This is a genomic window from Pseudoalteromonas sp. BMB, from assembly GCF_001709235.1.
Lineage (GTDB): Bacteria > Pseudomonadota > Gammaproteobacteria > Enterobacterales > Alteromonadaceae > Pseudoalteromonas > Pseudoalteromonas maricaloris.
Genome location: NZ_MBQA01000057.1, coordinates 1 through 115343 on the forward strand (window position 1 = coordinate 1; position 115343 = coordinate 115343).

Consider the following 115343-nt stretch of genomic DNA (forward strand, 5'->3'; position numbering starts at 1 on the left):
AAACAGCAAAGGTCAACAGGCCCAAATTAGCTCTAGCACTACAGATAACTCATTTTTTGCATATCAACTTGAAGTATAAGTGCTGTTGATAATGTCGCCATTTTTCGTGATGAAAATTCAAAAAAGCAAAATGTGCGACTTGTGTCGCACTTTTTTGTTTGTTAATGTGTGACATATGTCGCAGTTGTGAGAAAAACAATGAAACCTAACTCAACCGAACTAATCGTTTTAAAAATCCTTTGGCGTGAACAGCCAAGAACGGGTAAAGAAATTCACACAGAAATAGGATCAAAGCTCAGTTGGAGCTACTCATCAACTCGAAAAACTCTAGAGAGAATGTGTGAAAAGGGTTATCTCGCCGAGCAAATGCAAGGCAATAAAAAAATATACTCAGCTGTCCTTGCGAAGGTACCGACTCTCGCACTTTATGCCCAGGAGTTTGCAAAGCAAATCATGGAGTTGGATGAGCCTCTTCCGATTACTATGTTTTCAGATAGTAAGTTAATTGCAGCGGATGAATTAGATGAATTAGAAGCCATGTTAGATGAGTTAGCTAAAACGCAAGGTGATAAAGAGTAAGGTATGGAACTAATATTACTTTCGATCTTGCTGTGGGTGGTGCTTAGTGGTTTAACGTATGCACTTGGTGTGAAATTTTCTACTCGATATGTACAAAACAAAGGACTTTGGTGGAGTGTATTGGCAGTGACTTTTGTGCCTTGGCTCCCACTTGAACATATGGATCAACAGAACGCCATTCCAGCCATACTGTTTAATGCCAATTTACAACAATTTGCAGAGCCGCTACTGGCAATGACGAAGCGCACTCAAGTTGGGTCTGACTGGCTAAACCTGACGCTCATGGCTTTATTTATAGTCTATTGCGTTGGGCTTATTGCTCATTTTTTGGTACTTGGGCGACAGTATTGGCGAGTAAAACGCCTCTGTAGTACCGCCTCAAAAATAAAGCTGGGCGCACGGAGTTGCTATCAATTGCCAATTACTTGCTCTCCTTTTGTGTTCGGACTGTGGCAACCTAAAGTGTATTTGCCGGTGGAATTTGACACGCTACCAGAGGCAGAGCAGCAAGCACTTATTCTGCATGAGTTAACCCACATAGATAAGGGCGACCATATTGCCGTTGTAATTTGGCGAATACTCGCGACGCTTGCTTGGTTTAATCCGTTTATTGCAAAAATGGAACAGGGCTTTATTCGAGCGATGGAATATCGCTGTGATGAGGTGACGATAGCGAAGCACAGCCTTCAGCCTTTGACTTATAGCAAAGCATTAATGAACTCTTTAAAACGAGCTGCTGCGCAGCCAAAAACGATGAATATGACAGCAAGTTTCGCGTCTAATTCATTGACTTTAGATGATTATAAAAAGCGTTTTAGCGTTATTCTTAAATCTAAAAAGAAGCCAAGTAACCTTGTGTTGATAGGGTTTTTTGTGTTGCTTAGTTCAGGTTTAGCCTATGGCAATATTCAATGGACAATGGGAACGGCGATGGTCAGTAAAACATGGACATACCCAGTCTTCACACCTGAAATAACATCAAGGTTTGGGCATATATCGAACTTTCGTCACAATAAAGCACATCAAGGACTGGATTTAGCTGGCGGCGTTGGTGAACCTGCGATGGCGGTTGCCAGCGGTACGGTCACGATTGCTGATGATAAAACCTTGCCTGAGAATTACGGTAAAGTGGTGTTGATCCATCATGACAATGGTTATCAAAGTCTCTATGCACACCTTGATAGCATTGATGTTGAAGTAGGTGATCAAGTATCACAAGGAGAAGTGATCGGTACCATAGGTGAAACCGGTCGAGTCACTGGTCCACATCTACATCTAGAAGCTCTGCATAACAACACGCGCATTGATCCGCTGACCTTATTGGAAAATTAACATGATTAAAAAGCTTTCTATCGCCATTGCAATGATGGCAACTTTTGGCTGCTCGAAACAACCCGAGCAGACTCATTCGGATAATAAAACGCAAGCGAATACCTTGGTGTCGGTGCAACCAGAACAAGACCAAGCTGTTGTACATATTGAACCCGTTGAAGACTCAATCGAGGCCCAAATCCAAATCAGGCAGGAGCTAAAGCCAGTTCAAGATATTCGTTTACTTGAACTTAAATCGGGTGAGAGTTTAGCTAATCTCTTAAGTGGGTTTGCGTTCAGTGACCGCGATAGTTGGCTGGTGGAACAAGCCGTGAGTACGTGGACATCACTGACTAAGCTCAAGGCTGGACAGTTAATAGAAGCAGAGCTTGTAGACGGACAAGTACAGCAAATCCGCTTTGAATATGCATTTGCACAGGTTATTGAGATTAAAAGGGGAGATGAACACTGGCATGCATCGCTAAGTGAACTTGAAACCGTCACGCAAACAAAGCGTTTATCGACAAGTATAGATTCTAGTTTTTTTGTGGACGCCAGTAAAATCGGGGTACCCAATGATATTATTAATCAAAGTATTGTGGCCTTATCTCACCTTGTCGATTTTCAAAGAGAAGTATATGCCGGCGATCAAATTGATTTTGTCTTTCAAGAACAGCAGCTTGTGGCAGCCAAAGAGTTACTCAAGCAAATCTCCAAACCTTTAGAATTACAACATGTTGCGCTACTTTCAGGAAAAGAAAAATACCGCTTATACCGGTTTACTGATAATGGCGGAACGACCGCTTTTTACCACTCAGATGGTACTCTCGCGCAAAGTTTTTTAATGAAAACTCCGCTTAACGGTGCTCGATTATCTTCAAGCTTCGGTAAACGTCATCACCCAGTATTGGGCTATACCCGAATGCACAAAGGGATCGATTTTGGTGCACCTGTTGGTACGCCTATTATGGCTGCAGGCTCGGGAAAAGTACTCAAAGCTGGGTGGGGCGGCAGCTTTGGTAATCGCGTAGTGTTAGATCACGGTAAAGGGTATCAAACACTGTATGCTCACTTAAATGGCTTTGCGAACGGCCTTAAGGCTGGGACGCGAGTAAAGCAAGGAGACGTGATTGGTTATCTTGGTAATACCGGCCTGTCGCAGGCGCGTCACTTACATTATGAAGTGCATAAAGACGGAAAAGCCATTAATCCACTCACCCTAAAACAACCTAAAAACACTAAGCTAAGTGACACGCAATTTGATGAATTTAGCGCGCAGGTAGCACAAATTACTACACTGCTCGATAGCGAAAATACAAAGCTAGCTCACCATGATGGACAGTCGGGCCGCATGGGTAACTCAGATGACTAGTGCTGAAAAAAATCGTATTAATAGCCTCGACTTTATTCGTGGGATAGCAATTCTATGTATTTTACTTATTAACATCGAAAGCTTTGCTTATCCCAATCCATGGGGCAGTTACCAATATGGCTTTATGACGGATATAGACAGTGAGGTAAGGTACTGGGTTTATGTATTTGCTCAGGGCAAGTTTTACGGACTGTTGGCGATGTTATTTGGCGCAGGTCTCACCATTATTCTTCAAAAACAGCCATTTGAATTTGCGATTAAATTAAGTGCGGCAAGGCTAGTGGCTTTATTTATACTCGGCCTTGTTCATGCTTATTGTATTTGGAGTGGCGACATTCTCTATCACTATGCCGTGATAGGAATGATTGCCACCACAGTCATATTACTTGGCACCCGGGCCATCAAAGTCAGCATAGTAATTTGTTTGGCATTTATGTTAGTTGCAGGTTTTGGCAGAGCAGAGCGCACCAACGCCCAATACGATGCCTACCAAGCAGCACTCAATGTGGACGAAGCGTCTCGCACACGAGACCAGCAAAAAGCGATTAATCGGTGGCACAATAAAACCGAACCACGGACACCCACCCATCGTACTTTGGAAGAAACGCCAAGCTTAACTGAGTATTGGCAGGAAAACTTCGACAGTCCGCAAGTCCACAAAGGTAAGCTGTTTTACTCAAGTATTTTTTGGTCCACGCTAATGATGATGCTGATAGGCTCACAGCTGTTTCAATGGGGATTGTTCTCAAAGACTAAACTTAGCCCATTTGCGGTTGTGGCATTACTTTGCTTGATTGCAGTGTCGTGTTATGCCACTCAAGCTCGCTATTTTCATTGGCTGCAAAGTTCACATATTCCAGTGCTGTCTTACGCTAAACAAATGGTCATTATACTTAACCGGGAGCTGCAAGCGATTATTTACTTGGTTTTGTTATCTTTGCTATATAACCGTTGGTTGCATCGCTTCAAACCCCTGGAGGCGATAAATCAAGTAGGTAGATTTGCGCTGAGCAATTACATTGGACAGTCACTGTTATTGGTGGTGATATTTTATGGCTTTGGATTACATAATACGCTAAGTCGCAGTGAGCTCTTGCTCTTATGGCTTGTTATTATGGCAGGGCAGCTGATATTAAATGTGATTTACGGGCGATTCTATAAGGTGGGACCCGTTGAACGAGTGTGGCGCAAACTAACAATTAAGTTACATGCATAATCGACTCGAACTTTTTACAAATTCGAACTTCATACCTAAGCTAATTTTGACCTAATATTGAAGCCGACAAGTTCGCTTGAGGTAAAGTATGGAAATAGAAATAACACAAGGATGGGACATTGAGCATGCGCAAGCGGCTGCTGAGCTTTATGTTGACGCGTTTGGTAGCAAATTCATAGCCGCAGTGCCGGATCGCAATAAGCTGATCACTATTATCGCGAAGAGCTTCATCTCAGAATACTCCTTTGCTGCCTTTGCAGACGGCAAGTTAGTGGGGGTTGCGGGCTTTCAATATGGCAAAAGCGGTTTTACATCGAATATGGGCTTTACTGGACTCATTGACGAATTAGGCTTGCTAGGCGGAGTTAAAGCCGCAGCGGTGTTTACCCTATTTGAGCGAAAGCCTGCGCCCAATGAAGTGGTGATGGACGGCATTGCTGTTGCAGAATCGGTTAGAGGACAAGGTGTTGGTACTGCGCTTTTAGTGGCACTGCAGCGCTATACCAAACAAAGCGGGTTTCACGCTTTACGACTTGATGTCATTGACTCTAACCCTCAAGCAAAAAAGCTTTATATGAGAATGGGCTTTGTTGCCTCCCATCACGAAGATTTTTCTTATCTCAATTGGTTAATCGGTTTTAGCGGGGCAACAACGATGTTGTGGCGTCCATAGGACCGGTTTTCTGTGCTGCAAAAAATAAACGTGAAAGATAAGCAGACCTTAGGCATTTGCTTTTGCTATGAAGTAACAAGTAAAATGCCGAACTTTACGCATAACCAGACACCGACATGACAGCAATAAAACCTGTATCGACTCTACTTAATCATCTGCAAACCCAAGCCGTACCAAACGAGCTAAGGCGTCTATTTCATGGACGTGGTCGTTGCTATGAAGGGCTTGAACAAATCACAGTAGATTGGTTACAAGGTCAGCTCTTAGTCTCTTTATTCAAGGAGCACGACGTTGACTTGATAGCGTCGTTAAAGCAGGCATTATTATCACTTGTGGAGACCGAAGCATTTAACGGAAAACTCTCTGCTATTTTGCTGCAACATCGTTATTTGCCTGACTCAGATCTCGAGGTTTTGTATGGTGAATTAACCGCTATGCCTATCGTTGAAGAAAATGGACTTAAATATGGCTTAAAGCTTGGCGTAAAGCAGAACATGGGACTGTTTTTAGATATGCGTTTGGGTCGTGAGTTTGTTAAAGCTCAGTCAGCGGGGGCTCGGGTACTTAATCTGTTTTCTTATACTTGTGGGCTTTCCGTCGCGGCGATTGCGGGCGGTGCTGCCCATGTTGTGAATCTAGATATGGCAAAAGCGGCGCTCAAGCAAGGCCGAGTCAACCACCAACTCAATGAACACGACCTCAGTAAGGTGTCTTTTTTAGGCCATGATTTATTTAAATCTTGGGGAAAAGTACGTAAATATGGGCCGTACGACCTAATCGTAATTGATCCGCCAAGCTTTCAAAAAGGCAGCTTTGCACTCACCAAAGACTATCAACGAATTTTAAGAAAGCTTCCTGAGTTACTTACGCCAAATGCCCAAGTGTTGGCGTGTGTGAATTCTCCTGATGTTTCAAGCCAATTTTTGATTGATGAAATGACCAGAGAGGCACCAACACTTACGTTTGTTGAACGTTTACAAAACCCACCTGAATTTAAAGACATTGATGAGCAAAGCAGCCTCAAGTGTTTGAGGTTTAAAGCGGATTAATGTAGCGCAGATTTGATTTAATATTGGTTCAATTTGAAAGATTAAATCTGATGCTAGCGACATTAAAAATGTTTTATGTAGAACAACTAATAAAATTTCTGCTTTGTTTAAATTGATGTAGGCACCTTGGTGATGGTTGAATACGTAAGCGGAGCATTGATCTTGGGGTGCAGCAAGTAAACTATTGGCAGTATGTTTAGGTAAAATGAACAAAGCGCCGGGGGAATAGCATTGTAATAAAACGTGATTGCGAGCAACCGAAAAGACTGACCCATCAGTTTATGCTCGCACTCCCGCATCTTTTTTCAAAATTGATAGCTTTTACTGCCCAATTTTTTTCCTTTTCTAGAGTAAAACTCAACCTTTACCTTGTCTGTTGAAATGCAAAGACGAGTAAAGGCATCTTCAGGGTAGACCTCACTAGCATTTTCTACTTTGTATTCATTGGTCGTAGTGGTATCTAACACACCACTGAGCTTGAAGCCTTTTCGATTTGGATGAGGGTATGGCCAGAAAAATGCGGAGGAAACGATTGAGGTAACTTTGATGTCATTATTGATTTTTACTTGAGATGCCATGCAGGCATGGACATCTCCCGAAAGAAACAGCACCTTAGGTATCTGCTGGCTGTTTATACACTCAAAAATTTCATCTCTTTGATTGATAAATCCATGCCACTTATCCTCTGATTCAGACTCATAGGGAGGTACACTAGTTACAATGACTTTTACCTGACCATTACCATTGTTCAACCAGCTGAGTAGCTCGGTCATTTGTCTAGGACCTATAATTTCTTTGTTGGTATGTGAAATATCTCTTTCTGTACGAGTGTCGCAGATAAAAAAGTCACAGCAACCATCTTGGTAGCTGTACCAAAGGTGAGTTGGCGTTCCCGTGATCCTATTATTTTTTAAAGAAAAAAGCGGGCTGTGGCTAGCTTGATAAGTTGTATATGCGTGTATTGCAGAAGGAAACTTTGTGACCCAATCCTTTTTGTTGGCTGATGATGGCCAATTATCTTCTATTTCATGATCATCAAGTATCATATAGGTCGGAGTGCAGGACATCAGTTTACGTATATGTGGTGTGTTTAATGCTACGCGATACCTGCTGTTAAATTCATCGACACAAGTGTCAGCACCAACAAAGTTGAGGTCATCGGCATAAATTTGGTCGCCACACATGATAACTTGATCGACTTCCTTGCCTTCGTCTATTTGCGTTAATATAGAGCGGAATGTTCTGTCGCCTCTGTCGTCCCACCACATGCCTCCAAACAGGCGTAAAGCATACCGACAAGAGCCAAAAACAATATTTCTTTTAGCTGTAGTGTCTGTTGAGGCAGTTTTAAATTGGTGAGATTCTATATTTTGCCAATTAAGGATTTTCTTAACATTAATTTCGGTTGTATCTAAGTCGGAAAAAAACCACCCAACTTGATATTCGTATTTGGTATTAGAATCAAGGTTGGGTATTACTATTACACCTGTGAGGTCAAAGTTAGGATTCATCTTAAAATATATTGGGGAGGAATATTTCGCATTAGAGCGCTTTTTATACCTAATGACACCATGTGCTTTTCTTGGTCTGTGGTCAGCGATTGATAATGCGGCTCGACCAAAAATGCGAACCTGATCCCCTGAAGTGTAACCGACGATTGGACCAACCGTCAGGCGCTGAACGTCCATATATATCTCCTTGCCTAAAATAAGTAGTTTGTTTTTGTTCAGTTTGCATTAATAATAGTGTAAAAATCATCAAGCGCAATTATTGAGCAATCATTTAAGGAGAAGTTCAATTTTGGTACCATTTTTATAATGGTGTTTTGGGTTGGTTTGAAAAGGAAACTGTATATCTATTAAATGATTATGTTCTATTTTTATTATTGTTCGCACATTCGATAAGCTTTCTATACTTTGCGGGAGTGATCTTTAATATCGTGCCAAACTCTCTGATAAAGTGTGACTGATCTGAGTATCCACATTCTTGTGCTATGTGAGAAAGTGCGAGTCTCGGATTTGCTTGTAGTCTTTCTTTTGCCTGTCTGGCACGATAAATTCGCTCAAGCTGTTTTGGGGTGATGCCACAGAGTTGTTTCATATTTCTTTCCAGTTGCCTAGCACTTAACGGAGCTTGATCATAAGCCTCATTGAGTGGCACATACGCAGTGAGTAGTTTAACGAGCTTTTGCGTGTAGTATGTCGAGCTATGAAGCGGTACAAGTGTATTTAAACTGGGTGCGAGTAACGATTTGAATGTAAGAAAATCGGATCTGTCCTGCAGTTTTTCTGCAAGTGTAGTTAGCACTTCGGGCAATGCAAGTGGATGTTGAACATGTTGTAATTGTGCGAATCCTCCTGGGTGAAAGCGCACGCCGCAAAACTGTGCCTTTGCGGAGTAGCTAATTTTTCTAGATTGTGTGGCGGTAGGCTGCATATAAACGGAATGTGTTAATACCTCTCCATCAATGGCTATAATTCCTGTTAAGGGGAAAATAAATCCAGTTGCCCCGTCGCTTGGAAGCCAAGTTCCTCCGCGCTTGTGTGATTGTGCAAACCAGATAGCTTGCACATAGGTAGCGATTTCACCTGTTGGGTTTATTAATTCAAGCGTTAATTCTGTGCTCATTGAACTCTACATTCGGTTTAAACATTTTCACGATACGATTCCAGCTGTTGATGGCATTAATAGCGATAGTTAAGGTAGCCAAAGCTTTATCATCAAATTCTACATTGAGTGTTTGATAGAAAGCGTCGTCAATCATTTGTGCGTTTGTCAGCTTTTCACAAAGCGCTAATGCCAGTTTTTCTTTATTGGTGTATAACGGCATGTCTTGCCATGCACTTAATCCAATAATTCGATTAGTGGTTTCACCATACTCTAGTGCCTGTTTAGTGTGCATTGCAATACAAAAAGCGCATTGATTGATTTGTGATGCTCTAAGTTTAACGAGCTCCCAGATTGTGACTCCAAAAGTTGCATGGGCCTGCTGTTTTAATAATTCCTCTTGTTCCAATAAGTGCTGAATAAGCTCAGGTGCTTGATTGAAGTAGTCTGCTCTTTTCATTTCTGAATCCTCATGTTTAGCGATACGTATAGTGTAATGAGGTGTAAGCCGTAAAAATTGAAAAAAAACGTCTTTGTAATAAAATTTTAAGGAGGGAACACACAACTCTACTTTAAAGGATGGTTGTTAAATAATGTGCGATGTAAATCTTGCTCTAGCGCTTTATCATTTATCCATACTCAAAAAAATCTGGCTTCAAGCCAACAACACTTTCACAAATAGACAGCAGCAAGGAGAGTCTATCGAGTTCGAATTATATAAAACGACTTTCGATATACTAGGTCTTAGCCTATCTCAAGCACATCAGTTACAGTTTCAATATGCTCATGATTACGATAGCTTTATTGATGCAATTGTAACAATTGCTCATCCGAGTAGTGAAAAAATAGCATTGCTAAAACATGTCACCTGCCACTTACCTTGCCCCGACAGTTATCAAGAAAAAATAGCTGCTGTTCAGAATATGCCGGATGTACTCACTGAGGACGACCTGAAATGCTGGCAGGACAACGGCTATGTCGTCGTTAAAAATGCAGTGAGTGCTGAAGGCTGTGCCAATGCGAGAAACGCCATTCAAGACTATTTGGAGATTGAATTAGCAGAACCAAAGACTTGGTATAAGGTTAACCACGAAAAATTGAGTCGCAGTATGGTGCATTTGGTACAACATAAAGCACTGGAAGACAATCGGAATTCAATGAGAATTCATAAGGCCTTTAGCCAGTTATGGCAAAGCGAACAACTGATAGTTTCAGCCGATCAGTGTGGGTTCAACCCGCCTGAAACTGCGCAATCTAGTTTTCAAGGTCCTGATCTACATTGGGATTTAGATTTCTCTAAGCAACTCAAGTTTGGCACGCAAGGGATTTTGTATCTATCAGACACTGAAGAAAAACAAGGTGCAACAACGGTTGTGCCAGGATTTCATACAAAGCTAGAGTCATGGCTTGCAACGGCTCCATGGGATCCCTGTATTCCAAACACAGAATACTTACATCAACTGGGTTCCAAAGCACTTGCAGCCAATGCCGGAGATATGGTGATTTGGCACCAGTTTTTACCTCATGGTGGTAGCGCGAATACAGCAAACGCACCTCGTATAGTGCAATACATCAATATGCATCCATTCCCCGAAATGTAGAAGGTGAAAAAATCTCTATTTGGTTAAATTTTGTCTTAACTTGGCGGCGAGTAAACAGTAGTATGATTGTGAAGTTTGGGAGAATGTAGCAACTCACCACAAGGAAAAGCCGTCGATGCAATTAGCACAACTCAATATAGCCACTGCTAAATGCCAAATGGATGCGCCAGAAATTCAATACTTTGTAGAAAGTTTAGACCGCATTAATTTACTCGCAGAGCAAAGCCCTGGCTTTATTTGGCGCTTAAAAGATGAAACCGGTAATGCAACAGAGATTAAGGCGTTTGATGATCCAAATATTATCGTGAACATGTCTGTATGGCAGTCGGAGCAAGCGCTCAGAGATTTTATGTTTAAAACCGCGCATAAGGAGTTTTTGGCTCGCAAAAAGGAATGGTTTCACCGCGCTGAACAGGAAACCTACGTGTTGTGGTGGGTTGAAGAGGGTCATATCCCGACGCTAGGTGAGGCCAAAGAAAGACTTGATTACCTGCGTCGTTTTGGAGATTCGGCTTATGCCTTTACGTTTAGAAATAGTTTCACCGAACTAGACGTAAGGGAGAGGGAGGCTTGTGAAGAAGATTAATCTTGTGCACCGATGAAATGATAATCAACCGTAAAGGTGTAGAGCCGCGTGGAGTGGTGAATACTGATGATGTTGGTGGTACACTTATCGCAGATCATGATGTATGGATTTAACGAAAAATGCGCTCAGCACTAAGAAGCAAGATAATAGAAGTATGTGATAAAAAAATCGCACAAAAAGGAGATAACGTTGGCGTATCATTTTACGCTTTTTTTGCCAATAAAAACACGGACCCAGCATTACTTATGGAAGCGGCAACTTGGTGGATACAAACTCACGAACTAGACCACTTCGAAAAGGCGTTAAAGATAAAAGCAATGGTTGAAAGTGGAAAATAGGCCTAAAGGACATGATCATGGGCCATCAATCGAGATGACCCACCTGACAGTTACAGCGTGTAAAACGACACAAAAAATACTGCAACAGATGCAAGTGCAAACATAGTGTACTCAGTGATGGTTTGTTTGCGTTTCTCATCATCAGTTTTAGGGGCTGTCGCTATCATTAGCAGGCTAGTGACAAACATTGCTAATGAATATAAACATAAAATTGATAAGGTAGCATCTGTAAACATATAAGCCTCGACTTGGTTCTACTCATTTTAACTACGTGCATCATGGTCACACAGATCAACCTCAATACACGTTTATTTAAGTTGTATTCGCTTCTAATTACAGTAAATTATACTGTGTTTTTAGGTGTTTCTGAAAGGAGTAAAAGATGCAAGTTGAGTATTTTGTGGTTGACGCATTTACGCGTAAACGTTTCGGTGGTAACAACGCTGCAATCATTGAGGTTGAAAATTGGCTTAGCGACGCCCTAATGCAGCAGATAGCCATCGAAAATAACCTTTCCGAAACCGCCTTTTTGAAGCCAATTGATAACAATCATTATGAGATCCGGTGGTTTTCTCCAATTACTGAAATTGACTTTTGTGGTCATGCCACGCTTGGTGCTGCGTATGTGCTTTTTAATCACAAGGGGAAATCAGGTGAGATAAAATTTCAAACCCAAAAAGTCGGGACACTCACTGTTAAACAAGTGGCTGATGGTCGCATTGTGATGGAATTTCCGAACTTAGCCCCTGAGTTAACGAAAGCCCCCGACGCACTGCTGGAAGGGCTGAATGTAACACCGACGCAGGTACTTAAAAATCGCCAAGCGTACTTTGTGATTGTTGAGACTGAGCAGCAAGTACGCAGCTGTGAATACGACAGCGATAAATTGAAAACCCTTGCGCCTTTTGATGTTGTGATAACAGCAAAAGGCAGTGACGTTGATTTTGTGTCGCGTTACTTTTGGCCTGCAAATGGGGGCGATGAAGATCCGGTTACCGGTTCAATTCATGCCGGGTTAGCGCCATATTGGGCAAAGGCGCTAAACAAACAAAAACTTCATGCACATCAGGCTTCAAAACGTGGCGGTGAGCTATTTTGTGAAGTGACGGATACGAATGTCATCGTATCTGGGTTTGGTGTACTTTACGCAAAAGGAATATTCGAAATTGAGGACGAATAAGATTCACTTCATACCGGCAAAAGAAAGTGACTTTGATTACCTAGTGGCACTGCGTAAAGCGACCATGGTGCCGCACTTAGAAAGTGCCGGACTGTTTTTGACTGAAGCTGAGCATAAAGCCCGAGTATTATACGAATACCCAAGCTCATATTTGATATACGTGAACGAAAAGTGTGTTGGCTTGGCTAAGTTTAAACAACGTGAACATGACTATTACCTCTTTCAGCTGCAAATAGAGCCCCAGCAACAAGGAAAGGGGCTTGGTGCACAAGTCATTAAAAGCTTGATAGAAACTCACTCAACATTGCCTTGGGTATTGACGGTGCTTAAAGCGAATCCGGCGAAGCGTTTATACGAAAAGTTGGGATTTGTGCAGTTTGATGACGATGAACACGAGTTTCATTTTAGGCGTGAACCTAACCCCTAAATTTAGTATTCTCTAGCCAATTTAAATTTAAAAGAGTTGTTATGGCAAAACAAATATGGGTAGATGCCGATGCCTGTCCCGTGGTGATAAAAGAAATGCTGTTTCGCGCTGCAGTGCGTACTTCTACCACGGTTACATTGGTTGCAAATCAATATCTAAAAACGCCTCCGTCTCCTTTTATTCAAAAGCTTCAAGTCCCAAAGGGGTTTGATATTGCGGATAATGAAATCGTGAAGCGCGTTAATGAAGGTGATTTGGTTATTACCGGCGACATTCCACTTGCAGATGAAGTCATTGAGAAAAAGTGCACCGCACTCAACACGCGCGGTGAATTGCTGACGAAAGAAAACATAAAATCTCGCTTAAATATTCGTGACTTTATGGACACGATGCGTGCCAGCGGCGTACAAACCCAAGGGCCACCACCTTTGTCTCAAGCAGATAAGCAAAATTTCGCCAATCAATTGGATACTTGGATCACCAGAAACACAAAGGGGTAGGTATGGCTTACAAGGCGAGTTGTTTGTGTAAAGCGGTTCAAATTGAGATCCGTGGACCAATCAGTGATATCATTCACTGTCATTGCTCTTTATGTCGTAAGTCTACAGGCACGGCTTATGCGACCAATGGCTTTGTGCTGTGGAGTGATTTTGTGATTCTCAGTGGCGAAGAGGCACTAAACATCTTCGAGTTTAAACCTGGAAGAAAGCGCCATTTTTGCAAACATTGTGCAAGTCCAATTTTTAGTTCGAACGAAAACGATCCAAAACGGGTGAGGTTAAGACTTGGCATTTTGGACTCGGATATCAAAGAGCGGCCAATATCACATAATTTTGTCTCTTCAAAAGCCAATTGGGACGACTTAGACGCGTCGCTTCCTCGTTATGATGCATTTGAACCTAGCCGTGATTTATCAACAACATCGGGAGGTAACTTGTGACGGGTATTAGCGATTTATCTCAATTATTAAAAGACATTTCCCCGACGCTTGATGAAACACCTTTTGTATTTTGTACAGTGCAAAAAAGCCTCGCTGAGTGTGTAATTTTCAATCCAATTGCGACCTTTATGGAGCGCGAGGGGTTAACGCTGGTAGTCACCAAGCAAATGGCAGACGAGCATGGATTGGATTACAGCTGTGTGATGAATAAAATTACCTTGCAAGTGCATTCGAGCCTAGAGGCTGTGGGATTAACGGCTGCATTTTCCAATGCACTGAAAAATGTTGATATTAGCGCGAATGTAATTGCGGGCTTCTATCATGATCATATTTTCGTACCCGTAAATGATGCTAAGCGGGCGGTACACGCGATACAAACGTTGACAAAATGACATTGATAAATCTCGAAGGTTGTTAGGTAGCATGAAAGTTTACTTTAAAAGAATGGCCTCCAAAGGTGTGTGTCCTCCGAGAAAACCGCTTAAGAAAATCCTTTGGTCATGGGTTGGTGCAATGGTGGGGATCTTGTTGATTACGGTGATTTCTAACCTCGCTTTACCATATGGTGTTGGCAGCGCATTGCTCATTGGCTCTTTTGGTGCAACTGCTGTTTTACTCTATGGCGCTCCTATGGCAGAGTTCTCTCAACCGAGGAATTTACTGGGCGGGCATTTCTTTTCAGCTTTACTCGGCGTCAGCATTTTTATTTTGCTTGGAGAAGAGAGTCTGTTTGCAGCACCGCTTGCGGTATCGCTCTCAATTGTTGTAATGCACTTTACTCGAACCTTGCATCCACCCGGTGGAGCGACCGCGCTAATCGCCATTATTGGTGGTGAGTCGGTTCATAACTTGGGATATATGTATGCATTTTATCCCGTGTTGATGGGGGCTCTGCTGATGTTATTGGTCGCGCTGTCTGTGAACAATATGTCGCGCAACCCCAAGCGGCATTACCCAGTTTATTGGTTCTAACTATTTTATATAAAAATTTAAAAGGACAGGCATGTCAAAAATTGAATTCGTCCCTTACCAATTAGTCCCAGCTAGCTTTAATCCATGGCGTGAAATATTTGTTGAAGTGGCAGAAGAAGTGATGATGGCATTAGCACACCCTGAACTTGAATTTCTACACTTTGGTTCAAGCTCTTTTAAGGTTGCCGGCAAAGGGATCATCGATATCTCTGTGTTATACAAACCCGGGCAATTAACGCAAACTGTTGAACATCTTAAAAATGTAGGCTTTAAAGATCAGCACAGCGATAATCCATTTCCTGATACTCGTCCTAGAAAAGACATCGCGGTGATGTATCAAGGTGAGTTGTTTCAAGTGCATGCTCATGCTATTGAAAAAGGGAGTGAAGAACATATCAAGCAAGAAAAGTTTAAAGCTTATATGCTCAGTAATCCTGACGCGCGTGCGGAGTATGAAACTCAGAAGCAATTAGTAATAGCGCAAGGTATAGCCTCCCAAGATGAGTATGGAAAAGCTAAAGCGCCATTTGTAAAGCGCACTTTAAAGGACATCCACTTTAATTAACTAAAGCCTGATTAATCATATCTTTATAGCTGTTAGTGTTAGGACAACGACTAAGACCTAACGCTAACAGCTTGCCATTTACTTTATTTAGATACCGTAGTCATTGCAGGATGCGAAATTGGTGTTTATCTAGTTATAAGTTTTAAGGGACAGGGACTTAAGCTTAACCTATGTCGTTTTAGATAATTGCATAATCTTTCGTCTTTTGATTCTAGATGTCTGTTTTTATATACAGTGTTATTTTGTTTTGCTTGTACACCAACATTAAACCGTAAAATAAAGGAATAGCAGATATGATCCCAACGATTGAAACGAATCGATTAAGATTGGTCGCACCCAATAAAGACGCTTTTGAAACCTATAAAAAATTTTATACAGACGGATCTGCTTCGAAAATGTATGGTGGTCCAATAGGAATAGAGCAAACTTGGGCTAGGCTTAAAGCTGATGTAGGCTCTTGGTATTTACTTGGTTTTGGTGTGTGGGTAATTCAACTAAAGTCGAATGATAGCTATGTTGGTACATGTGGTTTTTGGCAAGGCAAAGAATGGCCAAAAGAATTAACATGGTGGGTGCTACCCGAGGCGAGAGGCCAAGGAGTTGCAACGGAAGCTTCACTCGCTGTATTAAAACACGCTTACAATGTATTTAATTGGGAAACTGTCGAGACTTACATGAATGATGATAATGGAGTTGCTCGAGCTTTGGTTGAAAAGCTAGGTGGCGTTAAGGTAAGACGGCAACAATTTAACGATGGCCTGAGCCGAGATATTTATTTTCTTCCAAAACCTTAGCGGTAAATCGTGGTGTTGAGCACAGCTCTGAAAGTTGCAGATTCACCCCATTTTTCGGAATAAAAAGTAACGAATAACTATGGACAGGTACATTTATGTTGATGTTTACAAATTGAAGGTATGTGCCTAAGCTTTAATTTCTTCAATTAGCATTTGCATGTTCAAGGAGTGAACAATGGGATTAGCAAGGAAGTATCAAATCAACTTGTCAAATACACATTATTATCATTGTGTGTCACGTTGCGTCCGCCGAGCCTTTTTGTGCGGTGAAGACATGCTGACTGGCAAATCTTATGAGCATCGACGAGCCTGGGTTGAAATGCGATTGCTCTTTCTATCCAAAATATTTTGCTTGGATGTTTGTGCTTATGCGGTAATGCCTAATCACACCCATGTGGTGTTGTATATCGATGATAAAAAAGCACAAAGGCTCAATGATAAAGCCATTTTACTGCGCTGGAGCAAGCTTTATAAGGTATCTTCACACGCTCAGCAATTTTTACAAGGTGAATGCTTAAACGAAGGGCAAAAAGGTGTGTTGAGCAAAGAAATAAATGAATACAGAAGCCGCTTAGCGAGTATTAGCTGGTTTATGAGAGGGCTTAATGAGCACATCGCTCGACGTGCTAATCAAGAGGATGAATGTACCGGACACTTTTGGGAAGGGAGGTTTAAATCTCAGGCCTTGCTTGATGTTTCAGCTTTGTTAGCATGCATGGCTTACGTAGACTTAAATCCAATTCGTGCAGAGTTAGCTAGTAACCCCGAAGATTCAGAACATACCAGCATAAAACTTAGGTGTGAGCTTGCAAAAAAATGCAAACAGCCAAAGTATCTAGCGCGGTTTTTAGGAAACACCAAAAGACATATGCACAAAGGTATACCCTTTGAATTACGGTCATATCTAGACTTAGTTGATTCTACAGGAAGATGCATTCGTGCTGATAAACCCGGGGTTATCGATCCGCGTAAAGAACCTATTTTGGAGCAATTAGGTCTAGAAGCACGTAATTGGCTGAAACTTACTACCCAGCTTGAGCAAACTTTTCACGGTGCGATTGGTAGCGCAGATTCGATAGAGGCTTATTGTGAGCATCGCAATTTACGGCGGCGAAGTAATATTTCGCAAAGCCAGCGACTTTTTACGTAATATGAACATACGTAGACGGCCAATTTAATCCGGTTGTAAATGTCTAACTGCCCGCTCAGGTTGAGGGAGCAGCTAGTCGTGTGTACTGTATGAAAAGTGCACAATCTTATTTGCACAAAACCGTCGTTTCTACTTTATTTGGCTTTGCAGATTTTCAACTAATTGTTTCTACAAATTGATTATTTTAACCAGCCTAATTGGTTCACCATCAACGTCAAATTCGCCTGTAATCTCAAGTAATCCATTTTTTAATCCTTGTAACTTATCTACGTTAAAAGTTTTACTTTCATAAGGTGCGAAGGTAACGGGTAGTTGCCAAAGTGGCTCATCATTTTTAAATGATTGAAATGGGGTAAAACTGACGCGTAATATGCCACTCGATGCACCTGAATAGGGACCGGTTAGCGTAATGGTTATATTGTCTCGAATAGTTACTTCCATTTTTACCCCATCAAAAGGTTTCTCTGGCGTTTGAAGAGGCTTTTGTTGTGTTAATCCGTTCCAACTAATCACTAAGTTCTGAAAGGTATGTTTTGGCAATAGAACACGGTGTTCACCTGAAGCTAGAATTTTTTTGTAGTTACCGTAAGTTAGCGCAATATCATGGATACTGGGATTGTTGACGTAAAGATAGTGCAATCCATCAGAAAAGTAGTTCTGGATGTTGATACCACTTAGCGTAAAGAGCGCATCGTCGCCAAGGGTTGATTGCCATTGCTGCATCAAGCGCTTGAGGGTTTTATTCTCAGTTTCAGTGACTGTCCTTGATTTCTGTTTGCTAAATATTTCGCGAAGTGGGGTCATACAGTCACTTAACTGAGCGCTATATTCCACACAGGTATTAAAGGCTCTGCGCAGTAGCGATGCATCTTTAAAGTGCCAGGGATTAGTGGTTTGTTCATTCGTGATCAAGTAATCATGGGCGGCAAAGTAGGGCGCTATTTTATGATTATTATTTCGGCCAAGAAGACTGATTTTTTGCAAGCTAAGCGCTGAAATGTCGATTTGGCTCAATTGTAACCTAGCCAGTTGCTCATGATGTTGTGTTTTCATTTTAATAACTAGCGCATTGTCCTGCTTTGAAAACGTGAGCGCAAGTTGATGATATTGCTTGATATCCATGCGTAATTGCGGCAGCAGTGCGATAGACTTTGCGGGAAACAATGCTTGATTGCTTGAGACCGTTAACTTTACTCCTTCTTGAAGGGTAAATTGCAGTAAGTTGTCTTTACTAAAATCAACTTCTTCAACTTCAGAGCGTCCAAGACGCGCATCTAAGCTTTGGTTTGTTAAATCAGCGATTAACGCAAAGCCAATTTCCCCACGTCTAATCTGCTCCGGCTCGAAGTCGATTAGTGCTGCAACACTATTCTCATCAAGTGAGTTGATTAGAGGTGTTTTATCTGGTGTAGGAAAATCCATCACGGCATGTGTAGAAGAGAAGTTTGGATGAATGTCGAGACGATTAAGTGTTTTGCTTTCGGTATTTCTGAGCCAATATGTGGCACCGTTTTGCTCCCAAGGCCCATCGACAATATAAAAACTTGGCGTGGCAGAGCGCACAAACGCTGCAAACTGCTGTTCAAGCTGGGGCCAATTGGGGAAGGTCCGTTTTAAGAGAGCATTTGCAGTTGGCAAGGTGTTTTCAGAGTGCGGGTTTGCGTCCATTAATTTGCCGATAAAGCGTTTAAAATATTGATATCGCTCCGGGTCGCTCAATAAAAAATGTACGATAAAAAAGTTGAGCCCGCGTTTGAGTGATGGATCATCATTGATTGCTTCGAAAGATGGCTGTCCATTTTGGTGATACTGCTGTAAACCTAAGTGCAGATAATTCATTGGAGCACGGTCGAAAACCATCACAGTTAACTGCTTTTTATTTGGATCATATACGTGGCTTGCAATGGCATCTGCCATCCCCTCAGTGATCCAATTGGGTGCCCAAGTTGAGTGACCGTTCAGAGCCATATGAAACGCATGCATGGTTTCATGGATCACGATGTAGCGCTGGTGATGCTGGCGATGACTCGGAAAGTTGTACCCTGCGCGGTTATAAAACATGGTTTCGCCACCAGCCGTTTTATGTACGCCTCGCAAAAAACCGTCGTCCAGCATGGCTTCTTTTGTACGTTGGCGTGAACTGCCATAAACGACAGCAATTCTCTTTTTATCAATCGCTGCAGGCGCCATACCAAACAATTCAACATAGTGAGGGTAAGACATTTCTAGTAATTCTAAATAGAGTTTTACTTTGTCCTCAGGAAAGTCACTTTTTAGCGCAAAATGCTTACTCACCCACCAGTCATAGCCCCGCGAATTAGCTATTTTTCCATCGCTATAAGTCAGCGGAATTTGTTTACCAACATGTTGGATATCAATGTGTCTCAACGTGCTGACTCGACCATTAACGCTTATTTCAGAGCGCATATCAGCGGGGCTTGGAATAGCGGCAATATCGCTTCTCGTAGTTTTACATCCGCTGAGTAAAGCAAGTATTGCAATTAGAGGAGCAAATACTAGCCGAGGCTTTTGCATAGAGGGTATTCGCCAATAAAAGGTATGGAATAGATAAAATAAAGACATGATACTTTTCTCTCGTTATTATTTGTGTATATTGTATGCAATATAAAATAACAAAGATAACAGGTATTGTCATTATGCAAAATCAGCAGCAGTGGTGTGAACCAGATCTCAATGAGGCAAATCGGTCAACGTCGCCGTCTGGGTTTGGTCGAACTTTTTACATTGCGAATATCATGGAAATATTTGAGCGGCTCGCTTGGTATGGCTTCTTCGCCGTGTCATCAATTTATATGACAACACCGAAGTCGCAAGGTGGTATTGGCTTTACTGATATAGAGCGTGGCGCGGTACAGGGTATTATTCCCTTCTTTTTATATCTTTTGCCTGTTGTAACTGGTGCGCTAGGAGATCGCGTTGGGTATAAAAAGATGTTCTTTTTTGCATTTTTGATCATGACGCCAAGCTATTATTTATTGGGACAGGCACAGAGTTTTTGGCCGTTCTTTACCGCGCTGAGCTTTGTTGCCCTAGGTGCCGCCTGCTTTAAACCTGTGGTCGTTGGCACCGTAAGCCACAGCACAAACGATGGTAATCGTGGTCTTGGGTTTGGGATCTTTTATACCATGGTGAATATTGGTGGATTTTTAGGTCCATTGGTTGCGGGATATATGCGAGCCATTAGCTGGGATGCGGTATTTATGATGTCGGCGATTTGGATTGCCATAAACTTTATTCCCTTGATGTTATTTTACAAAGATCCGCAAACATTACCTAAAACCAAGCAATCTTTTACTCAAGTATTAAAAACCGCGCAGTCGGTGCTGGGTAATACGCGTTTAGCACTTACGCTGTTTGTCGCACTGGCGCTATTGATGTCAGCAGGAGTTGGATTTTCTAACTACAGTCAAGCGTTTACTTGGATTGCAATATGGTTAGTAGCTAACTGGGCGTGGGACAGAGTGCTCATAAATCGAGCACCGACTAAAGCTTGGTGGCAACAACCGATGAAGGTGAGTAACCTGCCGTTTGCGTTATATTTGCTGATCCTTGCAGGCTTTTGGACTGTTTATAATCAGCTTTTTTATACTTTACCTGTGTATATCCGTGATTATGCAGATACCCGAGATATATTGGCGTGGTTTGGCGATTCTGGCGTCGCGTTTTTAGCACATGTTGATATTGATAAGTTAACTGCTGCCATTTTTGCGCTGTTCAACGAGCTTAAGGAAAGCGGCGCAGTATCCATTGAAACCATTAGGCTTGAATGGGTTCATCTCAAAGTGAATGTCCCGCATGAGCAAATACAGTTGATACTACAAACGCTAAATGCGCTTCACGATAATGGACAGACACTTTCACAGCACCAAGCACAAGCCCTTGCTGAACAACTCGTACAATATCGTCAAATCAACCCTGAGTATCTCATTAATTTAGACTTTGCAGCGATCGTAGTCGCACAAATTTTGGTGAGCTTTCTCTGTCAGCGATTTAGACCATTTTATGTGTTAGTTACAGGCTTACTGGTGATGGCGGCTGCGTTTATCGCATTACTTAGCGATAGCGACTGGTTAAGCGGTCAGCTCATTGTCACTGTCATATTGCTTATCGCGCTTGGTGAAATGCTTGCCTCTCCTAAAAGCCAAGAGTATGTCGCGAGTATCGCGCCTCAATCTCAAGCTGCGTTGTATATGGGGTACTACTTTGTTTCTATGGCGCTGGGCTTCTTATTTGCTGGATTTTTATCTGGTTGGAGCTATAAAGTGTTGGTGCAAGAAATGGCGGCACCAAAGTTAATGTGGGGGCTATTTGCCGCTATCGCAGCTATAACCGCCATTGCATTATTCTGGTTTAACAAAGTGATAATAGACAGAAAAACATAGTTTTTTTGAAATAGGAACAGTTATTGGTCGCGATCGGTTTGTTTGCAAGCCATATTCTTTCTACACTCAAGCAAAAAATGAGGAAGTAACATGAATAAAAAAATATGGATGAGCACGGCACTCTTTGTTTCAAGCAGTGTGTACGCGCAAACGTATGTTTTAAATGCTGACTCTGCGATTGATGTGGTGACAGGCAAGCTTATCTCCCCTGCAACGGTGGTCGTTGAAGACAATAAAATTATCTCAGTCGGAAAATCAAATCGTAAAGCCTATCCAAAAGGTGCCGAAGTGATAGATCTAAGTGGCCACACATTATTACCCGGTCTATTTGATATGCATGTCCACCTAACTTCAGACGCACATGTTCATGGCTACAAAAGGTTGCAACGCACTGCACCTCGTGCGGCAATTACTGGTGTTAGAAACGCCAAGCGCACACTAGATGCGGGCTTTACGTCTGTTCGTAACCTCGGTGCTGCTGGCTATGCTGACATCGCACTGCGTGATGCCATTATTGATGGTGACGTATCAGGCCCACGTGTGAACGCAGCAGGTCCTTCACTTGGGATCACTGGCGGCCATTGTGACAACAACCTCCTAACCCATGAGCATAAAGTATTTTCAGAAGGGGTGGCTGATGGTCCTTGGGCAGTAAGGCAAAAGGTACGTGAAAATATTAAATATGGCGCTAACTTAATCAAGTTCTGTGCAACGGGTGGCGTACTATCTAAAGGCACTAAAGTGGGTGCTCAGCAATATTCCCAAGAGGAAATGACGGCGATTGTGAGCGAAGCACACTTACGCGGTTTAACGGTTGCTGCCCACGCGCACGGCACGGATGGTATCAAGTCTGCAATTAAAGCAGGTGTGAATTCAGTAGAGCATGTAAGTTTTGTTGATGATGAAGCCATTCAGCTAGCCAAAGACAAAGGCACGTACTTTTCTATGGACATCTACAATACGGAATATATCCTTGGCGAGGGCGAAAAGGCAGGTATTTTGCCTGAAAGCTTGGATAAAGAACGTAAGGTGGGTGAAACTCAGCGTGCTAGTTTTACAAAAGCGGTAAAAGCAGGCGTGAATATGGTGTTTGGCTCTGACGCTGGTGTTTATCCTCACGGTGACAATGGTAAGCAGTTTAGCCGCATGGTGAAATTTGGCATGACTGAGCTACAAGCCTTACAGGCTGCCACTATTAACTCAGCGACGTTACTCAAGCAAAATACACAATTGGGCTCACTTGAGGCGGGAAAACTTGCTGATATAATCGCGGTTAAAGGTAACCCACTAAAAGACATTAGTGTGATGGAAAACGTCATCTTTGTGATGAAAGATGGCAAAGTAGAAAAGCAATAGCCAAACGTTCCGCGCAGTTCTTATGCAAAGAACTGCGCAGCTTTGCAATATATCGTTGTAATCATAATAAAAATCAGTGGACAGGCAACGTTTTGAGACAGACTACATATTTTATCGTGTTAACTGTGGTTGCTTGGTAAATATTGTTCCCAATTCGACACGGCAAATGGATATTCACCAGTGACATCTACTCGACTGCGCCAAAACTGCATCGCGCCAGTATTAATCCCTTGATAGACAAAAATAACATCTGCAGCAACTCTATCTCCACTGTTGTTAACATTGACGTCGACATTGATCAGCTGATAACCATTGGGATTAGGACCATCTTGGCGGCTTTGGTAGTAAAGGTGAAATGACTGTTGGTATATCGTAGGGTTGTTATATAGTACATAGTTTAACGCGCGCATTGCGTCACTATTACCTCTAGATATATTGAGCGAAGTTATTTCAGTAACAAGGTTTTGAAACTGATCGTTATTTGCCTTGACGCCGTGTAACACCTCACCAAATGGCAGTGCCATCACTGGAATGATTGCACTAACTAGTACTGTGTTTGGTGAGTGCATTTCGCCGATAATCACCACTTGTCCGGTTTCACCATTTGTTGTTCGATCTAGTGCAGTAATACATTGAGTTAGCAGTTCATCCGTTGGAATGAGTAAAGTATAAAGTTGCTCAATGTAGCGATTATCCAAGACCCATTTCATGCTGCGCGCTATGTAACGATTTTTACCTAAACTTAAGCCTTTAAACAGCTCTTGATTAAGTTGTTTATTCCTGTTGAGCCTTTGTAGCGCAATGTCATCATTGACGTTCTCCAACATGGGAAGCTGTGTTTCTTGGTTGCCCATTAAGCTATTTTGATATAGCTCTTTTTCTAGATTAAGGGTCGGAAATTGGGCATTTATCACACCAACGGCATAGACAAAGTTTGTGGATACGGTTGAAGGTTCTGAGTTTGTTTCACCGTTGGCCAACCTCTGACTAAGTGGCAAATTTTGTTGAGTGGATAATGATTGGTTCATGAAGCCTCCCTAAATACTTTTCGCAAATGGCGCTAGTCTGGATGAAACAAAAGGATAGTGGTTGGTTACGTCGATATTACAGGCATAGCGGCTACGATCTGAACTACACAGAATAAACTCAACAACGTGGCGCATTGGTTCAGAGTGTATGTGTTGCAATTGAATAGCTTGAATATCATCAATCAATAAGTGTTGGCTGCTATCAACGACGATTTGATAGAAGTGACTTAAAAAATAGTTACTGGCTCTGTCTTTTTTAGTTAACCCGATAGTGGGCTTAAGTGCTGGCAGTTCAAGCTGTTGATTGGCTGGTTTACCATCTTTGAGTATTGGAACTTTGATATCGGTAACTGCAATTAGATGTTTTACGGTGGCGGTTGGTAAAGCGATGTCATCGTATTGCTGTGCGGCATGTTCACCTGTTAGCTCGCCAATAACCACATAAGTATTTTTTTGCTCTGTTGTATTGATCAGTGCATTCAGTTGTGTCGGTGTATCTGGCTCAAGGATGTAAGTGTCTACCAGGTTTATGGTAAGAACCCATGTTGCCTGCTGTGCTAAATATAAAAATGGCCTGTAACTCAACTGAGGTTGACTGTCCATGGTTACGCGATAGTTGAACACTTTATAAAATTCTTCGGGGTTGGCCTTTATAGACAACGCAGCAGCTTCATATTGCTTTTCGAGGTTTAAGGTCGGAAAGCTTGGTTGAATAACACCAATTGCATAAATAGATGTATCATGATTGTCATGAGGCGCAAACTGTATTGGCACTGTTTTATCATTGTGAATTGAGGTCTTCATTTCTATCCTTCCTTTGCATTAATCTTGTGGCATCGTATTCAGCAGCGGGAGGAATTGTTGTATTTCTGTATTGATAAAAGGATACAAGCCACTCACGTCGATACGACAAAAGTAATAATGATGTTTAGCAGAAGCGTTTTCTTTATAGGTTAGCGTAATATCAACAATCTTATGTTCAGACACCGCGTCAAATTGGGAAAACGTGATGTCGGTTAGAGAAGCACTTGGCAGGGTTGCGGACCCAAGACGCATTTTATGGGTTTGTAAGTAGATATCTGGATAGCGAAATGCAACAAAATTCTTAGCTCTATCAAAGTCATCACGGCCTGCATTTGGTTCGACTTCTAGTGCTTTTATCACATCTTGAATGGCATTGGTTTCCGCACTGGAAATTTTTTGAATTGTATTATGCAGCTCTGACAATGTTTGATGATATACCTGATGACAAACTATCTCAGCTAAATTGGTGTCGTGGTTATTAGAGGAATGCCCAATGACACAGGTATACACAAGATCCAGTGTATCTTTAGGTGGCTGTAGCGCTTCAATTAGCTCTTCTAACTCGACTTTTGTCGCGGGAGTTAAGTGGTAACTTAGCTGTTTTTGAATGACTAAAATCCAAGAAACTTGCTCAGCAAGATAAAGATACTTGTCTCTGTTAGGATCGCCAATCGACAATGATTTATTAGTGAAAACTTCGTAATAGGCTCTTTCATCGACTGCGAGCTCCATTGCGGCTTGTAAAAATTGCTTTTTTATTCCCTCATTAGGAAAGACAATTTCTATTTGCCCCACTGCATAAATGTAGTCAAAAGCGGCGCATTGCACGGAAGCAGGGTGCTGAATTTCCTGCGATTGCATTTGCTCGGATGAGTCAAGGTCTTGCGGGGCGATCGGTAGCCTAGCATCGTTTGCCTCTACCGGCGCTATGCCAAGAGTGTCTGAGTCACAAGTTTGGCTATCTTGTGTTTCAGCTTTTCCAGAACTGCAAATTGTGGGATCTGCTGAGGTGACCTCAGGGTGTAATTCGCTCATATTATTCTCTTTTTTGATGAAGAAGTGCTGATGGAGCACAGCACTTCACTTTGGTGTTAACTACTTGCAAGGATCTTCTTCGTTGCAATACCTGTAGTTGCTGTGTCTATCGAATAGAGGGTTGTAACACCCATAGTGGTGGCAGCTTGAGCTGTAACAGCCATTTGCTGCTGAGCTGTGGTTGCATTATGAGCTGCGTTTGCAAGCGCTTGTGAAGTTGCTTGGAACAAGTTACCCATTGACATTGCTGGAGCATCACCTAGTACTTTTACGTTTGCTTGGGTGACTGAGTCAGTGATTTGGTCGTTTACAGAAGTTGGAAATGCCATGATTTTTTCCTTAATGGTTAGTTGCTTTTTAGCGTTAATAACTAAAGGATAATGTAGCCCGCTCCGTCACAGATGTTTTGGTTTAACTAATTGTTTTTATGGTAGATTGGACGACTTTAAAATGCGTAATATTTAACAGTGTTTGGTGGTTTTTACGCATTGCGGCTGTACAACTGAGCTAAGGGAGTACTGACGGTGTAAAAATAACCCCATCATGAGAGCTCCATACTTTTCTCGCAATGGGGTTAGTCATTAGCTATGCCTGTCCATCAAACAGGTTTAAATTACAACCCGTTTATCAGCTAAGGAATGCTTTATTCGTTGTCAGCTTTTGATTCACAGCGAACTTGCCTCTTAGCTAAGTCACCTGCTGACTAAACCGTATTGATAAAGTGGGCATAAATTGACATTTCCAACTGAGTTGGCATTTTTAACTATATCGCGGGCCGCTTTTACCAACTTGGTAGAAGTTATGATGTTTGCAAATTGTGAGTTTAACCAGTCTATGAAAAAGTAAAAGGTGTGAGTGTGATGAGATCACCACCTAAGTTGAGTTTGATAGTTAGAAAGTCGACTTATGCCCTCACGTATATCCGTCATGGTTATTTCTGTGCGTGCTTCGCTGAGTAATCTTAATGATACAAAGCGTAATACATTGATAATATCGGCTCCACTCAGTGGATATTGCTCTGCAAGTTTGTTTAAACATATATTGCTTGATAGGCGAGATTGGTGGCAAAGTCCGCTTTGCCAAATTTCTAGTCGCTGTGCAGCCTTTGGCGCTTGAAACTGGACAATCGATTCAAATCGGCGAAAAAACGCGTCGTCGATATTATCTTTATAGTTTGACGCTAAGATCACCACACCGCTAAAGCTTTCAATACGCTGCAGCAGATAGGCGACATTTTGATTAGCAAACTGATCGTTAGAAGAGCTGGTTTTTAAGCGCTTAGTGAAAAGCGCGTCCGCTTCGTCAAAGAAAAGTATCCAGTCACGATGCTCTGCAAGGCTAAACAGCTGTTCAAGGTTTTTCTCTGTTTCTCCAATATACTTTGAGGTGATCAGCGATAAATCGACCTTATAGACTAATTTATCTAGTATTTTTCCAAGTGCGCTCGCCGTTAGGGTTTTTCCTGTTCCAGGGGGGCCGTAAAACAGTGCACGGTAACCGGGGCGGAGTTGTTTACCAATTTTCCATTGCGTTTGTAATGTCTTGCCATATTGAACCCAAGTAATAATTTCGTTTAACTGATGACGAGTGGTATCTGGTAGCTTTACATCATCCCATTCAAGCGCTGTGTTTACTTGGGTTGCAGGAAACTGATGACTTGTTTCTGGCCGATATGGCTCTGCAGTCGTGAACATTTGTATAAACTCGGGTTTAAGAACCAAGGGGATGTTTAATCGTGATATACCCTCAGATTCTCTATGACTGTCCACCATAAGGTTAAATAATTGGCTTGAATGGATCGTTTGAAGGACATCAAACTCCGTGTTGAGATTATTTCCGTCAAGAATGAATGCCGCTGTGATCCCCGTTGTGAATATCAGCCCTTGAGATTCTTGTATACCAAACTCACTAAAAGGGCGGTTTGTTTGTTCGTTGATTGACAGGAAAATGTCGAGTACAGGGGCTTTGATAACCGGAACAAATGCTAGAATAATTAATAATCTTTCAATCAGGTTTGGCTTGCTGCGGGTAATAAAGTCCGCAAATTGAGAGTCTGAGTTATCTAGCGTAGGTGGCAGTGGAAATTCTTGTTCAGTATTATCGAGTGACTGTCCAAAGTAATGTGACACACGATATTGAATAGCACGCTGCAGCCAGTCGCACTCTTGTTCTACGTCTTTGGCATTTAAAGCCGCTTTGGAGGGAGTTTGAGCTAAAGGCTCAAAGTTAGATTGCCACATTTTACTTCCTTATTTTTTAAATAAGCGTTCCACAGTGTAGTTTGTGCGGCTGCGAATGTGATTGGCAACTTTAGGGATTATGTTGGTATAACAGACTAATTGCTGCAGGTTTTTTTATTTAAGAGGTGGTTGGTTACGTAAAAGAGCAGGCGAGTTGGTTATCCTGCTCAGTCTTTACATAAAGCTCATTGAAGTGCCCAGTAAATTGGGTAAGTACCTGAGTTTTCGCCAATCATAATTGTGCGTATTGTAGTGCCACTGTTTGATTCTTCAAATGGAGTATAGGTTGATTCAAGTACACGGCCGTTAGTTTGCTGCTGTAGCTGAACCTCATCGCCTAAAATACCTATTGAATAACCTGATTGAAATATATAGTGTTCAATTTCTTGTATTTGGTCAGATTTAGCACCATTGTCATTGTCTTTTAGCTGTAGCCAGACTGTCGTACCGATAGGAATAGAGGCGCTATTTAACAGGTCAAGAACGTTGTTAGCTATATCAAGAGGATTGTTATTGGTGTTATTGATAGAAGACACGTTGAGGATAAACATCGGCATCAATGCCAGCGCGTATCCGTGCTTGTCACTGGTGCCCGTTATTCTGTCGGTTTCTTGAGCCGTTAGCGCAACATCCCACTCATTGTCCTGTGTGTTAAGGTTGCGCATACAAAAGCTATAACCTTCGCCTTTATATTTGTCTGCGACACTTGGCTTCATGGTACCGTTATAAATAAAGCCTTTTGCACCTGGGTGGGCAACACTGGAGTAGGCCAGATTAGGATCTGGCATATTCGTTACTCTGACATAACTTGGATCGTCTTTTGAACCTAAAGGTTTTTTGGCGTTCATAATCTCGTCTCACTTAATGCGTTTAATTAATTCAGGGTGAAAGCAACCAAATAGATAAATTGGTTGAATTAACTATAAGAGAGGCTGATTTTACCAACTTGGTAAAAGTTATTTTTCGGTTGGTATATTTTACTTTATCGCTTTTATTGGGGTGAATGTAGGAAGATAGGCCGACAAAGGCGGCCAAAGAATAGAAGCAAAATTCAGTTTTTAAGTGCATTTTTGATGGTTTTAATCCAATCGCCATTTGCGTCATTTGAAAACTGCCAATTCATAATACCACCCAGTTCAGTGGTGTTTTGAATGGGGTCAATAACCGCTTGAATAATAGTCCCTGCCGGCATGTATCCAGAGCCTGCATCGTGTGCTGTCACTGGGAATCCTGCAATAATTTTCTTCGCAGACATATTCGGTAGCTTGATATAGTCCATATAGGAACTAACGATTTGATCTGGGCATGCGCTCCAAGGTGGATTGTTGTAAAACTGAACGTTTAACCAGTCAATATCCTCTCCAACTTGTTCGACTATTTTAAGATAACCTGCCATGTAACCACCATGCTCTAGGTAAGGAGGTTGCGGGGCGTGGGAAATACAGTAGCGGGGTGAGGGCAGTTGTTTTCTCAGAGCCCGTGTTAAAGATATGAGAAACTGTACGCCGTCATAACTTGCATTCGCGATAAATGCAGCACTATCTTCATAATCGATATCAATGCCGTCCAGATGGTTATTTTTAACAAAGTCCGCCAAGGAATCAGCCAGCCTGTCTGGATCTTGGGATAACGAGTAATATACGTTGTGATCCATATCGCCACCACCAAATGAGATCAATACTCTTTGCCCATTTTGCTGCATGGTTTGTATCGATTCTACCGTTTGAGCTGTGAAGCTGGTCTCTGTGGCAGCAATTGCACCGCTTAAAATTAGCTTAAACGGATTGTTTGAAGCCGAAGATAAAAACGCCAAGTTTACTACATCGTAAGGAAGCTCACCGGCATTGGCCAAAGGAATAGCACCTGAATTATAGTAGGTAATGGTTTTAGACATCATTGTTCCTTATATATGAGAGTACTAAAATAAGAGAGAAATATTACTGGCAGACTATTATCTTAGCCCAGCTACTGTAATGGATCATATTTGGATGATAAGCCGTTAGACATAGCGTTTTAGAAAACGGTAGGCGAATCGATCTGAGCGTCGAAAAGGTTAACTAGTGTTCGCCAACCTTTTCGACTGTCTGTGATGTTGAAAATGACCTTTCTACTCAATCATTTATTGGACTAAGATCTGATAGGCTCCAAGCCGTTCCGTGGAAGTTTGCAACTTGTACCGGACCGGTGTTATCTGCATGAGTGGCTATAGGCACTGGGAACATTTGACCTATCCATGCAGATACTCGATTTCCTGGTAATTGATAATAGTTAATTGTTACCTTAGCAACATTTGTTACTTGAGAGCGCCTTTCAGCGCCAATGTTTGGCCTATTGGAGGTCACGCCAACTTCGTAGTTACCAGTGATTGGATTCGAGTAGGTAATGAAGAACATTGATCTGCTAAGACCTGGTATCACAGCACGAAACGGAGGAGGGGTATCATTCCAAACTACATTAAGACCAACTGCATTTGCTGCAGTATTGAATTGTTCTCTAGCTTCATTTCTTACATGAGCTTCCCAGCTAGAGGATGCAAAGCGACTGCTATGTTGCTGTCTTCTAATATTTCCTACGGCACCTGTGAGAGTGTTCATCATTGCACTCATACCTCTGGGGCCTCCGGGATTTGCGTAATGTCTATTTCTGATATTTTGTAGCGAGTTTTGAGCACCATGCACAGAAGTAGAGTGATAAGCTTGATTATTTCGTTCAAAGTTTTCGTTCTTGTTTTGAGCTATCCAATTCAGCGGATTATAACTTGAGCGACGGAGATATAGCCCATCTTTCTCATCTTCAGTTAGATTACCAGTGAGATAATCATAGAGCCCCACTTTTTGGATCACTGCAGCTGCTTTAGCATCTAAATTCTCCTTACTCTTTTTTAACGAACTATTTTCTGTGGCGGTATAATTGCAATCTAATATACCGTTATGCCCTTTTGATTTTTTCAATTGTGCATACATGAGCCTAATTTCTCCGATTCTCATTTGTGATTGTGAGAGGTAATTTTCAATCCAGATAACAGCTGGTTTTCTGAAAATGAGTTTTGCCGAATTACCTATTTTCAGTATGGAATTTAAAATAAACCCACTAATTTAATAAATAGGTTTAGGTCAATTTTAATCCCTTACTTTAAATTGGGAGTGAAAGGGAGCTGACTTTTATGTTTACCGGAAAATCGTCCCTACATTTTTTCATCTGCTCACCTAAATATAATGCCAATTTTCCCCAGTCCGTTGCTTGCTGCTCCAGAGTGGGGTCGTCATTTACAGCGATGCCATTTACCTCTGTGGTGGGCTTTACTATCCCCAGCGCTTGTTGAACAACATGACCAAGCTCGTGGGGAAGGTGTTTCTCTTGACCTGGGGCCAAGTAAATATCCTTACCCTGAGCATATGCATGGGCTTGTACTTGCGAAGGTTTTGACGAGTTGTAGTGCACTCGCACATTAGCCAAATTAACACCAGATAGTTTTTCCATGCCACGTCTGAGGCGTATTGGTAAAGCGCAGCTCTGAAGAGGAACGTTTTTTGCTCTTCGCTGACGTGCGGGGTTCTGCTTTACCGTTCCGGTAATGTGGCGCTGTTTGGTCGTGAGTTGATAAAATGTCATCGTGTTGTTTCGTGCTTGCTGGATACTTTTACTATAGGCATGGTATAGCGGTAACGATTGGTAAAAAGTCTGGAGTCGTTGGTATTTATTCGTAAGGTTACTGCAAACTGAAAGGAGGTATTCATGAAAAATACCCGACTGAGCCGGGTATTTGTGACTTTTATTCAGTAGTTTCAACAGCTCGGGTTGCTTGTTGCTCTGCTTCATCTGGGGTTGAGGTGGCAGGGGCATCAAACGCTTGCTGATAGACACTTTGATCTGCTGCGACGACGGCGTTGTTAGCGACATTTTCAGCCTCAGAAGGCGTTGCCGTCGCATAGCCTGTGGACTGAGCTGCCGTGGCGACCTCAGCATGTGATACTGCTTGCATTGCTTGTTGTTCTGCACTGAGAACGGATTGTTCATTTTGAGTGGTCATGATGGAATATCCTTACTAATGGTTAATTTATGCACTGTGCAGTGCTTCGAATGGGCCTTCAACCCAAACATCGTTATGAGTAAACAAATTGATGAGCTCTAGCGGCCGCGAGTCAGCTAGTTCAGATAAAGAAGTTTCCCAAATATTGCGTTGGGAGCGCACTTTGATGAGCTTATGCTTGTCCTGTTTCCAGTTTACTGGCAGAAATACACATCTTTCTTTGGCCTTTTGACCGTAGAGTCTATCGTTGGCGGAAAGGAAAACTAAGTTCCGTTTGTGGTTATCCGCAAGGTTAGACTCTTCCACGCAATAGCGTAATGACGCTCGAAACCAGTTTGGAAATGGCAAACTGGATGGCTGGTTTTGAGGAGTCGTGGTATTGTCTGCGGTTGTTTGAGGACTCTGTTGGTTATGCCAAGTGTGTAGTGCATCTATAGCCAAACTTCGGTATTGCAAAAGCGGGAGCGAGTCAATAAAGGCTGGCAAATCGTCATTTTTACTTAACTTAAAGCGTTCATAAGCAAAATGTAATTGGCCAATTGCGTTCAGACGTGAAATAACCAGCTCTGAGCGGTTTAAACCAAGTATTTCAATCGTAGTTTGACCTTTGGTTAATTGTATTGCGCTATCCTTGTCTAATGACTGAAGCCATCTCGTAAACGCAGGCGATTCCATCAAGTCGTGTGACTCTTTAAGTAATTCGGGCTGTGACCAAACAAGCTGCTCGGCTTCACGGTGACTGATAGATTTGCTGTCCATCAAAAAAGTAGACAAAACATCAAAGGCATAGGCTCGACCTGATTGAGGGTCAAAGCGGACAAATTGTCTCGGATCTTCTAGGTAAGGGCAGACTAGTAAGGGCTGCTCTTGTTCGATATTAATCAGTGGCGCACGTTTGCCAACAAGTGGAAATTGACCGCCTTTATATTGCTCGTGACAAGCATTACAGACAAAAAGTAGGTTGTTTTGATCATATGCCAATGAAAAGTACGGCGAACAGGTCGCCACTACGCCTAAATGTGTTGAAACCGGTCTTTCCAGTAACTCAACAGGCCTGAAGTGGCCAACTTCACCGGAGTTTGTCGCTAATAAATAGCTTTCGCAATAGGCACAGCAGCCATTACTGAGTTGTTGCAAGTGAGCTTTCAAATGATCGGATGCAAATAGCGCTGTATCAAAAGCGGCATAGTTAAACCCCACATTAACCAAGTCTTCTGTTAAGCCCGTCAGCCTGAGCGTGATAAATACGAGGTTATCTACTAAGTCAGGAGCGTAGCCCTCGCTTACAAGCTGCTTTCTATCTTCAATTGTCAGCGTATGATATTTAGGCGCGTCTACCAGACGCGCCATGAGTGCTTGCATCTGTTTATTTGCTGCTGCAATTTTTACGTCTTCGTCTGGTAACCAGGCTATAGGTTTACAATCTATCTGGATCATTGTGGTCAGGCTCCCTGCAACTTGTTTTATTCGCCTTGCGTGTCAGCACTGCGCTGCATTACATCATGTTGAAAGACTTGATTTTGATGCATTAGCTGCTTTTCCATGTTTTTTAGCGTTTCTTCCATCGCTTGTTGTGCGGCCTCAGCACTTTGGCGAGCTGCGACTTCCTGCTCCGTATATACTTGCTCTATCTGTGCTTGTTGGTCTTCTAATTGTGTTACTTGAGCTTGCAGTAATGTATCTTGGTAGGGCGTTTCGTGAGCGTCAGATTGGTTTATCTGGGTCTCATTCTCGAGCGCATTATGAATGCTGGCGAGGTGTTGACGAGACTGTTCAATTAGCTGTGAAGATTGCTGTAATGACATATCTATTGTGTGTTGTGCGCGGTTAAGCATGGTATCAATGTCGGCTAAAATGCTATTCATTTGTTTCGGCATAACAGCATGAGAAAGTTCACCAAGCGCTGTAACCTTTTGATTTTTAGTATTCATTGTTCAGTCCTCTTATTATGCAACCAGCGGCCAGTGAGTTTGCACACTCAGGCAGCCTTGGCTATCAACATCAAGCAACGCTTCACTGTGATATAGGTCATATAAATAGTGCCGGCACTGGCCGGCCTGACAGATATAGCTGTCTTTTGCTAATGAGTTGATTAGCGTATGTTGAAGCGTTTCAAGATAGTCATTTGCAGCTTGCACTAAATCGCCCTTACCTAGGTCTATGTTAAGCACGATATTAAGCAAGCCTGCGCTGAAACTACTAAAGCCCAGATATTTTCCACTTTCATGCCATTGCTTAATCGCATTGTGTAGATCAATAGCTTGAAGTTCGTAGGTGACCATAGGAGAATCTAAGTTGGCATTAACCACCGGAGAGAGGGTAGTAATTGCGTCATTTAGCGCACTAATAGGACTTGGTGAGCGCTTTTTCCACTCAAGGTAAATACATAAATATCGAGCAAATTCACTTAGATTTTGTGCCTGCTGAGTTGCCCATTGGCAAGCTGGGATAACGGTTTGATTTGATAGTTCATAGCAACGCTCACAATAACAAATAACATGGTATAAGTTGAGTTGATCCTTAAATGAGGCGCTCCAACCCAGAGCATGGTAACTCAAGTTATAACGGCGATAAAATAGTGCAATTTTGTTCAGAATCGTACTATCTAACAGATGATATTTGGTTAATAGATCAGCTAAAATTGCTTTGCCTTTTTCAGAGTCTCGATTGCTCAAGGTCGCGAGGTCTCTGAGATCATTAGTAGTCAACTCGAGTAGTTTTTTCACATCGATTGAAATGGGAATATGATGTAAGTAGATCAACGTTGAATTCATCAATCCCAAGTAAAGCTGCTCGATAAATTGCGCTTCTGATGAAAAGCGCATTATCTCGCTCTGTTGTATGAGGGCGTTGACACTCTCTTTTCCCTGATTTAAAAATTGGATCAAGGTTTGCGTTTTGTCGGAAAATTGCGCCAACTGCTCAATTTCTATGTTATTCACTACGATCGTCATGCTTGCCTCCCGTGCTAGCGTCAGTGACGTGAGCCCCCATTAGCTTCCACCACTTGGAAAGTTATTGAGTAGATCACTGGCAGAACTACCGACATCGCCAAAGTTTTTCGTACCGTTTTCAACCATCTTGTTAGCCGCTTCGATGATACTGTTGTATTCTTCGATCTTACCAGTTGCCAGCATTTGTGAAATCGCAACCCCCATTGCGGTAGTCGCCATGGTATTGATATTTCTTAGGTTGTCGGTTGCATCTTGAATTGCAATTGCCGTTGATTGAGAAACTGACTGATAAGCCTTACCGGCACCAGAGAGTTTATTTAGCTCGCCGCTTAAGCTGGCATTTTTGATGATATCAAGCGTCGCTTGTGTTGATGGCCCGACATTTGTTAACTCATTCATATGCTTTGCCTCAGTTAATTTAAGTTATGTTGGGTTTACCTCTAAGTGCTTTTTTTGCTATCAGGGTCGAGGTATTGGTGCAGGAGTTTTTGTACTACCTCTTCAATTTTGCTTAGATCCAGTTGTTCTTCAGGCGCTTTGGGCTTTTCTGGTTTGGGCGGTGATTGCTGTAGCATTTTTGCACAGCTCGCTGCCGCAGCAGCAGAGGCCGAAGTTTGCGCGTTTTGCTGTGCTGTGACGGCGTTATACATCGACATCCCCATAGTTTCGGTTGCTGCAATATTGAGCATGCCCATAGATTGCATTGGAGCAGAGCCCGTCAATAGGGTATTAACTTGATTCACTGAATCAGAGATTTGGTCGTTTACTGTACTCATTTTGCTAATTCCTTTCTTATCCTGGTTTAACGGAAGCTACGCCAGAGCTGATAATGAGTGCACAGCACTGTGCGACACTTGCACTGGATATCATCTGACCTCGAGCTTCGTTCTGCACGGCGTTCTCCATCAATAAAGAGATAGAGTTTACCATCGTGATGGCGGCTACACCGAGCGAAAAAGTGTGTGCTTCGACAAGGGGTAACATGGTATTTCTCCAATTGAGCAGCACTTAAGTCTTTGTGAGTAAAGTCGTACTGATGTTGGATCCATCAGTACGACTTAGCACTTAACGGTAGACTTTAGTGATGCCTTCCGCCGTAGTTGCCGTATTGATACTCATTAGGGTATCTACGCCTTGCACCAATGCGGCTTGAGCTGTCACATTGTTATTTTGCTGTCCAGTTGTTGCATTGTGTGCAGCGTTTGAGAGTGCTTGGCTTGTAGCAATCATAAAGTTACCAGTTGCTACAGCAGGTGCGTCACCGAGTACTTTCGTATTCACTTGTGAGACTGAGTCAGTGATCTGACTGTTTACAGCTGTTGGAAATGCCATAACTATCTTCCTTTTAAAGTATTAAATATCTAGGCGTTAAAGCCCGTTAGTTTGTGACTGAACCGAGTACGTTATGCAAAAATCTTACTTGTCGCGATGCCAGTCGTTGCAGTGTCAATGGAGTAAAGTAAATTTACGCCCATTGTTGTTACTGCTTGCGCAGTAATATTTGCCTGTTGTTGTGCGGCCGTTGCGTTGTGAGCCGCGTTCGCCAATGCCTGAGAAGTTGCCTGAAAGAGGTTTCCCATTGCGATAGAAGGCGCATCGCCTAGCACCTGTACATTGGCTTGTGTAACAGAGTCTGTAATTTGACTATTTACAGCGGTTGGAAAAGCCATAGTGTTATCCTTATTGTCGTTAACAAGTTCAGCCTAAATATCGTTAGCTGTGTTTGTAGGTATCTCACATTCCCAGATAAGCGTTTTCGTTGAGTCGCGGCTGTGCGCGATGTTGAACAAGTATCGGGGAGCCGAGAATTAACCTAATCCAGCAACCGGCTGTTTTTGAGGTTGAAGAATACTTTTTGTTGCAATACCTGTGGTTGCGGTGTCAATAGAATATAAAGTGGTCACCCCCATCGTTGTTGCCGCTTGCGCTGTCATTGCAGCTTGTTGTTGAGCTGATGTCGCATTGTGTGCCGCGTTAGCTAATGCCTGAGAGGTAGCTTGAAATAAGTTACCCATAGACATCGCTGGAGCGTCGCCTAATACCTTTACGTTTGCCTGAGTGACCGAGTCGGTAATTTGATCGTTTACTGCTGTTGGAAATGCCATAATTCCACCTTTTTAGCTTTAAGTTTGACGAAAAAAAATATGAGTGGTGCTTAGGTCTAACAAGCTAGATGGAGCTCCTAAACACTGAGGTTAGTATAGAAAACGCAGTAGGGTTAGAATTGGCAGTACTTCGCATAATTGTTGGTATAACTCAGGAACTACTTGGTAGATTTATCTGAATCACCAGAGGTGAAATACCAAAAATTGAATCTGGTCACTAAGAAATATTCTAACCGTTGCTACAGCTAACTAAGTGCTGAACACGAGAGATGCATTCAGCATACGGTTGTACCGTTATTCAGTGTTTTGTACGGTGATCTCGGTAGGCACCAGGACTGACGCCAACGACGGACTTAAACTTTCTAACAAAAAAGCTCAGATCGGAGAAGCCGACATCGTCACATACTTCAGTCACTTGACTGTAAGGGTCTTCACGCAAAAGCGTCATTGCTGTCTTGATCCTTATTCGTAGCAAAGTTTGTTTAAATGACTGTCCAACATAACGTTTGAATAAGAACGAGAGATGAGAAGGGCTGACGCACGCATAATTGGCCACCTCGCTTAGGCTCAATGGCTTCTTAAAATTGTCATCAATATATTGCAGCGCTCTTGCTAAAGCGGGATGAGGTTTGTTGACAGGCCTAAGCGGTGATAACGGAGTAAAGTCGACCCCCTCACGACTATCTGAAAGGGTGTAACTGTGTTCATCATCGCAGGATATCAGTGTTTGCATGGTTTGGGTGAAATCGCATTCAGCTTGTTTTAGTGGGATAAGATTACCCTTAGTTGGCACGGGCTTATTTTCCATTGCGGGGAATAGAGTCAACAGAGCCTGTTTAGTGATTTCTGGTTGCTCACATAAGAACGTCAGTTTGTCTAAACAACGTTTGAGCTGTTTTACGTTATGTGGCCAATCATAACTGGTTAAGACTTCTAGCGCAGGTCCTTGAAATTGCAGTTTGGCGAGATGTTTACAAGTATGTTTGTAGTGGTTTATTAAGGCAATGATGTCTTCTTTACGGTTGTAAAGAGGAGGTATGGGTAGCTCAAGACAATGATAATGCAACCAACTCAAAAAGGAGTTGGACTGCATCTGTGTGTCTGCAGAGGTTTGTTTTTCCGCGCTAGTTGAGGTGATTAATCGTGGCGCGGGAGACTGCGGGGAAAGGGTGAGCCAGTAGTCTTTGATTGACTCGGCCTGCACTTGGGTCAGTGCGTCGACATTTTTGAGGTAAATGGTACCGCTTTGAGCTCGGTTGACAAGCTCTTCTAATAGAGTTGCTGCGCATTGACCTTGCCAATGGTTTACACACGATACAATCATATCTTCAGAATGCGATTTACTCAGCTCATGAATATGGCAAGCGGCTAAATGCTTCCCAGAACCGGGTTGACCAACAATATGTATGGGTAAATCACATTGTGCTAAATGCTGAATTTGCTGCTTTAGTTTGAAAAGTACATCACTACTGCCAATCCAAGGTTGGGCTGAAGGTGTTAATTTTACGAGTGTGGACATGGTGTTTCCTTATTTCTCATGTTGCAGAAAACATGCGCATTCGAGGTTCATTTGAATGGCATGTTATGGGGCTAAGGAAACGATATGGATATTTCGACTCAGATATTGGCTCAGATACGGGTCACTTGGTTTTGTGTATTAGATTGATGGTGTTTATACCAATCCAGTTCTAAGTCGATTGCGTGACTTCTCAGAGATTCCCATACGAGAGGGTGCACAAAACTGAAGTGTTCAGCGTCTTGGGTTATCAATCCACTGCTCAACATTTTGTGTAACACACACAAGGGAGCACGGATTTTTTTATGTTCATTAAATTGGTGAAGTTGTTGCGTATCGAAGTGTTGTCCAATTCGCGCTGCAAACTTAAGGGTATTTACAACTTCACATGGCATCGAGTTGAGGTAGTGTTGAGTGAGTTGCTTTAGGGTTTCAGGAAGTTCTGACTGGGGATGGGTGACACAAAGTAGTTGAATTAAAAATAATGGGTTACCACATGCCCGTTTTAAGGCAATTGCGGTTCTATGTTGATGTTTGCACGGAAGCATATCTCGGCTCAATAATGTGTGATGTGCTAGTTGCTGCATCGAACTGATATCTAGTGGCTTTAGATAGATAATATGTGCAGAGGAGAGCCATTTGGGAGGATGAGTAAAAGCATTTTTTTTCTGGGCAGACAGGATAAACAAAATACCAAAATGACATTGGACTTGTGTAAGTATGCTCAAAAAATATCTGCTTTGCTCGCTAAGAGTGTGTGCATCGTCTATCAAGATCGCTTGCACTTTTTTGTGATTGAGATATTTCAGTAAATCACTGACTACGGTTCTATCAAGCAACCTTAAGCGCTCGTCTGAGAATTGACGAAGCGCCTGCTTGTGCGCAGAATTCAAAGGCAAGTCCGCCCATTGACGCATACGAATTGCGCTCAGCGGTGTGCTAGAAACGAGGTCTATTTGATGGTCTAACTCTACTTCACTATGTGCCTTAACAAGCAACAATGAGCGAACAAAATTGGCAACAAAAAAGTGAGGGTTGTTGTGATTTAAGCAGGAGTTTGTACTAAGTAGGAGGTAATTTTTCTCCGCTCTCTTTAAGTGGCAAATAAAGGAATTGAGTAGCGCGCTTTTACCTATTCCTGTCATACCCAGTAGTAAGATGGTTTGAGCGCAAGGTAACGCCACCGCTCTACTAAAAATGATATGTAATTGATTAAGCTCCCATTCTCTTCCATATAATGGAGTGGGCTCGTCTTTCAACAAATAGCTATATAGCCATAAAGGAGACTCTGCTTGATCGATTAATGTATCAATACTGACCTGGAAGTACTTTGCTAAATTTTGAATAGTTCTGCAGAGTACTCGATTACCAGATTCTGCTCGTTTTATTGTGGAAACCGATACTGGGAAGCGTTGGTTTGTGCAGTTTTCAGCAAGCTTCTCTCTACTTAGGGCTTTTTTTTCTCAGCATTAGTAACGTTGTTTTATTCACCGCAATTCTACCTTGGTTAGGTGTAGTCATTATTCAGATCCTTGTCGTTATGTTATTGATACATCATTATTGTTGCCAGTTGTGTTTGTTGTTAATAATTTATTTATATTATCGCTTTATTTCTATTACAAGGTATTACAGCGTTTAATTTATTGTTTGGTAAATTTTAAGGAGGGAAGCTTTGGGTTTGGTATGTTATGGAAAAAGTGAGGGTTGAGAGTCAACGCTATATAACGGCTAGCACTATGTAGTGACTAAGTATTACTGACAAACAGACTAAAAAAGCGCATAATTGAAGGCGTTGCCAGATAAGGTATTTCATGATGGATTTGAAATACCTAAGTGCTTTTCCAAGACCCTAGAGTACTTAAGTATTATACTTTTAAGGGCAACATGATGAATATGCAACTTCCTAAAATCGTGATAGTCGGTGGTGGTGCTGGTGGCTTAGAGTTGGCAACACAGCTAGGACATAAACTCGGGAAAAAACGCCAAGCAGAAATCTTATTAATTGATAAAAATCGCAGTCATATTTGGAAACCATTGCTTCATGAGGTCGCGACAGGGTCTATAGACGCTGACTTAGATGGAGTGGTTTATTCTGCTCATGCAGCAAAGCATTATTATCAGTTTCAACTCGGCAGTTTTAGCCACGTAGACTCAACCAATAACACCATCACGCTGAGCGAGCTAAAAGACGAACTCGGTCATCGTATTCTCCCAAAGCGACAAGTCAGCTATGACTATTTAGTGCTTGCCATTGGTAGTATTAGCAATGATTTTAATACGCCGGGGGTCAAGGAGCATTGCTTCTTTCTCGATTCAAATCAGCAAGCTGAGCGATTTCAGCATGCACTCCTCGATAACTTTACACGCTTACACCAAGACGATGACCCGAAGCACTCGTTAACCATTGGCATTGTTGGTGGTGGCGCTACTGGCGTTGAGCTTTCTGCTGAGCTGTATCATGTATCAGACATGTTGAAAATGTACGGGCTGAGTAAAATGACAGCCAAACGCCTTCGTATTGATTTAATAGAAGCAGGTCCTCGAATATTACCTGCATTACCTGAGCGTATTGCTAATTCAGCCAAACGGGAGCTTGTGAAGCTCGGTGTCACGGTGCGAGAAGGCACCCAGGTAAAGCAGGCAACTGAAGACAGTTTTATTACTAAAGAAGATGAACAGCTAAAGGCAGACATCAAGGTGTGGGCTGCGGGGGTAAAAGCTCCTGACTTTATTAAAGATATTGGGCTGTTCGAGCTTACTCGCAATAATCAAATTAAGGTAAATCAATACTTACAAAGCAGTGTAGATGAGCATATTTATGTCATCGGTGATTGCTGCGCGTTTACCCAAGCTGATGGTACTCAAGTGCCGCCGCGTGCTCAGTCCGCCCATCAAATGGCGCAATGTGTAGAGAAAAATCTAATCGCCACACTAAAAAATCAACCTTTACAAGAGTTTACCTATAGTGATCACGGCTCTTTAGTGAATTTATCTCGTTATAGCACCGTTGGTAGTTTAATGGGGAACCTAACCAGCAATAGCTTTTTTATTGAAGGCAAGATAGCGCGATTCATGTACATCTCATTGTATAGAATGCATCAGCGCGCAATCCATGGTATCGCAAAAACCTTTGCACTATGGATAAGCGAAAAGGTGCTAAGAGTGGTGCGGCCAAAAATGAAACTGCACTAAGTTAACCTGAACTTCAGATAATTAATGCCTTTCTAGCAGCCAGTTTTAGCGCTAGCTGCGTTGAATACACGTCCAATAACCAGCTATTGGTGCGTAAATACGCTTTGCCTACAGGATGTAGGTACCAGCGTGATAACAGGGCGCGAGAGCAGAGTTATCCCCAAAACTCTCTGGCTAAGTGAAGCAATTTTTAGCATTTCAAAAGCCGATGAAATTCGGCCTTTTGCTTTGTTGGCTTTGCTGTTTGAATATCAACTATTAAGTGACTGTCCACGATAACAGCCATGTAATCACGTCATAACTTACTCAATTTGTGTGCCTGTCCACGAAAAGGTCAGATAACCAATGAAAGCTTGATGTAGATTAGTGATTAATCATTTCCTCTTTTTTGATTAACGAAAGCTGTCGTGAAGCTTGCACATTTATCCTAGTATATTAATCAAGTGATTAATGGAGTTGAAACATGACAAATAAGCTAACGGAAGCCGCTGTTACCCCGAGAGAAAAGCTCATCACCGCTGGTAAATGTTTGTTTATTAACCGCGGATATAATCGAGTCACGACTAGAGCAATTGCGGATCTTGCAGAGGTAAACATTGCTTTGATTAAGTACTACTTCGGCGATAAAGCGGGGCTGTTTGAAGCGGTATTTCGCGAAGTTGCAGCACCTCTACTGAGCTTGCTTGAAGGGATTAAAAAATCACAGTTACGCGAACTCTCACCGCTCATTTTAACTCAGTTTATAGAGCGCTACTTTCAGGTGATGAGCCAATACCCAACGCTACCTAAGATCATTTTTATGGCACTACATGATACGCACTCTAAAGAGCATGAAATCATAAAAAAGATTTTCTTTGAGCATGTAGAGAACGGTGTCAGTACTTTAAATTCGACCTTTCAAACGCTTTCGCCTGCAGAGCCCATTCGAGCTGAATGGTTACTTTTAACCTGTCTTGGCTTGTCGGCATTTCCTTTTTTGGTGCCACCTGTGATGCAGCCGCTACTTGGTATCGAAAACTCGGATACTGAGCAGTGGCGCTCCCTTGGCAAACATCAGCAAGCTATTTTTAACGTGTTTCTATCCCAGCATATTGAACGGAAAACATTATGAAAACACCGTTTTACATCATTAGTTTTGTGTTATTGACGCTTTTGGTTGGTTGCTCTAAACCCGAGCGTAAAATCTTCGGCATTATCGAACGACCGCAGGTGCAGATCAGCAGCCCAACCGGAGAGTTATTAGTTGAGTTGCTGGTCGAGCGCGGCGATAAAGTAGTAAAAGGACAGCCACTGGCGAAGATCGATGACGTGGTGCAGCAACAACAGGTTAATGCTATTGAACAACAAATCGCGCGCTTGCAAGCGCAATATAGATTGTTACTCTCAGGCACCCGAGTTGAGCAAGTTAAACAAGCCAAAGCAAGGGTGCATGCAGCACAGGCCGCTTGGGAAGAAGCTCAGCGGCAACTTGTTCGGCAGAGGCAGTTAATCAAAGACAAGTTGACCTCTCAAGATAGGGTCGATGCCGCCTCAGCCAATGTCGAGTCGACACTTGGTATTTTGCAAGAGGCCCAAGCGCGTTTGAAAGAGCTTGAAAATGGCACGAGAGAGGAGACAATCGAACAAGCAAAAATCGCAATTACAGAAGCACAAACACAGTTAATTATCGCCAACAAACAGCTCGCTGATCTTACCCTTAAAGCACCGACTTCCGGCATTGTCGAAGATTTACCTTGGCTTGTTGGTGAGCGTCCCATTAAAGGCGCACCGATTATTTTGCTGGCTGCTGACGACAAAACATTCGCACGGCTTTATCTGCCGCAAACCCAGCTTGCTAAAGTCTCTTTGGGAAGTGTGCTAAATGTGCATTTCGATGGCAGTGATACAAGTCTACAAGGCACCGTCAACTACATTAGCCAAAGCGCGAGCTTCACACCTTATTTTGCACTTTCACAAGAGGAAAGAGCACGTTTAATGTATGTGGTGGAAGTGGTGCTCACTGATAAAGTGACTGTCCCGTCAGGCACGCCGGTATGGGTGGAGCTGCAAGAATGACCAAGGAAATCGTGATCCAAAGTGAAGGGTTGGGTAAGCAGTTTAACGACTATTGGGCGGTTTCAGACTTAGACCTTACCGTAAAGCAAGGCGAAATTTACGGTTTTCTGGGGCCAAATGGCTGCGGAAAATCAACCACAATCCGGATGTTGACTGGACTGTTAACGCCAACCACAGGTCATGTCAGTATTATGGGAAAGGATGTGCAGGCACATGGTGAAAGCTTACGTAATCGATTAGGCTACATGACGCAAAAATTCTCCCTATACGAGTCGCTAAGCGTGCTGGAGAATCTCGAGTTTGTGGCGAAAATTTATGGTTTATCACGCAATGATGTTAAGCGTAGAGTGGCTGAGCTGCTACAGGAATACCAATTAGAAGATAAAAAATCGGTGCAGTCCGGTGCATTGAGTGGTGGACAAAAACAACGCCTCGCGCTTGCCGCCGCTGTTATTCATAAACCAGAGTTGCTCTTTTTAGATGAGCCGACGTCAGCGGTTGACCCGGAAAATCGTCGTGCATTTTGGGAGCAGTTATTTAGTTTAAGTGCGCAGGGCACGACCATTTTAGTGTCTACCCATTATATGGACGAGGCAGAGCGTTGTCACCGGCTTGCTATCTTAGAGCAAGGTGTAAAGCGTGCGGATGATAGTCCCATTGCGCTGATGGAACAGTTAAAGGTTTCGGTGTGCGAAGTTGTGGGTGACGACGTTGCGGCATTAAAAACACGTTTAGCTTCATTACCGAGTGTGATTTCCGTCTCCCAAATAGGTGCTCGCCTAAGGGTGTTGATAAACAAAAAAGAATCACAACCTCTGGCATTATTGCGAGCTGAATCTGGAGGTGGTTACGAAGTGGATTTCACTCGCGCTAACCTCGAGGATGTGTTTGTAACGAGCACAGGGAGGGGCTATGCTGAGCTTGCGTAGGTTAAATGCCATCGTCAGTAAAGAGTTTATGCAGCTGGCACGCGACCGTATTACCTTTGCGATGATTGTGATGTTGCCATTGGCGCAGCTGTTGCTATTTGGTTATGCAATTAATACTGATGTCAGACATGTTTCCGCAGGTATTGTTGATTTTAGTCAGACTTATCAATCCAGACAGTTGATCCAAACCGCAGCCAACACTCAAGTTGTTGACTTTATCGGCTATTATGATTCAATTGCGGCGGCTGAGCAGGCCATTACCAGAGGAAAGGTGAATACGGTGTTGGTTATTCCTGCTGATTTTGTGCGTAGGCAGCTCAATCGTGATTATCAACTAAGTGGCTATAAAGTGGGTAATAGTACAGCGCAACATAGCGTTGCACAGTGGTTGATTGATGGTTCCGATCCGTTATTGAGTGGTGCCGTGGCAGGGCTCAGCAAGTTGCCTATTAGCATCAAAAGGTTACCTATGCCTGCACTGCCAGACCCAGCTTTTGCGCTGCAAAATTACTTTAACCCAGAGAAACGCTCGTCGGTTAATATTATTCCCGGTTTGATTGCTATTATATTAACGATGACGATGATCCTATTTACCTCATCAGCGCTGGTTAGAGAGCGTGAGCAGGGTAATATGGAATTTCTTATCACCACACCGGTTCGGCCAACCGAACTAATGTTAGGTAAAATTCTACCTTACATTCTTGTTGGCTTTACTCAAATGGCGATAATACTATTTTTAGGACATTGGCTATTTGATGTACCGCTCAATTTTGATATGGCAAGTCTACTTATCGTGACGTTGTTGTTTATCACCGCGAGCCTTACCTTGGGACTGCTGATCTCCACTAAAGCCAAAAACCAATTGCAAGCAATGCAAATGACGGTCTTTGTGTTACTGCCTGCAATATTGCTATCAGGGTTTATGTTCCCATTTGCCGCGATGCCAAGAGCGGCGCAATACCTTGCAGAGATCTTACCTGCCACACATTATGTAAGGTCGATCCGAGCTGTAGTTCTTCGAGGCGCGCACTTTAGCGATTTGTATTTTGATTTACTCTGTTTGGTCGCCTTTAGTGTGATTGGCTTTATGATTGCAACGATGCGCTTTAAAAAGCGATTAGATTAGTTGTGTAAATATGTAGGTACTGATAGCTTACAGTGAAGTGTTGTTTTAAAAGGAAAATTTTGATGGACTTGCAATCTCTCGCCGTGTTTGCGGTGGCGTGTCTCGCGATTAACCTCATCCCAGGTCCCGATGTGATCTATATTGTGTCCAACACAATGAAAGGCAAAATGTCAGCAGGGCTAAAGGCTGCGCTGGGTTTAGGCACCGGTTATTTTGTTCATACTATTGCCGCTTGTTTAGGATTATCAGCGATTATTTTGAGCTCAGCTTTCGCGTTTAGTGTGGTGAAATGGCTCGGCGCTGTTTACCTAGTTTATTTGGGGGTTCAGTCGTTATTATCAATGTGGCGTGGCGATAGCCAACTGCAGGTAAAGCAAACCGAGGTTGCAGCAGGCAACGTCTTTATGCAGGGGGTATTAGTAAGTGTTTTAAACCCTAAAGTGGCGCTGTTTTTCCTATCTTTTTTACCACAATTTGTTGACCTTTCAGCACAGTCCACCTCGCTGCAAATTTTAATGCTCGGCATGTTGTTTAGTGCCTTGGCGACACTTTGTAACTTGATCTACGCGGTAGCCGGAAGCTGGCTATTCAATCGTCCTAATGCTAAGCGGTACTCTCGTGCACTTGAAGGTATCTCGGGCGTATTGCTGCTGGGATTGGCTGGAAAAGTTATCGAGAGCGAGAAGTAGAGTAGTCAAGGGTGACCAAACAAGGTAAACCAATGTAGTAGAGTTATACGTGGAAAAGTCTAAAATCTGGAAAGACAAGTCTGTTGAGGGTGTCGAGCTTTTATCAGCGCAATATACTAAGTTTGAGTTTGCCAAACATTGGCATGATGAATTGGCCATTGGCGTGATAGAAGAAGGTGCGGAAGGTATTCTCTATGGCGGGCAAAAGTTGATTGTGCCTAAACATCATGTTGTTGCTATCAACCCTTCTGAAGTGCACACCGGATTCCCGGGTGTGCCAAGTGGGTGGCGCTATCGAATGTTTTATTTTGATCTCGCATTTCTACAGCGACTTTTTGATAATATGAGTGTGCACTTAGCGCCCGTTGTTAATCGCACCATCATTGATGATAATCGTCTATTTTTAGGTTTATTGCAGCTTCATCAAGCCATGGAGCAAGCCAGTTTCACACTGACAAAAGAGTCATTGTTGCTGATGACTTTAGAAAAGGTGTTTACTCAGTATGGCTCAGTGACAAACCCTGAAAACACTGCTTTTATTGATACTCACAGCGTGTTTCGTGCAAGAGATTACCTTTTTGATAACTGGCAAGAAAATATTTCACTCGATGAGTTAGAGTGTTTAACGGACAGCACCCGGTTTCAATTAATTAAAGGCTTTAATTCTGCATTTGGCCTGACTCCACACCAATTCCTCCTGCAAATTAAAATCCAAAAAGCCAAGCAGCTGCTTGCTAAGGGCATGACGTGTGTAGACACGGCGCTAACCTGTGGCTTTTATGATCAAAGCCATTTTAGTCGAAACTTTAAGCGGGCATATGGGGTATCACCGTCTAATTATAGGTGCTGATATCTAGGCCTTTGGCTTATTTCAATTTTGTACAAGAACATGCTTTGCGATTTCTGTACTTTGTGTGCTTTCACAAAGGAGAAGTTTCAACCATGAGTTTGTTTATCATTTGGTTTAGCGCCATGTTCCCGTTAGTTTTTAGTCCAGGACCTGCAAATATCGTATTTGCCGCATCAGGTGCCAATGTCGGAGTGAGGCGATCACTAGGACTCTTGGCCGGAGTTGACATTGTGTATATTCTAAAGTCGCTGCTGGTGGGGTATGGTCTTGGCAAAGTCGTTGAGTCTCACCCCATGGCTTTGAATATTACGCAATTGATAGGTGCAATATACCTTATTTATCTGGCAACGAAGTTTTTTGCCGCGACCAAGAACATTTCAGCAAATGATAACAAAAAACTAGGTTTTATCGATGGGGCGTTGCTGCAAATATTGAATAGCAAAGGATGGGTATTAGTCTTTATTATGTTTACGCTTTTTAGTGAGCAAGCAAATGATACCTTCGGCGCATTGGGCAATTTAATTCTGGTGTTATGGCTTGCGATACTCAATATTTCGGTGCATTTGGTGTGGATTAAAGCTGGCGACTTGTTGGCACGAGTGTCGAATAACCCAAATTATAATAAATGGTTGAATCGGTTTTACGGCGGCTGTTTGTATCTGGTCGCGGTTTGGTTAATTTTCGATAATGAAATTTGGCGCGAAGGTTTGATCTGAGCAAAAATAAAGGCTTCTAATTAGAAGCCTTTATTTGTATACAAGTAATAGGGTGATTACATCACTCGCATGCCAGGCTGTGAACCTTCGTCTGGATTTAAGATGTAAATTTCTTTACCACCAGGGCCTGCGGCCAACACCATGCCTTCTGACATACCAAAACGCATCTTGCGAGGTTTTAGATTTGCAACCATTACTGTTAACTTGCCGATAAGATCTTCAGGTGAATAAGCCGACTTAATGCCAGCAAACACCTGGCGCGTTTCACCACCTAAATCAAGCGTAAGTTTAAGCAGTTTATCTGCACCTTCAACATGCTCTGCGTTGGCAATTTTTGCGACACGCAGATCAACTTTGGCAAAATCATCGAATTCGATTTCCGCAGCGATTGGTTCCTTGGCAAGCGGGCTATTCGGATCTGCTGCTACAGATTGACCACCTACTTTCTTTTCAAGGCTTTCTTTAGACGACTCGATCATCGCATTCACTTTATCAAGTTCAACACGCTGCATAAGTGCCTTAAACTTATTGATTTCATGATCAACAAGGGCGTTGTCAACGCTTTCCCAACTTAGCTCAGTGTTTAAGAAAGCTTCTACATTTTTCGCCATACCTGGAAGGATAGGCTTTAAATAAGTCAGTAGTACGCGGAATAGGTTAAGACCCATAGAGCACACTTGATGTGCACGCTCAAGTGTCTCTTCATTCTTTGCAAGCACCCAAGGCGCTTCGGCATCAATAAACTGGTTTGCTTTGTCAGCAAGGGTCATGATCTCACGTACTGCGCGGCTGTATTCGCGGTTTTCAAAATGTGTCGCGATTGAATCCTTTGCAGCAACAAAGCTAGTTAGTAGCGCTTCGTCCATAACAGAGCCGCTTAGCTTGCCGTCAAATTTCTTAGTAATAAAGCCCGCGCAGCGACTCGCGATGTTTACCACTTTGCCCACTAAGTCTGAGTTTACGCGTGCCGCAAAATCTTCTAGGTTGAGGTCTAAATCCGTAACGCCGCTGTTTAGTTTAGCTGCGTAGTAATAACGTAAATATTCAGGGTCTAAGTGTTCAAGGTAGGTACGAGCCTTTACAAAAGTGCCTTTTGACTTAGACATCTTAGCGCCATTCACGGTGACAAAACCGTGAGCGAATACGTTATTTGGTTTACGGAAATTAGCGCCATCAAGCATTGCAGGCCAAAATAGGCTGTGGAAGTAGATGATGTCTTTACCGATAAAGTGATAAAGCTCGGCGTCAGAGCCTTCGCCCCAAAACTCGTCAAAGTTTAGGCCTTGTTTTTCGCAAAGATTTTTGAAGCTTGCCATGTAACCGATTGGTGCATCCAACCAAACATAGAAATATTTGCCAGGCGCGCCCGGGATTTCAAAACCAAAATAGGGAGCGTCACGGCTGATATCCCACTGCTGCAAGCCGTCTGCAAACCATTCGTCTAGCTTGTTCGCCATTTCAGATTGCAGACTACCTGAGCGTAGCCAAGTTTTTAGCATGTCTTCGAATGCAGGTAAGTCAAAGAAGTAATGCTCTGAATCTTTCAAGATGGGTGTCGCACCAGACATCACCGATTTTGGCTCAATCAACTCTGTTGGGCTGTAGGTTGCACCGCAGGCATCACAGCTATCGCCATTTTGATCTTCAGACTTACAAGTCGGGCAAGTACCAGTAACAAAACGATCTGGTAGGAAAATACCTTTCTCTGGATCAAATAACTGTGAAATTGTGCGCTTTTTGATATAGCCTTTTTCGTCTAAACGAGTGTAGATTAGCTCGCTTAGTTCACGGTTTTCGTCACTGTGTGTGCTGTGATAGTTATCAAACTCGATATTGAAGTCTGCAAAGTCACGCTGACGCTCAATACTCACCTGCTTAACCATTTCTTCAGGCGTGATACCTTGCTTCTGTGCATTTAGCATGATTGGCGTGCCGTGCGCATCGTCCGCACATACATAATAGGCTTCATGGCCTTGTAGCTTTTGGAAGCGAGCCCAAATATCGGTTTGAATATATTCCAGCAAGTGGCCTAAGTGTGTGGGGCCATTTGCGTATGGTAATGCACTGGTAATGAGAATTTTTCTCTTCGTCATAACGATTCCATGAATTTAGCGCGATCTTTCTAATTGATGGTGTTGAATTGGTTGATTATTCACCGAGTTAACACTTGAATGGACAAGTGTGCTTAGTGACTCACCTTAGTTCAGACCATGAACCGCGAATTGACTGGTTTTAATGAGTTGAATGTTACATAATTCCGTGGCTATTTTCATCACCCAGAGGAGTTTAATTTGTATGTTTGGACTGGAAAAATGGTTTGCCAAGGGAAAAAACACCAAACAGGCAATCATTGAGCTTTTAAATGGCTATCGTAGTGCCGCATTACCAGTGGGCATTGATGCAAATTGGGTGATCAAAACACAAGAGTCAAAGGCGCAAATTCAAGTACAAATTAATTTTCCATTTGCCATCCAATGCGACCGAGATGTTGCTAATTATCTACAGCAACACTTAGGCAAGCCTGTTGAGGTGACATCGAAAGTCGTCGTTGTCGGCAGACCAAAATTTAAAGCCATTAAACATATTATTCTTGTTGCCTCAGGTAAGGGCGGGGTGGGTAAGTCTACCACTGCGATTAATCTGGCGTATGCGCTACGTGCTCAAGGTGCGAAAGTCGGTATGCTAGACGCTGATATTTATGGCCCTTCACTACCTAGCTTATTGGCTCTTGAGGATGAAAAACCTCAGGCGAAAGATGATAAAACCCTACTACCAATTGAAAAGTCGGGCATTAAAGCCATGTCTATCGGCTTTTTGGTCCCAGCAGAGGACGCCACTGTTTGGCGAGGACCAATGGCTTCTCAAGCGCTTACTCAATTGTTAAATGAAACGGACTGGGGTGAGCTGGATTATCTGATTGTTGATATGCCACCAGGCACAGGAGATATCCAACTGACCATGACGCAAAAAGTGCCAGCCAGTGGTGCGGTGATTGTCACTACACCGCAGACCTTGGCGCTAGCAGATGCACAGAAGGGCATCGCGATGTTTGAAAAAGTGCAGCTCCCCATTTTAGGTTTGGTCGAAAACATGAGTTACTTCAATTGTGAGCAATGTGGTAGCCGCAACCATATTTTTGGTCACTCTGGTGGCACCACGTTGGCGAGTCGCTATGGTGTGCCTCTGCTCGCGGAAGTACCGCTTAACGAACAGATCAGAGCAGCAACGGAGCAGGGCGAAGATATCATTGCCACAGACCGTGAGCCTAATTCAGAAAGTAAGACTGACAATCATGGTATAGCAGATCACTATGTTGATTGTGCCCAACTGGTTGCCAGTATGTTATATTACCAATCAGACTCAACATCGGGTGTTGAGATTGTGATGACGGAAGACTAAGAATGAGATTATCGGATACCCATATTCGAGAAGCGATTGAACAACAACGCATAATCATCGAACCTACACCTAAGCCAGATATGATTTCAGGCGTTACCGTGGATTTAAGACTGGGTAACAAGTTTAGAGTGTTTCAGGACCATGCCGCGCCTTACGTTGATCTCAGTGGTCCTAAAGATCAGATCAATGCCGCGATGGAATCCATCATGAGTGACGAAATTGTGTTAGAAGATGGCCAAGCGTTTTTCTTGCACCCCGGAGAGCTGGCGCTGGCAATGACGTATGAAAAGGTAACGCTACCTGCCGACCTTGTTGGTTGGTTAGATGGCCGCTCGTCGCTGGCAAGGCTAGGTTTAATGGTTCATGTTACTGCGCATCGTATTGATCCCGGTTGGTCTGGAAACATCGTATTAGAGTTCTATAACTCAGGTAAGTTGCCTTTGGCACTTAGGCCAAATATGAAAATAGGTGCGATGAGCTTTGAAACGATGACAAGTGCTGCGCAATTCCCTTATAACGAGCGTAAAGACGCCAAATATAAGGATCAAAATAGTGCGGTTGCTTCGCGTATTAGTGACGACAGTTAATTGAATAGGTAGGCGAGAGGATTTGTGTGTAAATGGTTGGCCTATTACAAGCAAATCTGACGCTTAGCTTGGGAATAACAGCGGCTAGAGTACCAGTTGTTATTCCGAGTTTAGACTAGTCCCTCAACTGACCTTAACGGCATGCCATCTTTACATTTTTGATTCCCCATCAAATAGCCATAACGATTTAAATTCAATAATATTTTTGCATTTGCTTTGATCCAAACCATACTTATTGTAATGCGTTTTTTATGTTGTCGGCGAAAGCGTCATGCGAATGACAGCAGTAGACAAAGTGAAATAGGTATTATACCAATTGAATTAATTCTCTTTTTGCCTTGCTACTAAAGCTATTTCCTTGCTTCAAAATAGATAATTTACTTAATACAACTGGTATTAGTGCGCGAATGACGTTGCTTCCTGATTTGCAAAGAGAAGCTTAAGGCCAGTATTTTCGAGTTGGTGTTTTTCTTGAACGTTAACGCTTGGTTCTTTGCATAACGAATAGGCTGATAAATCACCGTCAAAGTGACTCAAGGAGAACGGGTATGTGGCTTAGCGCTGCTAGGTATGCCACGCTGGTGTTTACGATAATTGTGTGTTGCATCTTTGCGATGTGGGCTACTGCTGAAACGCAGCTGGCCGCAGAAACTGTAGAAGCAAGACCTTTAATTTCAGTAGGCTATGGTGACTTTTCCGAGGCCCAGTTTAGTGTATCGCAAGATACGGTAATTATTCCAAAGGGCGTTGCGGTTTGGCTTCGAATCACAAGCCTCGTTCGCGATGATCTGTCAGACCAAGTGCTAACAGTCGCACGTCCATCCATGGGTAGTGTGGAGTTTTTTACCACAGACCCTATTGGAAAATTAACTCAAATCCCCGCAAGTAACAATCATACATCGTTATCTCATTTTTCACCCCATCTGGTGATTGATGCAAATAGCCATATTGAGCCGATCATTGTTAAAGTTCAATCACCCTATGTTTCCTTGTCCAGAGTGAGTATTGATCCTTATGAAGTTTATATAGAAGATACCAATGCTCATCTATTTTTAACTGGGTTGTTTCTGGGGGTAATGTTTTTATTAAGTATTTTCATGCTCAGTACCGGTATTATTTCGAAACGCGCAAGCCTGCTTTCGGTTGGTGGTTATTTGCTGTCATTAGCCTGCCTTTACGTCACCCATAAAGGACTCGCTGATATTTTTTTCAGCTACCAAAATAGCATTCATTTTTTACATTACAGTGGCAGCTTTGTGTGTTTTGCACTCGGCTTCAGCCTTTTGTTTTTTCATCATTTCCTTACTAAAAATAGGCTTGATAGAAAGATAAAGCTAACCATCAAGACGACCGCATATATCTACTTACTAAGCGGTGTCGTTGTGGCGTTTGCGAAAGTGGATTTACCGTTTGCACTTCAGTCCATAATGGTTATTGGTGCAATTGTATTAAGCACGATGATTTTGGTAAATCAAGATAAAGACAGTCGTAAAGAAGTCTATTTTTGCTGCGCAATTTGGTCTCCTATGGTGGCGGTACTAATTGGTTTTGCTGGGAGTCAATTAATACAACCAAGTGAGCAAATATCAATCGTAAACCATGTGTTGATCAGCCTACATTTAATGCTCTTACTACTGTTTGTGGTTTGGCATGATGCGGAAAAGCGGCGTATGTATATTCATTACGCTGAGTTTGATAAAGAGACTGCACTGCCCAATAAATTCGCCCTGTTTGGTTCGCTCGCTAAGCTTGAGGAGCAAAATAAAGCACATACATTGTTGCTTTTTAAACCACTGATCCTGCCATCAATAAGACTGAGTTTTGGCTTAACCTTTGCAAATCAGCACATCAATAAGTTATTCAAAGAGGTCTCTGAGCAAATCAATACTTATGGTAGCGCTGCCGTTGCAAATAAAGGAAACACACCTATTTACCGCCTAGAAGACCAAGTGTTTGCCATCGTGCTTGATGGTAAAATAGAGGTCAGTCAAGTTGAGCAATATGTATGTATTTTATCAGCTGTATTCGAAGAAGGGGTTGGGTATAAAGACACGCAGATTGTCGATAGTCTAGAGGTTGGGGTTGCGAATTATCCAATGCATGCAAAATCCACAGAGAAGCTTATCCAGCGTGCGCTGCAGGCTCTTAATACTAAGTCACACAATGGTCAACGTTGGCATCTATTTGATGTTGAAAGCTCTATTTCGACTGAGCGACAATTAAAGCTCACCTCGTTTCTTAAAAGTGCGATAGAACATGAACAGTTCAGTTTATTCTTTCAGCCGCAGGTAGATCTCAGGACTGGCAGGGTATTTGGCTCGGAAGTGCTACTGCGCTGGCTTCACCCTGAACTAGGTTACATACCACCTGATGAATTTATTCCGATTGCGGAGTCTTCAGGGCAAATTTACGAGATCACCGAATGGGTGATTGAACATGCGCTTCATTATCAAGCCGAGATAACTAAGTTATTGCCTGAGCACGTTATTTCAATCAACGTATCTGGTCGTGACTTGAGTAGAAGAGAGTTGTCGGTACAGCTCATTACGCTTATCAATGAATTATCACTCGCACCTTCTCAAATAATGATAGAGATCACGGAATCTGTAACGATAGGAAAAGAAGCAGAACTTAAAGGGGTGTTAGATGATTATCGTTCAATCGGCGTAAAAGTGGCGATTGATGATTTTGGTACTGGATATTCGTCACTTGCATATTTGAGTAAACTTGGATTTGATGAACTTAAAATTGATAAAAGTTTTGTGATGGATATCGAGACATCTAAGAGCAACCAAACAATATGTAAAGCGACGTGTGATATGGCGCACAGTTTAGGCTCAAGGGTGGTGGCTGAAGGGGTTGAGGATATCAATAGCTACATTCGTTTGCAGGCCTATGGCTGCGACTTTGCACAGGGCTATTTTATTTCACGTCCGTTGCCGTTCACGGAATTTAAGAGTTGGCTAGGTAAAGTCACCTATGCCGGCGATATAAAATCTTTCCTAGTTCGCTGAAGTAGTGAAAAATGGGCTCAGCGCATCGTTCTCTATGTTTGCGCTTTGGGTAAATTCCCAGTTTTTCTTGCTCTGAACCTTTAATTCCCGCGGCCAAAAATGAATTTGATATATCGCTGTGGTAGGCAATAATGGCCTCGAACATCCGAGCTGTTAGCTCCTCGGGCAGTGCGTAATAAACCTGTTTGTTTGCGCTATCAGCAATCTTGGCGGTATGAAAATACCGATTTGGTTGTTGATGTTCTTCATCTAGAAAGGTATGCGCAAAAAACGTTGCTAAAGCATTGTTCAGAGGGTGTAATACGGTTTCGGTAGAAAGTAACCAAGCTGATGATGTAAAAGGCTTTTTTGGCTGTGTTATTAAATGCTGGCAAATATAGTGATCAAATGCATGCCACCACTCGTGGGCAAGTGCGCCACCACCGGCATTTTTTGCCAAGGCGAGTGTTCTAGTATTTGCTGCGTAATGCGCTTGAACACCTTGTTGACCGCCTGTGCCAAAAGCAAAATTAAGTGTTCCCCGAAGGCTAATGACCTGTGGCGGTACTTGTAGTATTTGGGCTAGATCTGCGAGGGCATCATAAATTAAATTGGCGGATAAACGGGTTTCTTCGGGCGTAACCCAATGACCAATGGTCATGGTTTTAAAGCCAAAGGTCTGTTTGATTTCACTGAAATCAACTTGATCGCCGAATCGATAATCGGGTCCTCGGCGAGTGTATCCGCGCTGTAGTCTCGACCTTGGCATTTTCTTCCTTTAATACCGAGCCTTAACATCATCAGGCATTCGCTTCATCTGCTCTTTCACCATACCAGCTTGAAGCTTGTAGAGAACCGAAGTTTCGCATTGATCTACAATCTCGAGAAATTGAGCTGCCGCTTCAAGTGTTGATAAACTGTATTCATGTTTAGATTTACGAATAGTATATTCACTTGCATTGACCGAATCGAACTGGAAACTGGGCAACTGGCTTAGCCACGGATTGAGGTTATAAAGCTTAGTGGCTTTCTTCCAAGTACCGTCCAATAAGATGATGGCATCAAGCTTTTGAGCGTGATTATACTCTGTAGTTAAGGTCTTAGCGTGGCTGTTTGGGTAGAGCAGTGCAACATGGTTTTCGTTGCAGAAGTTAATCAACTCTTCAAAGTCAGTGGTATTTTCTCCAACATACAGCGCAAAACTGCCTAACTGCAAGGCGAGGAGCTTTGCGGTATTCTTGGCGACTTTTACTTCGCTCGGATGCTGCATGATAATAACTTGAGTCGCATTTGGTATTACGTTACCAATATAGGAGCATACGCAAGTTTTTGTGGGAAACTGGCAGACTGGACAGGTATTACGTTTCATGTTTAACGAGGTGTTTCTTAATATAAGTCATATTTTATCATATCTTGCCCGCATTTACTTTGCACAAGAAACCAGATTTGGCTAGCATAAGTAATAGAATATTAAATTTAAGGAAAATTATGAGCATCGTAATAGATGAAGGTGCCCTAGAGAACATGCAAATGTTACTGGGCGAGCAATTCGAAGATACGGTTCATTTTTGTTGTTCTGAATTCGAGCGGTTAGAATCGGAGTTGATGCTGAATTTGAATCAGGATCAAGAAGCTGCCATTCGTCATGCTCACAGTTTAAAATCTAATGCTGCCCAGTTTGGGGCTGCTAGTTTGAGCGATTTGGCAAAGACGATTGAGCATGCCCTAATGCAAGGGGAGCAGGATATTGTTGATGACTCTATTGAGAAGCTGGCAGCACAAGTTGCAGGTTCAAAAGCGAAATTGCAGCAGTGGGTGAGTGCTCAATCTTAAATCCAGCATCAGCCAAAGAGCGGAAATTAGGTCGTTTATACGGCCTTTTTTATTGATATTGCTCTTATTCATCCCACTCCAACCACTTCACTTTGTAAGTTGCTTTTTTGAAGCATAAAAAGTTATCACAAGCATAGAATTTAGACGGCATTGTGATATATGCTTGAGCAAAATGAGGGGGTTGTAGATGCTACAAATAACAAAAAGTAATAAGCTCAATGGTGTGAGTTACGATATTCGTGGTCCAGTATTGGATCAAGCAAGAAAAATGGAAGACGAGGGCATGAAAGTCCTCAAATTAAATATTGGCAATCCGGCGGCATTTGGCTTTGATATGCCAGAAGATATGCATCGAGACATCATAAAAAACTTATATTCTGCACAGGGCTATTGCGACTCAAAAGGATTGTATTCTGCCCGAGTTGCCGTGTATCAATATTATCAGCAAAAAAGTTTTCCTAATATTAGTGTCGATAACATCTTCATTGGCAATGGCGTCAGTGAATTGATCCAAATGACCGCACAAGCCTTACTCAATGATGGTGACGAAGTGTTGATCCCCGCACCGGATTATCCGCTATGGACTGCCGCTGTTAAATTATCAGGCGGTAATCCAGTGCATTACCTTTGTGATGAAGAGCAAGACTGGTTTCCAGATATCGAAGATATCAAGCGTAAAATCACGAGTCGCACAAAGGCATTGGTGCTGATCAACCCAAATAATCCGACCGGTGCTGTATATGACAAAGCATTGCTCGAAGCGTTAATTAACGTTGCCAGAGAACACAAGCTATTAATACTGAGTGATGAGATCTACGAAAAGATTTTATATGACGATGCGGAGCATTTTTCAATTGCGAGTCTTTGCGATGATATCCCGGTTATTACTTTTAATGGTTTAGCGAAAACCTATCGTGCGGCCGGGATCCGCATGGGCTGGATGGTGATCAGTGGTAAGCATTCAGTGATGCGGGATTTGATCACAGGCTTAGAAATGCTTGCGTCTATGCGATTATGCGCCAATGTTCCTGCACAGTTTGCCATTCAACAAGCGCTTGGAGGCATACAATCCATCGACCAACTCATTGAACCGGGTGGGCGTTTGTATGAGCAGCGTGATATTGCGTTTAAAGGTTTAAACGATATCGAAGGGATAAGCTGTGTAAAGCCAAAGGGTGCGCTTTATGCGTTTCCAAAAGTCGACGTAAAGCGGTTTAATATTAAGAATGATGAGCGCATGGTGCTGGATTTGCTCAAAGAAGAAAAAATTCTACTTGTCCACGGACGTGCTTTTAATTGGCCTAGTGCGGATCATTTTAGATTAGTGTTTTTACCACATAAAGATGATTTACAGCCTGCAATGGATAGAGTAAAGCGCTTTTTTGCGCATTACAGTCAGTAACATCTGTATTAAAAAATAAAAAAGCTCGGAAATTTCCGAGCTTTTTTGTGGGCTAGTAATGTGTTACTTAGTGAGTATTAGAATTTAGCTCTGGTGTCGTTTGTTGGCTATCAGCCGAGCCTTTACCTTTAAACCATTTGCGGCCAACGCGTTTAAGATCTTCAAGTGCCACATATTGACAAGGGATAAGTACGAGGGTGATCACCGTGGCAAACAACACACCAAACGCAAGCGATACCGCCATTGGAATGACAATTTTAGCTTGCAGGCTGGTTTCCATAATGATTGGTACAAGTCCGATAAAGGTGGTCAACGAAGTGAGCAAGATTGCTCTAAAGCGTTTACATCCGGCCTCGACGGCCGCGGCTTTTAAATCGATACCTTCTTCGCGTGCTTTATTGACAAAATCAACCATAACCAAAGAGTCGTTCACTACAACCCCTGCCACGGCAATAATACCAAAGAACGACAAACTACTCATTGTCATTCCCAATATCATATGACCGAATACCGCGCCGACCACACCAAATGGGATCACAGACATAATGATGACAGGCTGAGAATAAGAGCGTAGTGGAATTGCCAGTAGTGCGAAGATAATCATTAATGACAGGGCAAAGTCACGAATTTGCTCAGCAACACTGTCCATTTCTTCTTGTACGCGACCCGCCACTGCACTTTGAACGCTAGGGTAGTTCTTTAATAGACTCGGAAGATATTCGTCACGAACCTGTTTTGCTATCTCAAATGGTTGTGCGATTTCTGTATCAACTGATGCCCAAACATTAATCGTGCGTTTGGCGTTTTCGCGGCGAATTCGGTTCACACCATCAACCAATTTTACATCAGCCACTTCTACCAACGGCACTTCTGCACCTTGAGGCGTTAAAATACGCACATCCTGAATATCACTAATGGCATCACGGTGTTCTTTAGGGTATCGGATCATTACTTTGATCTCCTCACCATCACGTAAAATACGCTGTGCTTCAAGGCCGTAATAACTGAAGTTTACTTGGGATGCAACATCCGCCAACGTCAGTCCAAGGCTATACGCTAATGGTTTAAGCTCAAGCTGCACTTCATCGGTTGCTGATTGCATAGAGTCATTGATATCACCAACACCTTCAATAGTTGCTAGCTTGTCTTTTAGTTTCTGTGCGACTTCGCGGAGCTCTTCTTTGTGTTTACCTTCTAATCTAAAGCTAATATCTCCGTCATCACGACCACCATTCATGATGCTATCTTGAATGTTTAGCGATTTAACACCTGGCAGTGCAGGCATTGCATCACGCCAGCGGGCGCTGAGTGCAAAGGTATCGATTGGACGTGCATCTGGTTCAACCAAGATCACCATAATATTTGCGCTTGTGCGGCCATTCATATTCACCATGTAATCACGGATCATTTTCTTGCCATACTCAGCCTCAATTTCTTTGTCGACATTCAGTACCATTTGCTCAACTTTTTGAATTGACTCAAGCGTCGCGTTTTCTGACGAAGATAAGTTCATATCAATCGAGATACGTGGAAAATCATGTGGGATTTTTGGGTTAGCAACAAACTTCACTAAGCCACCAGCAAACATCCCCGCGCTAACAATTAAAATGGTTAAAAAGCCAACGATAACGGTATAACGGTAGTGAATACAGCGTACAATGAATGGGCGGTACGTGTTTTCAATGAAAGATTGAAGGCCGCTATCCATTTTTTCCCTGAGGCGGTGGAACGGATTTTTAGGGTTGCTTGGTTTATCTTTCATCGCTGCTAAATGCGCAGGTAAAACCAGCTTAGATTCAACCAAAGAGAATAGTAAGCAAAGAATTATTACGCCACCAATTGCTTTAGAAAATGCTGCCGTTGGGCCGGTTGCTAATGTTTGCGGCAAGAAAGCAGCAACAGTAGTAAGCACACCAAAAGTGGCTGGGATAGCAACACGTTTTACGCCACGAACGACATTATCTAGGCTATGACCATGTTTTTCTATTTCAGCATGGGCGGATTCACCGACGACTATCGCGTCATCAACGACAATCCCCAACACCAAAATGAAGGCAAACAGTGAGGCTAAGTTAATCGTTACGTCTAAATAGCCCATTGGCATCATTAAAAATGCACCTAAGAAGCTAACTGGCAACCCCATCATTACCCAAAATGCTAAACGCACACGTAAAAATAGAGCAAGCATTAGCATAACTAATACCCCACCTAACGCCATATTTTCCAGCATCATGTTAAGGCGGCCATTGAGGTAATAGGTCAAGTCAATAAAAGGTTCAAGTTCTACGCCTTGTGGCAGTGAACCTTTCTTGGCCTCAAGATAGTTCTTAATGATATCTGCAACTTTGGTGATGTCTTGGTCTTTTGACGCGCTAACTTCATACACCAGTGAGTTCTTACCATTGTATTTAGAGTATTGCAGTCCTTCTTCAAAGCCATCGTTAATGGTGGCGACATCGCCTAAGCTAACCTGTGCGCCGTCTGGTAGAGTTAGTAAGGGGAGTTTTCTAAACTCGTCACCGCGATAGGCTTGGTTTTCAACTCGCATTGAAATATAGCCATTCTCGGAGCGAATTTGGCCAGCAGACATGTTCGCTGAGAAGCTCTTTACTGCATCCGAAATTGCTCTAAAACTTAGGCCGTACTCACGCATTTTATCCGGGCTTATCTCAATAGAGATTTCGTAGTCCAGGCCACCATCAAAACGCACAAGGTTAACGCCGGGTAACGACAGCATTTCTTCATGAATGCGATTACCAAGCTCTTTAAGATCATGGGGACTCAAGTCGCCATTGAGTGACAACCACATTACTTCTTGGTTTTCTTTTTCGTGACGTACAATAGGACGCTCCATCCCTGATGGGAAAGTTGAGACGGAGTCTACTTGCATTTTTATTTCGTCGAGTACTTCTTTAGTGTTGTACTGCTCGTCTACTTCTATCCAAGTTTGCGAATTACCACGGTTAGAGTAGGTGATCAAGCGCTTGATCCCTTCTAGACCTTCCATGGATTCCTCGATCTTAATCGTGATCCCTTCCTCGACTTCTTGAGGTGCCGCGCCCGGATACACTGCTTGAACACTTATCCAGTTACTTATATATTGCGGAAACATTTGCTTGCGGATCGAAAACGCGGTAAGCAAGCCGCCCACAATAATAAATATCATCAATAAGTTTGCTGCAACTGGGTTACGTGCAAACCAAGCAATTAAGCCTTTTTCTGTGCTTTGACTCTGCATAAACCTTACTCCTCTTTGAGCGCCAATTGGGTGTTAGCGCTTTGCGAAGGAGTATCATCTGTACGTAGTTGCATCCCTTCTGAAGGGTAGTCCAGTGCTGAAGTAATGATCTGTTGGCCTGACTCAACGCCGTTATCAACGACGACCATGCCATTGTACTCTCTAATAATATTGACCTTTTTGTAGCTCAGCTTGTTATCGTCATCCAATGTTGCAACGCGACCTTCTTTCACTAAGTGATGAGGAAGCATAGTGGCATTTTGCACTAACAAACCTTGAATATCAGCATTGATATAAGCGCCAAAACGTAGTGGTTTTACGTTGTTGTGATAAGGCTGTTCGACTTGAGCAACAAGGTAGGTCATGCGACTTTTGTTATCGATAACGCCTTCACTGCGGACTATTTCACCTTTCCAACTCATCGGTTGACCAGCGACTTCTGCTGTGATCACGACATCGGTGCCAACACCTTGTTGCGGTAAGTATTTCAATTCATTATCGGCAACAGGGAGGCGTACTTCTGCAACAGATGTCGCATTGAGTTTACCAAAGCCATTACCGGGATTAACTACACTACCAAGGCTTACGGTACGAGACTCTATAATCGCATCGTAAGGCGCTTTGATATAAGTACGCTCTAAATTTCGGTTCGCTCTTTTCACTGCAGCCTGCGCCGCTTTAAAGCTTGCTAACTTTTCAGCGAGCTGAGGTTTTCTTAAATAAAGTTCGGAAGGTATTTTTTCGTTAGCGTTTGCTTTAATCCTTTGCCATTCTGCTTTTGCTACTTGCACCTGAGCTTGTTCTATTTCTAGCGCTGAGCTGGCTTGTGCTAAAGCCGCTTCGGCTTCAATCAGCGACGCTTCATAGTCATTCGGGTCGATGCGAGCAAGCACGTCACCTTCTTTGACAAAGCCACCTTTGACAAACTTGTCAGACAATGAAATGACTTGACCGCTGACCTGAGCAACAAGCTCAGTACTGTATTTTGGCATCACGATACCGTATGACGATACGTTGAGCCTCACTGGAGCGATATGAATAGGCTGAACCTGTACGAGAGGATGTACTATTTCTTCTTTCTTCTCTTCTGGAGGTTGTTTCATTGCAGACATGGCAACAGCCGCTGCAATTCCCACCGCAAGAACGGCAATTGGTAGAATTATTTGTTTTTTACTAGCCACGTTAAAATCCTTCCTGTTGAATGATTCTTGATGACCCAGATTAACGGCTCTAGATCATCGATGAGCTTAAGAATACGCGAATAGTTATGTCGAGGTGTTTAAATCCAGACTGAATATGTAACAAAGCTTTGCGTACCTAAATTTATCGTTACATTCTTAAAAGCGATTGATGCTTTTACGTGTAGTCGATTTTTCGATAAAATGCACCACTTATTGTCAAAATTGCGAGAAACAGAATGGATTGTAGGCTTGGTTGTGGCGCTTGTTGTATAGCACCAAGTATTTCAACACCCATTCCCGGTATGCCAAATGGTAAACCTGCGGGGGAGCGGTGTATTCAACTAGATGAAAATAATCTGTGTAAACTGTTTAACCAGCCAGAGCGCCCACAGGTGTGTTTGCAATTTAAGGCCATGGAAGATGTGTGCGGTGACAGTAATGAAGCAGCGATGCAGATCATCACAGAACTCGAAATGTTGACCTAACTAGCCTCTGGTTAACTGATAAAAAAACGCCCAGAAACTTACCTGCTAAGTTCTGGGCCTAGGGAAAGGCTCAAGATTGAGCCGTGCGCTAACTAAAAACACCTTCTAAGACTGTAGGGAGAAGTAGAAAGTACTGTTAAGTTTAGTTAACCTTTCATTCTTTTTACAAATAAATGAATGATTTATTAAGTTTATATAAAACAAAGAGTTGTTCTTTATATTCGTAATTGGTCTTAAAAATATCAAAAGGGTATATTCAGGTTATACCCAAGTTATCAACAGGCCGTCTTTAATTAAATCCCGAGGCAAACTGTTTTTAACTTTATTCTTTTGCCATTTTCCTAACCCGATGGCACTGCCACATAGCGTGAGGATCACTTCTCCCGTTAGTTTGGTAACTTCATCTAGGCGTATATCTTTGCCATTAAAGTAATCTTTTGCTTGCTCTTTTGTTAGTGCTAAAGTGTTTTTAGACGCTAAGTGACCGAAAGTAGTGGCAAACTCATGCTCTAATCTTACCCCGTTTTTATGGGTAGTACCGATTAAAATCCCTATGCGAGAATATTTGATCTTATCTTGGATTGCTTCAAAGTTGTCAGGAAATAGCCACACCTCTTTATCGCGCTGCATCAACTTACCGTCAAGTTGGGCAATACCAAACTGTTTCTTTAGTACGGATAACAATAGTTGAGTGGTTTTCTTGTCTAGTACTTCAAAAGGGAAAGCGCCTTTTTTCTGTTTTGGGTTTTTAACGGCAACAGAGTGTAACTTCTTAAATCGAGCAATGAAAAACCCCTCGCTATCATATAGCTGAGGCCACACATGCAAGTATCCTTCGGACGTTGTTGCTTTTTCAGCACCCTCAAATAAAGTCGATAGGTTTTCGACTGCTACTGCTTGAGGATAATTATCAATGAGGTGTTGGCATACTTGCTGATTTTCCAACGGTGTTAATGTGCAAGTTGAATACACTAAGGTGCCACCTGGCTTTAAGGCTTGAAATGCGCTGTCTATCAGTTGCTTCTGCACTTGTGCTATTTCAACATTAGACTCAATTGACCAGTTTTTAAGGGCATTTGGATCCTTTCTAACAGTGCCTTCTCCAGAGCATGGTGCATCAAGTAAGATGTTATCAAAACATTCATGCATATAATCGCCAAAGATACAGCCGTCAAAGTGAGATAACGCAACATTTCGTATACCCATACGTTTCATATTTGCCGCAAGCGCTTTGAGTCGAGATGACGATAGCTCATTAGCGATTAGTACGCCACGTCCATCCATATAAGCTGCGAGTTGCGAAGTTTTCGAACCCGGTGCTGACGCCATATCCAAATTAATATCATCACTGCAGATAGTCGATTTCAGTGCCGTGGGCGGCAACATAGAACTTGCTTCTTGGACATAGATGCAGCCACTTAAATGGATATCTGTGTTGCCGATAGCAAGATTAGCTTCCTCTTGTTCACTTCTTGATATCCAGAACCCTTCCTCACACCAAGGGATTGGCTCTGCCTGCCAATCACTTTTTTCGCAGTAGGCTAAGAATTCCGTGATGGACATTTTTAGGGTATTGACTCTGACTGCTCGGCGTAAAGGAGACTGGCACTTATCTATAAAGTCTTCGATGCTAAGGTGGCCTGGTAAGTAGGTTTTTATGTCGTCTAGAAACGCGCTGGGAATATAAGTTGATTTGTCCACGCAGTTACTCAAGTTATAAGCTTTCTCTCATTTTACACTTTCATGGGTGAAAAATGCATATTTGTTGTGACGATGCTGATTATTAAACCTGAACTCGGGATAACAACTTGTTCTCTAGCAGTTGTTATTCCTTACTACTGCGTTAAATTTGCTTGCAATAGGCCAGCTATTGACGCACAAATTTGCCTTGTATTAAGAAATAACTTCTGGCTAGAGTGATATTACGCTTTTGAACTTGGATATTTTAGTGGATTAACTCACTTCTTATCCCGGGTTCAGGTTATTAAGCAAAACTCATGGCTGACAGTAAAAGGCTATAGTTATATAATGCTCGCGAAATATCGCGAGGATTGCTATGTCTATTATCAAACACTTTTTGGCGGACCCTAAATTATTATTGAATGCGGTTGGAGAGGGGATCTATGGTTTTGACCTTTCTGGTAACGCTGTTTTTGTAAACCCGGCCGCAGAGCGTATGACTGGATGGCAAAGTGATGAGCTTTTGGGGAAGAAAATACATCAGTACCATCATCATAGTCATGCAGATGGGAGTGATTATCCTGCTGATGAATGTAACATCTACAAAACGATGTTTGATGGTAAAACACGACAGGTAACCAATGAAGTGTTCTGGCGTAAAGATGGAAGTTGCTTTCCTGTGGAATACACCTCTACGCCAATTTTTAAAGATCAGCAAATTATCGGTGCGGTCGCGATATTTCGCGATGTATCGCAACAGCACAAAACTGAAAATGCCCTAAGAGAGGCGCTGAATAAAGTTCAAGTACTTACTGAGCAACTTAAAGATGAAAATGCCTACCTGCTAGAAACATTAAATGAAAATTGGCAAGACTCGGGTTTGGTGGGCAGTAGCGCAATATTTCAGGCTATGTTGGCGCAGCTAGAGCTGGTTAGTCAGACCGACAGTACGGTATTGGTTTTAGGGGAAAATGGCACGGGTAAAGAGCTTGTTGCCAGAAATCTGCACCGCCTTAGTGAGCGTTCATCGCAACCTTTCGTTAAAGTAAATTGCGCTGCTTTTTCACCAACTTTGATCGAATCTGAATTGTTTGGACATGAAAAAGGTGCATTCACTGGAGCGAATGAAAAACGTAAAGGACGTTTTGAGTTGGCGGATAAAGGGACCATATTTTTAGATGAAATTGGTGAGTTACCGCTAGAAGCGCAAAGCAAGTTATTACGTGTACTACAAGAGCGAGAGTTTGAGCGTGTAGGGGGAAGTAAGTCGATCCAAGTAGATATACGAATAGTCGCGGCGACCAACAGAGATTTATGGAAAATGGTCGAAGAGGGAGGGTTTAGAATGGATTTATATTATCGTTTAAACGTTTTTCCTATTCGAGTGCCTGCACTACGAGAGCGTATAGAGGATATACCCGTATTGGCCAACAACCTCATCGTGCAGCTCAACAAAAAGCTGGGTAAGCAACTACGCGGGATCTCAAAAAAGGCTATTCATGCGTTACAGCGTTATGATTGGCCTGGCAATATTCGAGAACTTCAAAACGTGTTGGAGCGCGAAGCGATATTATCTAAAGGTCGTTTACTTGATTTATCTCAAGCACTTAACGCTACTGAGCAGCATAAATCTGAAAACGGTGAACTGACTTTAGCGCAAGCGGAAGCTGAGCACATATTAAGAGTGCTAGAAATAAGTAATTGGAAGATCGCTGGCAGCAACGGGGCGGCTGATAAGTTAGGACTACCCGAAAGTACGCTAAGGTCGAAAATGAAAAAACTAAAAATTGCTAAACTTTCGTGATATTTCGCGCCTATTCGTGATATTTCGCGACATTGAAAATATTATAAAAATAAATACACTAAAAATCAAAGTGTTATAAACTTTCAGATTGGTCTGAAAGTTGCAATATCAAACTCGTGTATTACCAATGTAGCAAATAACATGAAGTTTGATATCAAAGAAGAAGACATGATCATTAAGCCCTATAAACAAGAAGGGCCTATTTACGTCAGAGAGCAAAAAGGTTTTTTCCAAAAAATAAGAAGAAACCTTGGCTGGTTTTTAATGTTAACTTTCGTTCTCATTCCTTGGATCCCGTACAACGAGCAGCAGGCCATCTTGCTTGATTTTGGTAAGCAGCAATTTAGGATATTTGGTGCCACCTTTCTCCCTCAAGACTTTATGATTCTAGCCTGGATTTTTATGGTGGGTGCCTTTGCTTTATTCTTTGTCACGACTTGGCTGGGTCGCGTGTGGTGTGGTTATACTTGCCCACAAACAATTTGGATGCTGATGTTCACTTGGGTTGAGCACCGAGTGGAGGGGACTCGCAACCAAAGAATAAAGTTGGACAAATCAAACTGGGATAGCAAAAAAGTCGCTAAGAAAACGGCCAAACACGCTATTTGGTTGATAATTTCGGTGTTTACTGCCACTTCATTTATGGCCTATTTTATACCTGCAAAAGAGCTGTATCTGGACATGTTTACGCTTGAGTGGACTGGTCTTACTTCCTTCTGGGTATTTTTGTTCGCACTGTGTACCTATGGAAACGCGGGCTTTCTGCGAGAAAAAATGTGTACCGTGGCATGTCCATATTCTCGTTTCCAATCGGTGATGTTTGACAAAGATACGTTAGTTGTCACCTATGATAGCGAACGAGGTGAAAATAGGGGCCGTCGTAAACGCAAAGAAGACCCAAAACAGCTGGGGCTCGGCGACTGTGTAGACTGTAATTTATGTGTTGAAGTTTGCCCAGCTGGTATTGATATTCGTAATGGCTTGCAATACGAATGCATTAACTGTGGCTTATGTATCGATGCGTGTAACGAAACGATGAATAAATTCGGCTATCAGCCAGATTTGATTAAGTATCAAAGTGAGCATCAACAAGCGGGTAAAAAATCCAATCCGTTTAGGTTAAAAATAGTAGGCTATGGTGCTATTACCGTATTGATAGTAGTCACAATGGTGATTTGGGCATTCAATCGTACACCAATAGAAGCTTCTGTCATTCGCGACCGTAATGCGCTTTATCGTGTTAATTATGAGGGGTTAGTCGAGAACCCATATACCTTAAGTGTCATAAACAAAACACAGCATGATTTAACTTACACAGTGAGCTTAAAGGGACTACCAGATGCGAAATTAACAGCCCCAATCACAACGCATATCGCTGGCGGCGACATGGCATTAATCCCTGTAACGGTCACCGCTGATGGCTATGAGCTAAAAGGTAAACGGACTCCAATCCAATTTACGATAGAGTCGCAGCAAGATGCCAAGATTAGCATCACCAAGGACAGCTACTTCTATAAAAATTAGTTTACACTCCCCCCGACTCAAGGCGCTTGTATTATGAAGCGCCTTTTTTGTGTGCATATATGCACAATCTGACGCTAAATTTATGCCTTTCTCTCTGAACTTTTAGCGTATAAGCTTACTCTTATTGAGAATGAGTTTTATTAGCTGAATATTATGTTTAAAAATACATCACAAAACTATGGTTTGTTAGCCATCATCTTTCACTGGCTCAGTGCGCTTGTGGTATTTGGCATGTTTGGCCTTGGATTGTACATGGTCGAACTCAGTTATTACGATCCTTTTTACCGTGACGGCTTACACATTCACAAAAGCATCGGGATACTGCTGGCAGCTTTGATAGTACTTAGGCTGATTTGGAAGTTCACTAACCCTAAAGTGAGACCCGAAAGCGAAGCAACTCCCATAGATAAATTGCAAAACATAATAGCGCATGTCGTTCACGTCGTTTTGTATCTTGGCTTGTTTGGGCTGTTTGTCACAGGCTACTTAATCTCTACCTCAGATGGCAGAGCAATTGAGGTATTTAACTGGTTTTCTGTTCCGGGTATTGGAGAGCTATTTGAAGAACAAAGCGATATTGCAGGCACTGTGCATTTGTACATTGCTTGGGGGCTCATTGGATTAGTAGTGCTACACATTGTGGGAGCGCTAAAACACCACTTTATTAATAGAGATCGTACCTTAGTTCGCATGCTCAAGGTACCAAACGCTACAAAAGTTGAGGATTAAAACATGAAAAAAACAATCATTGCATTAAGCATGGCGGCTATGACCTTATCGGCCGGAGTAAATGCCGCGGATTATGTAATTGATACTAAAGGTGCACATGCCTTTGTAAACTTTAAAATTAAACATTTAGGATACAGCTGGTTGCATGGTCGATTTAATAGCTTCGAAGGCGACTTCAGCTATGATGCAAAAAATCCAAATGCATCAAAAATCAATGTAGTGATCGATACCGCTTCTGTTGATTCGAACCATGCAGAGCGTGATAAGCATTTGCGCGGTAATGATTTCTTAAATGTTAAAGCAAACCCTAAGGCGACTTTTAAGAGTAACTCAATTACTTTTAGCGATGATACAAATGCGAAGGTGAAAGGAAGCTTCACGCTCAATGGGGTAACAAAGAATATCGAGTTTGATATTCAAAAAGTGGGCGAAGGTAAAGATCCTTGGGGTGGATACCGAGTTGGCTTTGAAGGCGAAACCCAGTTAAAACTTGCTGATTATGACATCGACTATGATTTAGGTCCGGCATCAACACACGTTACCATTGGTTTGCACTTAGAAGGTATTCGTAAGTAATCTCAACTTGCACCACGTGTTACTACATACGTGGTGCTGCGCTTTGGGTTCACCTGAGTGCGCTTTGTTCATTGTTGCTCAACTTTTGCCTAGATTACTAGGCGGCAAGTCGAGCGTCGCGACCAAAACACACTCAGGAGAACAAAAATCAAACAGCAAAGATAAACAGGCCCTAGTTTTAGAAAGTTAGTTTTTAAAAATACTAGCTAGCTGTGGTTGAAATTGCTCTGGTAACCAACGAGACATAGCCAGTCTAAACTGCTCATTTTTATGGGCTTGTTTTAACGCTTCGCTAATTGCAGCTATTTGTTCCTTACCAATCGCATTGTTATTACAGCCTGCATATCCAGCAGTTATCTGCGAGGCGATACTCAATCTAACTTGTGTCAATTCATCTTGCTTATCAACATGCAATTTGTGGTAGTGGTGTTCACTTGGGTATCCGAGTATCACGTCGACTCTTTTTTTGAGTAGCATGATAGTCAAACTCTCTAATGTATCTCTTCCTGGTCTTACAAGCACTTGCTTGGTAGGCAAACTCGCCAATAACGCATCAACTTCATGACCAAACGATCGATTTGCCGCCACACCTACGGTTAGGCCGTGCTCAGTTACGAGCTTTTCCAAATCAATTGCGCTATTGGTAATGCCAAGCGACTGTGCGACATCTTTCCTTAGTGCGGCAGAGGTTGACAATCCAATGGTAGAATACTCATCACTAAAAGCGATATGTCTTTGCCGCTCGGGTGTTTTATAGAGGGAGATCATACAATATTGGTTGTTGAAATTAGAGAGCTCATGTATCGCCCTCGATGCGGGGAACACTTTATAATTGAAGGTGTAGTCAGGCATCTGTTGTTGGATGAGTTTTATCAATAACTCGTCCCGTCCTTGCCCCTCCAAATCGTCAGAAAGGATATAATAAGGCGCGAAGTCTATCGCAATCCAAGTTATTTGTTTTGCAAATACAAAACTGGATTGAAAGGTAATGAAGAGGAGTAAGATGATTTTGATCAAATTGGGTCACTCTTGCTGAACTTACAATAAGCTTAGCATTGTTTGCGATATTGATGATTAAATTAATGTTTATTTAATTTGTATTTAATGTTTACAGAGGTTGGCGGTATGCTAGCTTTAAAAGAGGTTTTAGTTTTGGGTAAAAGCGCGCTAGTTAAAGCGTAGTTAAGCGATCGAATATAGAGTTTGATTGCAGCGCGTCAATCCAATATAAGTAGATAAGGCCGCATGGCAAGGAAAGTCATACAAGCCAATAACTATAAATTATTAATAAGGAAAACCGATGGCTATATTAATCGTTACCGATATTTTCGGTTATACGGATCATATTGATCGTTTTGCTAAATCACTTGGAAGTGACGTGCAGGTGCTTTCACCATTTATAGAAGAACCAAACAGTGTCTCTGAGTCGGATTGTTATGAGCTGTTTTTGGCGCAGTGTGGTCATCGTTTATATGCTGACAAAGTATCAGCAGCGATTTCTGAATACAAACCAAAACTTATTATTGGCTTTAGTGCAGGCGGAGCTGCAGCGTGGATTGCATTGTCTGAACAAGGTGCATCTCACTCTGTTGAGCAGCTTATCGCATTTTATCCCAGCCAAATACGTAACCATCTAAATATTAAGCCTAGTTGCGATGTGTCTATCTTCTTTGCTCAAGTTGAATCTCATTTTGACGTTGAGCCCGTTATAGAACAGTTAAAAGATAAAAAAGGGCTGGATTGTATCCGAACGCGATATTTACACGGTTTTATGAACAAGCTCTCGGGTAACTATGATGAGTACGCATACTCGCATTATCAGTATTTTTGCCAGCGAGAGGCACGCAACTATATCGAGGTTGTGCAACGAGAGGCGGAGTTTTCGTAACAACATACGCAAAAGCGGCTTGAGCGAACTACACTAAACACTAACTTATCATACTTTAAGGAGTGAAAGATGTATCCCGAGTTGCCTGATTATCAACATTTTTATAGTAATCTGCTCGCCAAACCTCCATGTAGAATGCTAAATGCACAAATGTATGGCTTCTTTGTCAAAGGAAAGAAATCAACAATCCAAGCCTATGTTGATAAAACGCTGAATTCGGTTTCTAGTAGTGAATTTGTATTCAGGGCTTTAACGGATTGGTGCTTATTGACCTTTACGGATATTGAAAATATCGCATCAAAAGTGCCGCCATTTAGTAATTATGGATATATGCAAGAAACCGATGTCATTGTCTGGTTACCAATTCTGCAAGTCAATCTCGAAACGTTAAAAGCAGAGCATCTGTATTGGTATCCTGCGTTTATCTCTGTCAACAATATTAACGCGCTGATAAATGGTCGAGAAATATGGGGCTACAACAAATATTTATGTCGCTACGAAATGCCTGATAACTTTGGCGACCCACTGAACTTTTCCCTCTCCTTGGAGACCTTTAAGGAATTTGATCCCAACGTCAAAATGGCATGGCATGAATTGTTATCCATTGAACCTGAGGATGACGGAGAGTCATGGCTAAAAGAAGTGTTGGAAGTGGGTGAAGAAATTGCTGAGCTTTTCAAAGATTCAGTGTCTGATTTAGATGTCGATAGCCAATTTCTTAAGCAGTTCTTATCGGGTTTTACCCACCCGCAAATGGATCAAATATTATTTAAGCAGTTCCCAGATGGCCATGCCGAGAAGTCTGTATATTCGGCAGTGGTACATTCCCCTTCAGAGGTGAAGAAAATCCACAAAATTGGTTTTATCAAAGATGATTTAAGCTTGAATCTACAACGAATGGATGCGTTTCCACTCGATAAAATGTTTGGCATTCCATTAGGCAAAAGCGAGGTCAAACTACCTTACTTTGTGAAAATGGACTTCGATCAGGCAGGTGTGGAAGAAATTGTTTCCAGTGCTCAGAGTATGGCTAATCTCCATCGTTAGTGTATTTGCGGCATAAAAAAACACGATTTTTACTAAAGCGATATTTGCATGTTTAGTTGTCTTCCTATGTGGCTTTAGGTGTTGCTCGTCAACACGTTTGAAAAAGGAAGGCTTATGAGTAAACAAAAAGTAGCAATACTTGGCGGCGGCGTTTCGGCGATGACAGCTGCGGTATACATGACTGAACAAGAAGATTGGCAAGAGCGCTATGATATTACCGTTTATCAGCAAGGTTGGCGTTTGGGGGGCAAAGGGGCGAGTGGTCGTAATGCTGAATACGGCGAGCGTATAGAGGAGCATGGTCTTCACGTTTGGTTTGGTGCCTATGTCAATTCTTTTAGGGCAATTGAGACAGTTTATAATAAGCTTGAGCGCTCAAGTGATGTCCCCATTCACACTTGGCAACAAGCACTAAAACCGCATAGTTTGGTGGTGCTGCAAGAATATATCGACCAGCAATGGCAAACTTGGTCGGTAGATTTCCCTGAGATCCCAGGTAATCCAGCAAATGGCACTCTCGATTTACATTTTTGGCAGATTTTAAAATTACTTGCGGCTTGGCTACACAAGTGGGTTGACGATTTGGAATGTGAAGTTGAGAAAACGCACAAATCCACACAACTCAAAACTAAAAAAGAAAGAGATAAAACGCTGCTTGCTCACTTGGGGCAGGAAGTTAAAAGCTTTTTTGATAGTGTCGAAGATAAAGCCAAGACCTTATTTGATGACGCAGAAAACCATGTTCAAGAGGTTGTATCCACACCAAAGCTGTTAATAACGCAACTCAGTAATTTTTTGACGGTGCGTGAAGCTGATCATCGTTTAGAGAATAAGAAAGATCACTTAGTTGTTTGGTATATGGTTCGAAAAATTAGGCGTTGGTTGCAGTCTGAAGTAAACGACTTAATTGATGACAACCCAGTCATTAGACGTCTGTATATATGTATAGATTTAGGTGTTGCGATGACCATAGGCATGCTCCGTGACAAAGTCTATTCACGAGGGTTTGGTTATCTTGATCGATACGATTTTAAACAGTGGCTCAAGCGCAATGGCGCAAATGAATCGCTGTCTGTGGAGTCTGCGCCTGTTCGCGGCTTTTATGACCTCGTTTTTGGCTATGAGGACGGTGATTTTAAAAAGCCGAATGTCGAAGCGGGAGTTGCGGCTTTGGCTATGCTTCGGATTATGCTGTGTTATCGCGGTGGCGTGATGTGGAAAATGCAAGCGGGGATGGGAGATATTATTTTCTCTCCTATCTATGAGCTGCTTAAACATCGAGGCGTTAAGTTTGCGTTTTTTCATCAGGTTGAATCGTTACATTGTGCACAGGATGATGATGGTCATTATGTTGATAGTATTCAATTAATTCAACAGGTTAAACTAAAGGAATCGCAATGTTACGAGCCTCTGGAATTAGTCAAAGACTTGCCATGCTGGCCAAGCTTTCCACTGTGGCAGCAAATTGACCCGCAGCAAGTGGCACTACTTAAAGAACATGAGATTAACCTTGAGTCTTACTGGTCTAATTGGGAGGCGGTTTACCAACAAGCATTTGGACAGAGGTTACCGAGAAAAACGCTGAATAAAGGTACTGATTTCGATTTAGTGATTTTTGGGATCTCAGTAGCAGGTCTTGAGCCACTTTGTCAGCAATTATTGGCTAAAGATGACAACTTAAGGTTGCAAGCCGAAAAGGTCAAAACTGTTGCGACTCAAGCATTACAGTTGTGGCTCACTAAAACTGACAATGAACTGGGTTTTCACGACCCTTCTGGCAGTAATGAGCCACCAATATTAAGCGCATTTTCTCAACCCTTTGATACTTGGGCTGCGATGTCTAATTTACTTGAGGTTGAAGATTGGCCAAATACTCAGCCCAAGAACATTGCCTACTTTTGTAGTGCTTTTACCTGCGCAGATTATCCACCTCCGAGCGATCATGAGTTTCCTGAACGCATGAAAGCTCAGGTAAAAGAAAACGCATTGCAAAAACTTAGATTACAGATGCAGCCACTGTGGCCAGAGGCTTATCATGGTGACGACTTCGATTGGAACGTATTGTTTGATGTTGATAATAATGAAGGCGAAGTTAGGTTCAACACCCAGTATTGGAGGGTGAATGTCGACCCCAGTGAGCGTTATGTGTTAAGTGTTGTTGATAGCAGTCAATTTCGACTACCTACGGACGGCAGCGTCTTCGAAAACCTCTACATTACTGGAGATTGGATTAAAACCGGTGTCAATGCAGGTTGTGTTGAAGCTGCTGTGATGGCTGGCATGCAAACGAGTAGAGCTATCACTGGATATCCTCAAAGCATTAGTGGAGAATCAGGATTTGAGCCGTTTAACGTTTGAGTAGTTAGTCATACTGACGGAGTAGCCCAACTACATTTCAAGCCTTGCAATTTGCAGGGCTTAAATCCCATCTGGGTATAATTTGTATGCGTTATGAACGATAACTTGAACCTTAAAAAGGTAATCGGGTTCATTTGTTTGGGGGTCTTTTTAATTCAGCTATACTGATAGTGCAATTGCATGATATAGCTCGGGATTCAAACTATGCCACATCCAAATGTGCTGTTAAATACGATAACACTAACATTACTCTCAGTAGTTTCGATGGAAACGTCAGCACAAGTCGAAGAAGAAATCGAAGTCATTGAGGTATACGCTCAAAAAAGAAAGCAATCTATCAATGATGTTGCTATCGCTGTTAAACCCATATCCGGACAAGTCATCACTGACGCGGCACTGAAAGATACGACCGAACTGGGTAGTTTAGTTGCGAATGTAAAAATCAGTCAAAATGCAGCTGAGGGCACGCCTCCAGCGGTCAGCATTCGAGGTGTCGGACTTGTCGATTACAATACGGCCAACACTTCTCCGGTTGGGGTATATTTAGATGGTATATCTGTTGGGTCTGCGAATAATCAAATCATTAACTTGTTTGATGTTGAGCAAGTAGAAGTATTGAAAGGTCCACAAGGTACACTTTTTGGTAGAAATACCACTGGGGGGGCAATTTTAGTGCGCACGGCGCGCCCAACAGATGGTAATTTTGCTTCTGTCAGTGTGGGGGTCGGTTCGGATTCTTTAACAAGAGCACGTACGATGCTCAACTATAGCCTAGATCAAAATAGCGCGGTGCGACTTGCCGCAAGCCACAATAACTATGAGTACACAACTTATAACCTCCAGCCTGACGCTCCTGAGGCGTATATGGAACAAAATGATGTTCGACTAAGTTATTTTGGCGAGTTTGATAAGTTCAGTGTTTTTGTGAAATTAGATTATGGTCATTGGAATGGACTGGTTCAGCCGGTCGGGAATATCGGATTATTCTCAAACCCTTTGGATGGTTCATTATGTTCTCCAGCGCAAGCGGGCACTAGCAACTGCGTTGATGCGCTTGGCTTTAATATTGGCAGCGACGATTTTTGGGCTGTGCGGGTCAATAATTATCAAAAACATCACAGTATAAGCAAAGGTGTTACAACAGAGATCGCGTATGCACTGGATGACCGGTCTCAACTTATTTATCTTGGGGCTTTCAATCGCTTAGATAGGATACATGGATTTAATTGTGATGGAAGTCCATTTTCATTATGTGAAGGTGAGTTAGGGCTTAAAAATGAAAAGCTGGTGAATGAGCTTAGGTTTGAGCAAAGTATGGAAACCGGCTTTCTGACGGTAGGCTTATTTCAACTAGAAGAGCGTATTTACCAAGATAATTTCAATGACCTATTACGTGATTTTAGGGGAACCCCTAATGGTGCAAGTGCGGCAACCTTTTTCTATGACAATGATATCAAAGTAAAATCAATGGCTTTGTTTGGCCAATATGAATATGAAATCAGTGAACATACAGATGTACTTGTAGGAGTAAGGTACAGTGATGAAAAGGTAAATTATGACTCTTTCTCATACCTAAATGTACCGTTTGGAGATAACCTCGCTGGCATTTTAGTCCCTGCCTACGACATTGAGGGAAAAGAGTCCGATAGTAATTTGTCTGGAAAGTTGTCAGTTATCCATAAAGTGAAACCAGATAAAAGTGTTTATTATAGTTTATCTAATGGTGCAAAAAGCGGCGGCTATAACGGTGGCTTCCTTATTTCGAAGGATGCCGCGATACAGGCAAGTTATGGCCCCGAAGAACTAATCGCCCATGAAATAGGAGCAAAGCTGTTATTTAATGAGCTTAAACTTCGTACAAATTTGGCCGCTTTTTACTATGATTATAAAGACCAACAGGTATTTATGAATCGGGCTTCAGAAGTACCTGGAGCACCGCCTTATCAGTTACTTGAAAATGTAGGTAAGTCAAAAATCTATGGTGCTGAAATAGAAAACACTTGGTATCTATCGGAGCAAACTCAGATAGGCTTGGATATAGGGTATATACCTGAAGCTAACTTTGAGGAATTTATTGATCCAGTTGGCGTTGTATTGACCGACAATCGCTTACCGTTTACATCCGAATGGAATATCTCTGGACAAATAAATTATGCATTTAATTGGGATGAAGTTAGTATAAAAAGTAGAATAGCATTTGATTATCAAAGCGAATATTACTTTGACCAAAACGAATCTCCCTATGCTAAGCAGCCCAGTTATATGCTTTGGAATGCCAATCTACAGGTGGAGTATAGAGACTGGCAGTTAGGTATTTGGGGTAAAAATCTTCTAGATAAAGAGTATAGCCATCTTAAATTTGACCTAAGTAGCTTTTTGGGAATGTTGGAAGACTTTAAAGGTGAGGGGAGAAGGATAGGCATGGATGTAACATATCGCTTTTGATTTTTTTTAGCACTATATAGAGATAAGTCACCTGACTTGGGGGTAGAAAACTTGCAGATCAAATACCGAACCACAGGTAACTTTACTAAGGTAACTGGCTAGAATGCGTTTACTACTGATCATTTTCAGCATAATTCTGTTTTCTAGTTTCGCCTATGCAGATCAGGCTGTGTTGAAATTGACGCAGCCTTGGCAATATCAAAATTTACATCATGTTGGAAAGGCTTATGAGGCAAGTTCTAGTACAAGGTTTCCTCAAAGCTGGGATGAGTTGAGTGCATGGGAATCTATTCATGAGCCACTAAAGAAGAGAGCGCTGTTTTCTGGTCGTTATTTCTTGGTGACTAAAGTCAGAAATGAAACGCCATTGAATGAATTTGTGCTCTATCCATACAATACGGTATTGAGCAAAATAGAGTCGAGGATATATACACCAGAAACGGTCTTGCGAGTTTTTTCTGGGGGCAAGGTCGAAAATGAATTTGCATTTCATTATGGTAACCAAGTCACGTTAGAACCGAACCAAGATTATTATATCGTTACGCTCTTCGAGAGTGATTTCTTTTACACCCCTGTGAAGTTGACCATTGAGCCTCTGAGAGATTTTCAGCAGGAAGTGGTCTATGAAAACCTTATCATGACGCTTTGTTTTGGTGTCGGCATTGTTCTTGGGCTATATAACTTATTAATTTACATCGGCTCTAAAGATATCACTCATTTTTATTACGCATTATTTACTTGTGTGTGGGTATTTGCGTGGAGCCATTTCTTTCATATTCCCGACGAGCTATTTGGATTTTACTCTGCAAACTTGCATTGGTTAGGTTTTGCCCTTGCGCCATTAACCAACGCGTTATTTTATATCCATCTTTTAAAACTCAAGGATGTTCATCCAAACTATGTGTCGATTTCTATCTGGCTCGGAGTGATAGCAGCGCTTGGACTACCGTTTTGTATTCTTTTCCCAGGTTTTGGCTTTATTTGGGCAACATTAGTAACGGGGTTAGCGCTCTGTTTCGGACTATTTGTCGGTATTAAACGCTGGGTTGAGGGCTTTAAGCCAGCTCGCTATTTTGTGATGGCATATATCGCAATGGCGATCCCCAATATGGTGGGCAACTTAACTAACTTAAGTTTGCTGCCTGAATCGTCGAGTAACTTATATCTTTACGGTTTAATAGGTACTGCGCTTGATGCATTACTGTTGGCTTTTGCGGTTGCGGACAAATTTAGAATAACTAGTGAAGAAAATATAGAGCTCAATAAAAACCTTGAAGCAAAGGTGTTAAAACGTACTTATGAGTTAGAGCAGGTGGCTTCAGAGCTTAGAGATGCTAGTGAGGCAAAAAGTCGATTTTTGGCGAACATGAGCCATGAAATAAGAACACCAATGACGTCAATTATTGGTTATGCCGATGGCATTATGCTCGGAGATATTAAGCCGCATGAGCGTAATCACGCAATCTCTGTTATTTTACAAAACTCGCGTCATGTACTTGGACTAATTAATGACATTTTGGATATGTCTAAAATTGAGGCTAATAAACTAGAAGTTGAGTTGGTGGAGTCAAACCTTTTTCAAGCAATTGCGCATGTCGATTCGTTATTGGGTAAGCAAATTAGAGATAAAGGGCTTGAGTTTGCATTGAATTATCACTTTCCACTGCCTGATTTTGTGGTTATTGATCCCACTCGATTGCGGCAGATATTACTAAATCTCACATCTAACGCAATGAAGTTTACGACGGTTGGTAAAATCTCGATTGATGTGGCGTGTCAAAACGAGCGCCTTATGATCACGGTACGAGATACCGGGATAGGAATGACAGCGGATGAGCAAAAAGAATTATTTAGTGCGTTTTATCAAGCCGATTCTTCCACATCAAGGAAATATGGTGGGACAGGGCTTGGACTAAATATTTCCAAAAGCTTAGCGAGAAAGTTAGATGGTGATATTTCGGTAGAAAGTGAGGTAGGTTCAGGTACTGCCTTTACTCTTACTGTTGGCCTATATACCACCGAGAAAACAAAGTGGGTGCAAAGTCTCGCTCAAATTGGCGATGTTCGTGAACAAGGCACAATACCAGATGAAATAAATCAAGAGCTTAAAGGTGAAGTGTTATTAGCTGAAGATAACACAGACAATAGTAAGCTTATTAAGCGTATTTTAGAGCGTATGGGCTTATCTGTGACGGCGGTTGAAAATGGTCAGCTAGCGGTACAGGCGGTACTAGATAGTGATTTCGATTTGATATTAATGGATATTCAAATGCCGGTAATGGATGGTGAGCAGGCGTTTAGCTTTATTCAGGCTACGGGGTGTAGCACGCCTGTGATTGCATTAACTGCCAACACCATGCAGCATGAAATTGAGCGTTATTTAAAACTTGGATTTAGTGATCATCTCGCAAAACCTATCGATAGAGTCGTGTTCAGTCAAAAAATAGCCTATTATTTGGATATCCAAGTCGATGAGGAAGTTGATCTGCCCGAAGCTGAATTTTATCAGTTAAAGCAACAGTATATTTCTGGGCTGCATGAGCAAATCATTCAGATCAAGAACCAGGCTAAGTATCAGGATTACGATGCGTTAGCAAAAACAGTTCACGCGATTAAAGGCACTGCTGCGATGTTTGATTGTATTGATATTCATAAAATCGCAAACGAGTTGGATGTTAAGCTGAAGAATAAACAACTCGAGTGTGTAGAAGTACAGCTAACTGAATTACTTGGCGCAATGACAGCCGCTATTGAGTCAGAAAAGCAGCAAACCAAACAAGCTTAGTTTTCTACGCCTTATAAATATTTACAGCGGATAGAGTGACCGTTCAAGGATGCCATAAAACACTTTATCTTAATGGCTGCAGACTATAGATTTGACTTTTACTTAAGTTAGGGAAATCCTCCCGCTGCTTATAGTTAGCATATAGATTGGAAAATATGGTGGTTTTGGATAGTTTATCTAGGCTCGCAATAAATAAACGTCCACTGTTTTTGTCTCCTGATATTACACTGCTTTTACAGCACTGCTGAAATGAGGAAATAAGCGTTCTGATAGTATTCTTGTTGCCCATATCCTGTAGTGCAATTTCTGCTTCTATAAAGAATGCAACTCCACTCCAATAGACTCTTTGTTGCGCGTTTAATGACCACATATGTTCGCTCACTGTTTTAAGTGACCCTTTATTCATTAGCGTATTTTTTGCGCCTCGGCTGAGCCCTGAAATTAATCTTGTATGAAACTCCCCAACATTAAAAATATTGTTCTCTAGCATAATGACATTTTGTAAATAGGTAGCAAGTCCCTCTGCAAGCCAGAAATCGGAGTGGCCAAGCAAAGGATGATAAAGGTGAGCAATTTCATGGTACAAGGTCCAATCTTTAATCAGCACTCGGCTTGAGGTAAATCGTTTGATTTGGAGTAGAATAGCATCGGGTTCGCCACGTTGAACCGTACCCCATGGCACTGGCTCAGATGCGAATAAGTTCGGTTCAATAATAAATGGAAGCGTCTGCTGTTGTAGTGCTCCCAAGGTATGCTCTGTTGTTTCAACACCGCGCTTTAGCCAAGTTTCCACATGTTGTTTATCGCTGCTACTTATCCAGCCCTTATATTCGATTTCAATTTCGGCTGCCTGTGTAGATACAATTAAATTGAACGACAGTATTAGCATTAATAATTTCATTATTTTCTCTACAAGGGTTACTTCGTAAGTAGACCTGAGAACGCATTATTTTATTCTTGATGTTGAGATTATCTCAACTGACCTGGTTGGGTGATTATGTAAAACTGAGTAAAACAACGTTAAAAGGTAATAAGATGAAAGTCACCGCACTTAGTTTATTGTTATTGAGTCCTGTTGCTTTGGCAAACCCACTTTTAGGTACTTGGGAGTTTGTTGAGGGAAAATATGCCACCCCAGATGGCATTGTATCAGCGCAAGCGCCGAACTTGACGTCGATAAAGTTAATTACTGAGGCTCACCACAGCTACATTACGCAAAGCGAAGGAAAGTTTAAATACGCTGGTGGAGGGAGTTACAAAATAGAGGGAGATAGATTTATCGAAACCTATGAATATGGAAATGTTACTACCTTACTTGGTCGAACGATGTCATTCAGCTACAAGATTGATGGTAATTTATGGCATCATGAACTGTATGAAGATGGTAAGTTCGTCGAGAAGGAAGTATGGAAAAAAGTTCAGTGATCCCAAAGAAGATGCGTTATATCAGTCACGCATCTTCTCAGCTTCAAATCCAGTACACCGAAACACCAACATTGAGTGCAAAGCAAGTGCTAATCAAAGTGCATGCGTTTGGGGTTAATAGAGCTGACATTTTGCAAAAACAAGGGAGATACCCTGCACCTGAAGGCGATAGTGAGATATTGGGTCTGGAAGTGTCTGGAACGATAGTTCAAGTGGCGTCTCCTGAGTTTGAACATTTACTTGGTGATCAAGTGTTCTGTTTAACCTCTGGAGGCGGCTATGCTGAGTACGTGGTTGCACAAAGTGAATTACTCATGCCATTAACCGAAGGCTTGTCATTGAGCTATGCGGCAGGCTTAGCAGAAGTATATCTTACGGCCTATGATGCGGTTGTGCGAACTGGGCAGCTAAATTCTAATGGGGTTTTACTATGCCATGGTGGAGCTTCGGGTGTTGGCAGTGCTGCCATAAGGATTGCAAAAAGGCTAGGTGCAACGATCATTACGACCCAAAGTAGCAAGGAAAAGGCCGAGTACGCAAAGTCTCTGGGTGCAGATCACACTATTAATTATTTAGACTGTGATTTTGCTGAAGAAATGAAAAAACTTGGTTTGAAAGCAAATGTCATTGTTGATCCAGTCGGTGGTGAATACCTCAGAGCGAACCTAAGAGTTGCAGCAATGGATTGTCACTGTGTGATGCTCGCTATGCTAGGCGGAAGATATACAGAACTAGACTTTGCCAAGTTACTCGCGAAAAGGTTTAACTTGCACGGAAGTACGTTAAGAAATCGCTCTTTGGACTATAAAAGGGAATTAGTGAAAGATTTTCTGAATGAGTTTGGCTCGGACCTGTCGGATAAGACGATGAAGATACCAATATATAAGGAGTTATATTGGGATGAAATTGAGCAAGCCCACGATATTCTCGAACACAACCAGAACCTCGGGAAGGTGATAGTTAGAGTTAGTTGACTGTTTATTTATACAGTTGTTATTCTATCACTCTTAGTGATTAGAGGAGTGAATATTTTGACGTTCAAAATTGAAGAGAAAGTACCTTCCCCTGAGGAATATTGTGATTTGCGAATAGCCGCTGGATTATCTGCAAAATCTCTAGAAGCAGCCACAAGGGGACTGCCTAACTCATTATATGGAGTTGCAATTCGACATAACGAACAACTTGTGGCAATGGGCCGAGTGGTTGGAGACGGAGGTTGCAATTTTGAGGTCGTCGATGTTGCCGTCAATCCGCTTTATCAGGGGCAGGGATTAGGGCGTACAGTAATGGAATATATTGATGGTTACTTAGCTGCAAATGTGTTGTCGGGCTCTTATGTTTCAATGATTGCGGACGAGCCTGCTTTTTATAAAAAACTGGGTTACCGCCTTGTATCTCCAGCGAGTCAAGGAATGACAAAGAAGTTCACAGTGGATAAAGACTGAATCTTCCCAAACACTACGCATTTACGCTGCCTTGCTCTGTACTCCAAGTTGGTTTCTTCGATTGCTGGAACGCCATATTTGGTCAAGTCTTGCAGGTATCGCAAGTAACCCGATGAAAAATATGCAGATGAGTAAGTCCCAATACCAAGTTTGCGTTGTGTAAGCCTGGCTCCAAGGCTGCAGAAAATAAATGACTACGGTATGGAAAGCAAATACGGGTAACGCATGTTGCCCTAAAAATACGGGATACTTCAGCGTAAAGAGCCTCGGTATATGCCGGTTTAATAACATAAACAGGTAAACGGCTAATAATAAACTCAATTGATAAACTACCGAGGCGTTACCACTTCCTAAGAGATACGGCTCCATCAGTGCTGGAAACCAATGTTTAGTAATAAACAGAGCGGTGATACATGTGAGCAAGCATATCCGTACGGCAATGGGAAAATCAAAAGAATAGCCTTTATGGTGTTTTAGGTAGCTTAGAATAAAACCCATATAAAAGTATATTTGCCACGCTAAAGGGTCAAAGTAGCTCACATTGATTGTGATATCGGAAAATATATCGTTAAATGGACCAGCTAAAGGCTGAATTGTGACGTGTTGCGATAAAAGCCATATAAGGACAGAAGAAGTTGCGACTAACCAAAGTTGGCCACGATTTATAGCAAGTATTGCAAAAGGCAGAAATATCATTGGCACAAGATATAAGATAAGTATGTCATGATAACCTGGGTGTTCAAGCAATAAAATAGCCGAAATATAACTTTGAAAGGGGTTGTTAAACCAATTTTCTGCATTAAAAAAACCTGTCCACTGTTGGATATAAAACGGAAATATCCAAACGAATATGAAACTGATGGTAATGGCTGTAATATGAAATCCATATATGGTTAAACAGCGCCGCCATACTTTGCGTTGAAGCTGTGTTTTATTACTGCTTAACCTTCCGTAGACAAGATATGCGACAAATCCAGACAAGAATACGAAACCCTCAGCCGCTGTTACAAAACCTAAGGGTGCTCTAGTGAGTTGAGGGACGAAGTGACCATATAAATGGTTACAGGCAATAATAATTAGCAGCCAGCCACGTAGGCCATCGTATGCTAAATTCCTTTTCACTGTTCCTACCCCAAAGCCTGAAAGTTAATCTACTACTCTGTACCTTTTTTACTTATCATGCTAATGAAATAATTTAATATAGACCTGATTATAGTGGAGAAAGTGCTATCTTTTTCGACTTTAGTTGAATTATAAAGATTTAAAATAGGTACAACCGAGTGGATCCGAATTACCGACCTTTGGCGTGGGTTATAGAGAGTAGGCAATGCTTTTTCTTTTTGGATTTAACTAGATAGTAAATATTGTAGAGTGGTACAACCGAGTGGATTCGAACCACCGACCCCTACCATGTCAAGGTAGTGCTCTAACCAACTGAGCTACGGTTGTATTATAAGATTTGGTACGACCGAGTGGATTCGAACCACCGACCCCTACCATGTCAAGGTAGTGCTCTAACCAACTGAGCTACGGTCGTACAATAACATTTTCTTATTAATTGTTTTCAGGTCTGTGCCTGTCAACGCGTTGTAATATATAGTGACTCAGCTAACGGATCAAGCGGCTTTCAGTAATTTTTTGATTGTTTGCCTTTTTTTTGTTCATACTGGAGGGATTTCACACAGCTCGTAAAATTTTTGCCACCATTTTACGTGTGCTTTCGCAGAATCTTTAAGGTTATCCAAGTGTTGTTGAAGCGTGAGCGGGTCGGCAAGGTTATTATTTTGATACAATAGGTGGATAGGTTGCCAGGCTGAGATCAACTCTTCCATAGAAAGAGAGAGCATCGCCTGATAAGGCTGAAGAATGGATAAATAATATTTGTTGAAGATATTGTTTATGACCTGTGCCTGCTTTTTATTTCCGCCACTTTTGCAAATATCATTTCTCAGCCTAAGTTGTTGTAATTGGCTTGTAGTCACATTATTCAGTTGAGTCTGCTTACGGACGCTCGTCACCAAAGATGAGACAAATCGCTGAGAAAGCACTTTTATAGCGGATGTGAGTGTGGTTGGGTTGAGATTTTCTGGCGTATCCATGTTTATTGCCAGCTCTGCAAGCTCGTTAATTGCCTCTAGCATGTTGCTGTGGGCTGCTGGCAGCTCTAGTGGCACTTCTTCAGCAATTAACAAACTCAAACTTGCCAACTCTCTTTCAAATGTCATCATATGAAGAAAGTAACGTGGAAGCTGTTGTTTCTTTTCCTGAACTGCTTGAGTTAATGTTTGTTGCAGCTCGTCGCTCGTGTTTGGGTGCTGAATGCAGAGAGGCGCTTGTTGAATAAATAAGATGTTGTATTTCAAGCGTTCGCTTGGGTAACTAACTTTCCCTAATTGATTATTGTGCGCAGCGATGAGATTTGTGACTTTGCAGTGTCCAGCGGTCGCGATGTCTAACATAGAGATAGTTAGCTCACTTGTCGGCAATGGTACTTTTTGTACCTCCGGATTGTAAAGTGGTGCTGTGTGTACCACCTCTATGTCAGTCGCGCTCGCCAAACGTTGTTGATATTCAACAGCAATATCGCTCGGCTGCTTGCTGCAGCCGGCCAAAGTAAAAAGTATTAGCGTACTAGCTATTCGCTTGACTAATCTCAAATTTCACCCGTTTGTTTACGCATGTCACCAATAATACTGCCGCCGTACTCAAGCCAATAATGATACCAATCCAAAAACCTTGAGGACCCATTGCAGGCGTTATTAAATCGGTCTTTGCTAATACATAGCCTAATGAAAAGCCAATTAGCCAATATGATACAAAAGTAACCCAAGATATTGGTTTAGTATATTTTAGCCCCCTTAACACTCCATTTGCCGAGACTTGTAATGCATCGGGTAATTGGTACAAACAAGCCAGCACCATAATGCTGGTTGCAAGAGCGGCTACTTCAGCATTGTTGGTATAGAGCCAAACAATCTGATCTCTTCCTATATACGTAATGAGTGCGACAAATAGTGCAATTAAGGTGGCCAAAAGAAACGCGGTATTCACTGAAAGTTTGAGTTGGTCTAAGGCACCTTGTCCAGTTAGATTACCGATCCGTATTGCAATAGCCATCGACAAACTTAAAGGCATCATAAACAGCATAGTAGTGACGCTGGCAGCAATTTGGTGACCAGATACGGAAATAGGACCTAGATCTGCAATAAATAAAGGAATGCACGCAAATAGCGTAACTTCAAAGAAGGTTGCCAATGCAATTGGAAAGCCAAGTGCTGCAACATATTTCATCATAGATAGACTTGGTTTAGTAAAACCGCTGATTAGGGCCTTTCCATCTATGTGTTTACTCTTCAAGCTATACAGCCACTGTGCAATTGCCATTGACCAAAGCACGATAGATGTAGCTAGGCCACAGCCCGCACTACCAAGCGCTGGCGCGCCAAATTTACCATAGATAAAAATATAGTTAGCAACGACATTGATACAAAGACCAACAATGCTGATGTAAAAAGCAGGCTTTGTTTGCCCAACCCCTTCGGTGACATTGCGGTATACCGTGAAGATCAAAAAGCCCAATAGACCCCATTTCACAAAATCAATATAGCCTTGAGCGAGGGTCTGAACATTCTCACTTGCTCCTATATTTGAAAAAACCATAGAAGTAAAGTTCGCTAAAACCAAACCAACGGTAAAAAGCGCTAAAGCAAGATACAAGCTTTGCTGGAAAAATCGTTTGATCCCTGCGGTGTCATTAGCACCATGGCAATGCGCAACAATACTCGTAAGTGCAAGTAAGATCCCTTGTAAACTAAAAATCAAAGGGTTCCAAACACCCGTAGCAATAGAAAGAGCAGCTAAGTCTTCAGCACTGACTTGACCTGCCATCATCGTATCAACGACGGTCATTAAGACTAAAGTAACTTGAGCGAGAAAAACGGGGATCGCAAGTTGAAGCAAGCGTCTGGCTTCCCAAGTTGAAAAATTCATGGTGAGATACTACTTAAGGCGTAAAAACGTTAGTTTATTTTAGTGCTTTGTTTTAAGCAAAATTTTGCGGCTAGCAGTCGCAACTATTTTTATCTAGTTGGATATTCAATATAAATTCAGTACATCTCTTATTGCGATTTCGCTACAATCTCAAGGATAAACTAAGAGGGTAGATATGTTTACAGGAATTGTTCAAACAAAAGCGACGGTGGTGTCGGCAAAGCAGGTCGATAATATTTTAAAATTAGTTATTTCTGTTGGTGCTGAATACCTCGATAAGCTGACCTTGGGTGCGAGCATCGCAATTAACGGATGTTGCTTAACTGTGGTGCACTTCGAACAGCCAGAAAATGACGTGGTAGGACAAGTTTGCTTTGATGTGATTGATGAAACATTGAGACTCACTAATCTAGGTGAGGTACAAAGAGGGTCGCAGGTAAATTTTGAACGCTCGATGACATTTGGGACAGAACTCGGCGGTCATATAATTTCAGGCCATATTCAAACAAGCGCGAAGATCAGTGAAATACATCGCAACGAAGGCAACTGTAGGATGCATATAGCCTTGCCAGAAGCGTGGCATAAGTATGTTATGTACAAAGGCTTTATCGCGGTAAATGGTGCGAGTTTGACTGTGGGGGAGCTTGACCATACCGGCTTTTGGTTACACCTAATACCTGAAACGCTGGCGCTTACCAATTTGGGTACGGTGCGTGTGGGAGATACTGTGAATATTGAGGTTGACCAACAAACCTATACGATTATTAATACCGTTGAAAACTATATGAAAAAGCAAACTCTATTGAAGCACAACTAGTACTTTGCCCGAGTAATACCCTTTACGTCTATCTGTAGGCACCAAAAGTACAGGCTGATGTTGTGCCAACCTGATAAGCAGCTCGCAAATGAGCTGCCCTTTATCTATAGCACTTCTGCTTTGGTTAAAACACTTGCTCGTCGTCGCTATCAACCCTAAGCTCAAGCTTATTGTGCAGTTGGTCTAAGTGCATATTTAGGTGTATTGGATTGCAACAAGCAGCACAGTCTTCGTAGTAGTCCTGATCGCCTTCACTCGCATCAAGATTGACAAAAATATGATGTCCACAATGCGGACATTCAATACGTTGTTGATATAGGTTTTTCATTGGCCCTCCACCTGAATTGGCCAAACTAAATACCTTTTAACTATAGCGCATTGTGACGAAAATATGGCAGTTATTTGAGCAGGGCTTGCACTTGTTCAGCCGCGTCCCGTATGTACTTGCCAGCAAACAAGTTTGCTTGCACTAAAAGAGGATATAAGCGATAAATGTCTAATCGCTCAGGTGCATTTTCTGCGAGTGGATAGATAGACTCGTAACCACGATAGAAGTCATCTGGCAGCGGAGCGAATAACGAAGCCATAGCAATATCAACTTCTCTATCACCGTAATAGCAAGCTGGGGAAAATAGCACGGGTTTTTGATGGCTAAAGCCAATGTTACCATGCCAAAAATTACCATGAACCAGAGACGGTTGAACTTGGTGCGGAAGGAGTGGCTTAAGCTGCTCCACAAACGTATCAATATCAGTGAGGATAATCCCTTTTTCAGCAAGCAATTGCAGTTGCCAACCAATTCTTTCCTCAGCAAAAAAAACTTCCCATTTTTTGTGCCATTGATTTGGTTGCGGCAGCTCATGAATATAATTATCTTCTTCTAGGCCGTACATTTCCTGTTCATGACGTTGGTGCATTTTAGCAAGGCTTTGACCGCACTCAAGCCAGTTTTCATTGCGATGATCAAGTTCTAACCATTCCAGCACAATAAAGCAGAACTCAACACTCGTACCTAGGGTAATTGTATCGGCCACAAGGAAATCAGAGTCGCGAATAAGCTTTTCACGATTAGATGCTTCACATTCAAATCGCTCTAAAGCCTGAATTGGAGCAACTTTGACCAAAAATTGATGGGTATCGTCTGCAATCTTATAAAGTTTTTTAGACCCATAACTTTTTAAGGTTTGCTTTGAAGTAAACTCAAAAGTGTCATGGAGAGATTCAGAGATTTGTTGGTTGACTTTGTTCCACATAAGTTAGATCCAACATATTCACTTACTCTAAAATATGGTTGAAATTCTCAAGATCACAAATACTTGAGGCCTTTTTCTAAAAAAAATAAAATATCGCGTCTGTCATTTTATCCAAGGGAAGTACATTGAATAAAAATATCATCACCAATTTACTGGCGATACTGCTAACAGGTACTGGCTTCGTACTAGAAAACGACACGTTGTTTTCGGTTGGATTGTTTTCACTATCTGGCGCAATGACGAATTGGTTAGCGGTACATATGTTATTTGAGAAAGTGCCTTTCCTCTATGGCTCAGGGGTTATTACGCTTAAATTCGAGTCGTTTAAAGCGTCAATTAGAGAGCTCATCTTGAGCGAGTTCTTTAGTAGAGAAAAACTAGAAAAGTTTATCGGCAAGGAGCATCCAAAGTTTGACTTGGCGCCTATCGCTAATAAAGTCGATTTAAATCCAGCATTTGACCGTTTGTTAAGTGTCATTGAAGCGTCGCAATTTGGTGCGATGCTGCAGATGTTTGGTGGGACTGAAGCTGTACAACCGCTGCGAGAGCCATTTATTGAGAAAATGCGATTAGCAATAGTTGAGCTCGGTGAACAGCCTGAGTTTGATGCTGCAATTAGTGAGTCGCTTAGTAACGGTCTACTCGGTGATGATTTACATCAAACCATTGAAAAAGCGGTAGATGAGCGACTTAATGAGCTAACGCCGAAAATGGTAAAGGAGATTGTACAAAACATGATTAAGACTCACTTAGGTTGGTTAGTTGTATGGGGAGGCGTCTTTGGGGGTCTATTTGGGTTATTGGCTGCAGTTGTATAGCTGAACAAAGAAAAAGGCGCAGTCAGGGATTGCTACGCCTTGCTTTTTTTGTTTACAAATATGTCGACATGACTACTTAGATCCTGAGACAAAAATGGTCTTTTTATCTAGTTTAGCGATGTCTTTAATACTGGTTTCTACTTTACTGTCTACACCAAGGAAGTCAGCAGCTTTATTAAACCCGTAGGTTGCTGCAAATTTGCCGACTGGCATATCATTGCAATGTAGTTTTTCTTCTACAACACGTTTTTTTAGGTGGTTCTCTTTAATGGTGTGGAACAAGTGAATCTTATTGTCTTTGACTACCGACATACAAACTTTAGTCGCTTTACTATTATCCGCAGCAACAAAGTCTGCCGCAGATGCGGTACCTGCGATCAGAAGCGAGGTTGCACATACTAAATTGAACAGTTTCATGGTTAGCTCCTTGGCTATCTCTAGGACACGTTCTTAGTATTACTAAAGTTGCTGCAGAATGCTGTAAATCAAGTAATTCCGAATGTAATAGAGTATGTCAAATGTGTGCAGATTTTCTATCTATCTGTAAAGTATTAAATTATTTTGTTTCTAAGGATACAAATAGCAAAAACTTTTTTCACTTTAAAATACCATTATCGATAATTTAACACTTCATTCTTAGATTTACTTCCTCTTTGCTACTTATGCCACTTGATGTGTTAAAACGTGTCAATATTGACGCTAATTTACATTCGGTTATGGTAACTAAGGCTTTTCTAAATTACTCACTGATGACAACATGCGTTATAATGTCCGGACGTTCGTCGTAATTACTTGTCACTAAAACTCATAATTGCGTAAAGTGCGATGGCATGAGTTAAAGTCACAAAAAAACAATAGAGATGACAAAAATGTATAAATTTGCTCCCTCCATAGTCGTAGCTGGCATTGCCGCAGCTTTGATGGGCTGTCAGGATAACGGCCCACAAAAAGAAAAAGTTACCATAGAGAAAAACCCATACCCAAGTACTTACAAGCCTGTACCTTCTCAGTCAACCTTAATCACTAATGCTACCGTTCTAACCGGTACGGGTGAAAAAATAGAACAAGGTGATGTATTTATCGTTGACGGTAAAATCAAGCAAGTTGGTAAAGACCTATCTGTCACGGCAGATATCACCATTGATGCTGAAGGTAAATGGGTAACACCTGGCATTATCGATGTGCACTCTCATTTAGGAGCTTACCCCAGCCCAAGTGTAGAGTCGCACAGTGATGGTAATGAAATGATTAACCCTAATACTTCTCAAGTATGGGTTGAGCATTCTGTATGGCCGCAAGATCCTGGCTTTAACCGAGCTAGAGAAGGGGGGATCACCACGCTACAAATCTTACCTGGCTCTGCAAACCTATTTGGTGGTCGTGGTGTTACCTTAAAGAATGTGCCAGCACCAACAATGCAAGCAATGAAATTTCCAGATGCGCCCTATGGGTTAAAGATGGCATGTGGTGAGAATCCAAAGCGTGTATACGGCTCTAAAGGTGTCGCCCCTTATACGCGTATGGGTAACATGGCAGGATACCGTGAAGCTTGGATTGAAGCTGGTGAATATAAGCGCGCGTGGGAACAGTACGAAGCCGAATATGCTGCTGGATTGAATCCGGATGCACCAAAACGTGATATCAAGTTCGATACGCTTCGTGGTGTGTTAGATGGTGAAATCCTGATCCATAACCATTGTTATAAAGCAGAAGAAATGGCAATGATGATCGACTTGTCTAAAGAGTTTGGTTATCACGCAGGGACGTTCCACCACGGTATTGAAGCATACAAGATTGCAGATCTGTTAGGTGAAAACGGTAACTGTGCTGCGCTTTGGCCAGATTGGTGGGGCTTTAAGATGGAAGCCTATGATATGGTTCAGGAAAACGTTGCAATTGTTGATGCAGTGAAAAACTCATGTGCGATAGTTCATTCTGATTCAGATACCACAATCCAACGCTTGAATCATGAAGCCGCAAAAGTGATGAACACAGCTAACCAGTCTGGCTTTAACATCAACGAGCAGCATGCAATTAAGTGGATCACCTCGAACGCTGCTAAGTCGTTAGGCATTCAGAATAAAACTGGATCGCTTGAACAAGGCAAACAAGCCGACGTAGTAATTTGGAACACCAATCCGTTCAGCGTGTACTCTCGTGCAGAGCAGGTCTTTGTAGATGGTGGTAAAGTCTATGATCGTCACGATGAAAAATATCAAGCGATTAGTGATTTTATGTTAGGTCAAAAGTAAGGAGTTGATGAGATGAAAACCATGAAACTAACCATGATCACTAGCGCATTGCTAGCTCACTCTGTTGCTTTTGCCAATGTTACCGCAATTACTAATGCAACGATCCATACCGCGACAGATGCGGGCGTACTTGAAGGTGCGACTTTAGTTATCGAGAACGGTAAAATAAAAGCGATTAATCCAGATAACGTGACTGCTGATGTAACGATTGACGCCAGCGGTAAGGTTATCACTCCTGGCTTTATCGGCTCAATGAACCAGCTTGGTTTAGTTGAAGTCGGTGCTGTTGCTGCTTCTCGTGATGCTGGTGATGACGATGCCGGCGTAGACTTTGACACAAGCACCGCATTTAATCCACGTAGTAGCTTAATTGCCTATGCAAGAAAAGGCGGTGTAACGCAAAACTTTGTCGCACCTTGGGGTGGTAAAAGTGAGTTTGCAGGGCTTGGTTTTGTTGTTGACTTATCTGGTGAATTTAACAGTGTGACTGACAAGCAAACAGCGTTAATTATTCATCTGGGTGCCAAAAGCAAAGGGTCTCGTGCAAAAGCGTTAGATAACGTTGTTAAAAAGCTTGAAGCACAGCAAGAAAAGCTTGCTAAGAAAGACAAAAAAGACGAGGGAAAACCGAGTTCAGAAGAACAAGTGTTAACTCAAGTGCTTGCGGGTGACATGCCTGTGATAGCGACGCTTTCAAGGGCGTCGGATATTCTTGAAGCGATTAAGCTAAAAGAAAAGTTTGGTTTAGATCTGATTATTCAGGGGGCAGATGATGCGGTAGTGGTCGCTGAGCAATTAGCTGAGGCGAAAGTACCAGTTATTTTGAGTGCGGTATCAAACCTACCAGCTAGCTTTGACTCAATGCATGCAAGTCTAGATAACGCAGGTAAGCTTGAGAAAGCAGGTGTCAATGTCATCCTGTCAATTGGTGGTGACGGTAGTCATAACGTCTACCAGCTACGCTTTGATGCGGGTATTGCTGTAGCAAATGGCATGAGTCATGAAGGCGCACTTAAGGCAGTTACCGCTAACCCAGCAAAAGCACTGGGCATTGATGGCGGTGTGATTGAAGCTGGTAAACGTGCAGACATCGTAATGTGGAGTGCGGATCCTTTCGAATTCAGCACCACAATCGATAAAATCTGGATCAATGGTGAGGAAGTGTCTACTGAGTCACGCCACGATAAACTAAGAGACAGATATACGACAGATTCTGATATGCCTAGAGCGTATACAAAGTAATGTTTTTATATAGGGCCTCATTTGAGGCCTTTTTTAATTCGGTTGTCCCGTCCTAAATAACCTGAGATTTGGGTAAGGAATGAGCTAACTAATTGTTCTTAAAATTAATTAAATTATTTCCTTATCTAGCCAGAGAGTTTTAGGGATAACTCCGCTCTCGCGTCCTGCTACCGCCCAGGTACCTACATCCTTGTAGGCAAGACGAATTTACGCACCAATAGCAGGCTATTGGCAGTGAATTCAACGCAGTTAGCGCTAAAACTGGCTGCTAGAAAGGCATTAATTATCCGAAGTTCAGGTTAAATACATTTGGCGGGTTTTGGCAATCCTGCTATTTTTGTTGCTTGTTTGGCTGGGCCTTTTGGAAATAGCTTATATAAATAGATGCTATTTCCTTTATCTTCGCCTAGTGCTTTAGCCATTGCTTTTACCAGCATGCGGATCGCGGGGCTGGTATTGTATTCGAGATAAAAATTTCTCACAAACTCAATGACTTCCCAATGTGCATCTGAAAGCTCAATATTTTCTTCTGCGGCTAGAAGTGGTGCTAAATCTTTAGTCCATTGAGTATGGTCTAGCAAATAGCCTTGTTTATCTGTCTCGATAGTTTGGTTGTTAAATTCTAGCATGATGATTACCAAGTAATTGAATTGTTCATCGTAATGGTCAGCTCAACCCAATCTTTGTCAGAGATAAGCTCTACTCCGGCCTCTGGGACAATGCCTCTGGCACTGGCGCAAGTTTGCAGCATCACCACATTTGCATCTCCAGCTGAGATACGCGTTTGCCCAAAGCAGCCATCATTACATAATAAAATTGTGTCGTGATGGGATACAAACTGCAGCTGATCGCATGCTTCGATACTAGAAATAATATGTAGCGTACTCATAGTGTCACCACAAAGTCATGTTGTTTGATTAACGCAAGGATTTCATGTTGATTTTTGATTTCAGTATCAACAGCAAGGGAGTGTGGCGATATGTTAAACTCCTCCATCGCTGACTGACAGGCATAAACCCGCTCGACATCATAAATTTCCAGAGTTTTTAATTGCTTAAACATGTCTTTTAAACCCAGTAGTGGAGCATTGAGGGTTTTCTGGAGCGATAGCACAGCAGAACCGGTAAAAAGCCAACTTACTTGTTGATCAATCGCTGCATAGATTAGTGCGACATCGAGCGCTTCTTTCAGACTATTTTGGTCAAATGGACTGGTTTGAGAAATAATTAACACGTTTTTACTCATTTAAACTGCATCCACTTATCAGACTTACTTGAGATCATGGCAAACTCCGCAAGGCCTGCAACGGTGAAAGGGCTAACGTCTTCGATGCTAACGCCGCGTTTTTCCGCAGCGGTGACACACAGCAACAGGGGGATCCCTTTATCTTTGATGCGTTGCCAAAGTGCGTTGACTTGCAATTCGTCGGAAGCGTGTACGATATTTTGACTGGCGTGATAAACACCATCTTGGTATAGAAAGATACACGCGATTTGATGGTCACTTTTAATAGCGGCATCGACATACCGCTCTAGTAAAGTTAACTTTGACTGTGCAGCTACGCCAAAGTGCACTGATATGGCTATTTGACTCAAATTTTACTCATAAAAAAAGCCCCGTAATGGGGCTTATTTTATCAGAAATTCTGAGTTAGTCATCCGACGCGCCTAAAAGGGCAAGGATACTGGTAAATAAGTTATAAATACTTAAATACAAGCTCACAGTTGCAAGCACGTAGTTTGTCTCGCCGCCGTTGATAATTCGGCTTGTATCATAAAGGATAAAGCCAGACATTAATAAAACAACTGCCGCGTTAATTGCCATAAACGCGATGCTCGATCCAATGAACAAGTTTACTAGGCTTGAGATAATAACCACGATTAAACCAACCGTTAAAAAGCCACCCATAAACGAAAAGTCTTTTTTCGTAGTTAGTGCATAAGCTGATAAACCGAAGAAAATTAACGCTGTTGTGCCAAGTGCTTGTGCTATCAACATGCCACCATTTGGTAGTGCTGCATAGTGATTAAGCATAGGCCCAAGGCCGAAACCTAAAATACCAGTAAATAAGAATACAAGACCGATAGCAGAAGATGAGTTTGCTTTTTTACCGATAACAAATAGCAAACCAAATGCAACTAATGAACAAACAATACCGGTAAATGCTGGTAAGGCCATTGTCATTGAAATTGCGGCTGTTACTGCACTAAACGCTAATGTCATTGCCAATAGGAAGTAAGTGTTTTTCAACACTTTGTTTGTTTCCATTGTCGACATGACAGGTTTTGCAGTGTTGTATGAATGATTGAATGCCATGATTCAAGCTCCTTAATAAAACATGCTGATCCCAAAAATAACTAAGATAAGAGTATCAATTGTTATATGTTGGGGCAATGATTTCTGGATCAATATCTGTCGTTAATTGGGTCTCTACGGCAATAGTTACTCAATACGTAAGACTTTGAATATTTTCAAAAGTTCGCTGAAATATTTAAAATACGCATAATTTTGACTGGTTCTTAGACGATTGAGCCAAATTTTACGCAAACGATCAAATAATTGAAAAAAAAGCTTCACAAGCGCATAGGGATTCTCTATTATTCGCCCCGCTGCGGAGAGATGGCTGAGTGGTTGAAAGCACCGGTCTTGAAAACCGGCATACGTTAATAGCGTATCTAGGGTTCAAATCCCTATCTCTCCGCCACTTATTTTAGATTCATGCTATTGAGCGTGGATAACAGGTTTTGGAGAGATGGCTGAGTGGTTGAAAGCACCGGTCTTGAAAACCGGCATACGTTAATAGCGTATCTAGGGTTCAAATCCCTATCTCTCCGCCACATTTAAAGCCCTCAAATTTGAGGGCTTTTTTGTTTCTGATATCAGAAATCTCCCGTATTGCGATTTCACCAGTATACTCTCGAAAAAATACCTATTAGACCAAAGTCGGCTAGTGCCGAGGCACTGCTTGCACAATACTCAATAGAGTTGAATGAATAATAAGTGTAGAGAGTGTTGAATATGAAACAAGTTAGCAAAGGGGTTGGGTTCTCTTTATTATCACCGTTAATCGTGGGTGGTGTGCTTGGGATTTACTACAGCTTTACACTCGGTCGCAGTGAAATGTTCTTTAACTTACTACTGAGCGCAATTTCTAACGCATATATCGTTGGTCTTGCAATGTGCCTTTTCGTTGTTCCTGGATATATCCTTATGTTTAGGTACAACAAGGTGCAATATGGTGGTCTGTTAACACTGGGCTTACTTGGTGGTGCGGTATTTAGCTATCTTTTCGCGGCACAATCGGGGGTCGGTTTTATTGTTAACGCCTTAATGTCAATGCTCGCCGCGGGGCTATTCTTGTTTGGTTTGCGGGCAGGTCATCGTAAAACTGAGTGATAATTAACCGAGCAGTGTCAGTTTTACAGATAATTAATACTTTTTCAGTCGAAAAGGTTTTAATTATTTCTCCGAAAGAGTACCTTTAGCTTTTGTCGTTCAATTCGTGAATTTGATGGTAATGCAAAAGCAAGACTTTTATCAGACTTTAGTTAAACAAGCTCAAGGGCTAATCAGTGGTGAACACAATGTGATTGCCAATATGGCAAACTTGAGTGCGCTTTTATTTACAACTCTTGAAGATATCAACTGGGCAGGCTTTTATCTTATGGATAGCGCTGAAGAGTTGGTTCTTGGGCCATTCCAAGGCAACCCAGCCTGCATACGAATTCCTGTTGGTAAAGGGGTGTGTGGTACAGCCGCTGCAACTTGTGAAACGCAATTGGTTGAGGATGTTCATGCGTTTGCTGGCCACATTGCTTGCGATGCAGCATCAAATTCAGAAATTGTGATCCCTGTTTTCAAAGATAATAAAGTGATCGCCGTGCTAGACATTGACAGTCCTAGTCTGGCAAGATTTGACGAGCAGGATAAAATCGGATTAGAAGCGTTAGTTAAAGCGTTTGAGGAAACGCTTTAATGAAAGATATGCTTCAGGTACAAGATTATTTGTTTTCCTACGCCGATGTTGGTGATTGGGAAGGCGAAGAGGAAGTTGTTGCAGAACGCTTAAATGAACTTATTCATCACGCATGGGATTTGCTTCCCGAAGATTTAGACTGTGACACAATAGATAGGCTCATAGAAGGTATTTGGGAACATCTTCGCGGTGATTTAGCGCTTCTTGAAGCAGATATAGAAGAGCTAATTGACTGGGTTACACACTATATAAACTCGTCGCTCGATGAGCAGATGTAATTAATAGGTTTAAAAATGGAAACCACAAACAAGCTAAAAGACACAAATGAAGTATTAGACTTCTTATTTTCAGAATTTCCTAACTGCTTCAAGCAAAAGGATGGGATTAAGCCATTAAAGGTTGGTATTTTCAAAGATATCGCTGAGCGTATTGAGGGGTCTGACAAAGTCAGTAAAACTCAAGTACGTCAAGCACTTCGTAAATACACTTCAAACTGGCGTTATCTCGAAGCAGTCACTAAGAACGAGTTTCGTGTAGACTTAGACGGCAACCAAGCAGAAAAGGTTGAACAAGAGCACGTTGAACACGCAGAAAAAGCATTGGCCGAGAGCCGTGCAAAAATGGCTAAGCGTAAAAAGCCACAGCGTCCAAACAATCGCGATGGCGAAACAAAATCTTACAAAAAGAAACCTCACTCTAGGGATCGTCAAGACCAAAAACGCCCTAAAATGAGTAGTAAACCTGCTGAAGTTAAACCAAAGCGTAGTGGTAAAGTTGAACCTTTACCGGCTGAACAGGTCAAGGTTAATAACAAAGTTAAAGTTAAACTTGGTCAAGCGCTTGTTAACGCTACTATCACTGAAGTCAAAAATGATGAAGTGCACGTAGAGCTTGTAACAGGAATGCAAGTTAAAACTAAAGCAGATAGCCTATATATCCAGTAAGGAGTTGTATATGAGTAAAAAGTTACCACTCATTTCCCTAGTCGCCGCGTTCGTATCGAGTGTTACTTTAGCCTCAACAAGCACAGTCACTATTAAGGACTTGCCGGTTCTTAAACCTGAAGCGCAACACACAACGGCTAGTAAACGAGTGACTAACCTATTTACTCGACAACACTACAAACGCTTCAGCTTTGATGACAGCTTATCGGATAAAATTTTCGATCGTTACGTAGAAGCCATCGACTTTAATAAGTCTTTGCTTCTACAGTCGGATATCGATAGTTTTCAACAATATCGTAAGCAATTTGATGATGCATTGATCTCAGGAAAACTGGGTTTTGCTTATGATATGTTTAATCTAAGCATGAAGCGTCGCTTTGAGCGCTATGATTTTGCCATTAGCTTACTCGACAAAGAAATGAACTTTGACAAAAAAGATGAGTTCATTTTTGATAGAGAAGAGCAAAATTATGCAACCGCGACAAGCGAACTTGACGAATATTGGCGCCAGCGTGTCAAATCTGATGCGCTTCGCTTAAAGTTGACTGGCAAAAATTGGGAAGAGATAAAAGAAGTCCTTACCAAGCGCTACAAAAACGCGCAAAAACGTCTAGTCCAAACGAACAGTGAAGATGCATTTCAAGTAATCATGAATGCGTTTGCACGCAGTATTGAAGCGCACACATCCTATCTCTCGCCACGCCGAGCCGAACAGTTCAAAATGGATATGGACTTAGAGCTGGAAGGGATTGGTGCGGTATTAAGTTACGATGAAGATTACACCGTGATCCGTAGTTTAGTTCCTGGCGGCCCTGCGGACAAAACCGAAAAGCTTAAGCCGGACGACAAAATCATCGGCGTAGCACAAGATGATAAAGAATTTGTAGATGTTATCGGCTGGCGTTTAGATGATGTGGTCGATCTCATCAAAGGCCCGAAGGGGACCAAGGTTCGACTTCAATACCTTAAAGGTACTGATAGTCACGGTACGCCTAAAATCGTTGAAATTGTTCGTGACAAAGTAAAATTGGAAGATCGCGCAGTTAAGTCTTCTGTCTTTGAAGCCAAGTATTCTGAGCTACAAAGCAAAATAGGCGTGATAGAAATCCCGAGTTTCTACAATAATCTTTCTCAAGATGTAAAAACTGAAATCGCTAAACTTAAAGAAGCCAAAGTAGATGGGGTTATCATTGATCTTCGCCAAAATGGTGGTGGCTCACTTTACGAAGCGACCCAGCTATCCGGTCTATTCTTTGACCAAGGTCCAGTTGTTCAGATCCATACCGCTTATAACCGGGTTGAAAGTCAACAAGATAGAGATGGCATTACCTTCTACGATGGACCTTTGACTGTTTTGGTTGACCGCTACAGTGCATCGGCATCCGAGATTTTTGCTGCTGCGATGCAAGATTATGGCCGAGCGGTGGTGATTGGTGAGCAAACCTTTGGTAAAGGCACTGTGCAACAACATCGTGGCCTCGGTAAAAATTACGATTTATTCGAAAATCCTTTGGGAAGTGTAACCTACACTATTGCGAAGTTTTACCGTATCGACGGTGGCAGTACGCAACATAAAGGCGTGATCCCTGATATCTTGCTACCTTCGGCAATCAATCCTGAAGAGTGGGGAGAGAGCCAAGAAGATAATGCACTGCCTTGGGATAGTATTGTTCGAGCAAAATATGCGAGTCTAGATAACTTGTCGCCTACTATTCAATACTTGAGTAAGCGCCATGATGAGCGAGTAAAAGCAGAGCCAGAATTCGAATATATTTATAAAGATATTGAAGAATACAAAGCGCGCAAAGATGATAAGGCGATTTCATTAGTTGAAGCCGAGCGTATCAAGGAGCGTGAAGAACGCGATGATCTGGTATTGAAACGTACTAATGAAAGGTTGAAACGTCTCGGTTTAGAACCGGTTAAAGACTTGGATGATGCACCAGAGGTTATTTCGGAGTTAGACCCTTACCTTGAAGAGGCTGCACTTATCACGCAGGACCTAATTTCATACGGGCGGATAGCCAAAAACGAAGTTAATAAATAATAAAAGGCGCTTCAAGCGCCTTTTATTATGCCTTTTACACTTACTTTTACTTTACAAATTTTGTTATCATCTGCCAGATTTTCTAAGCTGATACTCTTTTGAGGCTTTTTGAGAATGGTGCGTGGCTCGACCACTGGCAACCTAGCTACTCAAAACGGCTCAAAACGGTATACTGCAAATAAAATAATTATAAGCATGGGTCGTCGTGCGTAGGAGTATTCCTTTTGAAACAACAAAAACAGCCGTCATTTATTGACGCTCTTATTCCGATCACTTTGTTGGTCGCTTTGCTCGGTGCTGCGGTGTACCTCTATGGTGACAGTTCATCATCAGGTCCAAACCAAATAGCCTTGCTTTTTGCAACATTCACTGCGGCGCTCGTCGGCCTAAAAAATGGTTTTACGTGGAAGACGCTTGAAGAAGCGATGATAAAGGGGATCACTATCTCTCTTGGTGCCATTATCATTTTATTGATGGTAGGTGCTTTAATAGGTACTTGGCTACTGTCTGGTACAGTTCCCACACTGATTTATTACGGACTACAAATTATCAACCCAAGTTGGTTTTATGCCGCGAGTTGTTTGATTTGTGGGATTGTGGCGATGAGTATAGGTAGCTCGTGGACGACGGCCGCAACCATAGGTGTAGCGCTATTAGGTGTAGCGACTGGGCTTGGCTTAGATCAGGTCGTAACCGCAGGTGCAGTCATTTCAGGTGCCTATTTTGGCGATAAGTTAAGCCCATTATCTGAAACCACGAACTTAGCGCCTGCAGTTGCCGGTAGTGATCTATTTGATCATATTCAACATATGCTTTGGACCACAGTACCTAGCTTTGTAATCGCACTTATTATATTTATTGTCATGGGCTTTAATGCTGAAGCGTCAAGCGAGGCGGGGCGAATAGATGAAATTGTGTCGATACTACAAACTAATTTCAACATTAACCTGTTAATGCTAGTTCCTTTGCTGGTGCTGCTTGGGCTTGCTATCAAGAAGATGCCTGCTTTTCCGGCGATTTCAATCGGCGCGGTGATGGGGGCGATATGGGCAGTACTGTTCCAAGGAGATCTTATTGCAAGTCAAATTGATGCTAGCCAAGGTGAGTTAGTGGGCTATGTGAAATTGGTGTGGGCGACTTTCTTTGATGGTTTTGCGTTGCAAACAGGCGATGCAAAAATGGACGACTTGTTAAGTGGCGGTGGCATGTCATCAATGCTTACGACAACTTGGCTGGTGATGACGGCATTGATGTTTGGTGCCATTATGGAAAAAACTGGCTTACTTGATGTCTTCGTACGCAGCATTCTTAAAATTGCAAAAAGCACGGGCTCACTAATTGCCTCGACTATTGCAACTTGTATTGGTACAAATCTAGTTGCCGCGGATCAGTACATCGCGATTGTTGTCCCCGGTCGTATGTTCAAAGAAGAATATAAAAAGCGCGGTTTGAAGAGTGTAAACCTCTCTCGTACGCTGGAAGACGGTGGCACAATCACCAGCCCACTGATCCCTTGGAACACCTGCGGCGCATATATGCAAAGTGTACTACTTATCAATCCGTTTGATTATGCCATGTACGCATTCTTTAACTTGATCAATCCTGTGCTGGCGGTCATCTACGCGTACCTTGGTATCAAGATCCTTAAGATTACGCCACCAACGGTAAACGCGGAAGAACCAAATGAGAAAACAGAACAAGCGTAAAATAGCGCATTTGCAATCTTGATTAGGCCTTTTCCAACAGGTCAAATAGAAATTAAACGCCTATCCTTAGAATTGGCGATATCAAATTTGTTTTATCACTCGCCCCTTTTTGGGGCGTTTTTGTAAGGACTATATATGACTCAAAAACCACAAGCCAAATTTCTTAAAGATTACCTTGCACCAAGCCATACCGTTGATACGCTTTGCTTGACCTTTGAGTTAAGCCCAAGAAATACCATAGTGACTGCCGTAAGTCAGTTTGTCGCGGTGGGCAATGCGACACAATTAATATTGGATGGTGTCGACTTAGAGTTAGCATCTTGTCAGGTAAATGGTGAAGAGTGGCAAAGCCTTGAAAAATCTGACTCTGAATTGATTCTTTCTAACTTGCCGAAGGCCTTTGAGCTCAAAATTGTCACTAAAATTTCGCCGCAAACAAACACCTCACTTGAAGGTTTATACCTCTCTGACGGCGCTTATTGTACGCAATGTGAAGCGGAAGGTTTTAGAAAAATCACCTACTTTATGGATAGACCTGATGTACTGACGACTTATACGGTGACGATCATCGGTGAGTCAAAGTATCGTTACTTATTATCAAATGGCAATAAAGTTGAAGAAGGGAGCTTAAGTGACGGCAGACATTTTGCAAAATGGCACGACCCACACAAAAAACCAAGCTATTTGTTTGCCTTGGTTGCCGGCGATTTTGACGTATTAGAAGACAATTACAGCACAAAGTCGGGTAGAGAGGTGAAGTTGGCGCTATTTGTCGATAAAGGCAATTTACATAAAGCTCCCCATGCTATGACGTCACTAAAAAAGGCCATGGAGTGGGATGAGTCAAGGTTTGATTTGGAATATGATCTCGATATATACATGATTGTCGCGGTTGATTTTTTCAATATGGGTGCAATGGAAAACAAGGGTCTGAATGTTTTTAATAGTGCCTGTGTGTTGGCAAGCCAAGAGACTGCGACAGACCGAGACTTTCACACCATTGAATCGATAGTTGGACATGAATACTTCCATAACTGGACTGGAAACCGGGTTACTTGCCGTGATTGGTTTCAGCTTAGTTTAAAAGAAGGCCTAACTGTATTTAGAGATCAGGAGTTTAGCAGCGATCTAGGTTCTCGAGGCCTAAACCGTATCGACGCAGTAATGGCGATGCGTACGCATCAGTTTGCAGAAGACGCGGGACCAATGGCACATCCGATAAGGCCACAGCAAGTTATTGAAATGAATAACTTCTATACCGTAACTGTTTATAACAAAGGCGCTGAAGTGATCCGCATGATGCATACCTTATTGGGGGAAGCAAACTTCCAAAAAGGGATGAAACTCTACTTTGAGCGTCATGACGGACAAGCAGTGACGTGCGATGATTTCGTTAATGCAATGATGGATGCTTCTGGTGTTGATTTAACGCAATTTAAACTATGGTACGAGCAATTTGGTACGCCAAGAGTAAAAGTGGCTACCGAGTATGACAAACAGGCACAAACATATTCAATTACGGTGAGCCAAAGCCATGCTGATGGCGACCCCGTAAAAGTGCCACTGCATATTCCTTTTAAGTTAGAGCTTTTGGATGAGCAAGGTGAAAGCATTCCGTTGCTAACAAAGCACGGAGAAATACAACGAGCGTTAGATATTACTGAATTTGAACAGCGGTTTGAGTTTGAGCAAGTTGTAAGTAAACCCGTTCCTGTATTACTAGAAGATTTCTCAGCGCCTGTGCTTATGGAGTACAGCTATACCATTGATGAGTTACTACACATATTGCGTTTTGCGCGTAGTGATTACGCTCGTTGGGAAGCAATGCAGCAAATCTTTATGATTGAAGTTAAACGAGCGGTTACGTCAGACGATTTCAAATTGGATCCAAAAGTCCTCGATGCGTTGTCCGCATTGGTGGAAACATTAGATGGAGACCTTGCGCTATTGGCTGAGTTATTGACTTTACCAACGTTTGATACGCTAGCTAGCCAATTTGAAATTATCCCAGTAGACAAACTCGTTTCAATTTCCGATGCATTTGAAATGCAAATTGCGCAATCACTTCAATCGGTGTTTGAACACGCTTATTTGTCTTTGCAAGACTCAGGCTCATTAGAAGCAAAGGATGTCGCGATCAGAGCCTTTAAAAATAAAGCGCTTTATTACTTAGCGAAAACAGATTCCGATAGTGTTGAGAGCGCGCTAGATAATCAATTTTCTTCAAGCAATATGACCACTAAGTTGGCATCATTAAAAGCAGCCGTCGCCGCGCAGCATACAAAGATGGAAAGCTTGTTCAGTCAATTTGATAGTCAATGGCGGCACGATAGTCTAGTCATGGACAAATGGTTTGCATTAAGTGCAAGCTTATCTAATGATGAGGTGATATCGAATATAAATACGCTTTATGCGCATCCTTGTTTTGACAAAGGCAATCCTAACCGTGTTCGCGCATTGATAGGAAGTTTCGCAAGAAGTAACCCCGCGCAATTCCATCGTACAGATGGTAAGGGCTATGCGTTATTGGGAGACCTATTAGTGGAGCTAAACAACATCAATCCACAAAATGCGTCTCGTATGATCACGCCGTTCATGTCATGGAAGCGTTATGATGAAACGCGCCAACAACTGATGCGGGCACAATTGAGTCGTTTGGCTAACTTAGAAGGCTTAAGCGACGACTTATATGAGAAGGTAGAGAAGGCGCTAGCGCAGTAGATGAAAGAGTACTTCTTTTACATGGATTTGAGCTACGACAAGTGCCTCGGTTACTACTACGGGCACTATACTTCAGTGCAAGTGATTGAAGATGGGGGGAAGAGTATCCGCTTCCCCGCAGAGCGTATTCGCCCCTTTATTTCATCAATTGGGATCAGGGGGAGATTTCGTCTCATCTTGGATGATAGCAATAAGTTTCTATCGTTAGAAAAAGTCACTTAATCGAAGTAGAACTGCAAAACATATTTTATTTTTGTTAAATGAGTTTGTTATAAGCTTGAAATACGTGTTATAAATTATCTGGTAGGACGTCTTACCAAGAGTAAAATACGCCCCTAGAGGCGAAAAAGCGTTGATTTAGTTGAGCAGTATTTGTATTTTCGCGGTTTCGCTTCTATCGTTTAGACAACAAAAAACAATAACTCTAAGAGCTTAAGCTCTAGACATGACCCGCCAAAAGGGGGAGAAATAATGATAAAAAGATCGCTCTTTGTGAAAAACAAAATCATGCTCGGTCTTAGCGCGGCAGTAATGGGAGCTGCCGCCACGTCAGTACACGCGGCCAGTTTTGAGGTTGGTGATTTCGAAATTACCTTCGATTCGACTTTTTCTTATGGTCAAAGCATTCGCGTTGAAGATCGTAACTTTGATTTCATCGGTAAAAGTAATCATCCACAGTTTAACTGGGATGGTTATAAAGCAACCACTGGCAATACCATCTATTCTTCGTCACAGATCTGGTCACAACAGGGTGCCTATTCAAATAATGGTGATGCTGGTAACCTAAATTTTGACTCTGGAGATACTTTCTCTCAGTTGTTAAAAGGTACCCATGATTTAGCAATTACCAAAGATAACTATGGTTTGTTCACTCGTTTCATGTATTTCTACGACTTTGCGATGGAAGATGGGGATTTTGCGTATAGCAACCCTGTTTCAGGCAAAAAAGTTGACCCGTGTGAAGACGACGATACCAGAAAACAAGTCTGTTCTGATTTACGCTTGCTAGATGCATTTGTTTGGGCGGATTTTGACCTGAATGATGGTAAAAACCCGCTCTCCGTGCGTTTAGGTCAACAAGTAGTTAACTGGGGTGAAAGTACGCTTATTTCCCATGGCATTAACGTCAACCCAGTGGATATTGACCGTTTGAAAGCACCAGGCTCTGAAGTAAAAGAAGCCTTTATCCCTGTAGGTATGCTTTGGGCGTCGGTGGTATTATCTGAGAACGTAAACTTAGAGGGCTTCTACCAATATCAATGGCATGAAACCAGATTGCCAGCGACGGGTAGTTACTTCTCAACCAATGATTTTGCATCTGAAAATGGTTATATGCAAAATGTACAGCTTGGTTTTACTTCAAACCCTGATATCGATTTGTATCACCTCACTGACGCATTAAACAGTTTATATGCTGATGCAACAGCTGCATTGGTTGCTCAAGGCGTCGTGCCGACAGCTGAAGCAGTAGGCAGCGCTGCAGCGTCCATGTATATGGCTTATCCAACTAAAGTGGCGCTTAAAGGAAAAGGAAATAACGGTAAGAGCGAACCTGATGATGGTGGTCAGTACGGTTTACGCTTAGGTATTTTCTCTCCAGAGCTAAACGACACTGAATTTGGTTTGTATTACATTAATTACCACAGCCGTAGACCTCTGATTTCCGGTAAAGCTTCTAACTTTACAGGGCAAGCGATCATGGCTGATTTAGCTTACATCGCACAAAATCAAATTACCGCAGACAATGTCACTAACCTAAATGCCTTTACTCAAGCGCAAATTACCTACCCAGAAGACATCAAGCTGTATGGTTTAAGTTTTAATACTGCGATTGGTGAAACCGCATTTGCTGGTGAAGTGGCATATAGACAAGATGAGCCACTACAGATAGATGACGTTGAACTACTTTACGCAGGTATGGTTGAGCAGTTAGCCGCTGCGGGTCTGCGTGATGATTTGGCTGGTTTATCTCAGCTTAGTCAAGGGGACGATGTTGCTTATGTGGGCCCTGGTGAAGTCGCGCAAGGTTATATTTTGCGAGACACTATTCAAGCACAGTTTACTGCAACACATTTGTTTGGACCATCGCTAGGCGCAGATAGCTGGGCAGTGGTTGGTGAAGTCGGTGCTGTTACCATCAAAGACATGCCAGAGTACGATGAACTTCGTTTGAATGTTTCAGGTACTGGCCGAAGTGGCACGATTGAGGGGCTTTCTGGCCGAGATTACAATCTTATCCATCAAGCGGTTTCAAATGGTCCAGAGACCAACCCATTCCCATCGGCTTCTGCATGGGGCTATCGCCTTATTGCTAAGGGTGAGTATAACAACCTATTCAGTGGTGTGAATTTTTCTCCACGTGTAGTGTTCTCACATGATGTTAACGGTATCACCCCGGATCCTATGTTCTTGTTCATTGAGGATCGTAAATCGCTAGGCATTAATCTTAACTTTAACTACCTAAATTCGTGGTCATTTGATTTTGGCTATAACACGTTTTGGGGTGGTGGTAAGACGAATACCTTTGCGGACCGTGATTTCATCTCATTCAACATTAAGTATTCAATTTAAGGGCTTTCGATATGTTTAGAAAACCTACATTTATCGCAGCAACAATAATTACAATGCTGTCTGCCAGCAGCGCTATGGCTAAGATGAGCGCTGACGAAGTTGCACGTTTAGGTAAAGACTTGACGCCTGTCGGTGCAGAGAAAGCGGGTAATGCTGATGGCAGTATTCCGGCTTGGAATGGTGGGATCACAGCGCCTCCAGCTGGTTATGAAGTGGGCATGCACCATCCAGATCCATTTGCTGATGACAAAGTATTGTTCACAATTGATAAATCAAATTTAGATAAATACAAGTCGTTGCTAAGCCCAGGTCAAATTGCACTATTTGAAACGTATCCAGAAACGTTCAAAATGAACATTTACCCAACTAGACGCAGCGCGTCTTATCCGCAGTTTGTGTACGATGCAACAAAGAAATACGCATCTACAGCAGAGCTTATCGAAGGTGGTAACGGCATTAAAAATACCGCTATCGGTATCCCGTTTCCAGTGCCAAAAGATGGCTTAGAAGCTATCTGGAACCACCTATTGCGTTTCCGTGGCTTGTCGATTGCACGTTACGGCGGTCAAGCGATGCCTACGGAGTCAGGTGCTTACAACATTATCGGTTTCGATGAGCAATTATTGGTTAAGTACTCTGCAACAGATGCAACCCCTGAAGCATTGCAAGAGTCAAATATCCTGTTTAAGTTTAAGCAGCAAGTGACAGAACCTGCACGTCTTGCTGGAACTGCATTGCTTGTACATGAAACAATGGACCAAATTTTGACACCTCGTCAGGCTTGGACATATAACGCTGGCCAGCGTCGTGTAAGACGTGCGCCAAACGTTGCATATGATGCACCAGGAACTGCGTCAGATAGCTTACGTACAACAGATGACTTTGATATGTTTAACGGCTCTCCAAACCGTTATGATTGGAAACTTGTTGGCAAAAAAGAGATGTATATCCCTTACAACAGTTACAAACTACATAGCGACAAGTTGAAGTATGATGATATCTTGATGGCCGGTCATATTAACCCAGAACACGTACGTTACGAAAAGCACCGCGTATGGGTAGTTGAAGCTAACCTGAAAGAAGGTACTCGCCATATTTACAAAAAGCGTGTGTTCTATATTGATGAAGATAGCTGGCAAATCCACGTAACGGACATCTATGATAACCGTGACCAGATGTATCGCGTTGCGATGGCACATGGCCTTAATTACTACGAAGTGCCGACGCATTGGAGTACGTTGGATGTCTATCATGATCTAAACTCCCGTCGCTACCTTGCGATTGGGTTAGATAACGAAGAAGACATGTATGACTTCAGTCAGTCTTTCAACGATAACGAGTTTACTCAGGGTGCGCTGCGCCGTGAGGGTCGCCGTTAATCAAATATTATCAGGCTGAAGCAACCTCGCTTCAGCCTTCTTCCTCCTTTCCTCTCACAACTCGAGTGTTTTCTCATGATGAAGAAGTTAGTAGCAGCCTCGATTTTAACTATGGCGCATGTAGCAGTAGCCGAAAGTAGTGATCAGATTTCAGCAAAATCAGCCCTGATGGTCGCTCACCCAGAACAAACGCTTTTCACAGATATTACAGATAACGGTGATGCGTTAATTGCGGTAGGTAAACACGGCACAATAATTATTAAACAAGAAGGGCAAAACTGGACGCAGGCAGAGGTGCCAATTCAATCACTGTTAACCTCTGTGACATTCAAAGGCAAAGATATTGGTTGGGCTTGTGGCCACGACGCTAGCATAATCAAAACCACAGATGGTGGCAAAACATGGGCGCTAAAACAATATCTACCAACATTGGAAAAGCCTTGTCTTGATATTGAGTTTATTGACCAACAACACGGCTTTGCTGTGGGCGCTTATGGCATGTTTTTTGAAACCACTGATGGTGGTGAGTCTTGGACAAAACGTTTTATCAGTGAATTTGTTCACCCCGATGATGTCGACTACTTAGCCGATTTAAAAGAGCAAGACCCCGCGGCATACGAACAAGAAACGGCGTTTATTCTTCCCCATTTTAATCGCCTGTTAATCGCCGAAGGCATGATGTACCTTGCCGGTGAAATGGGACTTGTGGCACAAAGTGATGACTTAGGAAAAACATGGCAAAAATTTGAGCCTTTTTATCGCGGTTCATTTTTTGCTGTTGATCAAACCTCAGATAACCAACTTATTGTTGCGGGCCTTAGGGGTAACGCATTTATTGGTAATGCACAGCAAGTCGTGCAACTTGATACTCAAAAAACGGCGACAATAAATAGTATTGCCCACAAAGATAATGTGACCTATATGTTTGCTAACAGCGGCGTAATATTCACGTTGAAAGCAGGTAAGCTAACCTCAAAACAACTAAAAAACGGCCACTCTATTTTAGCAGGTGTGGTTAAAAAGAATCAGCTAATTCTAGCGACGGAGCAGGGGATTGCTGAGGTAGAGGTGAACAACTAATGCAAGCGTTTTTAAATCAATTGGTATACGCCATCTTTAGGCATCGTCTTACCGTCGTGTCTTTTTTCGTACTGACGACGATATTTTTGGGCTTCAAAGCCACACAAATTCAGCTCGATGCCTCATTTAACAAAAATATTCCACTAAATCATGAATACATGAAAGTGTACTTGAAGCACGAAAAACAGTTTGGTGGTGCAAATAGTATTCTTATTTCCGTTTGTGATAAAGATGGTGACATCTTTAATGAGCCATTTTTCACTCAGCTAAAGGCGGTGCATGATCAGCTCTATTTTATCCCAGGTGTTAATCGTCCACTGGTGAATTCAATCTTTGCACCCAGTGCGAGATTCGTTGAGGTGGTAGAGGACGGCTTTGCCGGTGGACCTATTATTCCCGCTAATTTTCAACCTACTGAACAAGGCCTAGCGGTTGTAAAGCAGAACATTGAAAAAGCAAAAGTTGTGGGTCGTATGGTTGCAAGCGACTATTCTTGTGCCATGGTAACCGCTCAGCTAATGGAAACCGATCCGCAAACTCAAGAAAAGCTTGATACCTTAGCCTTTGCGCAAAAACTAGAGTCTGAGATCCGAGCGCCTCTTAGCACTGACAAAGTGAGCATACATATTATTGGCTTTGCGAAAATGGCCGGTGACATTGCTGATGGTGCGAAAGGTGTAGTGCTTTTCTTTGCGTTAGCAATTGCTTTTACCTTTATTATGGTCTGGATGTTCTGTAAGAGCTTTAAGCTTACGCTGCTTCCGATTGTTTGTTCATTTATTGCTGTGATTTGGCAGATGGGCTTACTCAGTACTTTGGGTTTTGGTGTTGATCCCATGTCTATTTTGGTGCCTTTCTTAGTCTTCGCTATTGGCGTGAGTCACGGTGTGCAAATGATCAACGCGATAGGTAAAAAAGTAGGGGAAGGGGTAAGCTGCAAAGTGGCTGCTGAAGCGAGCTTTAAAGCATTACTTATCCCAGGTGGCATTGCTCTACTTTCGGACACCGTTGGCTTCTTAACTTTACTGGCAATCGACATCGGCATTATTCGTGAACTTGCTATTACTGCCAGTTTAGGGGTTGCGGTTATTATCTTTACCAACTTGGTACTGCTTCCTGTAATGGCATCGTTTTTTGAGTCTGCAAATATTAAGCGACTTGGTGATGGTAAAAACGCCAGCCATGGTATGTTTGAGGCAATGCGAGAGGCCTTGGTGAAAACCACAGACAAAAAAGTGGCCAGAGTGATTTTACTTATCAGTGCAGTACTATTCGCATTTGGCTACTGGCAATCTGAAAAAATGCGTATTGGTGATTTACATGCTGGTGCACCGGCGCTACATGAAGATGCCAGATACAACCAAGACACTTTCCTTATCTCAGACCGTTATGCCATTTCTTCTGATATCTTAAAGGTCATTGTAGAAGCGACACCTGCGGCTTGTACTGAGCACGATACAATGGAGCGTATTAGTCGCTTCCAATGGCGAGTAGAAAACTTACCGAGTGTACAATCGGCTGTTTCTTTAAGCTCCGTTGCACAAGCGGTTAATGCTGGGTACAACGAAGGTAACTTAAAGTGGCAGACGTTACCAAGAAATACCGCTTCTCTAGTTCAAGCTACCTCTCGAGTGGAGACCAGCTCAGGGCTACTTAACGGTGATTGTTCGGTGATGCCTATTATCATCTTTATGGCAGATCATAAGGCCGAATCTATCGACCATGTGATTGCGAAGATAAAAGCGTTCTCAGAAGAAGAGGGAACTGATGACGTTGCCTTTAAATTAGCATCAGGTCCAATCGGTGTGATGGCGGCAACAAATGAATCCGTTTCCGAGGCACAGGTTCCTATGATGATCTACGTGTACGGTGCGGTGATTCTATTGTGCCTAGCGAGCTTTAGGAGCGTGCGAGCGACTATCGCAGTGGTACTACCTTTATATGTGGTATCAACGCTGGCTCAGGCGCTTATGGTGCAGCTTGAAATCGGTTTAACGGTATCGACGCTACCGGTAATTGCTTTGGGTGTGGGAATAGGTGTCGATTACGGCATTTATATTCTATCCTCTATGATGGGACAGCTTAAGCAAGGTATGCCATTGTCGGTTGCCTATCGAAATGCGCTTGCTGAACGAGGCAGTGCGGTACTGTTTACTGGTATCACATTGGCGATTGGCGTAAGCACATGGATTTTCTCTGCGCTTAAGTTCCAGGTTGATATGGGTATCCTTTTAACCTTCATGTTCTTGGTAAATATGCTGGGTGCTGTGCTGCTTTTACCGGCAATTGGAACGCTTATCTGGTCTGACCAGAAAAAATAATGTGAATAATTGTGCTCCTTTTTATTTGGTATTGGCGATTTATATCTATTTTTTGTGAATAGATGAGCAAACAGCTGAAAAGCTTGAAATGTTTTCGTCAAAAAGGCTGTTTATTAGCGTCAGAAAGGTTAGAATTTACCTGACTCCACGCTAATAAATGGCTGTACAAATAATCTACCGTTCAAAGGTGGTATAGATTAAGGAACACATAATGACACAAAATGAAGGCACAGCTTCTGTTATCCTAGATAACGTCTGCAAGCTTATCCATAAAAAAGTCCATGCTGACAAAGTGTCACTTGTCGAAACGTTTGCCAAAACCTTGTACAGCAATATGTCTAAAGAGGATTTGGCACATCGTAACGACAGTGACTTATACGGCGCAGCATTGAGCCTTTGGAATGCCCTTGATAAAAACAAGTCTGACGATGCCGTCATTCGCGTTTTTAATCCTGAGGTTGCAAAGGATGGATGGCAATCATCGCATACGATTGTCGAGATAATCGCTAAAGATATGCCGTTTTTGGTTGATTCAGTGCGCATGGCGATGAATCGCAAAAACATAGTCTCTCACCTATTACTTCATTCTCCACTTAAGTTACAAAGAAACGATGCTGGTGCAATCACCGCGGTTTCTAACTTAAAAGCAGAACAAGAATCTACGTCTACTAAGACCGTATTTTTTATCGAAATCGACAGGCAAACAGATGATTCGGTGATCGCTGATTTTACAGCTGAGCTTGAATCTGTCTTAAATGATGTTTCTGTTGCGGTTGCTGATTGGCTACCAATTCGCGATAAATTGGTGAGCGTAAGTAAAGAGCTGCCGACCCGTCATTATAGTTGTTCGAAAGAAGAAGTTGCTGAAGCCGTCGAGTTTTTAGACTGGCTGGTTAGCGACAACTTTACCTTTATGGGCTACCGCCAATATGATTTGACTCCAGTTCAAGGTGACTATGAACTGAAGCCAGTTGAAGGCACAAGTCTAGGCCTGATGAAAAACTCAGGTGATGACCACAGTCGTTTATTGTCTGAACTGCCTGAAGTTGCGCGCAAAGAAGCACGCAGTAACAACTTGTTGATCTTAACTAAGACAAATTCACTTTCACGCGTTCATAGACCCGCGTATATCGACTATGTTGGTATCAAGCGTTTTGATGATGAAGGTAACGTGATTGGTGAAGACCGTTTCATTGGCTTGTTCTCTTCTAGCTTCTACAACAACAGTGCGGTAGATGTTCCGGTACTTAAGAGTAAAATTAACCGTATCATGGAGCAATGTGACTTTGCCAAAGGCACACATGCATACAAGGCGGTACTCAACATTCTTGAAACCTATCCACGTGATGAGTTAGTACAGGCACGCGAAAGCGAGCTACTTGAAGTGGCAATGGGCGTTCTACAAACTCAAGAGCGTGACATGTGTCGCTTATTTGTGCGTAAGGATGTGTATGGTCGTTTCTTCTCTTGTATGGTTTATGTGCCAAGAGAGAGATACAACACAGCGTTACGCCGTGAAACTCAACAACTGCTAGGCCGTGCATTTAAGTCTAGCGACAAAGTAGAGTTCACCACCTTTTTCTCTGAATCAACACTAGCGCGTACGCATTACATCGTGCGTGTTGATGACAACAACATAGATTACAACGTGAAAGAAATCGAAAATAACTTGGTAGAAGCCGCTCGTACTTGGGAAGACAAGCTACAATCTGCACTTCTTGAAAGAACGGGGGAGTCTCGTGGTAACGAGTTAAACCGTAAATATACGAATGCCTTCCAGTCTGCTTATAAAGACCAAGTGTTGCCAAGCGCAGCAGTCGTAGACATCGAAAAGCTAGAGCAACTAAACGACGACAACAAACTTGAGATGCTATTCTACAGACCTCAGGAAGAAGCAACGTCACAACTTGTTCGTTTGAGCCTGTTCCATAAAGCAGAGCCTATTCACTTATCAGACGTGATGCCAATGCTTGAGAACTTTGGCCTACGTGTTATTGGTGAAACACCATACGCGGTGAAGACGACTGATGGTCAAGTAAACTGGATCATGGATTTCTCTATGCTTATCGACAGCAAAGGGATCACTGATTTTGACAAAGTATCAGCACGTTTCCGTGCGGCATTGACTAATGTGTGGAATAACCGCCTAGAAAACGATGGTTTCAACCGTTTAGTGTTATTAGGTGGTCTAACTGGTCGTGAAGCATCTATCCTACGCGCATATGCTAAATACATGCGCCAAATTGGTGTGACGTTCTCGCAGTCTTACATCGAGAATACATTTGACCGCTACCCGCACATTGCAGCGATGATCGTTGATCTATTCGTGAAGAAGTTTGCACCGAAGAAAGTTGCCACTGAAAAGGCACTTCAGAAGGTTGTTGATGCTATCTACCTAGAGCTTGAAAACGTAGCGAATCTAGATGATGACCGTATCATTCGTCTGTACGTTGATATGATCAATGCAACGCTGCGTACTAACTTCTATCAAAAAGAAGCTGATGGCACGAATAAGTCGTACACGTCATTCAAGATCCAGCCAAGCGCAGTGCCAGATATGCCATTGCCATTACCAGCGTTTGAAATCTTCGTATACTCTCCACGCGTAGAAGGTGTTCACCTACGTGGTGGTAAAGTGGCTCGTGGTGGTCTACGTTGGTCAGACCGTCGCGAAGATTTCCGCACAGAAGTACTTGGCCTAGTTAAAGCACAGCAGGTTAAGAATACGGTTATCGTCCCTGTGGGTTCTAAAGGCGGCTTTGTTTGTAAACAACTTCCAACTGAACGTGAAGCGTTCTTCAAAGAAGGCCAAGAGTGTTACAAGATCTTCATCCGTGGTCTACTAGACATCACAGATAACATCGTACATGGTGACATTGTGCCGCCGGTGGATGTTGTACGTCACGACGAAGACGACCCATACCTAGTTGTTGCAGCGGACAAAGGGACTGCGACTTTCTCTGATATCGCAAATGGTATCGCTGAGTCTTATAACTTCTGGCTTGGTGACGCTT

General features: G+C 42.3%; 108 protein-coding genes and 4 tRNA genes (1 of these 112 running past the window's edge). 65 read left to right on the forward strand and 47 right to left on the reverse strand.

Annotated features, from left to right (window positions below; translation table 11 throughout):
- Positions 1–198: 198 nt before the first annotated feature.
- From BB427_RS03910 to BB427_RS03935, 6 genes are all read left to right on the forward strand, one after another.
- Complete coding sequence (locus tag BB427_RS03910) at positions 199–579, forward strand: BlaI/MecI/CopY family transcriptional regulator (RefSeq protein WP_017218609.1); 381 nt, start codon at positions 199–201, stop codon at positions 577–579.
- 3 nt (positions 580–582) lie between these two features.
- Complete coding sequence (locus BB427_RS03915) at positions 583–1911, forward strand: M23/M56 family metallopeptidase (protein WP_069019003.1); 1329 nt, start codon at positions 583–585, stop codon at positions 1909–1911.
- A 1-nt stretch (position 1912) separates the two neighbouring features.
- Complete coding sequence (locus BB427_RS03920) at positions 1913–3262, forward strand: M23 family metallopeptidase (protein WP_069019004.1); 1350 nt, start codon at positions 1913–1915, stop codon at positions 3260–3262.
- Positions 3255–4478, forward strand: a complete 1224-nt coding sequence (locus tag BB427_RS03925) for a DUF418 domain-containing protein (RefSeq protein WP_069019005.1) — start codon at positions 3255–3257, stop codon at positions 4476–4478. The genes BB427_RS03920 and BB427_RS03925 overlap by 8 nt, the downstream gene beginning before the upstream one ends.
- Before the next feature lie 88 nt (positions 4479–4566).
- On the forward strand, positions 4567–5151 hold the full coding sequence (locus BB427_RS03930) for a GNAT family N-acetyltransferase (protein WP_069019006.1): 585 nt from the start codon (positions 4567–4569) through the stop codon (positions 5149–5151).
- Positions 5152–5267: 116 nt separating this feature from the next.
- A complete protein-coding gene (locus BB427_RS03935; RefSeq protein ID WP_069019007.1) occupies positions 5268–6200 on the forward strand; it encodes a class I SAM-dependent methyltransferase in 933 nt (310 codons plus the stop codon).
- 305 nt (positions 6201–6505) lie between these two features.
- On the opposite strand, the gene BB427_RS03940 is transcribed toward BB427_RS03935, so the two are convergent.
- The 3 genes from BB427_RS03940 to BB427_RS03950 form a co-directional block, all read right to left on the reverse strand.
- The gene (locus BB427_RS03940) at positions 6506–7888 is read right to left on the reverse strand and encodes an alkaline phosphatase D family protein (protein WP_069019008.1); all 1383 of its coding nucleotides are present in this window, start codon (positions 7886–7888) and stop codon (positions 6506–6508) included.
- A 178-nt stretch (positions 7889–8066) separates the two neighbouring features.
- On the reverse strand, positions 8067–8828 hold the full coding sequence (locus BB427_RS03945) for an AraC family transcriptional regulator (protein WP_069019009.1): 762 nt from the start codon (positions 8826–8828) through the stop codon (positions 8067–8069).
- Positions 8806–9267 carry a carboxymuconolactone decarboxylase family protein gene (locus tag BB427_RS03950; RefSeq protein WP_069019010.1) on the reverse strand — a complete coding sequence of 154 codons (462 nt, stop codon included), beginning with the start codon at positions 9265–9267 and terminating at the stop codon, positions 8806–8808. The genes BB427_RS03945 and BB427_RS03950 overlap by 23 nt, the downstream gene beginning before the upstream one ends.
- Before the next feature lie 133 nt (positions 9268–9400).
- Between BB427_RS03950 and BB427_RS03955 the strand changes: the two genes are divergently transcribed.
- The 3 genes from BB427_RS03955 (at position 9401) to BB427_RS03965 (ending at position 11332) form a co-directional block, all read left to right on the forward strand.
- Positions 9401–10408 carry a phytanoyl-CoA dioxygenase family protein gene (locus BB427_RS03955; protein WP_069019011.1) on the forward strand — a complete coding sequence of 336 codons (1008 nt, stop codon included), beginning with the start codon at positions 9401–9403 and terminating at the stop codon, positions 10406–10408.
- A gap of 115 nt (positions 10409–10523) precedes the next feature.
- Positions 10524–10994, forward strand: coding sequence for a DUF3291 domain-containing protein (locus BB427_RS03960; RefSeq protein ID WP_069019012.1), 471 nt, complete (start codon positions 10524–10526; stop codon positions 10992–10994).
- 119 nt (positions 10995–11113) lie between these two features.
- A complete protein-coding gene (locus BB427_RS03965) occupies positions 11114–11332 on the forward strand; it encodes a DUF6500 family protein (protein ID WP_069019013.1) in 219 nt (72 codons plus the stop codon).
- Positions 11333–11382: 50 nt separating this feature from the next.
- Here BB427_RS03965 and BB427_RS03970 read toward each other — a convergent pair whose 3' ends face one another.
- Positions 11383–11568, reverse strand: coding sequence for a hypothetical protein (locus BB427_RS03970; protein ID WP_010604566.1), 186 nt, complete (start codon positions 11566–11568; stop codon positions 11383–11385).
- Between the two features lie 146 nt (positions 11569–11714).
- On the opposite strand from BB427_RS03970, the gene BB427_RS03975 reads away from it, so the two are divergent.
- The 9 genes from BB427_RS03975 to BB427_RS04015 all read left to right on the forward strand — a co-directional run bounded on the left by BB427_RS03975 (position 11715) and on the right by BB427_RS04015 (position 17360).
- The gene (locus tag BB427_RS03975; protein WP_069019014.1) at positions 11715–12512 is read left to right on the forward strand and encodes a PhzF family phenazine biosynthesis protein; all 798 of its coding nucleotides are present in this window, start codon (positions 11715–11717) and stop codon (positions 12510–12512) included.
- On the forward strand, positions 12499–12939 hold the full coding sequence (locus BB427_RS03980; protein ID WP_069019015.1) for a GNAT family N-acetyltransferase: 441 nt from the start codon (positions 12499–12501) through the stop codon (positions 12937–12939). Before BB427_RS03975 ends, BB427_RS03980 begins: the two co-directional genes overlap by 14 nt.
- Before the next feature lie 41 nt (positions 12940–12980).
- On the forward strand, positions 12981–13439 hold the full coding sequence (locus BB427_RS03985) for a YaiI/YqxD family protein (protein WP_010371749.1): 459 nt from the start codon (positions 12981–12983) through the stop codon (positions 13437–13439).
- A 2-nt stretch (positions 13440–13441) separates the two neighbouring features.
- The gene (locus BB427_RS03990) at positions 13442–13879 is read left to right on the forward strand and encodes a GFA family protein (protein ID WP_069019016.1); all 438 of its coding nucleotides are present in this window, start codon (positions 13442–13444) and stop codon (positions 13877–13879) included.
- On the forward strand, positions 13876–14271 hold the full coding sequence (locus BB427_RS03995; RefSeq protein WP_069019017.1) for an ACT domain-containing protein: 396 nt from the start codon (positions 13876–13878) through the stop codon (positions 14269–14271). Before BB427_RS03990 ends, BB427_RS03995 begins: the two co-directional genes overlap by 4 nt.
- Positions 14272–14302: 31 nt before the next feature.
- Positions 14303–14851, forward strand: a complete 549-nt coding sequence (locus BB427_RS04000) for an HPP family protein (RefSeq protein WP_039495654.1) — start codon at positions 14303–14305, stop codon at positions 14849–14851.
- A gap of 31 nt (positions 14852–14882) precedes the next feature.
- Positions 14883–15416: a GrpB family protein gene (locus BB427_RS04005; RefSeq protein WP_069019018.1), complete on the forward strand. Its 534-nt coding sequence runs from the start codon at positions 14883–14885 to the stop codon at positions 15414–15416.
- Between the two features lie 293 nt (positions 15417–15709).
- A complete protein-coding gene (locus BB427_RS04010) occupies positions 15710–16210 on the forward strand; it encodes a GNAT family N-acetyltransferase (RefSeq protein ID WP_069019019.1) in 501 nt (166 codons plus the stop codon).
- A 175-nt stretch (positions 16211–16385) separates the two neighbouring features.
- Positions 16386–17360: a transposase gene (locus BB427_RS04015; RefSeq protein WP_069019020.1), complete on the forward strand. Its 975-nt coding sequence runs from the start codon at positions 16386–16388 to the stop codon at positions 17358–17360.
- 168 nt (positions 17361–17528) lie between these two features.
- On the opposite strand, the gene BB427_RS04020 is transcribed toward BB427_RS04015, so the two are convergent.
- Positions 17529–19943: a hypothetical protein gene (locus BB427_RS04020; protein WP_069019021.1), complete on the reverse strand. Its 2415-nt coding sequence runs from the start codon at positions 19941–19943 to the stop codon at positions 17529–17531.
- 74 nt (positions 19944–20017) lie between these two features.
- Here BB427_RS04020 and BB427_RS04025 point away from each other — a divergent pair, with 74 nt between their 5' ends.
- Both BB427_RS04025 and BB427_RS04030 read left to right on the forward strand, forming a co-directional pair.
- Positions 20018–21763 (forward strand): MFS transporter, encoded by a 1746-nt coding sequence (locus BB427_RS04025; RefSeq protein ID WP_069019022.1) that lies wholly within the window; start codon positions 20018–20020, stop codon positions 21761–21763.
- A 90-nt stretch (positions 21764–21853) separates the two neighbouring features.
- Complete coding sequence (locus BB427_RS04030; protein WP_069019023.1) at positions 21854–23119, forward strand: Xaa-Pro dipeptidase; 1266 nt, start codon at positions 21854–21856, stop codon at positions 23117–23119.
- A 119-nt stretch (positions 23120–23238) separates the two neighbouring features.
- On the opposite strand, the gene BB427_RS04035 is transcribed toward BB427_RS04030, so the two are convergent.
- The 21 genes from BB427_RS04035 to BB427_RS04135 all read right to left on the reverse strand — a co-directional run bounded on the left by BB427_RS04035 (position 23239) and on the right by BB427_RS04135 (position 40093).
- Positions 23239–24147, reverse strand: coding sequence for a hypothetical protein (locus BB427_RS04035; RefSeq protein ID WP_069019024.1), 909 nt, complete (start codon positions 24145–24147; stop codon positions 23239–23241).
- 9 nt (positions 24148–24156) lie between these two features.
- The gene (locus BB427_RS04040; RefSeq protein ID WP_069019025.1) at positions 24157–24951 is read right to left on the reverse strand and encodes a hypothetical protein; all 795 of its coding nucleotides are present in this window, start codon (positions 24949–24951) and stop codon (positions 24157–24159) included.
- 18 nt (positions 24952–24969) lie between these two features.
- A complete protein-coding gene (locus BB427_RS04045; RefSeq protein ID WP_069019026.1) occupies positions 24970–25986 on the reverse strand; it encodes a hypothetical protein in 1017 nt (338 codons plus the stop codon).
- 56 nt (positions 25987–26042) lie between these two features.
- The gene (locus BB427_RS04050) at positions 26043–26315 is read right to left on the reverse strand and encodes a RebB family R body protein (RefSeq protein WP_010371716.1); all 273 of its coding nucleotides are present in this window, start codon (positions 26313–26315) and stop codon (positions 26043–26045) included.
- A gap of 537 nt (positions 26316–26852) precedes the next feature.
- Positions 26853–28226 (reverse strand): ATP-binding protein, encoded by a 1374-nt coding sequence (locus tag BB427_RS04055; RefSeq protein WP_069019027.1) that lies wholly within the window; start codon positions 28224–28226, stop codon positions 26853–26855.
- A gap of 185 nt (positions 28227–28411) precedes the next feature.
- Positions 28412–29074, reverse strand: coding sequence for a hypothetical protein (locus BB427_RS04060; protein WP_017218634.1), 663 nt, complete (start codon positions 29072–29074; stop codon positions 28412–28414).
- Between the two features lie 203 nt (positions 29075–29277).
- Positions 29278–30120, reverse strand: a complete 843-nt coding sequence (locus tag BB427_RS04065) for a glycosyl hydrolase family 18 protein (protein ID WP_069019028.1) — start codon at positions 30118–30120, stop codon at positions 29278–29280.
- A gap of 217 nt (positions 30121–30337) precedes the next feature.
- Positions 30338–31189 (reverse strand): hypothetical protein, encoded by an 852-nt coding sequence (locus BB427_RS04070; protein ID WP_069019029.1) that lies wholly within the window; start codon positions 31187–31189, stop codon positions 30338–30340.
- A gap of 169 nt (positions 31190–31358) precedes the next feature.
- Positions 31359–31838, reverse strand: a complete 480-nt coding sequence (locus tag BB427_RS04075) for an eCIS core domain-containing protein (protein WP_254663579.1) — start codon at positions 31836–31838, stop codon at positions 31359–31361.
- Between the two features lie 160 nt (positions 31839–31998).
- Positions 31999–32256, reverse strand: coding sequence for a hypothetical protein (locus BB427_RS04080; RefSeq protein ID WP_069019031.1), 258 nt, complete (start codon positions 32254–32256; stop codon positions 31999–32001).
- A 27-nt stretch (positions 32257–32283) separates the two neighbouring features.
- On the reverse strand, positions 32284–33693 hold the full coding sequence (locus BB427_RS04085) for a hypothetical protein (RefSeq protein ID WP_069019032.1): 1410 nt from the start codon (positions 33691–33693) through the stop codon (positions 32284–32286).
- Positions 33694–33719: 26 nt separating this feature from the next.
- Complete coding sequence (locus tag BB427_RS04090) at positions 33720–34187, reverse strand: hypothetical protein (protein WP_069019033.1); 468 nt, start codon at positions 34185–34187, stop codon at positions 33720–33722.
- A gap of 15 nt (positions 34188–34202) precedes the next feature.
- On the reverse strand, positions 34203–35210 hold the full coding sequence (locus BB427_RS04095) for a hypothetical protein (RefSeq protein ID WP_069019034.1): 1008 nt from the start codon (positions 35208–35210) through the stop codon (positions 34203–34205).
- A 39-nt stretch (positions 35211–35249) separates the two neighbouring features.
- On the reverse strand, positions 35250–35609 hold the full coding sequence (locus BB427_RS04100) for a hypothetical protein (protein ID WP_045962399.1): 360 nt from the start codon (positions 35607–35609) through the stop codon (positions 35250–35252).
- 41 nt (positions 35610–35650) lie between these two features.
- Positions 35651–35986 (reverse strand): RebB family R body protein, encoded by a 336-nt coding sequence (locus tag BB427_RS04105; protein ID WP_010371690.1) that lies wholly within the window; start codon positions 35984–35986, stop codon positions 35651–35653.
- A gap of 16 nt (positions 35987–36002) precedes the next feature.
- Entirely contained in the window at positions 36003–36194 is a 192-nt protein-coding gene (locus tag BB427_RS04110; RefSeq protein WP_069019035.1) for a RebB family R body protein, read from the reverse strand.
- Between the two features lie 81 nt (positions 36195–36275).
- Positions 36276–36542: a RebB family R body protein gene (locus BB427_RS04115; RefSeq protein WP_010371682.1), complete on the reverse strand. Its 267-nt coding sequence runs from the start codon at positions 36540–36542 to the stop codon at positions 36276–36278.
- A 71-nt stretch (positions 36543–36613) separates the two neighbouring features.
- Positions 36614–36880: a RebB family R body protein gene (locus tag BB427_RS04120; protein ID WP_010371679.1), complete on the reverse strand. Its 267-nt coding sequence runs from the start codon at positions 36878–36880 to the stop codon at positions 36614–36616.
- 138 nt (positions 36881–37018) lie between these two features.
- Entirely contained in the window at positions 37019–37315 is a 297-nt protein-coding gene (locus BB427_RS04125) for a RebB family R body protein (protein WP_010371676.1), read from the reverse strand.
- 298 nt (positions 37316–37613) lie between these two features.
- Entirely contained in the window at positions 37614–38834 is a 1221-nt protein-coding gene (locus BB427_RS04130) for an AraC family transcriptional regulator (RefSeq protein ID WP_069019036.1), read from the reverse strand.
- Positions 38835–38944: 110 nt separating this feature from the next.
- A complete protein-coding gene (locus tag BB427_RS04135) occupies positions 38945–40093 on the reverse strand; it encodes an AAA family ATPase (protein ID WP_069019037.1) in 1149 nt (382 codons plus the stop codon).
- A 625-nt stretch (positions 40094–40718) separates the two neighbouring features.
- Here BB427_RS04135 and BB427_RS04140 point away from each other — a divergent pair.
- The 8 genes from BB427_RS04140 to BB427_RS04175 all read left to right on the forward strand — a co-directional run bounded on the left by BB427_RS04140 (position 40719) and on the right by BB427_RS04175 (position 48388).
- Positions 40719–42023 (forward strand): NAD(P)/FAD-dependent oxidoreductase, encoded by a 1305-nt coding sequence (locus BB427_RS04140; protein ID WP_069019038.1) that lies wholly within the window; start codon positions 40719–40721, stop codon positions 42021–42023.
- A 463-nt stretch (positions 42024–42486) separates the two neighbouring features.
- Positions 42487–43134: a TetR/AcrR family transcriptional regulator gene (locus BB427_RS04145; protein ID WP_039495667.1), complete on the forward strand. Its 648-nt coding sequence runs from the start codon at positions 42487–42489 to the stop codon at positions 43132–43134.
- Positions 43131–44078, forward strand: coding sequence for an HlyD family secretion protein (locus BB427_RS04150; RefSeq protein WP_069019039.1), 948 nt, complete (start codon positions 43131–43133; stop codon positions 44076–44078). The genes BB427_RS04145 and BB427_RS04150 overlap by 4 nt, the downstream gene beginning before the upstream one ends.
- On the forward strand, positions 44075–45007 hold the full coding sequence (locus BB427_RS04155) for an ABC transporter ATP-binding protein (protein WP_039495669.1): 933 nt from the start codon (positions 44075–44077) through the stop codon (positions 45005–45007). Before BB427_RS04150 ends, BB427_RS04155 begins: the two co-directional genes overlap by 4 nt.
- Positions 44991–46133, forward strand: coding sequence for an ABC transporter permease (locus tag BB427_RS04160; RefSeq protein WP_069019040.1), 1143 nt, complete (start codon positions 44991–44993; stop codon positions 46131–46133). Before BB427_RS04155 ends, BB427_RS04160 begins: the two co-directional genes overlap by 17 nt.
- Before the next feature lie 62 nt (positions 46134–46195).
- Positions 46196–46822 carry a LysE family translocator gene (locus BB427_RS04165; protein WP_069019041.1) on the forward strand — a complete coding sequence of 209 codons (627 nt, stop codon included), beginning with the start codon at positions 46196–46198 and terminating at the stop codon, positions 46820–46822.
- 49 nt (positions 46823–46871) lie between these two features.
- A complete protein-coding gene (locus BB427_RS04170) occupies positions 46872–47672 on the forward strand; it encodes an AraC family transcriptional regulator (protein WP_069019042.1) in 801 nt (266 codons plus the stop codon).
- A 92-nt stretch (positions 47673–47764) separates the two neighbouring features.
- Positions 47765–48388, forward strand: coding sequence for a LysE family translocator (locus tag BB427_RS04175; protein ID WP_069019043.1), 624 nt, complete (start codon positions 47765–47767; stop codon positions 48386–48388).
- A gap of 56 nt (positions 48389–48444) precedes the next feature.
- Here BB427_RS04175 and metG read toward each other — a convergent pair whose 3' ends face one another.
- Positions 48445–50481 carry a methionine--tRNA ligase gene (gene metG / locus BB427_RS04180; RefSeq protein ID WP_045988215.1) on the reverse strand — a complete coding sequence of 679 codons (2037 nt, stop codon included), beginning with the start codon at positions 50479–50481 and terminating at the stop codon, positions 48445–48447.
- 202 nt (positions 50482–50683) lie between these two features.
- On the opposite strand from metG, the gene apbC reads away from it, so the two are divergent.
- The 3 genes from apbC (at position 50684) to BB427_RS04195 (ending at position 55388) form a co-directional block, all read left to right on the forward strand.
- Positions 50684–51787 carry an iron-sulfur cluster carrier protein ApbC gene (apbC, locus tag BB427_RS04185; protein ID WP_069019044.1) on the forward strand — a complete coding sequence of 368 codons (1104 nt, stop codon included), beginning with the start codon at positions 50684–50686 and terminating at the stop codon, positions 51785–51787.
- Between the two features lie 2 nt (positions 51788–51789).
- Complete coding sequence (gene dcd / locus BB427_RS04190; RefSeq protein ID WP_010371648.1) at positions 51790–52374, forward strand: dCTP deaminase; 585 nt, start codon at positions 51790–51792, stop codon at positions 52372–52374.
- A 548-nt stretch (positions 52375–52922) separates the two neighbouring features.
- A complete protein-coding gene (locus BB427_RS04195) occupies positions 52923–55388 on the forward strand; it encodes a bifunctional diguanylate cyclase/phosphodiesterase (RefSeq protein ID WP_069019045.1) in 2466 nt (821 codons plus the stop codon).
- Here the strand turns inward: BB427_RS04195 and BB427_RS04200 are convergent.
- Both BB427_RS04200 and BB427_RS04205 read right to left on the reverse strand, forming a co-directional pair.
- On the reverse strand, positions 55348–56136 hold the full coding sequence (locus BB427_RS04200; RefSeq protein ID WP_069019046.1) for a CLCA_X family protein: 789 nt from the start codon (positions 56134–56136) through the stop codon (positions 55348–55350). The two genes, BB427_RS04195 and BB427_RS04200, sit on opposite strands and share 41 nt — an antisense overlap.
- 9 nt (positions 56137–56145) lie before the next feature.
- A complete protein-coding gene (locus BB427_RS04205; protein WP_039495681.1) occupies positions 56146–56736 on the reverse strand; it encodes a tRNA-uridine aminocarboxypropyltransferase in 591 nt (196 codons plus the stop codon).
- A 119-nt stretch (positions 56737–56855) separates the two neighbouring features.
- Between BB427_RS04205 and BB427_RS04210 the strand changes: the two genes are divergently transcribed.
- Together BB427_RS04210 and BB427_RS04215 are read left to right on the forward strand one after the other, a co-directional pair.
- Positions 56856–57200, forward strand: a complete 345-nt coding sequence (locus BB427_RS04210) for an Hpt domain-containing protein (protein ID WP_039495682.1) — start codon at positions 56856–56858, stop codon at positions 57198–57200.
- Between the two features lie 187 nt (positions 57201–57387).
- Positions 57388–58602 carry a pyridoxal phosphate-dependent aminotransferase gene (locus BB427_RS04215; RefSeq protein WP_069019047.1) on the forward strand — a complete coding sequence of 405 codons (1215 nt, stop codon included), beginning with the start codon at positions 57388–57390 and terminating at the stop codon, positions 58600–58602.
- A gap of 67 nt (positions 58603–58669) precedes the next feature.
- Here the strand turns inward: BB427_RS04215 and BB427_RS04220 are convergent, their stop codons facing one another.
- Together BB427_RS04220 and BB427_RS04225 are read right to left on the reverse strand one after the other, a co-directional pair.
- The gene (locus tag BB427_RS04220) at positions 58670–61840 is read right to left on the reverse strand and encodes an efflux RND transporter permease subunit (protein ID WP_069019048.1); all 3171 of its coding nucleotides are present in this window, start codon (positions 61838–61840) and stop codon (positions 58670–58672) included.
- Between the two features lie 5 nt (positions 61841–61845).
- A complete protein-coding gene (locus BB427_RS04225) occupies positions 61846–63021 on the reverse strand; it encodes an efflux RND transporter periplasmic adaptor subunit (RefSeq protein ID WP_069019049.1) in 1176 nt (391 codons plus the stop codon).
- A 236-nt stretch (positions 63022–63257) separates the two neighbouring features.
- On the opposite strand from BB427_RS04225, the gene BB427_RS04230 reads away from it, so the two are divergent.
- Positions 63258–63506 carry a YkgJ family cysteine cluster protein gene (locus BB427_RS04230; RefSeq protein WP_010371625.1) on the forward strand — a complete coding sequence of 83 codons (249 nt, stop codon included), beginning with the start codon at positions 63258–63260 and terminating at the stop codon, positions 63504–63506.
- Between the two features lie 261 nt (positions 63507–63767).
- On the opposite strand, the gene rsmF is transcribed toward BB427_RS04230, so the two are convergent.
- Positions 63768–65207: a 16S rRNA (cytosine(1407)-C(5))-methyltransferase RsmF gene (gene rsmF, locus BB427_RS04235; protein WP_069019050.1), complete on the reverse strand. Its 1440-nt coding sequence runs from the start codon at positions 65205–65207 to the stop codon at positions 63768–63770.
- A 355-nt stretch (positions 65208–65562) separates the two neighbouring features.
- Between rsmF and BB427_RS04240 the strand changes: the two genes are divergently transcribed.
- The 4 genes from BB427_RS04240 to BB427_RS04255 all read left to right on the forward strand — a co-directional run bounded on the left by BB427_RS04240 (position 65563) and on the right by BB427_RS04255 (position 69819).
- Complete coding sequence (locus BB427_RS04240; RefSeq protein ID WP_069019051.1) at positions 65563–66990, forward strand: sigma-54 interaction domain-containing protein; 1428 nt, start codon at positions 65563–65565, stop codon at positions 66988–66990.
- A 141-nt stretch (positions 66991–67131) separates the two neighbouring features.
- Positions 67132–68514, forward strand: coding sequence for a cytochrome c oxidase accessory protein CcoG (ccoG, locus tag BB427_RS04245; RefSeq protein ID WP_069019052.1), 1383 nt, complete (start codon positions 67132–67134; stop codon positions 68512–68514).
- Between the two features lie 153 nt (positions 68515–68667).
- A complete protein-coding gene (locus tag BB427_RS04250; RefSeq protein WP_069019053.1) occupies positions 68668–69243 on the forward strand; it encodes a cytochrome b in 576 nt (191 codons plus the stop codon).
- Between the two features lie 3 nt (positions 69244–69246).
- Positions 69247–69819, forward strand: coding sequence for a YceI family protein (locus BB427_RS04255; RefSeq protein ID WP_017218664.1), 573 nt, complete (start codon positions 69247–69249; stop codon positions 69817–69819).
- Positions 69820–70005: 186 nt separating this feature from the next.
- On the opposite strand, the gene BB427_RS04260 is transcribed toward BB427_RS04255, so the two are convergent.
- Positions 70006–70836, reverse strand: coding sequence for a TIGR02285 family protein (locus BB427_RS04260; protein WP_069019054.1), 831 nt, complete (start codon positions 70834–70836; stop codon positions 70006–70008).
- 283 nt (positions 70837–71119) lie between these two features.
- Here BB427_RS04260 and BB427_RS04265 point away from each other — a divergent pair, with 283 nt between their 5' ends.
- The 5 genes from BB427_RS04265 to BB427_RS04285 all read left to right on the forward strand — a co-directional run bounded on the left by BB427_RS04265 (position 71120) and on the right by BB427_RS04285 (position 80342).
- Positions 71120–71707: a dienelactone hydrolase family protein gene (locus tag BB427_RS04265; RefSeq protein ID WP_045989019.1), complete on the forward strand. Its 588-nt coding sequence runs from the start codon at positions 71120–71122 to the stop codon at positions 71705–71707.
- A 69-nt stretch (positions 71708–71776) separates the two neighbouring features.
- Positions 71777–72754: an acetoacetate decarboxylase gene (locus BB427_RS04270; RefSeq protein WP_069019055.1), complete on the forward strand. Its 978-nt coding sequence runs from the start codon at positions 71777–71779 to the stop codon at positions 72752–72754.
- Positions 72755–72868: 114 nt separating this feature from the next.
- Positions 72869–75112, forward strand: a complete 2244-nt coding sequence (locus tag BB427_RS04275; protein WP_069019056.1) for an NAD(P)-binding protein — start codon at positions 72869–72871, stop codon at positions 75110–75112.
- A 204-nt stretch (positions 75113–75316) separates the two neighbouring features.
- Entirely contained in the window at positions 75317–77557 is a 2241-nt protein-coding gene (locus BB427_RS04280) for a TonB-dependent receptor (RefSeq protein ID WP_069019057.1), read from the forward strand.
- Between the two features lie 103 nt (positions 77558–77660).
- Positions 77661–80342, forward strand: a complete 2682-nt coding sequence (locus BB427_RS04285; protein WP_069019058.1) for an ATP-binding protein — start codon at positions 77661–77663, stop codon at positions 80340–80342.
- Between the two features lie 64 nt (positions 80343–80406).
- Here BB427_RS04285 and BB427_RS04290 read toward each other — a convergent pair whose 3' ends face one another.
- The gene (locus BB427_RS04290; protein WP_069019059.1) at positions 80407–81243 is read right to left on the reverse strand and encodes a hypothetical protein; all 837 of its coding nucleotides are present in this window, start codon (positions 81241–81243) and stop codon (positions 80407–80409) included.
- A gap of 134 nt (positions 81244–81377) precedes the next feature.
- On the opposite strand from BB427_RS04290, the gene BB427_RS04295 reads away from it, so the two are divergent.
- The 3 genes from BB427_RS04295 to BB427_RS04305 are packed head-to-tail and all read left to right on the forward strand — an operon-like array spanning position 81378 to position 83212.
- A complete protein-coding gene (locus BB427_RS04295; protein WP_069019060.1) occupies positions 81378–81767 on the forward strand; it encodes a hypothetical protein in 390 nt (129 codons plus the stop codon).
- Positions 81749–82741, forward strand: a complete 993-nt coding sequence (locus tag BB427_RS04300) for an NAD(P)H-quinone oxidoreductase (RefSeq protein ID WP_069019061.1) — start codon at positions 81749–81751, stop codon at positions 82739–82741. The genes BB427_RS04295 and BB427_RS04300 overlap by 19 nt, the downstream gene beginning before the upstream one ends.
- A 57-nt stretch (positions 82742–82798) precedes the next feature.
- Complete coding sequence (locus tag BB427_RS04305; protein WP_069019062.1) at positions 82799–83212, forward strand: GNAT family N-acetyltransferase; 414 nt, start codon at positions 82799–82801, stop codon at positions 83210–83212.
- Between the two features lie 21 nt (positions 83213–83233).
- On the opposite strand, the gene opgC is transcribed toward BB427_RS04305, so the two are convergent.
- The 5 genes from opgC to BB427_RS04330 all read right to left on the reverse strand — a co-directional run bounded on the left by opgC (position 83234) and on the right by BB427_RS04330 (position 87202).
- Positions 83234–84334 (reverse strand): OpgC domain-containing protein, encoded by a 1101-nt coding sequence (gene opgC, locus BB427_RS04310; protein ID WP_069019063.1) that lies wholly within the window; start codon positions 84332–84334, stop codon positions 83234–83236.
- 250 nt (positions 84335–84584) lie between these two features.
- A tRNA-Val gene (locus tag BB427_RS04315) sits at positions 84585–84661 on the reverse strand.
- An 11-nt stretch (positions 84662–84672) separates the two neighbouring features.
- A tRNA-Val gene (locus BB427_RS04320) sits at positions 84673–84749 on the reverse strand.
- A gap of 124 nt (positions 84750–84873) precedes the next feature.
- Positions 84874–85869 carry a DUF3080 family protein gene (locus BB427_RS04325; RefSeq protein ID WP_069019064.1) on the reverse strand — a complete coding sequence of 332 codons (996 nt, stop codon included), beginning with the start codon at positions 85867–85869 and terminating at the stop codon, positions 84874–84876.
- Positions 85844–87202 (reverse strand): MATE family efflux transporter, encoded by a 1359-nt coding sequence (locus BB427_RS04330; protein WP_069019065.1) that lies wholly within the window; start codon positions 87200–87202, stop codon positions 85844–85846. Before BB427_RS04330 ends, BB427_RS04325 begins: the two co-directional genes overlap by 26 nt.
- A 175-nt stretch (positions 87203–87377) precedes the next feature.
- Here BB427_RS04330 and BB427_RS04335 point away from each other — a divergent pair, with 175 nt between their 5' ends.
- Positions 87378–88019 (forward strand): riboflavin synthase, encoded by a 642-nt coding sequence (locus BB427_RS04335; protein ID WP_069019066.1) that lies wholly within the window; start codon positions 87378–87380, stop codon positions 88017–88019.
- Between the two features lie 124 nt (positions 88020–88143).
- Here the strand turns inward: BB427_RS04335 and BB427_RS04340 are convergent, their stop codons facing one another.
- Both BB427_RS04340 and BB427_RS04345 read right to left on the reverse strand, forming a co-directional pair.
- The gene (locus tag BB427_RS04340; RefSeq protein WP_039495704.1) at positions 88144–88347 is read right to left on the reverse strand and encodes a CPXCG motif-containing cysteine-rich protein; all 204 of its coding nucleotides are present in this window, start codon (positions 88345–88347) and stop codon (positions 88144–88146) included.
- A gap of 70 nt (positions 88348–88417) precedes the next feature.
- Positions 88418–89272: a fructosamine kinase family protein gene (locus BB427_RS04345; RefSeq protein ID WP_069019067.1), complete on the reverse strand. Its 855-nt coding sequence runs from the start codon at positions 89270–89272 to the stop codon at positions 88418–88420.
- A gap of 125 nt (positions 89273–89397) precedes the next feature.
- Between BB427_RS04345 and BB427_RS04350 the strand changes: the two genes are divergently transcribed.
- A complete protein-coding gene (locus BB427_RS04350) occupies positions 89398–90090 on the forward strand; it encodes a DUF445 domain-containing protein (protein ID WP_069019068.1) in 693 nt (230 codons plus the stop codon).
- A 72-nt stretch (positions 90091–90162) separates the two neighbouring features.
- Here the strand turns inward: BB427_RS04350 and BB427_RS04355 are convergent, their stop codons facing one another.
- Positions 90163–90507 (reverse strand): DUF3718 domain-containing protein, encoded by a 345-nt coding sequence (locus tag BB427_RS04355; protein ID WP_010371580.1) that lies wholly within the window; start codon positions 90505–90507, stop codon positions 90163–90165.
- A 452-nt stretch (positions 90508–90959) separates the two neighbouring features.
- Here BB427_RS04355 and BB427_RS04360 point away from each other — a divergent pair, with 452 nt between their 5' ends.
- Positions 90960–92342 (forward strand): amidohydrolase, encoded by a 1383-nt coding sequence (locus BB427_RS04360; RefSeq protein ID WP_069019069.1) that lies wholly within the window; start codon positions 90960–90962, stop codon positions 92340–92342.
- A gap of 12 nt (positions 92343–92354) precedes the next feature.
- The gene (locus BB427_RS04365; RefSeq protein WP_069019070.1) at positions 92355–93584 is read left to right on the forward strand and encodes an amidohydrolase family protein; all 1230 of its coding nucleotides are present in this window, start codon (positions 92355–92357) and stop codon (positions 93582–93584) included.
- Positions 93585–93883: 299 nt separating this feature from the next.
- Here BB427_RS04365 and BB427_RS04370 read toward each other — a convergent pair whose 3' ends face one another.
- The 5 genes from BB427_RS04370 to BB427_RS04390 are packed head-to-tail and all read right to left on the reverse strand — an operon-like array spanning position 93884 to position 95900.
- Positions 93884–94213, reverse strand: a complete 330-nt coding sequence (locus tag BB427_RS04370; protein WP_045989037.1) for a TusE/DsrC/DsvC family sulfur relay protein — start codon at positions 94211–94213, stop codon at positions 93884–93886.
- Positions 94214–94218: 5 nt separating this feature from the next.
- The gene (locus tag BB427_RS04375) at positions 94219–94473 is read right to left on the reverse strand and encodes a DsrH/TusB family sulfur metabolism protein (RefSeq protein ID WP_039495714.1); all 255 of its coding nucleotides are present in this window, start codon (positions 94471–94473) and stop codon (positions 94219–94221) included.
- Positions 94470–94829: a DsrE family protein gene (locus tag BB427_RS04380; RefSeq protein ID WP_045989039.1), complete on the reverse strand. Its 360-nt coding sequence runs from the start codon at positions 94827–94829 to the stop codon at positions 94470–94472. Before BB427_RS04380 ends, BB427_RS04375 begins: the two co-directional genes overlap by 4 nt.
- Positions 94826–95179, reverse strand: coding sequence for a sulfurtransferase complex subunit TusD (gene tusD, locus BB427_RS04385; RefSeq protein WP_010604621.1), 354 nt, complete (start codon positions 95177–95179; stop codon positions 94826–94828). Before tusD ends, BB427_RS04380 begins: the two co-directional genes overlap by 4 nt.
- A 55-nt stretch (positions 95180–95234) precedes the next feature.
- Positions 95235–95900 (reverse strand): Bax inhibitor-1/YccA family protein, encoded by a 666-nt coding sequence (locus BB427_RS04390; RefSeq protein ID WP_010604622.1) that lies wholly within the window; start codon positions 95898–95900, stop codon positions 95235–95237.
- Between the two features lie 297 nt (positions 95901–96197).
- Here BB427_RS04390 and BB427_RS04395 point away from each other — a divergent pair.
- The 15 genes from BB427_RS04395 to BB427_RS04465 all read left to right on the forward strand — a co-directional run.
- Positions 96198–96288 (forward strand) — tRNA-Ser (locus tag BB427_RS04395).
- A gap of 42 nt (positions 96289–96330) precedes the next feature.
- Positions 96331–96421 (forward strand) — tRNA-Ser (locus BB427_RS04400).
- A 181-nt stretch (positions 96422–96602) separates the two neighbouring features.
- Positions 96603–96980: a hypothetical protein gene (locus BB427_RS04405; RefSeq protein WP_045989041.1), complete on the forward strand. Its 378-nt coding sequence runs from the start codon at positions 96603–96605 to the stop codon at positions 96978–96980.
- 121 nt (positions 96981–97101) lie between these two features.
- Positions 97102–97560, forward strand: a complete 459-nt coding sequence (locus BB427_RS04410; protein WP_010371559.1) for a GAF domain-containing protein — start codon at positions 97102–97104, stop codon at positions 97558–97560.
- Positions 97560–97838: a hypothetical protein gene (locus BB427_RS04415; protein WP_010371557.1), complete on the forward strand. Its 279-nt coding sequence runs from the start codon at positions 97560–97562 to the stop codon at positions 97836–97838. Before BB427_RS04410 ends, BB427_RS04415 begins: the two co-directional genes overlap by 1 nt.
- Positions 97839–97853: 15 nt before the next feature.
- Positions 97854–98504 (forward strand): RNA chaperone ProQ, encoded by a 651-nt coding sequence (gene proQ, locus BB427_RS04420; RefSeq protein WP_045989042.1) that lies wholly within the window; start codon positions 97854–97856, stop codon positions 98502–98504.
- Between the two features lie 10 nt (positions 98505–98514).
- Positions 98515–100551 carry a carboxy terminal-processing peptidase gene (gene prc, locus BB427_RS04425; protein WP_069019071.1) on the forward strand — a complete coding sequence of 679 codons (2037 nt, stop codon included), beginning with the start codon at positions 98515–98517 and terminating at the stop codon, positions 100549–100551.
- A 224-nt stretch (positions 100552–100775) separates the two neighbouring features.
- Positions 100776–102257 carry a Na+/H+ antiporter NhaC gene (gene nhaC, locus BB427_RS04430; RefSeq protein ID WP_069019072.1) on the forward strand — a complete coding sequence of 494 codons (1482 nt, stop codon included), beginning with the start codon at positions 100776–100778 and terminating at the stop codon, positions 102255–102257.
- 135 nt (positions 102258–102392) lie between these two features.
- Positions 102393–104978, forward strand: coding sequence for an aminopeptidase N (gene pepN / locus BB427_RS04435; protein WP_069019073.1), 2586 nt, complete (start codon positions 102393–102395; stop codon positions 104976–104978).
- A complete protein-coding gene (locus tag BB427_RS04440) occupies positions 104979–105200 on the forward strand; it encodes a DUF2835 domain-containing protein (protein ID WP_010604628.1) in 222 nt (73 codons plus the stop codon). It begins immediately after the preceding gene.
- A gap of 249 nt (positions 105201–105449) precedes the next feature.
- Positions 105450–107549 (forward strand): DUF1302 domain-containing protein, encoded by a 2100-nt coding sequence (locus tag BB427_RS04445; RefSeq protein ID WP_069019074.1) that lies wholly within the window; start codon positions 105450–105452, stop codon positions 107547–107549.
- Between the two features lie 11 nt (positions 107550–107560).
- Positions 107561–108928: a DUF1329 domain-containing protein gene (locus BB427_RS04450; RefSeq protein ID WP_069019075.1), complete on the forward strand. Its 1368-nt coding sequence runs from the start codon at positions 107561–107563 to the stop codon at positions 108926–108928.
- A gap of 78 nt (positions 108929–109006) precedes the next feature.
- The gene (locus BB427_RS04455; RefSeq protein ID WP_239359634.1) at positions 109007–110008 is read left to right on the forward strand and encodes a WD40/YVTN/BNR-like repeat-containing protein; all 1002 of its coding nucleotides are present in this window, start codon (positions 109007–109009) and stop codon (positions 110006–110008) included.
- Positions 110008–112329 carry an efflux RND transporter permease subunit gene (locus BB427_RS04460; RefSeq protein ID WP_069019077.1) on the forward strand — a complete coding sequence of 774 codons (2322 nt, stop codon included), beginning with the start codon at positions 110008–110010 and terminating at the stop codon, positions 112327–112329. Before BB427_RS04455 ends, BB427_RS04460 begins: the two co-directional genes overlap by 1 nt.
- A 211-nt stretch (positions 112330–112540) precedes the next feature.
- Positions 112541–115343, forward strand: the 5' portion of a protein-coding gene (locus BB427_RS04465; RefSeq protein WP_039495730.1) for an NAD-glutamate dehydrogenase. 2036 nt of this gene lie beyond the right edge of the window; only the first 2803 of its 4839 coding nucleotides appear in the window; it begins with the start codon at positions 112541–112543; the stop codon falls past the right edge of the window.

Bases quoted from the DNA above. Each gene is read 5' to 3' on its own strand.
- BB427_RS03910 (WP_017218609.1), top strand. From the start codon at position 199: ATGAAACCTAACTCAACCGAACTAATCGTTTTAAAAATCCTTTGGCGT.
- BB427_RS03915 (WP_069019003.1), top strand. From the start codon at position 583: ATGGAACTAATATTACTTTCGATCTTGCTGTGGGTGGTGCTTAGTGGT.
- BB427_RS03920 (WP_069019004.1), top strand. From the start codon at position 1,913: ATGATTAAAAAGCTTTCTATCGCCATTGCAATGATGGCAACTTTTGGC.
- BB427_RS03925 (WP_069019005.1), top strand. From the start codon at position 3,255: ATGACTAGTGCTGAAAAAAATCGTATTAATAGCCTCGACTTTATTCGT.
- BB427_RS03930 (WP_069019006.1), top strand. From the start codon at position 4,567: ATGGAAATAGAAATAACACAAGGATGGGACATTGAGCATGCGCAAGCG.
- BB427_RS03935 (WP_069019007.1), top strand. From the start codon at position 5,268: ATGACAGCAATAAAACCTGTATCGACTCTACTTAATCATCTGCAAACC.
- BB427_RS03940 (WP_069019008.1), bottom strand. From the start codon at position 7,888: ATGGACGTTCAGCGCCTGACGGTTGGTCCAATCGTCGGTTACACTTCA.
- BB427_RS03945 (WP_069019009.1), bottom strand. From the start codon at position 8,828: ATGAGCACAGAATTAACGCTTGAATTAATAAACCCAACAGGTGAAATC.
- BB427_RS03950 (WP_069019010.1), bottom strand. From the start codon at position 9,267: ATGAAAAGAGCAGACTACTTCAATCAAGCACCTGAGCTTATTCAGCAC.
- BB427_RS03955 (WP_069019011.1), top strand. From the start codon at position 9,401: ATGTGCGATGTAAATCTTGCTCTAGCGCTTTATCATTTATCCATACTC.
- BB427_RS03960 (WP_069019012.1), top strand. From the start codon at position 10,524: ATGCAATTAGCACAACTCAATATAGCCACTGCTAAATGCCAAATGGAT.
- BB427_RS03965 (WP_069019013.1), top strand. From the start codon at position 11,114: ATGCGCTCAGCACTAAGAAGCAAGATAATAGAAGTATGTGATAAAAAA.
- BB427_RS03970 (WP_010604566.1), bottom strand. From the start codon at position 11,568: ATGTTTACAGATGCTACCTTATCAATTTTATGTTTATATTCATTAGCA.
- BB427_RS03975 (WP_069019014.1), top strand. From the start codon at position 11,715: ATGCAAGTTGAGTATTTTGTGGTTGACGCATTTACGCGTAAACGTTTC.
- BB427_RS03985 (WP_010371749.1), top strand. From the start codon at position 12,981: ATGGCAAAACAAATATGGGTAGATGCCGATGCCTGTCCCGTGGTGATA.
- BB427_RS03990 (WP_069019016.1), top strand. From the start codon at position 13,442: ATGGCTTACAAGGCGAGTTGTTTGTGTAAAGCGGTTCAAATTGAGATC.
- BB427_RS04000 (WP_039495654.1), top strand. From the start codon at position 14,303: ATGAAAGTTTACTTTAAAAGAATGGCCTCCAAAGGTGTGTGTCCTCCG.
- BB427_RS04005 (WP_069019018.1), top strand. From the start codon at position 14,883: ATGTCAAAAATTGAATTCGTCCCTTACCAATTAGTCCCAGCTAGCTTT.
- BB427_RS04010 (WP_069019019.1), top strand. From the start codon at position 15,710: ATGATCCCAACGATTGAAACGAATCGATTAAGATTGGTCGCACCCAAT.
- BB427_RS04015 (WP_069019020.1), top strand. From the start codon at position 16,386: ATGGGATTAGCAAGGAAGTATCAAATCAACTTGTCAAATACACATTAT.
- BB427_RS04020 (WP_069019021.1), bottom strand. From the start codon at position 19,943: ATGTCTTTATTTTATCTATTCCATACCTTTTATTGGCGAATACCCTCT.
- BB427_RS04025 (WP_069019022.1), top strand. From the start codon at position 20,018: ATGCAAAATCAGCAGCAGTGGTGTGAACCAGATCTCAATGAGGCAAAT.
- BB427_RS04030 (WP_069019023.1), top strand. From the start codon at position 21,854: ATGAATAAAAAAATATGGATGAGCACGGCACTCTTTGTTTCAAGCAGT.
- BB427_RS04035 (WP_069019024.1), bottom strand. From the start codon at position 24,147: ATGAACCAATCATTATCCACTCAACAAAATTTGCCACTTAGTCAGAGG.
- BB427_RS04040 (WP_069019025.1), bottom strand. From the start codon at position 24,951: ATGAAGACCTCAATTCACAATGATAAAACAGTGCCAATACAGTTTGCG.
- BB427_RS04045 (WP_069019026.1), bottom strand. From the start codon at position 25,986: ATGAGCGAATTACACCCTGAGGTCACCTCAGCAGATCCCACAATTTGC.
- BB427_RS04050 (WP_010371716.1), bottom strand. From the start codon at position 26,315: ATGGCATTTCCAACTTCTGTAAACGACCAAATCACTGACTCAGTCACC.
- BB427_RS04055 (WP_069019027.1), bottom strand. From the start codon at position 28,226: ATGTGGCAATCTAACTTTGAGCCTTTAGCTCAAACTCCCTCCAAAGCG.
- BB427_RS04060 (WP_017218634.1), bottom strand. From the start codon at position 29,074: ATGAACGCCAAAAAACCTTTAGGTTCAAAAGACGATCCAAGTTATGTC.
- BB427_RS04065 (WP_069019028.1), bottom strand. From the start codon at position 30,120: ATGTCTAAAACCATTACCTACTATAATTCAGGTGCTATTCCTTTGGCC.
- BB427_RS04070 (WP_069019029.1), bottom strand. From the start codon at position 31,189: ATGTATGCACAATTGAAAAAATCAAAAGGGCATAACGGTATATTAGAT.
- BB427_RS04075 (WP_254663579.1), bottom strand. From the start codon at position 31,838: ATGACATTTTATCAACTCACGACCAAACAGCGCCACATTACCGGAACG.
- BB427_RS04080 (WP_069019031.1), bottom strand. From the start codon at position 32,256: ATGACCACTCAAAATGAACAATCCGTTCTCAGTGCAGAACAACAAGCA.
- BB427_RS04085 (WP_069019032.1), bottom strand. From the start codon at position 33,693: ATGATCCAGATAGATTGTAAACCTATAGCCTGGTTACCAGACGAAGAC.
- BB427_RS04090 (WP_069019033.1), bottom strand. From the start codon at position 34,187: ATGAATACTAAAAATCAAAAGGTTACAGCGCTTGGTGAACTTTCTCAT.
- BB427_RS04095 (WP_069019034.1), bottom strand. From the start codon at position 35,210: ATGACGATCGTAGTGAATAACATAGAAATTGAGCAGTTGGCGCAATTT.
- BB427_RS04100 (WP_045962399.1), bottom strand. From the start codon at position 35,609: ATGAATGAGTTAACAAATGTCGGGCCATCAACACAAGCGACGCTTGAT.
- BB427_RS04105 (WP_010371690.1), bottom strand. From the start codon at position 35,986: ATGAGTACAGTAAACGACCAAATCTCTGATTCAGTGAATCAAGTTAAT.
- BB427_RS04110 (WP_069019035.1), bottom strand. From the start codon at position 36,194: ATGTTACCCCTTGTCGAAGCACACACTTTTTCGCTCGGTGTAGCCGCC.
- BB427_RS04115 (WP_010371682.1), bottom strand. From the start codon at position 36,542: ATGGCATTTCCAACAGCTGTAAACAGTCAGATCACTGACTCAGTCTCA.
- BB427_RS04120 (WP_010371679.1), bottom strand. From the start codon at position 36,880: ATGGCTTTTCCAACCGCTGTAAATAGTCAAATTACAGACTCTGTTACA.
- BB427_RS04125 (WP_010371676.1), bottom strand. From the start codon at position 37,315: ATGGCATTTCCAACAGCAGTAAACGATCAAATTACCGACTCGGTCACT.
- BB427_RS04130 (WP_069019036.1), bottom strand. From the start codon at position 38,834: ATGTCCACACTCGTAAAATTAACACCTTCAGCCCAACCTTGGATTGGC.
- BB427_RS04140 (WP_069019038.1), top strand. From the start codon at position 40,719: ATGAATATGCAACTTCCTAAAATCGTGATAGTCGGTGGTGGTGCTGGT.
- BB427_RS04145 (WP_039495667.1), top strand. From the start codon at position 42,487: ATGACAAATAAGCTAACGGAAGCCGCTGTTACCCCGAGAGAAAAGCTC.
- BB427_RS04150 (WP_069019039.1), top strand. From the start codon at position 43,131: ATGAAAACACCGTTTTACATCATTAGTTTTGTGTTATTGACGCTTTTG.
- BB427_RS04155 (WP_039495669.1), top strand. From the start codon at position 44,075: ATGACCAAGGAAATCGTGATCCAAAGTGAAGGGTTGGGTAAGCAGTTT.
- BB427_RS04160 (WP_069019040.1), top strand. From the start codon at position 44,991: ATGCTGAGCTTGCGTAGGTTAAATGCCATCGTCAGTAAAGAGTTTATG.
- BB427_RS04165 (WP_069019041.1), top strand. From the start codon at position 46,196: ATGGACTTGCAATCTCTCGCCGTGTTTGCGGTGGCGTGTCTCGCGATT.
- BB427_RS04175 (WP_069019043.1), top strand. From the start codon at position 47,765: ATGAGTTTGTTTATCATTTGGTTTAGCGCCATGTTCCCGTTAGTTTTT.
- metG (WP_045988215.1), bottom strand. From the start codon at position 50,481: ATGACGAAGAGAAAAATTCTCATTACCAGTGCATTACCATACGCAAAT.
- apbC (WP_069019044.1), top strand. From the start codon at position 50,684: ATGTTTGGACTGGAAAAATGGTTTGCCAAGGGAAAAAACACCAAACAG.
- dcd (WP_010371648.1), top strand. From the start codon at position 51,790: ATGAGATTATCGGATACCCATATTCGAGAAGCGATTGAACAACAACGC.
- BB427_RS04195 (WP_069019045.1), top strand. From the start codon at position 52,923: ATGTGGCTTAGCGCTGCTAGGTATGCCACGCTGGTGTTTACGATAATT.
- BB427_RS04200 (WP_069019046.1), bottom strand. From the start codon at position 56,136: ATGCCAAGGTCGAGACTACAGCGCGGATACACTCGCCGAGGACCCGAT.
- BB427_RS04205 (WP_039495681.1), bottom strand. From the start codon at position 56,736: ATGAAACGTAATACCTGTCCAGTCTGCCAGTTTCCCACAAAAACTTGC.
- BB427_RS04210 (WP_039495682.1), top strand. From the start codon at position 56,856: ATGAGCATCGTAATAGATGAAGGTGCCCTAGAGAACATGCAAATGTTA.
- BB427_RS04215 (WP_069019047.1), top strand. From the start codon at position 57,388: ATGCTACAAATAACAAAAAGTAATAAGCTCAATGGTGTGAGTTACGAT.
- BB427_RS04220 (WP_069019048.1), bottom strand. From the start codon at position 61,840: ATGCAGAGTCAAAGCACAGAAAAAGGCTTAATTGCTTGGTTTGCACGT.
- BB427_RS04230 (WP_010371625.1), top strand. From the start codon at position 63,258: ATGGATTGTAGGCTTGGTTGTGGCGCTTGTTGTATAGCACCAAGTATT.
- BB427_RS04240 (WP_069019051.1), top strand. From the start codon at position 65,563: ATGTCTATTATCAAACACTTTTTGGCGGACCCTAAATTATTATTGAAT.
- ccoG (WP_069019052.1), top strand. From the start codon at position 67,132: ATGAAGTTTGATATCAAAGAAGAAGACATGATCATTAAGCCCTATAAA.
- BB427_RS04250 (WP_069019053.1), top strand. From the start codon at position 68,668: ATGTTTAAAAATACATCACAAAACTATGGTTTGTTAGCCATCATCTTT.
- BB427_RS04255 (WP_017218664.1), top strand. From the start codon at position 69,247: ATGAAAAAAACAATCATTGCATTAAGCATGGCGGCTATGACCTTATCG.
- BB427_RS04265 (WP_045989019.1), top strand. From the start codon at position 71,120: ATGGCTATATTAATCGTTACCGATATTTTCGGTTATACGGATCATATT.
- BB427_RS04270 (WP_069019055.1), top strand. From the start codon at position 71,777: ATGTATCCCGAGTTGCCTGATTATCAACATTTTTATAGTAATCTGCTC.
- BB427_RS04275 (WP_069019056.1), top strand. From the start codon at position 72,869: ATGAGTAAACAAAAAGTAGCAATACTTGGCGGCGGCGTTTCGGCGATG.
- BB427_RS04280 (WP_069019057.1), top strand. From the start codon at position 75,317: ATGCCACATCCAAATGTGCTGTTAAATACGATAACACTAACATTACTC.
- BB427_RS04285 (WP_069019058.1), top strand. From the start codon at position 77,661: ATGCGTTTACTACTGATCATTTTCAGCATAATTCTGTTTTCTAGTTTC.
- BB427_RS04290 (WP_069019059.1), bottom strand. From the start codon at position 81,243: ATGAAATTATTAATGCTAATACTGTCGTTCAATTTAATTGTATCTACA.
- BB427_RS04295 (WP_069019060.1), top strand. From the start codon at position 81,378: ATGAAAGTCACCGCACTTAGTTTATTGTTATTGAGTCCTGTTGCTTTG.
- BB427_RS04300 (WP_069019061.1), top strand. From the start codon at position 81,749: ATGGAAAAAAGTTCAGTGATCCCAAAGAAGATGCGTTATATCAGTCAC.
- BB427_RS04330 (WP_069019065.1), bottom strand. From the start codon at position 87,202: ATGAATTTTTCAACTTGGGAAGCCAGACGCTTGCTTCAACTTGCGATC.
- BB427_RS04335 (WP_069019066.1), top strand. From the start codon at position 87,378: ATGTTTACAGGAATTGTTCAAACAAAAGCGACGGTGGTGTCGGCAAAG.
- BB427_RS04340 (WP_039495704.1), bottom strand. From the start codon at position 88,347: ATGAAAAACCTATATCAACAACGTATTGAATGTCCGCATTGTGGACAT.
- BB427_RS04345 (WP_069019067.1), bottom strand. From the start codon at position 89,272: ATGTGGAACAAAGTCAACCAACAAATCTCTGAATCTCTCCATGACACT.
- BB427_RS04355 (WP_010371580.1), bottom strand. From the start codon at position 90,507: ATGAAACTGTTCAATTTAGTATGTGCAACCTCGCTTCTGATCGCAGGT.
- BB427_RS04360 (WP_069019069.1), top strand. From the start codon at position 90,960: ATGTATAAATTTGCTCCCTCCATAGTCGTAGCTGGCATTGCCGCAGCT.
- BB427_RS04365 (WP_069019070.1), top strand. From the start codon at position 92,355: ATGAAAACCATGAAACTAACCATGATCACTAGCGCATTGCTAGCTCAC.
- BB427_RS04370 (WP_045989037.1), bottom strand. From the start codon at position 94,213: ATGCTAGAATTTAACAACCAAACTATCGAGACAGATAAACAAGGCTAT.
- BB427_RS04375 (WP_039495714.1), bottom strand. From the start codon at position 94,473: ATGAGTACGCTACATATTATTTCTAGTATCGAAGCATGCGATCAGCTG.
- BB427_RS04380 (WP_045989039.1), bottom strand. From the start codon at position 94,829: ATGAGTAAAAACGTGTTAATTATTTCTCAAACCAGTCCATTTGACCAA.
- BB427_RS04390 (WP_010604622.1), bottom strand. From the start codon at position 95,900: ATGGCATTCAATCATTCATACAACACTGCAAAACCTGTCATGTCGACA.
- BB427_RS04405 (WP_045989041.1), top strand. From the start codon at position 96,603: ATGAAACAAGTTAGCAAAGGGGTTGGGTTCTCTTTATTATCACCGTTA.
- BB427_RS04410 (WP_010371559.1), top strand. From the start codon at position 97,102: ATGCAAAAGCAAGACTTTTATCAGACTTTAGTTAAACAAGCTCAAGGG.
- BB427_RS04415 (WP_010371557.1), top strand. From the start codon at position 97,560: ATGAAAGATATGCTTCAGGTACAAGATTATTTGTTTTCCTACGCCGAT.
- proQ (WP_045989042.1), top strand. From the start codon at position 97,854: ATGGAAACCACAAACAAGCTAAAAGACACAAATGAAGTATTAGACTTC.
- prc (WP_069019071.1), top strand. From the start codon at position 98,515: ATGAGTAAAAAGTTACCACTCATTTCCCTAGTCGCCGCGTTCGTATCG.
- pepN (WP_069019073.1), top strand. From the start codon at position 102,393: ATGACTCAAAAACCACAAGCCAAATTTCTTAAAGATTACCTTGCACCA.
- BB427_RS04440 (WP_010604628.1), top strand. From the start codon at position 104,979: ATGAAAGAGTACTTCTTTTACATGGATTTGAGCTACGACAAGTGCCTC.
- BB427_RS04445 (WP_069019074.1), top strand. From the start codon at position 105,450: ATGATAAAAAGATCGCTCTTTGTGAAAAACAAAATCATGCTCGGTCTT.
- BB427_RS04450 (WP_069019075.1), top strand. From the start codon at position 107,561: ATGTTTAGAAAACCTACATTTATCGCAGCAACAATAATTACAATGCTG.
- BB427_RS04455 (WP_239359634.1), top strand. From the start codon at position 109,007: ATGAAGAAGTTAGTAGCAGCCTCGATTTTAACTATGGCGCATGTAGCA.
- BB427_RS04460 (WP_069019077.1), top strand. From the start codon at position 110,008: ATGCAAGCGTTTTTAAATCAATTGGTATACGCCATCTTTAGGCATCGT.